We start from the raw sequence: 88,368 nt of genomic DNA, 5'->3' as shown, positions 1-88,368 counted from the left end.
ATTTACAAAATTACGGAACCCAATCTCCAATTGACTGCTTCAGAAATTGAGAGGATATCGACGAGATTTTGCAATGAGAAATGGGACTGGCTAAAGGATAAAGGAATTTCAGCGATAAATAGTTGGTTAGTTTGGATGTGCTGGCACGAGGGAATTCTAAAGAAAGATTAAAACAACTACTGGTAACACAGGCTCTTGCAAAAATGGCGGGCGACGTTGTTCTCGAAATTTTCTACATTTAACAAAGCTTTGTGCTGGGCGACAATGAAGTGCTTTCTATCCGCCATCTTCGCAAAGCCTAACCGTTACCTGCAATGCCATTACGACCGTGCAAACTAAAACGAAACTACTTTTACTTGGACTTTCATTGCTTGCATTTAGCTGTAATGAGACGACCAAATCAAATGAACAGACAATTAAAAACAACGACACGACCAAAATGTATCCTGAGAAATTTGATAGAACCAAACTAACTGCTGACGACAACAAAATATTAGCGGACTTTTCGACAAGACGAAATGCGTTTGACAATTTTATTAAAGACAACAACCTGAAACTTTTCACTTGTCCAGGTTGCGGTTTTCCGACACTTGTGGAGCGTGGTGTTCATGACATTTGTGATGTTTGTAATTGGCAGGACGACAACCAAGATGAAGAAAGTGCAGATGAGATTTGGGGCGGACCTAACTCTCGCCTTTCGTTGACAGACAATAGACTTAACATTGGTAAGATTCTCAACCAACTTGCAGATAGCTTGAATGGTGAAATTAACATTAGTCCAAATGAAGTAATTTCGATATTAGAAAATCACGACAAACGAATGAAAACAATGAACGATAAAATTTCACCGACAACGGATATTTCAGATCCACTTTGGACTGAATGGAGACATGAGACTAAGAAAGTGCTAATCGATTTAATTAAACAAAAATGACTTTCGACTTCGGACCATAGAGGTACATGCAGGTAACAGCACCTACCCAAAAGGCGGGGTTTCGTACTCCGCAGACAGTTTTGTGGTTAATCAAACATTAGTTTTTCAAATCATGTTTTGTGGTAATAGTCCCGCCCTTCGGGTAGCTGCAAAACGTTAGCGGTCAGCATACCAAATTAACGACACATTGCAAAACGCAAAGTTATTATTAGCGACTATAGTTTATTTTGCACTCATAAATACGACATATTTCTGGGAGGGAAAACTTGGCTTTTTTGCAATGCTAGCATACTTAATTTTAGTGATTGCGTTTATAGTTCTAGCTGTTGCACTTATAAAACAGATTTATAGAGCATTCAAAGAAAAGCTGAAAAATCGACAAAGATTATTTGTTATAACTCTGATGACTTTAGTACTGACTTCTTCTTTTTTAATGCCTTATGGAGTAATAGATTTTGACAAATTAACAGGAAAAAATGTCCTTGAAGCATACAGAGAAGGTTCTGCAAATTGTACAATCAACTATAAGCTTAAAGAAAATAAAAAGTTCAGAGCGACAAATGTTTGCTTCGGTGTATCTCAGGTAAGCGGCAATTACGAAATAAAAAACGACACAATCTATTTTACAGAGACCGACCTTTTTGGCAGAAATAATGGGACAAATAAAATCGGAATTATAAAGCCTTTAAATTCGAAAAAAGATAAAAAATTATCGGCTTTACTGCTTTATGACGACAAGAACGATAGGACAGCAATAGAGCTGGTTATTACTCGAAACGAACTGAACGAAATGCCGAACCGCTAACACCGGCTAAAAGTTATGCCGGTTGACGTGCGTACTCCAAATTTTCTGCTTTTTAATTACATTAGTGCTGACGCGGCGGAAGTGCTATTTAATCCGGCACAACTCTTAGCCTTAAGGTTACTGGTAAGCTTAAGAAAACCAGACAACCGAACAAAGACCTACAAGTATGAAAATACAAGAAGAGAAAGACAGACAGAAACAACTTCTCAAGGACTTCAAACTTAAAGAGAAGCAGAACTTTCTAAACAGTCTTCCTTTCCAAACAGGGAAGTTTCAGGACCTATTTGACTTTTTGAATGAGCGTTTGGAAGAGGACGAATGCGACGACACTTTGAGATTAACTACAGAATATTTGCGAGAGAATGGCTTGTACTCAGAAAAGGCGATAGACTTTTTGCAGCAGCACGGCGGTTATTGCGACTGTGAAGTACTCAATAATGTCGAAGAGAAATTTGAAGGACTATAAGAAAAGCCAACCAGTAACATCAGGTTTGAGTTATGCCCGGTTGACGTGGTTCTCGAAGTTTTCTGCTTTTTAACTACTTTAGTGCGGGGCGACAGTGAAGTGCTTTTAATCGGGCACAACTCAAACCCTTAACCGTTGGATGAAATTGCAGGAAAAGCCCGCCTCGGAATTTGTGCGTTGATTAGCAATGAAGCATCCCGCAGATGCTTTAGCAGGAAGACCAGGGCGAAATGCAGAAGCAGACTTCTAAGCGTGGAGCTATGGTCTTGCAGCCTGTTTGGGACAAACAGCATTGCTTAACAAAGCACAAATGAGGATTGTTTTGTTTTGGACGAGCTTTTCCTAAATATTTTTCTGCGGACAGTCACTTCGCTTATTACCTATAAACGAAATGCCTATCTTATCGCCAAAAATAAGCAACTTCATCCAACAATAGCTAAACGCAATACCGGGGACTGCCATTCGGCACGGAGCGGTACATGCGTTTAGCCGTAACATTACAAGCTATTTTAAAAAACCGGACATGCGCCACACGACAGCCTTACTAATTCTTGTGCTCGCGCTTGCTTCTTGTGACAATCAGATAAAATTCGACAAAAAAGCGTGGAGAACTAAAGACGACATTTTTCCTTGTAAATGTAGGGAGCGAATGATTGAGGATTTAACCAAAAATCACACGCTCCTCGGACTAAAGAACAGTGAGCTTACAGGACTTTTAGGGCCTCCGGACATCGAACAAGATTTGAACATTGGGTACTACCTGGAAGTCGACTACGGTTCAGATATTGACCCAGTTAGCACGAAGACTTTATCTTTCAGCTTAAACAGTGACTCGACAGTCAAGCACTATCGAATAGAGGAGTGGAATAAATAAAAACAGCTTGTAACATTAAGTTTAAATTATGCCCGGGCGACGTGGTTCTCGAAGTTTTCTGCTTTTTAATTACATTAGTGCAGCCCGACACGGAAGTGCTGTTAAGCGGGCACAATATAAACTATAACCGTTAACTGCAATTACAGATGAAACTCAAGCCAGCCTTACTCGTTATTTTCTTCTTTGGAGTTTGGGTCTTGCTTAAAAATTACAAATCCTTGTATAGCGACTTTCAGTATTCAACTAAGGCTCCGGAAGGAACGACAATTGACAATATGAAACAAGGTGAATGGAAGACTTACTATTTAAACGGCAATATAAAGTCTCTTGAGACTTTTAAAGACGACACGTTAAACGGTCCAAGCTTGTTTTACAATCCTAATGGAACAATACGAGCAAAATCAACATACCGTGACGGCATAAAGGTGGACTCGTTTGTAATGTATCACTCAAATGGAAAACCAAACAGTGAGGAGTGGCTTGATGAAAAGGGAAAAGCCCAAGGAGTTTTTAAGATATATTATAGCAACGGAAACTTGAGTCAGATTGGAAAGAATAAAGATGGCAATTTAGACGACACTAGCAGAACTTTTTACGAAAGTGGAGCTCTAAAAACAATTGAATTTTACAAGAATAAAATGAAAAATGGGACGTGGAAATACTATAATGAACGCGGTCGCTTGACCAAGACTGAAATATACGAAAACGACTCATTGCTTAAAAAGTAACTGCAGTTAACATCGGCTAAAAGTTATGCCGGTTGACCTACGAGCTCGAACTTTTCTGCTTTTTACTTACTTTAGTACAGGCAGCGGTGGAAGTGCTATTAATCCGGCACAACTCTTAGCCTAACCGTTGGCTGCAATGGTGACAAACCCTACAACATGAGACTACCTACAATACATGGTTATATTGACCGACGGATTTTAATCAATTTCACGGCTGATCCAGATGTTGTACGGAAAATTGTTCCTGAACCATTTAGGCCGAAAGTCTTTAAAGACAAAGCCATCGTCGGTATTTGCCTCATCCGACTAAAAAACATCAAACTCAAAGGACTTCCAGACTTCCTTGGAGTATCATCTGAAAACGGAGCACATCGCATTGCTGTAGAGTGGGACGAAGAAGGGGAAACCAAAGAAGGCGTTTACATCCCAAGGCGTGACACATCGCTGAAACTGAACACAATTTTAGGCGGACGATTATTTCCAGGTAAACACTATTTAGCCAAGTTCAATGTTAAAGAAGGTGACGGTAATTATCACGTTGACTTTACTAGTTCTGACAACACAAGCATTTCCATAGATGCTAAAGAGACAAATACTTTCCCGTTGAACTCCATATTCGACACATTAGAGAATGTATCCCAGTTTTTTGAGAAAGGCGCTGTTGGTTATTCGCCAAGCCGTGACAAATACGAAGGACTGAAATTACAGGCTTACTCTTGGCAAGTACGGCCGCTTGAAGTGCAGAATGTTAATTCCAGCTTTTATGCGAACGAAAAAGTATTCCCTAAAGGCTCTATTCAGTTTGACAATGCGCTTCTTATGACTAAAGTGGAACACGAGTGGAAAAGCATGGAAGACAAACCACATGCAGCCAACAGCGGTTTGGCAAAAGCAGGGCTGACGAACATAGGTTAAACTTTATATCTTTATTCAGCATTGGTGCAAGTGTAGGCAGACGTAATTCTATTTCCCTGCCTTCGCCAAGCCGTTTCACGTTAGCTGTCAGGCTAAAACGACACCCGTAAATGACACATTACCGACTTCAAATACCAAGTTTCAATCAATACAAATTCGCTTGGGCTGAATTGACACAAGAAGCAACTATTTCGAAGGAATTTCCTCAATGTCCAAAATGTAATCGTGCAATGGGACAACGTTACTGGCTGCCACCTCATGACATCATTTTAAAGCAACCAAAAAAGGTAGGAGACTTTGTTGGTGGTGTAATCGGAACGGACTTAATTGTTTCTCAACGTTTCAAGGACAAATATCAAGAAAGTGACATGTCTGGAATATCAAAGTTTATAGAGCTTAATGTGGTACAGATGGGAACTAGCAAAAATACGCCTTATCCCATTCCCAAACTATTTGGAGCAGCCGTTGAAACTGTAAATACAAAGGTGGACTACGACAAAATGGGCGTGTCTTGGTTTTCCAAACCAAAGAAAAATAATTGTGATTTATGTTGCCCGGGTGGAGGCGGAGATGGAGGAATTTATCAAACTTATGAAAAGGTAGTTTTAAAACAAGAAACTCTGACCCAGAATGACTTTTTTATCCCAATTAACTTCACCGGGAACATAATGGTTACAGAAAGAGCTAAAGAATTTATTGACCGAAACCAATTTACTAACGTTCAATTGACACCAGATTTTGACGCTAAACACGACATATTCAAAGTAGATTAACAAAGCCCGAACAGCTTACACAGCCTTTACAAAAATGGCGGGCGACGTTGATCTCGAACTTTTTCTACATTTAACTAAGTTTTGTACCGGGGCGACAGTGAAGTGCTTTCTATCCGCCATCTTTGCAAAGCCCTAACCGTTAACGGCAAGTGTAAAAGCCCCTGAAGCACCCTATGTACTCCGACATGTAGCGCACGAACTTCGAAGGAAGTTAACGTTTTTAAATCAGGACTAAAGTCTAATAATCGCAGAAATCATGAATGCAATTGAATTTACCTGTTGGGAGGAAGATAAACCCTTAGAGATACAACTAGAGCCGGAAGCTTTCTGTTATACAGTTAATCCCGGAAACACAATAAAGTTTATTCCAACGAACTCGACGGATAGGTTTAGTTGGACATTGAGAATAACCCATAACAACAAAGGAGTTCAATTAATTCCAGACCCGCCAGATGCATACAACGAAATTGAAATCTATATGAATGGAAAACAAATAGAGAATATAGCTTCCTCTTAAGCAGTTAAAAAACACCAGCCGCTAACACCACCTTGCCACAATGCGGGGTGAAGTGCGTGTATGATCTTCAGTGCTTTTCACTAACTTTATCCGTAGGCGAAACTTTGGTGCTTATAATCCCGCACTGCGGCAAGCCTAACCGTTGTGTGCAAGTGTAAAAATGACAACCATCGATGCTATATTACCAGACTGGATTAGACGTCAAGCTTCACTTGGCCCGAATGTAGAAATTGCAGGCGACCCGCAAGAAAACGATGCTTTTTGGTATCTTTTGACGATGTGCTGTCCTTTGATGTTCGAGAGCTATGCTATAATTCTTCACCCTTTTTGGATTGAATCAAATGAAAGTAGCGAGTTCAAACCTGTCTCTTGGCCTGATTTTTTTAACTTATATAACAAACAGTTCACATTAGGGACTGCTAACCAAGTTCAAGAAGAAATACGAAAGGAAATTTTGAAGGAAGGTTGGCCTTCGGATATTCGTTATCCTGCTGAAGGGGACTGCGAGAATAGTCAGTTAATTTTCGTAAGAGATACCATCATACAGAATTTAGGTGACCAAGTAGTTAACTACTATTATTGCGTTTTGAAAACTCAGACATGGGAGCACGAAGTGTTTTACAAAGGTCAATTATCTGAGTTAGAAAGGTTATGGGGTAAAAGTGAGGTGAGAGACAATCCTACTGCTATTTACCCCGACACCCAAGAATGGTGTTTAGTTACCGATTATGATTTATCTTTTACCTATGTAGGTGGCCCAAAGCATCTTATAGGCTCTTTAACAAATAATGTGGGTTTAGATATTTATGAGTTAATTCCGAGATTTATGGAGAGTGTATAAAAAACACCAGCACACAACAACGGCTTATTACAATTGCGGCTGACGTGGTATACTTATTTTACTGCTTTCTATTACATTAGTACTGGATTAAAAGTGACGTGCAATTAATACCGCAACTGCCTTTAGATTCAGCCAGGATAAGGAGCTATTTGTTGATTGAATCCTTTACCGCTTGTTTTAAACGGAGACATCAAATAGAAATTAGAGTTCTCAGGCTCATTAGTAAGGCTTTGATGGCGTTTAAAACGGTTAACTATTTAGTTATCTCTAAACAGGTTAGAGGTATGGAATTGGCTTTTTTTATCGGAATTGATGTTTCAAAAAATGAGTTAGATTTTGCTGTAATGCACGGAAAACAACAGCTTTTGCATAGGGAAACCGGAAATAATTCAAAGGCAATAAAGCTGTTTTTGAAAAACTCCTTCAGCTTCCGGGGTTCGATTTAGCAAAGGCTGTTTTCTGCATGGAGCATACCGGTATTTATAATAATCATTTGCTGGTTACTTTGCATAAGCACAAGGCCCTTATATGTCTGGAACCTGCTACTCAAATAAAAAATTCTTTAGGCAATATTCGGGGAAAGAGCGACAAGGTAGATGCCGTAAGAATAGCTCAGTACGCCTATAAAAATCGCGATGGTTTACGATTATGGACTCCTAAACGGGGAATAATTTATGCCTTGGCCCAACTTTCTTCAACGCGTTCCCGGTTGATTCAGGTAAAGAAGATGTCTATCAACAGCAATAGGTGAAAATAATGCATTTCTTAGTAAAGAAATAGCTAAGGAAAACAAAAAGCTTTGCAGTTCATCTTTAAAGGCAATCGATACAGATTTAGCAAAGGCAGAAAAGGCAATCGATCAACTGATTCAAAGTGATCCTCAGCTTAGGCGTCTATTTGACTTAGTTACTTCAGTACCCGGCGTTGGAAAGATCACTGCTACGCAGGTCATCATCTGTACAAATGAGTTTAAAAATATTGATACCGCTAAAAAGTTTGCTTGTTACTCAGGAGTAGCCCCATTTAAAAAAGAGTCGGGAATGTATAAGGGTAAAACAATGGTTTCTAACATGGCAAATAAAAAAGTTAAAATGCTGCTCCACTTATCAGCCTTGGTAGCAATCCGGTATAACCAAGAGATAAAAGACTATTACCGGCGAAAGGTAACCGAGGGAAAGAAAAATAAAATGAGTGTAATTAATGCGGATAGGAATAAGCTTATTCTCAGAATTTTTGCTGGTGTAAACCGAGACAGGGAATATGAAAAAAATTATGCGAAATTAGTTGCTTGAATCATAGAAATCAACAAGCCTTAACCGTTACGCGGCAGCTTAAAAGACCGACACAGCTCTAATGAAGATTTATCTCAATGACCAAGACAAGAACTTTGACCGTCACTTGATTGAGTTGAAGAACCGACGAGTAATGAGCTATGACAGAAATCGACTGACCAGGAAAATTACGACAATAAATATCAACTCAGTTCTATCGTTGGATCAATTAAACCTTGATTTTTTTTATTCCTACCGAATCTTTCCTTCAAACATAATGAGCTTTAAGACCGAATGGGGCTACTTTGGTCGAGAGATGAGAGTAGGTGATACAATTGTCCAGCAAGCTTATATTCCGCCATTTCGAACGTTTTCGCAAAAGATAATTTTTGGAGTACGAATAAAGCAGGTGATCAATGAAGTAGGAAAAAAGGGATTTAGCTATGAGACATTGGAAGGACATGTTGAAAAAGGGATTTCAATATTTACAATAGAAGAGATTGAAAAGCAATTGAGTTTTAAAATAGAGACCTTTTCAACTCCAGGAAACTTTTTAACGAAGCTACTTGGCCCTATTATTTCGGTTCCCTACCAGACGTTTTGCACTAGAGCAGCTTTAGAGAACGTGAAACGACAGATTGAATGCAAATAAAAATAAAAAAAGCCGTCCGCATAACATCAGCTTGCCACAATGCGGGTTGTAGTACGAATAGGAACTTCAGTACATTTTACTAATTTTATCCATAGGCGAACTTTTTGTGCTTTTAATCCCGCACAGCGGCAAGCCTAACCGTTAGCAGCAAGCTAAAAAACATGAAACGTCTCATACTGAGCCTTCTGACAGTCTTGCTTATCGAAGTCTCGAGTGCTCAAACTTTGACAAAAAATTATGTAGACGCTTGGATTTCAGCGACCTTTCCTGGAGCAGAGATCGACGACGAAGTTGTTTACGTTTTGAATGGTCATGTTATTCCAATAGACTCCTTGTCTTTTCTACTTTCAAAGTATCAAACTCAGGATTTAACTGGTATTAACTACATTGACAGAACCACAATCAGTAACGCGATTCTTTGTATACCACCGACAGGCGTTGTTATTCTTCAAACAAAAGGAACTCAATCAAAAAAGTTAATCAAAGAATATTTTGGAGAAGCGAAAAGGAAATATCAACAGCCACCTGTAATTGTAACGGCTGACATTGCGCCCAAAAGCGGCGAGCCCGTTTTAATTGTTAATGGAAAACAAATCTTTCGTAAAGAGGCATATAACATGATTCAAAACATCAAATTAAATAAAATTATAGGTATAAATATTATTAACCGACCTGTTGCCAAAAGTATATATGGTGAAAATGCGCCTAATGGACTTATAGTCATAACTACATACTAAAATAATTAGCTGCTAACATAGCCTCTGTTGCAATTGCGGAGTCCGTGGTTATGTCATTTCTCAGCTTTCTACTACATTAGTGCTGGCTTGAGAGCGAAGAATAAACAATTCCGCAACTGCGACAAGCCTTAACCGTTACTTGCAATTGAAATGACGCATCCTCTTAGACAGCATATCGAAGAAATAATCAGCCTTACTGATGAAGAATTTGATTTCATTTTGAGTCATTTTGAACTGGTAAGAAAACGGAAGCACCAGTATATAGTTCAGGAAGGAGAGATTGTTAATAAAGAATATTGGGTAATAAAAGGCTGTTTAAAAACCTTTTTTATTGATAATAATGGAAAAGAACATATTCTTCAATTTGGAATGGAGAATTGGTGGATTACTGATTATGAATCATACGTAAAACAAACCAAATCAAAAACTTTTATTGACTGTATCGAAGACAGTGAATTGTTATATATAACTTTTGAAAACAGAGAAAAATTAACTGCCGGAATGCATAAAATGGAGCGATTTTGGGCTAAAAAGAGTAAAATTGGTCGAATTGCCCTTCAAAATAGAATCATATCCTTATTACAGAATTCGGCTAAAGAACGGTATGAATTACTCCTTGAACAGTATCCAAAACTTTTTCAACGTGTTCCTAAAAAAATGATAGCAGCCTACCTGGGTGTTTCGAGAGAAACACTTAGTAGACTAAATTCCTAATTCATTTCCCCTATTGCTTCCTTCATGTGACATACCTCACATGAAGGAAGTGACATGCCTCCTTCTTAATTATTTTTCCTAACTGCAGCTTTGTATGGTAACTAATCTAGTAGAAAGACTATGCCATACATTAACATTAAAGTTACTGACGAACAAGTAACAAAAGATCAGAAACGTCTACTGATCGAAGGAGCCACACAGTTGGTTGTTGACATACTCAATAAGGACCCTAAAACAACCCATGTGGTTATTGAAGAAATACCATTGGGAAATTGGGGCGTCAACGGGAAGCAGTATTTAGGAATTAAAAAGTAAGAAAATGAAAAACAAAACAGTAATTATTACAGGAGCATCCACAGGAATTGGTAAAGGAATTTCTAAATACTTCATTGAGCGAGGAAGTAATGTAGTGATGAATTCTTCTAACAAAGAGAATTTGGAAAGGACTTTTAAAGAATTAGGCTCTCCTGAAAATGCTGTGTATTTAGTTGGAGATATCAGTAAACAAGAAACTGGTCAAAAACTGGTACATGTAGCATTAGATAAATTCAATACTATTGACGTCTTGGTCAATAATGCAGGAATATTTGCACCTAAACCCTTTTTAGATGTTGAAGAAAAAGATTTAGACTTTTATTGGAGTGTTAACTTAAAAGGAACGTATTTCACTTCGCAGGCAGTTATTCCTCAGATGGTAAAACAAGGAAATGGCTCTATAATAAATATCGGGACGGTCTTAGTAGAACACGCAATAGGCGGATTCCCGGCAACAGCCCCGATAACAACCAAAGGTGCAATCCACTCTTTGACAAGGCAATTGGCAGCAGAGTTCGGGAAAAACAACATCAAAGTGAACACTATTGCTCCTGGAATAATAAGAAGTCCGTTACAAGGGAAAATGGGTGTAGAAGATGCTGATAGTTTGGCAGGACTGCATTTATTAAACCGAATTGGAGAAGTTCATGAAATTGCAGAAGCAGCCTATTTCTTGGCTACTTCCGATTTTGTAACAGGAGAAACCATTAACGTAGCCGGAGGGCACACAGTTGGACATTCTATCTAAAGAAATAAATCATGTATAGCAAAAACATAGAAGAAATAGAAGGTTTAATAACTATTTACTTCGAAGGTATTTTTTATGGAGATATAGCTAAACTTACAACCTGTTTCCATGAAAATGTTTATATGTATGGAGATATCAAAGATGTTGACTATTTAAAAAGTGTAAAGGAATATCTCGAAGGAGTTGAAAATAGACAAAGCCCTAATGATTTGAACGAGACTTTCAAAATGAAAATTATTGGAATAGAAATTCTGGGGAAAATTGCCATAGCCAAATTACATGTTCCTATGCTTGGATATAATTATTATGACTATCTATCATTAGTTAAAATCAATAATGATTGGAAGATTGTAAACAAACTATTCTCTCATATCGAATAAATAAAGAAAAGTTGCTAACACTGTATAAAAGCAATAGCGGTTTGAAAGGATATTTCTTCCAAACTGCTACTGCTTTTATATTTGCCCATTATAACTAGGCCAATGTAACACCTAAATGATTAAGAGCGAAGAAATTTTAGACCAGTTAGACAAATGCAATTCTGAATTTACGTTTCCAATGTTGGATAATGGCTACGTATATCCAGCAGGTACGAAACTTACCGCTTATCGAGATGACAAACGCTGGGTAATTGTTATAGAAGCTATTGGTTTTAGTTATCGAGGTGGTGGACATAATGGAATTACAAATTGCTTGCATGTCTATGGAAATTGTTTGAGCTACGAACCAGGCACCCGAAATGAAAATTTCCTTTACCTGACAGACGATGCTGATGATTGTAGCACTTTTGACGACGAGGAAAGCTTTTACCTTAATCCAGACTGTGATAGTTTTAAGTTAAGAGGAAGCCTTATGCCTCTCATTCAAGATAGAAATCAATACAAATCTTCAGGAATTGACATTGAGGATGAAATAAGGATAAATGCGTTTGAGTTCCTTAGATTGCTTGACGCGTTACATCACGAGAAACTTGTTGCGACCGAAACTGAAATACGTGAAAGAGTTCCAAACGACCTTCCGAGAATAATAGAACTTCATGACTGGTTTCATCCAGACGTTGTTAATGGTGAGTTACCCAGCGAAAACGAGACTTTTAAGCAAATAGCTGAAGTTTTGAAAACTGGAAGCATTGCAGCTTATAGACCAACTCATACACCAAATACTCATTGGAAAAACTGGCCGGAAGGTGGAACTCTTTAGGAAAAATCAAAAGTGCCTACCTATACCATTGCTGCAAGCGTGGCAGGAATGGAACTATGTAGCTGACGAATAACAAGGCATCTGATTATCTTTACCGGTTTGCACTGCTGCCAATGCCACGCCTGACAGCAATGCTTTAATATTAGGTGTAATTTAAAGAAACCCAGTGGCTACATTCAATCTGATAATATTATTTCTGCTATTATCGACTTTTCAGCCGACAGATAATTCATTTGACTTCAAAGAAGATATTGAACGGGATAAGCGGATATTGAAGGTAGAGAATTATACTGGGAATGCACAGCTTCGACAATTTGAGAGGTTTAAGAGCATAGACTTATCGGAATTCAAATTTTCTTTTCAAAAAGAGCGAACGACATCATTGAAAAAATGGAAGAGAAACACTGGCAGTCTACGTGAGTTTTATCAAATAGATTGCAAAATATCCGTAGACACAGTTGTTAGTTTTACAGATGTTGACACAAAAGCAATCTTGAATAGAGTTTCAGTAAAGGCAACTTTCAGTTTTAGAACTTATATCTTTAAGTTAGTTAACAAGCCAAGAGACTGGTATTACATGACTAACTTACGAGACGGATTAGTTGAAACTAGTGTCGACGGCATTGAAAGCAATATTGCACCTGAAACTATTGCGGTTGGAAGCGACATTGCTTGCTGGAAAGCCAAGGCTGAAACAGATAAAATGTTAAAAAACAGATAAATTACATCTAATACCGATTCAAATCATGCCCAGTTGACGTGGTTCTCAAAGTTCTCTGCTTTTTAGTTACTTTAGTGGAGCTCGATACGGAAGTGCTACCAACCAGGCACCGTATCAACACTAACCGTTATAGCCAAGGCTTAAAGACGACAACGAATTTTGATACATTAAAGTAAGTGACAGCCAGAATTATTTATGGGCAGAACATTTGAAATACTTGGATCAGTAACACTAATTTCACTTGTTGCTTTTTCTGTTTCCACTAAAGGATTACTGGTTTTCTTTGATTGTTTTACTCAGACACCTGTTAGCGCGCTAACGTTTTCTAATTACATGTTTCCGGCTCTGGTGACACTGACTATTGCCACTACAACAATAATACAATTTTGCAGGCGATTATTTTTCCACAGACATCTACTTAAGATTCCAAAGTGGGTAGACAACAAAATACCTCGCGGAGTTTTGCTTTTATTAACTATTTACACCGTCATTTGGCAGACAAATTATTTTTTCTGGGTAGCAAAAAATCAAGAAGCTTTTGTAATCATGGCAGACATCATATGCATTTTATGTTCAATCTTTATAGCAATCATATTGTTAAAACCTAATAGAACAAAAACTGAATACGCATAACAAACTCGATAAAACGAATGGATACGTCCCGGAAAGCACCGTCCATAACAGCACATTTGCAATAGTCGGGGTTACGTTCCCTACAGACGGCTTCGCGTATGCGATAAGTTCAGTGCTTCGATAAACATTAATACTGAAGATCCCGCCCATCGCAAATCTCCAAAACGTTCATTTTGAAAGAAAAGCAGCTGGTAACATCACCTTTGCAAAAATGGCTGGGTATGTTCATCTCAATCTTCTACATTTAACTTAGTATTGTGGCAAGCGACAATGACGTGCTTTCTATCCGCCATCTTCGCAAAGCCTTAACATTAAGACAAGTTCAAGAAGACTAAATTCACCTTCAAGTAAGATGAAAAACTATCAGAGAATATTAATTGCAATTGCATCTTCATTCCTTTTAACAAACTGCGGAGATAGCAAATCAGCACCAGCAGAGGCAACAATCAGTACACAAACGACTCCACCCCCGACAGAGGAAAAAATCAGCGAAGAAAAGATAGCGGAAGAAAAACAGATTGGGGATGAGCCAAAGCCTTCTAGCTTTACGGCGGTTTGCGAAGAGAAAGAGGAAAAGAATCCTGAATCTGAAGACCCGATAATCATCAAAACCTGTTCATATAAGAATTACCGAACCATCTCGACTGGTACACCTGATTTCAAGGGCCGCTATAGCTATGAAAATGACCTCTATAAATTAGAGGCAGGTAGATATAAGAAGATCGCAAATTCAGCGCTCTTCAACCAAAAACAAAGCGACTTGCTCAAACAAATAAACCAAAAAATAAAGACTGAGTATCTGAAGCTCTTAGAAGACCCTGAAAATAAAGAATGCTTAGAGGGGGCAGAACCAATCCGTGATTATGAAATGGATGAATTAAGAATTGGCTTTGAAACGGACCAAATTTTTTTTAAGGTAGAGTTTGGGCTTCCAAGTGCTTGTCTTGCTGTTGGCGGGACTTCGGTTTCCTTCAAACTACAAGAGGTAGAACATTATCTAAATAAATAAAAAACAGCCCCTAAACATTGTAGAAACATTAAGCCTCGGCCGACGGCCTCGCTGGTTATATACTAACCGTCGACGGTAATTTCAACGGACGCAGACAAGGTAAATTGACAATGGACCTACTGAAGGACATAGTAATAGTTGCAGATGCGCGACAAACAGCGATCGATACACTTATAAGTTAACTTAATAAATGTCCCTACCTTATAAACCGTTAAATTAGACCTGGAAAATATGAAACCAAGAATTTCAGTACTCACATTAGGCGTGGCGGATCTGGAGAAGTCGGTTGAGTTTTATCAAAACGGACTAGGATTAACAACCGAAGGAATTATCGGGAAGGAATTTGAACACGGTGCGGTCGCATTTTTCGATTTACAAAGCGGCTTGAAGTTAGCGCTCTGGCCAAGAAAAAGTATAGCGAATGACACTGGTATTCCTCTACAAGCTCCTTCTTCGTTAGAGTTTACTATTGGCCACAATCTGACGAGCAAAGAAGAAGTAAATGCGGTAATGGATCTTGCCGAAAAGGCGGGAGCCAAAATCATTAAACCTGCTACGGATACTTTTTGGGGTGGTTATGCAGGTTATTTTCAAGATCCTGACGGTCATCTTTGGGAGATCGTTTACAATCCGGATCTCTTACCGGAAGAAGACTACTAAAAAACAGGCGTAGAGAACAACAGGGATCTGGTCTTAGCGGTGGAAGATCAGGGCTGACATCTCGTCCAGTGGTGATCTTGCCGCGAATCACCCGGTAAAACGTCGCGTTTACACTCTTTTTACCTGCACCTAAACAGGCAACTTTGAGACCTAAAGATTACGAAAAATGAGAAAAATAATCTCCTTCATGCACGTATCGCTGGACGGTTTTGTTGCCGGCCCAAATGGCGAAATGGACTGGATTAAAGTTGACGAAGAAATTTTTGATTTTGTTGGGAAGCGGATAAGTGAAGGCGACACCGCATTATACGGACGGGTAACCTATCAGATGATGGAAAGCTACTGGCCCACCGCAGCTGACCAGCCTACCGCAACGAAGCACGATATCGAACATTCGAAATGGTACAGCCAGGTTCATAAAATCGTCTTGTCGAAAACGATGAGCGAAGCTGGATTGACGAACATAGAAGTCATTAACGATAAGCTCTCCGACAGGATAAATGAGATAAAGCAGCGGCCAGGTCAGGACATCTTGCTTTTTGGCAGCCCGACAGCCACACATTCGCTGATGCAACAGAATTTAATTGACGGCTACTGGCTATTTATGAATCCAATTATTCTTGGGCGGGGAATTCCATTGTTTGCCGACATCAATGAGAAAGTGAATCTAAAACTTCTCAGTACCCGGCAGTTTACTTCCGGCGTAACGGAACTGAATTACATCGTAGACAGCCAATAAGAACCAAGGTTTGCAATTACATCAATTGAAACAGCAGAAAAAGCCTAAGCTTATGCTATAGAACCATTAAAACCTAATATATGAGAAAGCTAATTGCAGGAATCAACATGACGCTTGATGGGTTTAGCGATCATACAGCAGTAAGTCCGGATGACGAAATACATCAACATTATGCTGATCTCTTAGCTAATTCAGGCGTTGTCCTGTATGGGCGAATCACTTTCCAGCTCATGAAGTACTGGCAAACGGTGGTGGAGAATCCCACAGGAAACAAAGCAACAGACGAATTCGCAGTGAAAATGGACCAACTACCAAAAATTGTATTTTCCCGTACCTTAGCGGATGTAGAGTGGGAAACTGCGACGCTGGCCAGCCGATCGCTGGAACAGGAAGTTTCGGAACTCAAACAGCAAGCGGGTAAAGATATTCTAGTGGGTAGTCGGAGTTTAATCATTCAATTGATGAACCTTAATCTCATTGATGAATTTCAGCTCTGCATTCACCCGGTTATTGCCGGACGCGGATTGCCATTATTTGAGAACGTACATAACAGGACTAGTTTCAGCCTTATAAAGACGAAAACCTTTCGTAGTGGGGCAGTAACCCTATATTATGAGCCGACGACTAATCCTGCCTGACAGCAGAAGCCCTGCTTCCACTAAAAAGTGTAATCTATGGATTTAAAAAAATTAGTTATCCGTTTCATGAAGCTAGCTAAACAGCAATTCTACTTGCCTGTAGCGCTCAGCATGCTGCTGCTTCTGCTATCTGTCCAAACTCATGCGCAGGTACAGCTCCCGAAACTATTTGGGCAAGGAATGGTACTGCAAAGGGAAGCCGATATTCCGGTTTGGGGAAGCGCAGCGCCAGGGAGTCAGGTCGTGGTAGAGCTGGGAAAAAACCGGGTTAAGGCAGTGGCGGGACCAGACGGTAAATGGAAGCTTCAGCTGCCAGCAATGAAAGCCGGGGGGCCGTATGTGATGACCGTTTATGAAGGAAGCCAGCCCGTACCTGCTATCCGATTTGAAGAGGTATTAATTGGCGATGCGTGGCTCGCTTCTGGTCAGTCGAACATAGAATGGCAGGTGCAGCAATCAATGAATGCAGGCTCAGAAATTAAAGCCGCTAACTACCCGAACATACGTTTTTTCATCGTCCCGCACGACAAAAGCGTGCAAGTAAAGGAGGATGTGAAAGGAGGCTCCTGGAAGGCTATGGATTCTGTGCATGTAAAAACTGCCTCAGCCGTAGCGTACTATTTTGCCAAATCGATTCAGGCCGATTTGAAGATACCTATCGGGATTATTCAGTCGACCTGGGGTGGTACTCCCGTGGAGGCCTGGACGAGCAGAGAACAATTACTCAGATCAGAGTCAAGCAGAAAGATCGTCCTTCAAAACGACTCGGTGACGGAGAAGCATTTTATAAAAGACAGCCTGGATCTGATCCGCTTTTGGGACATTGTTTACCATCCTAAAAACCTCAGGGATAAAACGATCCCACAAGTAAGTTTTGACGATTCAGAATGGCCCGAACTCCCTATGCCCAATACGCTGAAAGACTGGCCTATCCCCTTCTACGAAGGCATGGTCTGGATGCGAAAAACGTTTGAACTGCCGGAAGGCATGGCCGGAAAAGAGCTGCATGTAGAACTGGGGCGTCCGGAAATGAATTATTCGCTCTACATAAACGGTCACGAGATCAGTAGAAACGTTTGGAACGCTAATCTTTCACACCGCTACAGGATTCCGCCGGGTCACCTGAAGCCTGGGAAAAATGTACTTGCTGTGCGTATGGCCTTTCTTTGGGGCGGCGGCGGCTTCCATCCGCCTGCCTCGCAGATGTATCTTACGGATGGCAAAACCAACATCAGCTTGGCAGGCAACTGGAAATACATGAAAGACCTGGAGCCCGCTATTCCTAAAATTAACAATTACCATCGTTATCCTAACTATCTCTACAACGCGATGATTCATCCCCTGATTCCCTACGGATTAAAGGGCTTTCTTTGGTATCAGGGCGAGGACAACGTTTCAGATCCCCTAGCCTATCGTAGTCTATTTCCGATGTTGATGGAAGACTGGAGAAACAGGTGGAAACAGGGTAATCTGGCCTTTCTGTATGTGCAACTCGCTAACTACCTGCCTAGCAAAGTTGAGCCTGCAGAAAGCAACTGGGCGGCACTTCGGGAAGCGCAAACGATGGCTCTATCCCAAGCGAATACGGGGATGGCTTGTATTATCGACATCGGAGAAGCCGGAGATATTCATCCCAAAAATAAACACGAAGTAGGCAGAAGGCTGGCTTTAGTGGCAAAGAACAAAGTCTACAAGCAGCCGGTGCAATCATCGGGGCCCCTCTTTCAACAACAAAAAATAGAGGGCGATAAGATAAGGCTGCGTTTTAGCGAAATCGGCTCCGGCCTTGCCCTTCGGGGAGCTGGTCCGTTAAAAGGTTTTGCCATTGCCGGCAGCGACCGGAAGTTCTACTGGGCGGAGGCAATGATCCTTGGAAATGAAGTGATCGTAAGTTCCGGGAAGGTCAGGACACCTGTTGCCGTTCGTTATGCCTGGGCCGATAATCCGGATGGCAACCTGATCAATAAGGAAGGCTTGCCAGCGGTTCCCTTCCGCACGGACGACTGGAGCCTTAGCCCGGAAAAGTAGAGGAATCTCCATAAAAAAAGCCGAAGGCATTGCTGCATTCGGCTTGTTGTGTTGATCCCGGAATAATTAATATTTCGGATGTTGCTGGTCCCGCAGGGCAGGATTTACATCGATCATGGTAGTGGCTAAAGGCAGTATTTCTACTTTTTCTTTTTCCAGACCACGATACAGGTTATTAATGAAAGCCGCATTCGGTGTCATAATTCCTACCGAGTTTAGCGGTGATGCTCCGTGCATTCTCAGCACCACAAAACCTTCTTTTACCTTTTGCGTGGAGTCGGCTTTCGACATTGTCTTATATCCGGTGTAAGGGATGGCGACAACCGGGTCTTCAAAGCTGGTGGCAATCTCTTTCTTGTACACCCGGTATCCGTCGATATCAGCATATTCACCTTCCCGTTTTGCCATCCTGATCAACTTCGCTTTGGTCTCCGTAAGGGTCTCATACAAAATACCCCAGCGTGCCAGATCGGTTCTTCTCCAGGACTCAAAGCCCAGCTCAAACTTCCGCTCGTCTACAATCGCCTGCCGAAATCCCCGATAGTCGGTTGGTGTAGTTCCAATTTTAGAAGCATCTCCTCCGAATCCTCTTGTCCGCACCTCCTCAAAAGCATCGATGGCTTCGGCCGTAGGACCATTATGGTATTCGTTTAAGGCTTCCGCGTACATCAACAGCACGTCAGCATACCGCAGCACAGGCCAGTTAATATCCCGGCGGTTGATAGCAGTGCCCAGGCTTTTGCCCCAATTAGCTCTGAACTTTCCAATGGTATTGCTCGAGTAGGAATTCATCAGGCGAGAGTTGTCGCTGTTGATGCCGTAGTTGGCAATGGTCACATCGCGGCGAAGGTCGTTTGCTGCAAAATCGTACCAATAGGTGGGCACCACCGCCATGGCAGGCTGACTCTTACCAAACATACTGCTGGTATGGATAAAAATTCCGTTGGTATATCCGGCCGCCGAGCCGTTATTATTATTGCCCCACTGTCCGTACTCCAGCATGGTTTCGTTATTGTATTTGCCAGTAATGAGATCCCGGAATACCGTTTCAAACTTGGGAAGCAAATTATTCTCTCCCCGATCGATCACTGCCTTGCAGGCATCAGCGGCGATCTTATACAACTCCTTAACGCGGGATGCGTCAGGTCTTTGGGCAATCTTCACCGAAGATTCGGAATAAGTGTTCAGGTCCCAACGCAGGGAATGACCGGCGGCGTACAGTGCTACCCTGGCGAGCATTCCGTAAGCCGCGTTTTTGGTAAACCGCTCAGGCGTGCTTACCATGCCAGCGCTTTTCCAGGGTAACAGCTCCACCGCTTTCTGCAAATCTTCGATACAGCCATCATAAATCACATCACGGCTTACCCGTGGAGAACTAAATATGCCAGACTCAGCAACCGGAGTGGTGGAATAAGGCACGTCACCAAAAAAACGAAGCACGTTCAGGTAATTCATGGCCCGGATCGCATAGGCTTCCCCGAGCAGCATGTCCACTTTTTTGCGATCCGCTTCCGCAACTACCTCCATGGTCTGGAGTCCTTTGATAGCCACATTCGCGTATTCAATTCCCGCGTACATGGCGGTATAGGTAGATGTAGGGATGTTCGAAGTAGTATAAACGTAGTTCGACATCTGGTTCTTACTATTGGTCTCCCCTTCGGTAGACATACATTCGTCGGTACCCATGCCCAGCTGGTAATAGAACTCGCGGTTAAATGTCTGAGGATAACAACCCACTACCGCCATTTCGGCCCTGTCGACTGTGGTAAAGAGGGTCTCGCTGTCAAACTTCGTTTGCGAGGGCATATCGAGAAACTTCTCGCAGGAGGTGGTGGTAGCGAGCAACGCTACTGCAACACATGATTGGATTAATGTCTTTTTCATTCTCACTAAGATTATAATGTTAGGTTGAGACCAAATACTACTGTTTTTGCCCTTGGATAGGCAGAGTTATCTACTCCCATAGTCAACAGGCTTGCATTGGCAGCCACTTCCGGATCGTAACCGCTGTAGGAAGTGAACGTGTGCAAGTTATTGAGCGTGAAATACACCCGGGCATTGTTGATTTTAGCCCGTTGCGACAAGGACTTAGGAAGCGTGTAACCTAGTGTTACCGTTCCAATGCGAAGGAAGGAACCATCCTCCACGTAGTAGTCCAGTGCATCCGTAATGGCGATCCGGTTATCGGCATGCAGGCTCCACATCGCTTTTTTGTCATACTGTTGCGGATTCAGTTCTGCTAGTCGCGCCAGACTGGTGGTTTCACGACCAGTAGCGGGATCTACCAGGATGAAGCGGTTGTTCATCACCTGAAGCGTATTCTGGTTGGGCAGGTAAGGACCAATAAAGCGCTGAGAACTCATATTGAAGATATCGTTGCCTACCGTGAAGTTCATGAATACGGACAGATCGAAGCCTTTGTAGCCGAACGTATTGGTAAAACCTCCCTGAAATTTAGGCTGTGCATTCCCGATAACCGTACGATCGTTAGTGGACCAAACCGGGTTGCCCTTGCTGTCTGTTTCGCCGGCAGTAGGAACGTATTTCACATCACCTGGTTTGACATTGGTTCCGTTGCTGTTGCTCTTCGCTCTGGGAACTCCGTCTTTCAGCTTATATGTCCCGTCGGTATTTTGAATGAAATCGTCTGTGGTATACACCCCATCGTACTTATACCCGTACATCTGGCCCAATGGCTTGCCTACCTGCACCAGGTAGTCTACCCGGCTCTCGTAATTCTGATAAAAGAAATCTTCATCGTCCTGGCCGTAAATAGATAGCACTTTCGATCTGTTGAAGCCAATGTTGAAACTGGTGTTCCACTTAACATCTTTCGAGCGGATATTATTGCTGTTCAGCACGAGTTCGACGCCACGGTTGCGGATCGCTCCGATGTTCTGGAACTGGTAATTGTAACCGGTAGAAGAGGCAATTCTGTTTCTAATCAGCAGGTCGTTAGACTCGTTGTTGTACAGATCGATTGCCATACTTAAACGACTGTTGAAGACATCCACATCCAACCCCAGGTTGCTGGAAATGATCTTTTCCCAGCTCACGCGGGGATTTCCGAGGATATCACTCGGAACAAGTGTCGGAAAATTAGCATCGCCGATGGCATAACTGTCGGCTCCGTAATCGGTAGCATACATATTATCCCCGATGTTGTTATTTCCGGAAGTTCCGTAGCCAAACCGTAGTTTCAGGTTGTTGATCACTTTTTGTCCGGACATGAACTTCTCGTCAGATATCCTCCAGGCCGCTGCTACAGAAGGGAAATATCCCCATCTATTGCCTTCCGAAAACTTGGAAGAACCGTCTGCCCGCAAAGTAAAGTTGGCGGTGTAACGCCCTTTATAGCTATAGGATCCGCGGCCAAAGAAGGAGACAATTCCACTCCTGCCTCTCCCCGACCCGTAGGTATTCTTATTGTTGGAAGCCATGCTCACATTGTCGAGCCCGAAATTGTTCCGTGGGAATTCGAAATAAGAATTGTTCAGATTAAGGTTCTCGCTGTAAACCGTCTCCTGCCCCAGAAGTGCATTCAACTGATGTCCTGAGAAATCCCGACCCCAGTCGAGCGTGTTGGTAATCTGCCAGTTAAATCCTTCGGAATTGTTGCGGGAGCCGTAGGGGCCCAGATTGTTCTGAGCAGTGCGGGTACGACCGTCATCCCAGTAATCCTCTCTTCTTTGGCGCCACTGGTAGCTTCCTGCACTGCGGAACTTTAGGTTTTTGGTAAAATCAAATTCAAGACCGGCATTCGCCACCAGCTGCCTCAACTTGTCGACGTCCGTTACCGCATCGTTGGTGATAATTGGATTATAAATATCATACTGAGAATCCACAGCCAGCATATCGTTGCTGACATCTGCTCCGGTGAGTTGTGCATCAGTATACCGTATACCTCCGGTTGCCGGTTGCAGGATCGTCATCTTCAAGGCTCCACCCAAAGAACCACCGCCTTCCAGCTTCGAATCTAAAAAATGCGTATTCACGTCTGCGCGGACACCTTTAAACAACTCGTGGTTCAGTTTCAGTCTTACACCGTTTTTGGCATAACCAAATTTGTCGATAATCCCGTTTTGCGAAGTATTGTTGTAACTCAGCATAAAGCGTGTCTTCTCGGTACCGCCGTTAATGTTGAGGTTATGGTTCTGGGTAGAAGCAGATCCGCCAAATACGGCGTCCTGCCAATCAATGGTTGAACGAGAGCCGTACTCGTTGTTGATTCGGTTATAAGCCTGGTTGTAAAAATCAGGAGCTGCTATGTCCCCTCCAAAATAAGATGCCCACCTGCCTTCATTTCCGCCCAGCACCTGGAACTCGTACTGATACTTTGCATAGTCTAGTGCATTCAGGGTGGGCAGCTTTTTACCCAGTCTTTCGACCCCCATGTAGGAGTTGAAAGAAACCTGTGTTTTCCCTGATTTTGCCGATTTCGTAGTGATGAGGATCACTCCATTAGAACCGCGGGCTCCATAGATTGCAGTTGCCGATGCATCCTTCATCACGTCGATGCTTTCGATATCGTTGATATCCACGTTACGCAGTGCATCAGGCATTTGAAAGCCATCCACAATGTAAAGCGGTTCAGAGCTTTGCGTGATGGAAGTCCCTCCACGGATGATAACATTTACTGGAGCCCCCGGAGCTCCGCTTTGTGTCACCACATTAACACCTGCAGCTCTTCCGGTAAGGGCCTGGGCAGCGGTAGTAACAGGTACTGTACTCAAATCCTTCCCGCTAACAGAAGCAGAGGCGCCGGTCAAATCCTTGCGTTTAATAGTTTGGTAACCAATAGCTACCACCTCATTCAACACTGATGCATCCGGCATCAATGTCACGTCGATTACGGCTCTGTCTGCACGGATCTCCTGGGTAGCAAAACCGAGATAGGTAAAAACAAGGGTTGAGTTTTGAGTCGGGACGTCGATAGTATAGCGGCCATCCATCCCGGTAACGGCACCAATGTTAGTACCTTTTACCCTCACCGTTACCCCGATGAGAGGTTCCTTTTTGTCGTCTACCACCAAGCCGCTTATTTTGACGCGCTGTTGGGACTGCTCAACTTTGTCCGCAAGCGGGGTAATGATGATGGTGTTCTGTTTAATGACAAAGTTCAAATTCTGTCCGGCAAGACATTTTTTCAATGCTTCCTCGAGCGGTACATTTTGAAGGTGTACACTCACGCGATGCGCGTCTTTTATCAAAGTTGCATCGTAAAAGATGTTATATCCACTTTGCACACGAATCTCGTCGAGCGTCTCTTTTAAAGTGGCTTTGTTTTTATACAAACTTATTTTCTGAGCCAGTGAAGATGCACTTACCTGCAAAAAGGCGAAAAGACACAGGAAGAAAGTTAGTTTCATAGCTAATTGGTAATTGGTTTTTACAGAACGGAGATGTCCTCTTCTGTAAGCATGTAAGTTTTCATTCATTTAACTAGGTTTCGATGATTAATTGGCGTTTGATGTTGAGAGAACTACCCGCTTGCCGAAGCGCGCACGAGTATTTCGTTACTAAGTAATAAATCAATCCATGATGACTACCCTCCTTCCTTCTATTTTGTAATGAATGCCCCCAGCCAGTTGCATCAGATCCAGAATTTCGGTGATGTCTTTAAACCGAGATACAGTTCCACCGAAGGCCTTGGTTTTCACATTTCCTTCAAATTCAACCTGCACATCATACCAGCGGGCTACTTTTTTCATTACTTCCACAATATTTTCGTCTCTAAAAATGAACAGTCCGTTTTTCCAGCCTACCGCCTCCTGAAGGTCCGCTTTTGCTACCCGCAGGGCAGGATTTCCTTCTGCCACCTCTCCCTTTTGCCCGGGCAGCAGCAATGCAGCCTGCGTTCCATGTTTGAGCTGTACCGAGCCTTCCAGCAGCGTTGTACGGGTAATGGGATCGTCCGCGTAAGCGGAAACATTGAAGTGAGTACCGAGTACCTTCACTTCCGTCCGCTTTGTTTTCACTGTAAATGGTTTATGCTTGTTCTCAACCACTTCGAAATAGGCTTCGCCGCTAAGTTCCACGTCGCGGGTATCACCAGAAAAAGTAACCGGAAAGGTGATGGAGGAGCTGGCATTCAGCCAAACCTTAGTTCCATCAGCCAAAATCAGCCTGTAGTGTGCTCCTTTGGGGGTAGTGAGCGTATTGTAAACCGGTTCGCTGTCGCGGATTTCCGGATTAGCGTGGCTCAGATCGTAGAGCAATAATCCGTCGGCTCCCTTCTTCAACTGAATGCCATGTTCTATCCCTAGCTTTGCTTCACCTTCACCTAAACTTACTTTAGAGCCATCGGACAAGGTTAGATAAGCCACGTTTCCTGCCGGTTTAATTTTCTCTCCTTTCGCAGGAGCTTTCGCTATTTCAGCAGATGCAGCTCCTTTCCTCATCCAAAAAACTATCCCCACAGCAAGAAATACCAGAAGAACAGCAGCTATCCGCCCGTAGCTCGTCCACAGCTTCCGTCTCTGCAAGCCTGCTTCAACGCCATCGAATACCGACTCTGTTAGTTGCTGGTAGATGAGCTCCTTCTCTCCCATCTCCGGTGTCCAGTCGTCTTCAGACAACTGAAAATTTTCATTGTGACGGCGCAACAACTCGTATTCTTCGGGACTTGCTTCTCCCGCCAGGTACTTTTTGGCTAGTTTGAGGTATTCTTGTTCGGTCATATTGGCTTCGTAATTATATAGTGTAAGATTTCGGGACCTACTCACACACTTTTTCAAAAAAAATTTGAACCCTCTTATTATTGCATTTCGGTCATAATTTTTGTTACTTGTGGGAACCAATTTATGACCTACTCTTCCTATAATGATAACGAGCTCTGGAATTTAGTGCAGGCGGACGATCCGAATGCGCTCCGTATGCTCTTTGACCGCTATTGGACAAAGCTGTATGCGACGGCTTTTAAGCTAAGCCGAGATCAGGAAGTCAGTCAGGAAATTGTGCACGACATCTTTCTAAATATCTGGCAACGGAGGCATCAGTTAGTGGTCGATTCCTTCCCCCATTTCTTGGTCACTGCGGTGCGATATCAGTATTTAAACCGCAGCCGGTCATCGAAAAAACCGCTGGTGCTGGTAGACGATTATGAGGTATTCGACACGCTGGCCACCCGCAATGAAGGAGAACTTCGGCACCTGGAGTTCGATTTTTTTAAAATATTGCGCGAGTACCTGACGCCACTCCCTAAAAGATGCAGGGAGATCTTTTTCTTGAGCCGGATGGATCATTTATCGAACGACGAGATTGCGAGCCGTCTGCAGATCTCTAAAAGAACGGTAGAAAACCAATTATCGACCGCATTGAGTCACCTCAAAACAGCACTCAGAAATCATCTCTCGATCTTCCTGAGCATTGTCTTGTCGCTTCTTTCCCGATGAAAAACTTTTTTATCAAAAACGTAAGCATTGCTCTTGTTCCTTATTTTTCAGAGGAAAAGAGGCCTAATCTTCTATATTTGCCATAGGCACACTAAAACCAAAACTTATACTATGTCAGAAAAAAATTTGAGATTCGAAACCCTGCAAGTGCACGCAGGACAAGAAGTTGATCCGACCACCGGTTCGCGGGCGGTTCCTATTTACCAAACCTCATCGTATGTGTTCAACAGTTCCGAACATGGCGCTAACTTATTCGCCTTGAAGGAGTTCGGAAACATTTATACCCGCATTATGAACCCTACTACCGATGTTTTCGAGAAACGGGTGGCGGCATTAGAAGGCGGAGTGGCAGCACTGGCGGTAGCATCTGGTCAGGCTGCGCAATTTATTGCCTTAAATAATATTATGCAGGCTGGTGATAACTTCGTTACCACCTCTTTCCTGTACGGCGGTACTTACAACCAATTCAAAGTGGCCTTTAAGCGCCTGGGAATTGACGCTCGTTTTGCCAAAGGCGATGATCCCCAAAGTTTCGAGGAATTGATTGACGAAAATACGAAAGCTTTATATCTGGAATCCATCGGAAATCCCGGCTTCAATATTCCCGACTTCGAGAAATTCGCCGAGCTTTCTAAAAAATACGATTTACCGCTGATTGTCGACAATACCTTTGCGGCGGCGGGATATCTGTTCCGCCCCTTGGAGCACGGCGCTCATGTGGTGGTTCAATCTGCAACGAAATGGATTGGCGGACATGGAACCAGCATTGGAGGGGTAATTGTGGATGGCGGAAACTATAACTGGGGCAACGGCAAATTCCCGCAGTTTACTGAGCCTTCAGAAGGTTATCACGGCTTAGTGTTTAACGATGTGTTTGGCATCGGCGGTCCTTTCGGAAATATTCAGTTTATCATCCGGGCACGGGTAGAAGGATTGCGCGACTTCGGACCAGCGGGCTCGCCATTCAATTCCTTCCTGTTCCTTCAGGGCTTGGAGACTTTGTCTTTACGCGTTCAAAGACACGTCGATAATGCGCTGGAGCTGGCAAAATGGTTAGAAAGCCATCCGCAGGTAGAGAAGGTAAACTACCCTGGATTGGAAAGCAATCCGTACTATGCCAACGCTAAAAAATATCTGAAAAACGGTTTTGGTGCCGTCTTATCGTTTGAGATAAAAGGAGGAAAAGATAAGGCGATTCAATTTGTAGACAGCCTGGAACTTGCGAGTCACCTGGCTAACCTGGGGGATGCAAAAACGCTGATCATCCAGCCTTCCGCTACTACGCACCAGCAATTATCAGATGCTGAACAACTAGCGGCGGGAGTTACTCCGGGACTGCTCCGGGTTTCTGTAGGTATCGAGCACATCGAGGATATCAAGTCCGATTTCGAACAGGCCTTTGCTAAAGTAGGTTGATCCCCTGCTAGCGAACGTATCAGAGCAGTATAGCACTGCTCTGATATCTTTTGCAGATACAAGACAAGCCGCCTACACTTTCCGCGATAAAACAAACCTGTTTATTCCGCCTCCAATACTTTTTACCAGATTTCTGTCGAAACTCCCCTCCCGGTGGATCCAGGAAGAGTCTTCATTATCAATTTCCAGTACAGCCAGTGTTTGTTGATTTTTAAGTATCCGATATTTGCCAGCGTTCGGTATCACTGCCAGGCGTTCCACTCTCTCATCGAAAGCGACATCAATTAGAAAAGGATGATCCATAAAATGTGTATTAAGTGTGTGTATCTAAAGTGTTATCCGGAGTCAAACAAAAAACATTCCAGCAGGGAGCATTAAGCCGCATTTATCGCCACACGGCAACCGTAAAAGACTGAGCTCCACCGGGCTGCAAACAGAATTCTAAGAAAACTGTTTCAACACCTACTATCCTTACAACTATGAAAAACATCCTATTTAACCCCCTCTGCTATGGTGCTATTGCCCTTTTTTTCGGATTTAGCTGTTCCTGCAGTACTAACAAAAATACCGCAGGGAGTCCAGGTACCAACGGGAATACGGGCGGTTCGGGCTCTGCTACTACTCAGGTAGAGAAACAAACGATAGCAAGTAATCTGGTCCATCCGTGGGGAATGGCATTTCTGCCGGATGGAAGACTATTAGTTACAGAACGTGAAGGACGTTTACGGATCCTTGATAAAAACAACAAGCTGTCGGAACCAGTGTCGGGAGTACCTGCAGTTTACGCACAGGGACAGGGAGGGCTCCAGGATGTAGCCGTAGATCCAGACTTTCAAAATAATAGCTATATCTATCTCAGCTATGCAGAGCCAGGTCCCAATAATACGGCCTCTACCGCTTTGGGCAGGGGAAAGCTGGTGAATAATCAATTGACCGAATTCCAGGTGATCTTTTCTATGAAGCCGAAAGTGGAAGGGCCGAATCACTTTGGATCCCGGGTGGTATTTGCGCAGGACGGAAAGCTATTTTTGGTTCTGGGGGAGCGCTTTAAGTTTGATCCGGCGCAGGATCTTGCCACCCATATGGGGAAGATAATCAGGATCAACAAGGATGGAAGTATCCCACAGGATAATCCATTTATGAATCAGGCGAATGCGCAAAAAGAGATCTACTCTTACGGACATCGGAATATTGAATCGGCTGCTATTGATCCTGCTACCGGACGCCTCTGGGTTGCAGAAATGGGCCCGAAAGGCGGAGATGAGCTGAACATGCCGGAGGCCGGCAAGAATTACGGCTGGCCCTTGGTGTCCTGGGGAACCCACTATGACGGAAAAGATATTCCTGATCCCACAACGCGTCCTGAATTTGCAGATGCGACAGTTAAATGGACACCTGTGATCTCCCCCTCCGGAATGACCTTTTACACTGGCAACATGTTCCCGGCTTTCAAAGGCAACATGCTGATTGGTGGATTAACGGCGCGAGGCGTGGTGCGAGTTCAGCTGAACGGAGATCAGGCAAAAGAAGTAGGCAGGATCGACCTGGGGACAAGGATCCGGGATGTAGAGCAAGCACCGGATGGTTCGATCTACGTATCAACGGATCAGCGGGATGGAGCTGTGTGGAGGTTGGTGCCGAAGCAGTAGGGGCATTCTGACTTTTAGCTAAACAAAAAGGCTGTCGGTAATCATCGGCAGCCTTTTTATTTAGCCCATTCCACCTGATCGTCCAGAACTAGCAGCGTAAAATTCCCGATAGAAAGTCAAATTGAGCCGACAAAAAGTAAATTTGCAGCAGCAAACCATTACTTCTCCAGACATCGGAGAAATGACTATGAAGCAAATGAATAAACAAGCATCGGCAATGACGTCGAAGAAGATACTCCTGGGCTTAGCCCTGGCAATAGCCCCATGGGCGCTCCATGCCCAGTCGAACACCTCAGGTTTAAAACTTCCCGAGGGATTTAACGCGATTGTGGCAGCAGACAATATCGGTAGGGCACGGCATATGGCGATCACTCCGGCTGGCGACCTTTACGTTAAACTTTCCCGCTTGAATGGAGGAAAAGGGATAGTAAAGCTTTCTGACAAAAATCGGGATGGCGTTTTTGAAGAAACGACTTCCTTTGGGAATTACGGTGGTACCGGAATTTATTACAAAAACAATTTCCTATATGCGTCCTCTGATGATGCTGTTTTCAGATATAAGTTAGATGCACAGGGAAATGTGCAAAATCCGGATCAACCTGAGAAAATAGTAACGGGCCTTATCAACCGGCGGCAGCACGAAACCAAATCCATCGTGCTTGACAATGAGGATAACATCTATGTAAATATTGGCGCCTACTCCAACTCCTGCCAGGAATCAGATCGCAGACAGAATTCTCCGGGAAGGGCCAACTGTCCAATTTTGGATTCCGCTGGGGGTATCTGGCAATTCAAGGCAAATAAGTTAAACCAAAGCTATGGAGAAGGGCTGCGATATGCGACTGGTTTAAGGAACGTAGTTGGATTGGATTGGAACAAGCAGGACAACTCGCTCTATGTGATGCAGCATGGCCGTGATCAGTTGGACATGTTCCCCCAGCACTTCAGCACAAAACAGGCGGTAGAACTACCGTCTGAATGTATGTATAAGATTGAAAAAGGGGATAATGCCGGCTGGCCATATATCTATTACGATCATATGCAGAAAAAGAAAATGCTCGCGCCTGAATACGGCGGCGACGGTAAAAAAGAGGGAAGCAATCAGTACATAGATCCCGTAGCTGCTTACCCGGCGCATTTGGCTCCAAACGGACTACTATTCTATACTGGCGATATGTTTCCAGAGAAGTATAAAAACGGCGCTTTCATTGCCTTTCACGGATCATGGAATCGTTCACCAGAACCACAAGCGGGATACTTTGTCGTGTTCCAACCATTCAAAAACGGAGTTCCTTCCGGTGATTGGGAAGTCTTCGCAGACAATTTTGCAGGCGTAGAAACCGTTACCTCTCCAAGACAAGCAGCGCATCGCCCCTGCGGGTTGGTACAAGGTCCTGACGGTTCCTTATACGTTTCGGATGATGTGAAGGGAAGAATTTATAAAATTAGTTACGAGAAGAAATAACAGATGAAAAGAAGTTTATTAACGCTTTTAATAGTTTCAGGGGTCCTTTTATCGGCTTCAGCACAGACTAAAAAGCCGCAAACGACACAAAAAGCAAGCACCACGTCTTCCTCAGCGGCTGTTAAGGCCTCGCTGAGCCGGGGCCAGGCTGTTTATACCACTTACTGCCTCCCCTGCCATCAGGCGGACGGCGGAGGTGTACCTGGGTTGAACGCTCCTTTAATTAAAACATCTCAGGTGTTGGGAAGCAAACCTGCGCTGATAAATATCATTTTGAAAGGCATGCAGGGTGTAGAAATTGATGGAGAAATGTATTCAAATGCGATGCCTCCCATGACACACCTGACCAACCAACAAATTGCGGACGTACTAACCTACGTGCGTAACAACTTTGGTAATAAGGCCAGTGCAGTCACAGTAGCCGAAGTGAACGCAGTAAGAAAGAAATAGAACTTCACAACTAACAAGAAAGCCTTCCTACCAAAAGTGAGAAGGCTTTTTCATTTATCTTTGTCAGGATAAAGCTTCCGGCGGCGGATTTCCCGCAGCTTTTAGTTTATCCTCGGGAAGGGGGATAAATTCCAGATTATCATTCGGGGGCAGTGCGATTCTGCCCTGCTGCCAGTCGGCTTTAGCCTGTTCAATACGCTCCTTTCGTGAAGACACGAAATTCCACCAGATAAAGCGTTCCCCCAAAGGTTCTCCTCCAAGGAGCATGAGGGTAGTGGGCTCTTTCGCGATAATCAACGGATCGACACCTTTTGTAAACACCAGCATCTGACCGGCAGGATAAGTAACACCCGAAATCTCCAGACTTCCCTTGGCAATATAAAAGCCACGTTCTGAATGCTCTTTCGGTAAACCGAAGTGTGCTCCCGGCTGTAAAACAACATGCAGGTAAAATAAGGGCGAGTGCGTTTTCACCTCATTCTTCAAGCCGAAAGCGTCTCCCGCAATCAGGCGCATCCATACGCCTTTTTCTTCATAAACAGGCAGTTGAGCGGGTTGATAATTTACAAAGCTCGGATCTGTCTCTTCGTCTTTCTCTGGCAGTGCCACCCAGGTTTGGATCAGCTCCAGCTCCCCTCCTGCCAATGCCGCCGGATCTTCAAACCGCTCTGAATGCGATATCCCTTTGCCCGCCGTCATCCAGTTTACTTCTCCCGGCCGGATAATCTGCTCCACTCCCAGGCTATCCCGATGGGTGACCTGTCCCCCAAAAAGATAACTGACCGTGGATAAACCGATATGTGGGTGAGGAAGTACGTCGATATTGGAAACGGCAGATGGTGCGGCCATCACAGGACCGGCATGATCCATGAAAATAAAGGGACCAATCATCCTTTTGAGGCGAAAGGGCAGAATTCGCTTCACATCCATCCCTGGAGCGAGAGCAGCTTTGCGGGCTTCGATTACGATATCTAACATAAAAACAAGATAGGTAAAAATAGCAGGAGCAATGCTGTTAAACCAGTTCCTGGTTAATTTTGTAAAGAAAGAATTACCATGCGCCTAAAGGATTTAAAAAAGGCCTACTTTCGTTCTTCACTCCTCTTATATGACCGATTTTGCTTTTAACCCGCGTACTTTGCTGGCTCTGCTTTTATCCTCATTTTGTCTTTATTCAAATGCTCAGCAGAAAAAAGCTGTTCCAAATAATGGACCAACTCCTACAGCAACTTTTTATCAGAACCTCATTTTAGGCGGCGACTATCCTGATCCTTCTTTGCTGAGGGAAAAAGACACCTATTACATGACCCATTCTTCCTTCGAGTACTATCCGGGACTCTTGATTTGGAAATCCAAAGACCTGGTAAACTGGGAGCGGGTGACCTACGCCCTCAAGCAAAATGTAGGTTCTGTATGGGCGCCGGATCTCATCAAACATAAAGACACTTATTACATTTACTTCCCTGCCAATAAAACCAACTGGGTAGTAACGGCAAAGTCGCCGGAAGGCCCCTGGTCGGCGCCGGTAGACCTGAAGCTTCCGGGCTTTATCGACCCGGGTCATGTGGTGGACAAAGATGGGAAGCGCTACCTGTACCTTTCAAAAGGCTATATCATCCAGCTTTCTGACGACGGATTATCTACCGTTGGCGAACCTTTGCCGGGATATCAGGGCTGGCAGTTCCCGAAAGAATGGAACACCGAGTGTTTCTGCCTGGAATCACCAAAATCAACGGTAAGAAATGGCTACTACTACCAAACGGTTGCTGAAGGAGGTACAGCCGGTCCGGCAACCTCGCACATGGTTGTTTCCGGCAGATCGAGATCACCGAAAGGCCCCTGGGAAAACTCACCCTACAACCCCATCGTGCATACAGAAAGCCGTGCAGAACGTTGGTGGAGCCAGGGCCATGGCACGTTGGTTGACGACGTAAGCGGCAAGTGGTGGATCATGTATCACGCTTATGAAAAGCATTTTCAAACGTTGGGACGCCAAACGCTGATGCTTCCGATCGAATGGACAAAAGATAACTGGTTCCGGGTACCGGAAGGTGTAAAAAGTACCGATTCCATTGTGAAGCCAGCGGGAACTCCCTCTGCAAAGAAGGATGATCTTTCTGACAGTTTCTCGGGCGACGAACTCGGCCTGCAGTGGCAGGGCTTTAAAAGCCATCCTTCCGAGCGGGCGAAGGTACGGAAGGGAAAGTTGGAACTGCAGGCGAAAGGAAGCTCTTTTGAGAACAGCTCTCCTTTGCTGGTGAATACAGCGGACAGGAAATACGAAATTCAGGTAGAATATACTATTGAAGCAGGAACTACTGCAGGCCTAACCCTGTTTTACAACGAGCAGGGAAATATGCGGATCAGCGTTGACACAGCGGGCTTTTCAGTTTATAATCAAAAAAATAAAAAGATCACTGATCGGAACAACCTGGGCACTCATGGTTATCTGCGGATTTTGAACGACGAAAACGAGATCAGCTTTTACTACAGCAGCGACGGCAAAAGCTGGAACCGTGTGGAAAGAAGTATTGATGCAACAGGCTTCAACCATAATATCTTCGGCGGCTTTATGAGTTTAAGGGCTGGTTTATTTGCGTTTGGAGAAGGAAAGGTCGTGTTTGACAACTTCATTTATCGCAAGCTTTAGCAAGGCCCTTAATCGCTATTACAGAAAATCCATGAATTTTAGATACCTCTTTAACGTGGCTGCCTTGTTGAGCAGCCAGCTCCTCCCCTTATACAGCTCGTCGCAGACAATTGCACCTGCGGCTATTGAAGTGAAACAGGATGGAAGCCTGCACTATCAGGCCGAAGCAAATGGCGACCGGATGCCCGACTTCTCCTACTGCGGATACATGCTATCAGAAAGCTCTATTCCGACGGTAGAAGTGAAAGTCGTGGTACCACTCCTTAAGGACGACGCCACTCACAGGATCCAGTCGGCAATCGACTACGTATCCTCCCTGGCACCAAATAAACAAGGGTTTCGTGGAGCGGTACTGCTTGAAAAGGGCACTTATACGATTGCCGGCTCTCTGACCATCCGCGGCTCCGGCGTTGTTTTACGAGGAAGCGGATCGGGTGAAGACGGAACTATTCTTTTAGGAACAGGCACTGACCGGTCAACCCTCATTCGGGTAGCAGGCAGTGACGATCGAAAAAACGGTAGCGCCATCCCTGTGGAAGAACGGTATTTTCCGGTAAACTCCAAGTCGCTCAGCTTCAAGACCAAGCACAGTTTTAAAGTCGGAGACAGGATAGTTGTGAACCGCCCCTCGACAAAAGAATGGATCGAGAAGATCGGTGCAGATAAGATTGGCGTTTACGTGGATTATCAACTGACGAAATGGGATCCGGGAGATTTTGATCAAAACTGGTACCGTACTGTAACTGCTGTAAGCCCTAACTCCATTGAGCTCGATGTACCGCTCACCGATGCGCTTGATCCTGCCTTCGGATCTGCATCTGTTTCTTCCTACCAGTGGCCCGGACAAATTAGTCAGGTGGGGATCGAAAACCTGCGCTGTATCTCCAGTTACGAAACGGGTAAAGAGAAAGACGAGAACCATCGCTGGATGGCGGTTACGCTTGAAAATGTGAGAGATTCCTGGGTACGGAGAGTGGAGGCTGCGCACTTTGTAAGTGCTGCAGTTGCTGTTTGGGAAACAGCGAGCCGAATTACGGTGGAGGATTGTAAATCGCTGGCACCAGTGGGCGAGATCGGAAATCACCGCCGCCTGGCATTCCATACCCTGGGTCAGCAAGTGCTTTTTCAGCGCTGTTACGCGGAATACGCCTATCATCCCTTTTCTGTTGGATTTACCGCACCTGGTCCTAATGCCTTTGTGCAATGCTACGCCTATATGCCTTATAATTTTTCGGGAACCCTGGGTGGATGGGCTACCGGAGTTTTGTTCGACCGGACAACTATTGATGGCGGTAATTTAAGTTTTGCTTTCCGCGATGTAGACGGACAGGGTGGCGGCTGGACGGCTGCAAACTCGCTCAGCTGGCTTACCCGGGCGGCGCAGGTACATGTTTCCTCCCCTCCTGGTTCGAGAAACTGGGCCTATGCAAGTGCTGCGCAAGGCTATGGAAACGGGCAACACGAGCAGCTCAAATCATCTCTTAGGCCAGAAAGTTTCTTCTATGCCCAACTTAAAGCAAGGACAGGAAAACCGTCGCCTGAAGAGAAAAAAATACTTACTTATTTTGGTACAGGTACTAATGCCCCATCGCCGGAGCTTGCTAAAGCGTACACGTTCCGGTCCAGGTTTGCCGAAACAACCATGAATGAGTGGATCGATTCAATGATTGCCGGATATCCGATTAACTTGAATGTTTCAGGCGCGAAAAGGTGGACGAAGACCGGAGCTGCTAAATCAGCCAGTACGCCAAACACATCAACTCCTATTTCCATTAAAAACGGTTGGTTGGTCAGGGAAAACGAGGTATTGACAGGCAAGAAGAGCCGCACCAGCATGTGGCGGGGATCAACACGCCCAAGCGAAGTTGCAAAGGCCTCTTCCAACCTTGTCCGTTTTGTTCCCGGCCGGATTGGCAGGGGACTTACTGACGACCTTGATACAGTGGTTGCAGATATGCTTCGCTCCAACACGGTATCGATGCAGCACTTCCCGGCCTTGTGGTACGAGCGACGACGGGACGACCACGCACGCAGCCGGCGAGCAGATGCCGACGTTTGGGCTCCCTTTTATGAACAACCTTTTAGTCGTAGCGGACAGGGTGAGGCTTTTGATCGCTTGAGCAAGTACGACCTCACAAAATGGAATCCCTGGTATTGGTCGCGATTGAAAGCGTTTGCAGATCGTGCCGACGCTAAGGGCCTGCTATTCATCCAGGAACACTATCTCCAACACAACATCATTGAGGAAGGCGCTCACTGGGCGGATTATCCTTGGAGGTCTGCCAACAATATCAACAACACAGGCTTTGCCGAAAACACTGCCTATGCCGGCGATAAGCGGGTGTACATGGCCGAGGAGTTTTATGACACCACGCATGCGGTGAGAAAGGTATTGCATCGAAACTACATACGGAAAAGCCTGGATAACTTCAGGGGAAATCAGAACGTGGTGCATCACCTCGGACTCGAATATACTGGTCCCCTCCACTTTGTACAATTCTGGCTGGACGTGATCGCTGAATGGGAAAAGGAAAATAAACAGAACGTGCTGGTAATGCTACCCGCGACTAAAGACGTACAGGACGCCATCCTATCAGATCCGAAAAGATCGCTGATGGTTGATATTGTCGAGGTGCTGCAATGGCATTACCGGGAAGACGGCTCTGTATACGCTCCGCCCGGAGGCCAAAGCCTTGCCCCTCGCCAGTTTGCGCGGATATTAAACCCGGGAAACAGCTCCTTTGAACAGATCTTTCGGGCCGTATCTGAATTAAAAGCGAAATTCCCGGAAAAAGCGGTCGTGTACTCAACAGGCGGAGGCAGGTTTGCGGAATGGGCTGAATTTATAGCAGGCGGATCTCTGACTTCCATTCCTCGAGTACAGGACAGCCGCTTTTTTGCTGACATCGGAGGCATGAAAAGCCATTCTTACCACTCAGCGGGCTCGGATGATTTCGTGTTGGGAGAGCGAGGAGCGGGATATGTTGTGTTTTCCGAGGATGAAAAACTGGAGTTGAATCTTAAAGACGATGAAACGACCTACCTATTGAAGTGGATTAATCCGGGAACGGGTGCAGTGACGGACAGCAAACAGCTGGTAAAGGGCGGCACAAACGTTTCTCTCCAGGCTCCTTCCAAAGGAGCAAATGTGCTTTGGCTTAGTAGAAAGAACTAGAAAAACAAGAAGGAACAAGCCACTGCTGCTTGTTCCTTTCAAACCCTAGTCACGGGCCAATTCGTTGCTTTTACTAAGCAGCCTTACTGTCTCTGCTAACCGCACAAATTCAGCCCGGTATCCTTCCTCGTCGGCTCCCCTGGCTGCTTTTGCACGGGCAATCAACTTTTCAAAGTCCGCTTCCTGCTTAAACTCTGAATCCCGCAGCAGCATGCCCAGCTCAGCGACAGCACTCGCAAACCGGAAATCATTGCTGGTTTTCGATAAGCCAAGCGGCCGATCTTCTACCACCACTTGCTGCAACTTACTCTTGTTTGATTGCGGATGTTTATAGCGGAACTTCACTGTGGCTACTTCTGAAGAATTTGCTCGAACTGCCTGCGACTCCTGTTGATATTTCAGCGGATTAACATCCGTAAAACTGCTTTTCACCCCAGCAGGAATTAGTTCATACAGAGCCGTTACCGTATGGCCCACTCCCATATCTCCCCCTATTTTTTTATCGTTATTAAAATCTTCTTTCGCCAGCAGGCGATTTTCATATCCAATCAGGCGATAAGCCTGCACCTTTGCGGGATTAAACTCGACCTGCACCTTTACATCTTTGGCAATAGTGAAAAATGTGCCCCCGAACTCTGAAACGATGGCTTTTCTTGCCTCTGTCAGGTTATCGATATAAGCATAATTACCACGGCCTTTATTGGCAATAGTTTCCATCTTGCTGTCTTTGAGATTGCCCATTCCGTAGCCAAGGACAGAAATATTTATGCCGCTTTCGCGCTCTTTCACAATCAGCTGCTCCATATCCTGATCGCTCGATACACCTACGTTGAAATCACCGTCGGTTGCCAGCACAATTCTGTTATTCCCTCCGGGAATGAAGTTCTCCCGGGCAATTTGATAAGCTAACTTCAAGCCAGCCCCCCCTGCTGTAGAGCCCCCCGCACCCAGTCCGTCGATTGCTGTTTTTATCTTATCCTTCTGACTTCCGGGCGTTGCTTCCAACTGCAACCCGGCATTCCCTGCATAGGTCACGATCGCTACTTTATCTTTTTCCCTGAGTTGATCCACCAGCATCTTCAGGGATGTCTTTACAAGCGGCAAGCGGTTTTCGGGCGCCATTGAGCCAGAGACATCGATCAAAAATACCAGGTTAGACGCTGGCAGCCGTTCGGTTTCTATTTCTTTAGCCTTCAATCCCACCCTTGCTAATTGATGTTTGGGATTCCAGGGTGCCGAAGCGAGCTCTGTGTGAATCGCTACTGGGTCATCTCCCTGTGGACCGGGCAAATCGTATTTGAAATAGTTGATCATCTCCTCAATCCGCACCGCATCTTTCGGCGGCAACTGCCCTGCATTGATAAAACGGCGAACATTGCTGTACGAGGCGTTATCAACATCAATAGCAAAGGTGGACAAGGGAGAAGCGGATGGTTTCAGAAAACGATTTTCTGTTATTTCTTTGTAGGACTCATTATGCCGGTATACCGGCTCCGGCATTCGTACCCGTTTACTGGAATGTCCTCGTATCTGTACCCCTGCCACTTTCCCCTGTAAAACTTCGTTAGCAGCGACAGTGCTCACAGCGCCACTCAGCTCCTTTCGCTCCTGGGTTCCGTATCCGATAACTACTACTTCTGATAAAACATTGTTGGAAGGAACGAGCTGCACATCCAACTTATCCAACTTAGCGATTTTCACCTTCTTCGTTTCATAACCTACCATTGCGAAGGAAAGCACTTTACCTCCCTCCTGAACTTTTATCGAATAGTAACCATTCGCATCGGTACTTACTCCTGCCTTCTCTCCTTCCACGGTTACTGAAACTCCAATTATCGGGTTCTTATCGTTTGCGTCATAAACATGACCTGTAATGGTACGGGTAGCGGTGTTTCTAAAGCTCACCAGAGCCAGAAACAGCATGACTAGTAAAATTTTTCCTTTCATGTTATTGAATTTTCGCCGAGGATGCATCCCCTGGAAAATTTCCATAAGCGATAAATAAAAATTATTTTGAGCTACTCAATGAATTGGTTCGGCAAGTCGAAAAGATCTGATCAGGCAGCGGATGAAGAACTTCTGCAGCGTTACCGTGAAGGCGGTGACCTGGAAGTGCTTGGCGAACTGTTCAGAAGGCACTCCTCCATGGTATACTACGTTTGCTTCCGCTACCTGCAAGATTCGGAGCAGAGCAAAGACGCAAGCATGCAGGTTTTCGAAGAGCTGGTAAAAAAGGTGAACAAACAAGAGATCCGACAATTTGCTACCTGGCTTTACGTGTTGACGAAAAATTATTGTTTGATGCAGCTACGCTCGGCGAAGAAAATGCAGCATGTTTCGTTTGACGAAGTTGTGGAATTTCCAATGACCTTGCATCCCTCGGATCATGAAAGCAAAGAAAAGGATTTAAGCACGCTGGAGAAGTGCATCGACAAACTGCCTGAAAAGCAAAAACAAAGTATCGACTTGTTTTTCCTCAATGAAAAGTGCTATAAGGAGATTGTGGAGCTGACAGGTTTCAGCCTTAACGAGGTAAAAAGCTATATCCAAAACGGGAAAAGGAATCTTAAAATTTGCATGGAGAAGAATCGTGAAGCGTAAAAGATATGACATATCCTTCATCCGGAAGTACCTCAACGGGGAGCTTGACAGCCGTGCTATGCACCAACTGGAGCGGCAGGCGCAGGATGATCCGCTATTGATGGATCTAATCCAGGGGATGGAAAGCGGGGAGGAAAGGGAACACGAGAAGGCGCTGCAGGAACTTGACCAGCTGCTGAGCGAGCGACTTAGCAAAAAGAACCGGAAGATTATTGCGTTACCACTCACCTGGGGAATCGCCGCTTCAATTTTACTTGCTGCAGGTATTCTTACTTTCCTGTTGATCAGCAAGGACCCTGCTCCTCCCATTGCACGTAATGATCAACAGCCGGAACAACAAATGCCGCCGAATCCTAGGGTTGAGGTACCACAGGTGGCAGAAAAAGCAGCCGATAGTCCGCAAAGGAGGTCAGCTCCTGTAGTTAATGATCGCCCGAAGGTAAAAACACGACCGCCGGAAAGTCCTGTTCAAATTGCTGCTCTCGAAAAGTCGGCACCTGAAATTTCTCCCTCTTCGCTGGATGAGGTTGTAGTTGTAGGATACGGAACCGTGAAAAAAAAGGAGTTTACCGGAGCGGTAAGTACTGTGACAGATACTCCTCAGCTACAATCTAAACTCGAAGGGAAATTGGCAGGAGTGCAAACCAGAGGGATGAGCAGTCGCCAAATGACGAAGTCCGGTGTCCGTGTTTCAGGTACTGTCATTGATAAAGAGGATGGTACACCTATTCCAGGAGTAGCTGTAAAAGTAAAGGGGTACCCTATCGGGACGAGCACAGATACAGAGGGCCGATTTGTAATCACAGTGCCGGAAAAAGGAGATGCAATCGAAGTAATTTCGCTTGGATATGAGAAGGAGCAGATAAAAATTTCAAAGGCAGACAGTCTTACGATTGCCCTCAAGCCAAACTTGGCCGCACTAAGTGAAGTGGTTGTCTCTTCTCCTCAAGAGGCAGTCGAGACAAGACCTGCTGAGCCAGTAATGGGCTGGAATGCTTATCGGAAGTACCTGAAATCAAAAGCGACGAGTCCCGACGGTAAGAAGGGAAGCGTTACGCTATCCTTCACGGTATCTCCGGCAGGCGAAGTGGGCAACGCGAAGGTCATTAAAGGCCTGAGTGAAGAAGTAAATAAAAAAGCCCTTCAGTTGATTCTCGAGGGTCCGGCATGGAAGGGACCAAGCGATGGACTAACAAAAGAAATCAGGTTGCGTGTTAAGTTTAGGTAGGGTAGCTGAGTATTTTCGATTGCGGACCCATTTCTTCTTCAATTTTATCGTTACCTCCGATATAAATTTTCCAAATATTTTTATTTTTGAGATTCCTTATCACAAAAATGGAATACAATCCCGGCTTACATATCATTGCTGAATTTTTCTCAGAGAAGAACGAGCTACTTTACTCTTCCGAGCATTGCAGGCAGTTGTTTGACTCCTTGATTCAAAACTTCAACCTGGCAAAGGTGGGCGAGGTTTACCACAACTTTGATGGCGGAGGGTTCACAGGCGTTGTTTGCTTAACTGAGTCTCACCTATCCATTCACACCTGGCCAGAATTCAAGCTAGCCACCTTTGATGTGTTTCTCTCGAACTATCAGAAAGACAATTCGGAGAAGGTACGGCAAATTTATGCTGAAGTACTTTCATTTTTTGCGGGCCGTGAAAAGCAGAAAACAGAATTAGTGCGGTAAGATGGCAACAGTAAACCTGCTTTCGTTTCCAACACCGGAGTTTGCCGATTGCCCGAAATGTGCAACTAGTATCAAATTGCACGATCCGGAGGGCAGCGAATACTGTGCTTGCCCCAATTGTAAATCGTTCCTTCGTTTCAACCGGAATACGGCCACGGTTCAGAAACAGCTTCAGCCGATTGCAGAAAAACCGATATTACCCCTGGGAGCCGAAGGCGTGTTAATGGGATTTCCCTTTAAAGTGATTGCTTACCTGGAGAAGAAGGAAAAAAACACCGTTTATCGCTGGAAAGAGTACCTGCTGTACAACTATGATAAGGGTCACGCCAGCCTTGCAGAGTTTAACGGACACTGGAACTTTATCGTGGGCAAGAATTGGGAGCCGGATCTGGAAAACGTGTCAAGCACGACTACGGAAGCGACCTTTCGTGGCACCGACTATAGAATCTTCAACAAATATACACCCACTACACTCGCTCTCATCGGCGAGCTAGATTGGGATGTACTGGCTGATCAACCGAAAACATACGAGTACATTGCCCCACCGCATATCATCAGCAAAGCAAACGGGGCATCGGGAAAAAGTAAGGCCGAATATTTTTTGGGGGAGTATATTAAACCTGAGGTGATAGCAGATGCTTTCAAAATCGATCCGGTATTTTTCCCGGAAAAGGACGGTGTCGGCGCGACGCAGCCTTCTCCTCATTATATCAAATTCGACACGTTAGCAAGACTGACTATGCTCGGAATTGTGCTGATGCTGATCATTCATTGGATTATTACCATCTTCAAACCGGAGAGAGAGCTGGTTAACTCTGATTATAACATTGTCTTCGACAAAGGGCCTGCCACTACAGATTCCTCCGGTTCCATAACCTGGAACATGGGAACCTACGAATTTAAGCCTTTCGTTACTTCCAGCTTTGAACAGCCGGACCATAGCTCCGCACTTGAAATTGAAGTGGGATCGAACGTGGATAATAATTGGCTGGAAACAACGGTAGTACTGGTAAACGAAACCACCAATGAGACCTGGGAAGTCACCAAGGGCGTAGAATACTATCATGGGTATGAAGGAGGTGAATCATGGAGCGAGGGGTCAAGACAGGAGTCGATCATCCTTTCAGAAATCCCCAGAGGAAAATACCACCTCAATGTATATTCTGCTTCAGGCGATCCATTTCAGACAAGTTTGCATATTACTGTAAGATCAAACATTACCCTGTGGCGCAATATCTTGCTAACCATTTTTGTCCTGGTACTTTATCCAATTTATAACTACTACCGGATGAATAGCTACGAAAAGAAAAGATGGATGAACAGCGACTATTCACCTTTTGACAACGATTAGTAATGCAAATAAGACCTTTAAGAATATATATTGCCTTCGCGATCCTGGTTATCGGGTATTTTTTCTATGCCACCCTCAACGGGGTCACTTACTGGGAAGACAAAGCGGAAAGAAACACAGAATATAATGGCAACCGCAGTCATTCTGGCTCGGGAGCGCGCTTTTATCATAAATAACATAAGCATGAGCCTTCAAGAATTAATTAATTACAAGTACATCGTTGCATCGATTGTTTACTCCGGACTAGGAATCCTGATCTTACTGATCGCTTTTTGGATAATAGAAAAAATTACTCCGGAGAATCTTTGGAAAGAGATCATTGACAAGCATAACATAGCGCTTGCCATTGTTTGTGCGGCTTTCATGATTGCTGTCGCGATCATCATCAGCTCAGCGATCCACGGATAGAAAACATGGATAAACGACTCCCTGCGCTGCTCCTGATTTCGGTTTTTGTGGTGGCTACCTGCGGTTTGATTTACGAACTCATTGCAGGTACCTTAGCGAGCTATCTGCTGGGCGATTCCGTCACCCAATTTTCCACGATTATCGGGGTTTACTTGTTCTCCATGGGGATAGGTTCCTGGCTGTCAAAATACTTCGATAAAAATATCCTCTCCTGGTTCATTCAGATTGAGATACTGGTCGGAATTATCGGAGGAACGAGTTCCACCCTGCTGTTTCTGCTATTTGAACACATTGCATCGTTTCGGATACTGCTTTATGGTTTAGTGTCCCTGACGGGGATTCTGGTAGGACTGGAAATTCCCCTGCTGATGCGAATCCTGCAAGACAGGTTTGAATTCAAAGACCTGGTTTCGAAGGTATTTACATTCGATTACATCGGAGCGCTTTTAGCTTCACTTATCTTTCCCCTGGTGCTGATTCCCTACCTGGGCCTCGTCAAGACATCTTACTTGTTCGGCATTTTGAATGTCGCGGTTGCACTATTCGTATGCGTCAACTTCAAAAGGGAGATTCCAGCCGCTGGGTATCTCCGCTCGGCTTCTATAATCAGCATATTCGGTTTATTGGTCGGCTTTGTCTACTCCGAAACAATCACGAGCTTCTCGGAGAGCATGAGCTACAACGATACCATCATCTATTCTAAAAGCACTTCCTATCAGCGGATCATCCTGACAAAAAGAGGTAAGGTGTTGCGGCTTTTCCTAAACGGCAATCTGCAATTCAGCTCTGACGATGAGTACCGCTACCACGAGGCTCTCGTCCATCCGGGATTAACGGCTTTACCAGAGGCAAAGAATGTGCTGGTAATGGGAGGAGGCGATGGTTTGGCGGTCAGAGAGATCCTAAAATATCCGCAGATTCAATCCATTACCCTGGTGGACCTGGATGCAGGCATGACCTCGCTCTTCCAAAAAAACAACATGCTGGTGGAGCTGAACAAAGGGTCGCTGCTATCTCCAAAAGTGAAAGTTGTAAATGCCGATGCTTTCACCTGGGTCCGGAATCAACAGAAAAAATTTGACTTCATCGTCATCGACTTCCCGGATCCATCGAACTACTCGGTTGGTAAACTGTATACCAATTCCTTCTATTCAGAGATTAAAGGACTGTTGGCTGAAAACGGCATCATGGTGGTGCAGTCTACTTCCCCCTATGTGGCGCCGCGCTCCTTCTGGACTGTGAACAAAACTCTGGAGTCTGTAGGCTTCCATACGGTTCCCTACCATAACTACGTGCCTTCCTTCGGCGAATGGGGGTATATTATGGCCATGCAAAGGCAACACTACAAAAAGCCGGTTCAGTTTCCGGCAGGCTTGAAGTTTGTAAGCAAAGAGAGCTTAGATCAGATGTTTTACTTTCCCGGCGATATGACCAAAGTGGAAACCGAAGTAAACAAGCTGAACAACCAAGTGCTAGTAAAGTATTTTGAAGATGAGTGGGGCGCAGTACTCTAAGAAACAAGACCTTTTAAAAAATATAAACCGCCGGGGCTTTTTGCTTCGGGCGTCGTTGCTTAGCAGTGGCATTTTTCTGCAGGGATGTCTGCGCAAACTCCATCCGAAAAGTGCTTATAAAGATATAAAAGGGGAAATCAAAGGCCCCAATGCTAAAGCGGGCCATCTTCTTCGCGATAAAAGTCCTATTGCCCCTCCTTCTCATTCCCATAGCGTTGAGACCTTGATTATAGGCGGGGGAATTGCCGGCCTGTCTGCCGCCAGATGGCTCAAGAAGAACGGATATAAGCAATTCGAGTTGCTTGAAGTTGAACAGGAAGTGGGTGGCAACTCGAGATCTGGCAAAAATGCGACAAGCAGTTTTCCTCTTGGCGCTCACTACATTACTACTGCTAACTTGCACGACAAGGAGCTGATCGAGTTCCTTCATGAGCATAAGGTCATCAGTCATTTCGAAAACAACTTACCCTTCTACAACCCCTACTTTCTAGTCTTCGATCCTGAAGAGCGCTTGCTGATCAACGGACAGTGGCAGGAAGGATTAGTACCCGATTTTGGGGTGCCGGAAAACGACAAAAAACAGATACGGTCTTTCCTGGCTCTGGTGGAAGAATTGAAAAAGGCCAAAGGGACAGACGGGAAGTATGCTTTCGACGTCCCTCTTGATAATAGCTCAGCTGATTCGGAATTCCGGCAGTTGGACAAAATCAGCTTCCAATCCTACCTAAAGGACAAAGGCTACACTTCTCCTTATCTGCTTTGGTACCTCGAATACTGTTGCAAAGACGACTTTGGACAGAAGCTGCAGGCCGTGTCGGCCTGGGCTGGCCTTCACTACTTTGCGGGGCGGAAAGGCATAGCCGCAAATGCGGAAGAAAACAGCGTGCTTACCTGGCCGGAAGGAAATGGCTGGCTGGTGGAACGCCTCGCTTCTTCTGTGAAAGAACACATTCGCGGCTCCTCTCTTGCCTATGAAATAAGCGAGACAGCAAACGGAAAGATGCAGGTTCTGGTACTTGATCCGGAAACGGATAAAGTAAGTGCAGTTATTGCCGACAAAGTAATCCTTACCACTCCGCAGTATGTAACGAAGCGACTTCTAAGGCAATTTGAGCGACCCAACTTCCATTACGACTCCCTCAGCTATGCCCCTTGGGTGACGGCTACTATTACTGTAAATGGGATGGGAAGCACCAAAGGAGCCGGGCTTTCCTGGGATAATGTAGCCTATAACACGCCTTCTGTCGGATACGTGAACGCCAATCAGCAGCACCTGCAGACGAATGAAAACAAGAAGGTTCTTACCTATTATCTGCCCCTTTGCGATTATCAACCGCAAGTATCCCGGCTAGCAGCCTACTCGCGGTCTTACGAGCAATGGCTGGACATGATCATCCCCGAACTGGAGTACATGCATCCGAACATTACGGAGATGATCGAGCAAATGGAGGTCTGGTTGTGGGGGCACGGGATGATCAGCCCCACCGTCGATTATATCTGGGGAGGAAACAGAGAAGCTGGAAGTGCGCCGATCGGTAACAAGATTTTCTTCGCCCACTCAGATCTGAGCGGCATTTCCATTTTTGAGGAAGCTTTCCACCAGGGGATCAAAGCGGCAAAACAACTATTGGAAAGCTAAATTTATGACCATGGAAGTGATAGATCAAAAAGTTCCTAGCCGGGAAATCGAAAAACCGGTTGAGATTAACGGAACAAAAGTGAGAAGTCCCTGGATCCAGTCTCCCCTTTTCGATTCCGCCTTTATCCTCTTACCGCCCTTCTTAGCGCTCATCCTGGTAGCCTTCTTTCCGCAGCAATTCAAAACATCGGATGAAATGCCTTTTATCTACTGGTTGCTGCTGATTGTGTTTGTGGATGTCGCCCATGTTTACAGCACCCTTTATCGCACCTATTTTAATCCTTCAGCATTCAATGAAAGACGATCGCTACTGGTCTCCGTCCCCGTTTTTTGCTATATCATTGGCGTTATCTTATACAGCATCAGCCCCTTGCTCTTCTGGAGATCACTTGCGTACCTGGCTGTTTTTCATTTTATCCGACAACAATATGGCATTATGCGCCTGTACGCGAGATTTGAAAAAAAGTCAAAGCTGAGTGCGACTATCGATACCATATCCATCTACACCTGCACCCTCTATCCTATCCTCTTCTGGCATCTAAATCCCGACAGAAACTTCAACTGGTTTGTGGAAGGAGACTTTTTATTCTTTGAATCCCGGATGTTAAGGGAGGTAGCGGCCGCACTGTATCTGGTTATTCTTGCGCTTTATGCGATCAAAGAGCTAGCAGGCAGAGGGAGTGAGAAGCCTTTCAATCTCCCAAAAAATCTTGTTATTGCCGGCACAACCCTCTCCTGGTACTTTGGCATCGTTCATTTCAACGGAGATATGGCCTTCACAACACTGAATGTCCTATCTCATGGTATTCCCTACATGGCCCTCATTTGGACTTTCGAAAAGGACAAATTTCGCAGGTCGGAGCATAAGAAAGGGAAGATCCAGGAACTAACATTTGGAAAATTTGGGCTGCCTGCTTTTGTTTCCATCCTATTTTTGCTTGCCTATCTGGAGGAGGCTTTATGGGACGGACTAGTGTGGAGAGAACATGCTGCCCTGTTCGGGCTATTCAATCGCCTGCCACAGGTGGCCAACCTGGAACTACTTTCCCTGCTGGTTCCACTGTTAGCCCTGCCTCAATTTACGCATTACGTTCTGGATGGGTTTATTTGGAGAATGAAGGAGAAGGTGAGTTAAAGGAGGCTTCTGCTGCAGAAAAACAAGGCTACTCTCGTACTAAACGACAATAGTCATATTACAGAAGGTTCAGATGCATCAGAGTGGGTAGCCGGAACCTGGTTTCCGATGATGGAAGCCGCAGGACTGCAATACTTCGCCTGGATCTTTTCATCCGTAATGTTTAACTATATTTCAGCACAAAAAGCATTGAATATGATGCAGGGAAATGTTGTAACTCAATTTTTCACGTCCGCCGAGGACGCCCAGTGGCTGCTTGCGGGGGTTGTTCAAGAAGTTACGCGTTCTGGTCGTCGTACAGCTGCTGGCACTGCTCGCAGAAATAGCAGGATCTTTTGGATCTACCTAACTTTTCAACTACAAGCAGAACTCCGTCGCGTGGACAGGTCGTCTTTTTATAAACTAGCCATTTTTCTTCGTCGAGCGCGTCTCTTTTCCACTGGAAGTACTGCTTGCTAACCGTCACACACTCCTTTACCAGTTCCCTTAGTTTAGCCTCCGGAACGTCTTTCACCTTACTTAAAGGGTGCACTTGCCTTCTGAATAAAACTTCGTTTTTGATCTTATTTCCGACTCCTGCAAGGATATTCTGATCGAGAAGGGCATCACAAATAAATTGCTGTGGTTTCCCTTGTAGCTTTATCACGGCTCTTCGCTCGTCGAAAGAGGCACTCATTACGTCCACACTCCAGTCATAAATCGTTTCCACCGGTGCCTCTATCAAACGGCAGCTGCTTGCATAAAAGTTGATACGACCATTTTCAAACTCAAGTTCCAAAGTGAGCTTCCGATTCATTTCTCCATCAATGGCATACCGGCCAAATAGCATTAAGTGAACCCGTATTGTTACCCTTGTAAAACAGAACAGAATTTCCTTCCCAAACGTCTTAATATCGATCAGGCTCTGGCCGGCTAAGTTCTTTTCATTACTAGCAATGACACTTCCCTCAATGGATATCAGTTCCTGACCGATGAACTGGTTGGTCTGCTCTTTTAAATAAACGATTTGTGGTCCTTCAGGCATTCCAAAGAAACCAAGGTTTTGAGAGGTGTGTTTTCACAAGCAGCTATGAAAATTTGTAATCAGCGAGAGACGACTACCCAAACGAGATGCCGTAATCGGTCCCTTCCCCGTACATGAGGGGAACAAAATTCTCATCCAGGCACTCACATTTTACCGAAACACTTTTCCAATTTACATCACCGAAAAGTGTAGCCACAGAAGCATCTGCAGCGTCTTTGCTGGTCGCAATCTTGACCAAACCGTTCAATGGTGCCAAGCCCGTCGGATCGAATACAATCCATTCGCCACCCAGGTAAGCCTCGAAGCAGGCATGAAAATCAGCCGGTTTCAGCTGATACGCATAGCCAGTAAAATACCTGGCCGGGATGGTAGATGCTCTGCACAAGGCGATGCCCAGGTGTGCAAAATCGCGGCAAACGCCGGCCTGCTCAGTAATGGTATCATATGCGGAAGTCTGAGCATTTGTAGACCCGCTGATATAATTGATATTATTGTTAATCCATTTACAAATGGCCAGCACTTTTTCAAATCCATGATTGATCATCCCGAAGTTATTCTGAGCAAAGCGCAATAGGCGATCTGACTGGCAATACCTGCTTGGGTTGATGTACATGAGAACGGAAGCCGGGAACTGCGACAAGGGAGTATCATCCAGGAGATGAGCCGGAATTTTTCTATAGGAAGTGTCGACCAGAGCGTTGTAAGAAACTTGTAACTCCGTCTTTCGGTGTACATCCAACCGCATAAAGCGATTCTCTCCTCCCGGTGACACTAATTCCTGTTTCGACACATCAGGTTCCACCCTGAAGCTCTCTTCGATAACCCGTTGCGATCCGGTTTTGAGTGCATGAATGTTTAATAGAAAGCACCCTTCAGTGTTGACGGTATATTCAAGGGTAGATGAGACGTTAAATAACATATTAAGAATTATTTCTCGGGCAATTTTTTAAAGACAGTTTCCATCCAGTCTTCAGGAATGCGTTGCAGGGCCGCTTTAAGTTCCTTTGCCCAGAGGCAGGAAACGTTTTCCAAATCATTCTTCTCGTACCTGTGTTCCACCATTGCAAAAGAATTCTTACGATAGAGCACCACATCAATCGGAAAGTCCACGTCATTAGCGCTTGCCCTGGTGGAGTCAAAGGATAGGAAACCGGTTTTCAGTGCCAGTTCCATGCTTGAGTCACTATCGAGTGTGCGATTCAATATTGGCTTTCCATGGCCGGAGTTTCCAATGATGATAAAAGGGGCTCCTTCATCCAGCTCTACCCAGTTACCTTCGGGATACAGGAGGAACAACTTGTGCTCTTCATCGTCTTTCAGCTGCCCTCCAATGATAGACGTCAGGTTAAACTTCAAACCTGCCTTCTCCAGTGATTGCTTGTCCTCATCCGCTACACGGCGTATCTGCTGACCAAACGCGTTTACTGCCTTATAAAGCTTGTTAAATTCCAAACCGTCATCCAGCAACTCTTTGAAATATATGACGGCTTTATCTCTTACGGAGCGCAATCCGCTGGTCATTACAAAAAGAGAATGGTGGTCTCTCTGTTCCAGGTAGATTTTCTTCTTTGACGTGGTATCGGTACCCGAAGTAATTCTGGTATCCGCAATAGCAACCAGTCCCTCTTTCACTTTTATGGCTAAACAGTACGTCATCTCAAATATTGGCTAAGATACTTCTTTAAAGAGACTGTTACGTTGTTTAGCCACTATTGTTGCTGCTGTTGTTGTTGTTGCTGCTCCATAAGCTCCTGATGCAGAGCGAAGCTATTTTTAACAATAAGGTTGACGGGCTCGGGCTTGAGAACGACAAAGTACTCGTTAGCCTCAGGCTCATCGCCCTGGTAGGATACAGTGACATTCACCTTCAGCTGATGCTCCGGGTTACCCCGGTACACTCCTTTTACAGGCGAGCAGTCTGTAAAATTTCTGCCGACGGCAAGACGGACATGGGTGTCGTTCACAATGCAGTTGTTGGTAGGATCAAGCCCCATCCAGCCATAACCGGGTATGAAGCTTTCCACCCAGGCATGAGTAGCCCCTTCACCCCTCATCCCATTTTTATTGGGGCAGATATAACCGCTAACATATCGGGACGGAATACGGATGTGTCGAAGCATCACCAACAACATATGGGCAAAATCCTGACATACCCCTGCCTTCAGCTTCCAAATTTCGTCTGGTTGCGTTTCTACGTTGGTAATACCCGGGATATATTCAAAATTCTCATACACATACCTGCAAAAATGAAGCGCGGTTTTGAAAGGAGTTTGCACCCGTTCTGTCTTGATAATGGCAGCAATTTCATCAGAGAAACTGAAATGCTCAATATTCAGAAAGTCGACGTAGGGCATCCTCTTCTGGAGCTTTTCCAGTTCCGTCCACTGCTCTCCGGCAAATATTGTGTCTTCGGGAATGGGACGCGCTCTTGTAACTACCTTCAATCTTGAAAGAATCTCAAGATAGGTGTGCGGCTCTCGTACGGTGAAGGTGCCGATCTTATTTCCGTAATAATCTGTATGATGAGCAATTTGAGGGTTTCCGGTAATTAGCAGCTCCTGACTTTGGACTTCCTGGTACTCATCACTTATCGGATAAAGAATTATCTGGTTTGCGCTATCGTACACCTCTCCCCTATACAGATAACTGGTAATATGTTTGATTGTAAATTCAGGCATCGCAAAGGTGTATATTAGGCATGAGAGAAATAATTTTTATGAAAGGCATTGCCGATTTGATATAGCTCGTTCTTCACCGACGACAAAAATCCCAGGCCCTCGGCGCTGATTGAACTAACAGAACTGTATTTAATACGGCTTTGCAACCGACCGATCATGAACGAAAGCTCCCTGTTATCATTAATGTAATGATCGCTTTTCAGCTTCTCGAAGTGCTTGCTGATGTTGTTGATGGAATAGATTACTGACCTCGGGAAATCAACATTTAATACCACCTGATCCAGGATATTTTCCACCTCGAACCCCTGCCTGAACGTTTTCAGGTAAAGCTCATAGCCTCCCAATGATTGCAATAAATGTTTCCAATAACTGGCGTTTGTAAGCAAATCAGGGTTATGGTCCAACGAACCAAACTTTACATGAAGCAAATCGGCCGATTGAATACTCCTTTCCAAGTACTTCCCGATACTCATAAAGCTCCTGCTTTCGCCTCTTGCCATCGTCACCTCTGCCGTACCATAGTAGAGCATGATCTGTTTAATCAGCAGGTCGAGCACAGAAATGGGATCGTCTTTCTTCAAAGATCGAATTAATGCAGGATCCCGCATCAGCAAATAATATTCATTGAGGCATTGCCAAAGGTCGTTGGTAATATGATCCTGGACACTCCTTGCATTCTCCCTGGCCATTGAGATCAGGCTGAGTATTGAACAAGGGTTATCTTTTTGAAACAGCATGTAGTCAAGAACCTGACGTCCCTTGTATTCTATTTGCTTTAAGCGATCTTCGCTGATATTTGAATAAATATTTATCACAGATGCCCATGAAAATTCAGTTAAAGCATCCTGCGAAGATGCGTAGTTGATCTTCAACATACGCAGTACTCCGTCGCTGCGCTCCATGTACCTGCTCAGCCAGTATAAATTTGCTGCTACTCTGCTTAACATTCGCTTGTTTTAATTTTTATTCTGCCAAAACCCAGGTGTCTTTACTCCCACCTCCCTGAGAACTATTCACCACGAGTGATCCTTCCTTTAAGGCTACACGTGTTAATCCTCCCGGAACTATGGTAATACCGTCCGGCCCGCATAAAGCGAAGGGACGAAGGTCTATTCTTCGCGGGTTTAACTTACCATTGAAGTAACAGGGTGCAGCAGATAGATTGATGGTAGGCTGGGCAATAAACTGGCGTGGATCCTTCAAGATCTCAAGTTTGTATTCCTCTATTTCCTGCTGGGTGGCCGACTGCCCCATCAACATTCCGTAGCCTCCACTCCCATTGGTTTTCTTAACCACCATGGTATCGATATTTTTGAAAACGTACTCTCGCTCGTCCGCGTTTTCAAGCTTGTAAGTAGGTACATTTTTCAGCAAAGGTTCTTCATTCAGATAATACCGGATCATCTCCGGTACGTAGCTGTAGATTGCCTTGTCGTCAGCCACCCCATTACCCACAGCATTTACGATCGCTACATTTCCCTGACGATAGGCGCTCATGATGCCCGCTACTCCCAGTACACTTCCTGGATTAAACACCAGAGGGTCCAGATATTCATCATCCACGCGCCGATAAATAACATCCACCTGCTGCAAGCCCTTGGTTGTTTTCATGTACACTTTATGATTATCCATCACGAGATCCCTGCCTTCTACCAACTCGACACCCATCAAACGAGCGAGGGTGGTATGTTCGAAATAAGCCGAATTATAAATACCCGGACTTAAAAGGATAACGGTGGGATTACTGATCTGCCGGGGAGAGAGAGCCACCAAATTTTTATATAAGATTTCCGGATATTCCGTAACACTTCTCACCCTACATTGAGGAAGCAAGTCTGGAAAAAGACGTTTAGTAATTTCCCTGTTCTCCAGCATGTAGCTCACCCCGGAAGGAGTACGAAGATTGTCCTCAAGCACGTAAAAAGTGCCATCATGGTCTCTAATGAGATCAATTCCTGCTATATGTACATAAATATCCTTCGGGACTGGCAGCTGGTACATTTCGCGGATGTAGTGGGGACAGGAATAGATCATTTCCCTCGGAATAACTCCATCATCCAATATAAACCGGTTATGATAAACATCCTTCAGAAACAGATTCAGCGCCTTCAAGCGCTGCTTGATTCCCCTTTCGATAAAGTCCCACTCGGTAGCTGTAATAATCCGGGGGATCATATCAAAAGGAAATATTTTTTCAATTCCTTCTCCGCTGTCGTATACCGTGAAGGTAATCCCCTGACTCATGAATAATCTTTTAGCCAGCTCTTCCTTTTTGTTTAGGTCTTCCGCTTCCTTCACCAGGTAATTTATCACGTTGGCATAAGAAGAGCGAATTTGTTTCTTCTCGCACAACATCTCGTCCCAAACCCCGAGATCAGGCACATACTTTTCTAAAAAATCGGAAACTTCAGCCATACCCATATTATATATACCGCAAACGCATTGAACTCAACAACAAATACAGTCGTAAATTACCAATTTTATTGCTGAATAAGCAGATTAATTGTAAATAATTAAGAAAATACCGGAAAAAAGGATCACTTTGAGAATAACACAAAAAAAAGACAAGAAACAACTAATAAAAAGGTCAAAAAAATATCAAACTAACACAAACTCCACTCACCCTCCAGAAATATCAAATAAGCAATTATTAAAAAAGACGGGCACATCCTAAACAACTTTCCATCTTTAATGTTTAAGAGAATGTGTGAGAATAGATCTGTCCCGACGAAATATTGGGGCTAGATCTGGTTCCCCTGCATCTAAACAACTCTCTCATGTTAACCTACCTATATCCGGAGCCTCAACCAGCTCTTACCGCCTTGCCACCTAGAAGGCAAAGCATCGCAACGTTAAAACCATTGATTATTTTGATCATCAGCCTGGGTATCCTGCTGCGACTTATTCACTACTTTTACAACCGTTCCCTTTGGATTGATGAGGTGTATTTGTCAACAAGCTTCCTTCACCTCGACTTCCTGGAGTTAGCCTCGGGTCCCTTGGATAGCGAACAAAAAGCGCCCCTGGGATTTCTTTGGGCCACCAAACTCTTTGTAGTACTTTTTGGTCCAGGAGAGATGGCCTTGCGTGCCTTTCCTCTATTATGCGGACTTATCAGCCTTGTAGCAGCCTTGCCCACCTTAAGACATTTCATCCCCTCTCCGGCAGGAGTCGCATTAGCTCTTGCGGCGATCTGTTTCTCTCCCGTACTGGTCTATCACACGGTAGAAGCCAAACAATACAGTACAGAGCTACTGGCTTCCCTACTTGCAGTAAACGGCTATATCTTTTTCCAGGCCAGGCTTGAAATCAAATGGTTAGTGCTTTGGGGAATTTTTGGAGCGCTGCTACTCTGGTTCTCCTTCTCCTCTATCTTTGTATTAGGGGGAATAGCGGCGACCGTAGTATTTATTCATCTGAAAAACAGGTCCTGGAAAACCTTTTCGCTTTTGCTAATTCCTTTCGGGATCTGGCTAGTTTCTCTGATTGTAAACTACGTCTTCTTTCTAAAAGACTATGATGACTCTGCATGGCTGGTGGAATGGTTTAGAGAACGTAATAGCTTTATGCCCTTTCCGCCACTTTCTCTTACAGACCTGATGTGGTATGTGAAAAGGCCTTTCACTTTAATGGACTATCCATTGGGCTTAAGCTGGTTCCCCGGCCAAGCACGTTCCACGGCAGGGCAGGTCATCCTTCGCATGGCGCTCATTCCGGTGGCCTTGATGTTTTACGGAGCGTATAAATTATACAAGAAGAACGCGACACAATTCTTCATTGTTGTGCTTCCCATCACCCTTCACTTACTAGCTTCTGCACTAGAGGTTTACCCATTCTTTGAACGGCTTACGGTCTACCTTTCCCCTCTGTTAATTATTCTGATTGTGACTGGCTGTCTTGCTGCTTCTCAAAAACTACTACAGGCAACGCAGCGACCCCTACTCTTTTACATCTTGCCGGCACTTGTTATTTCGGGCGCGATAGGCAATAGCGTTGTTCAAACAATCAGGAAGGACTTGCTGGGTGGCTACAAAAACTGGGAACAGCGGGAGATGTATACCTATATCCAAAAGCATGTCCGCAACGGCGATCTGGTTTACATTTACTGGAACAGCAAATGGCCTTACTATTACTACCGGCAAGCATATCATCTCGATTTTAAAGCTATGGTGGGAGGCGATTTCCGGCGCTCGTCAAAGTCGCTGAATGAATATCATGCAAAGCTAAAACAGGAGCTCAACAGCTTGAAGCAGTATAAGCGGATTTGGTTTGTGTATATGAACTACCCCAGCTTTAACTTGGGTGATGATATCCGGCAATTCAACTGGTATTACCAGCATCCCGAACACCTCGAGAGCCTTCCCTCAAAGCTTAGTTTTTTAGGAAAAAGAATTGACACCTTCCAGACTCGTGAAAATATAAATGCTTATTTGTATGAGACAAGGTAATCCCAATACTGATTTACTTATCCCGCACGCATCTAAAGCCCACATGTTCCATGCTACTGTCTTCAGTGCTTTTCATTCTTCTGGCAACCCGATAGCCGGAACAGTATGAATCATTGCATAAGAAAGAACCTCCCCGCATAACCCGCTTCAAAGCATCGGGTTCATCAGGGTCAAAACTCGTAGCGGGGCCGCTTGGGTTGTCAGCACCGCTTTTTACCTGCTCGTAATAGGCATTATGATAGAGGTCCGCACACCATTCCCATACGTTTCCGCCCATATCATACAGTCCGTATCTGTTAGCAGGAAAAGATTTTACAGGAGCCGAAGTATAAAACTTATCGAGAAGGGTGTTCTTATGGGGAAAGTCTCCTTGCCAGAAGTTTGCTTTGGGAGTTCCCGAACTTGCAGGTTCATTTCCCCAGGGATAAACATTGTTTTTTAGCCCGCCCCTGGCTGCGTATTCCCATTCGGCTTCAGTTGGTAAACGCTTGCCCGCCCATTTTGCATAGGCTTGGGCATCCAGCCAGGAAACATGCACTACCGGAAAATCCTCCTTCCCCACGATATCTGTCCCCGGCCCTCCCGGATGTCTCCAGTTTGCGCCCTCCTTCCACTCCCACCACTGCGAATAGTCGCTCAATCCCACCGCTCCATCCGGCGCTTCAAATACCAGAGAAGAAGGCACTAAGACGCTTTCATCCGGCTTTGGTGTCCCTGCAGGCAGCTGCTTCTTGAGCTCCTCCCAGTCGGGCTTCCGTTCGGCTGTGGTGACGTAGCCAGTAGCCCTAACAAAGGCTGCGAATTGAGCGTTAGTGACCTCCGTCGCATCCATCCAAAAACCTCGCACTTTTACCTTATGTTTTGGAAACTCATCTGCTGCAGCCTGCTCATTATCGCCCCCCTGCTCAAACTCTCCCCCGGCAATCCACACCATTCCCGGGTTCTCAGTAGAGCCTGATTGTTTTTCCTGTCCGTTTGTCACTGATGATCCAAAAGACAACATCAGTGATGCCGAAAAAAATACTAAAAGCCTGAGTAAACTGTTTTTTGTCCTCATGATACTATAAATTCCAGTCCTTCTCAGTTTCCCTAAATCCTTGTTTTTTTATACTTCGTTCAGCGAACTGAAGACTGGGTATGACATTCAGAAGGTTAAATTAGGGAATTGGAAGCTTAGCTCAACAAACTATCCGTTTTACAGCACTTTGTAAAGATGCGACTGAAGCGCTGCTCCCCTGTGAGGCGTTAAATTTTCCTTAAAAATTCCCTTACTCATTGGCGGCTTATTAGCGTATTAATAAAAATTCAGAGACTCAGTGCAAATAAGATAAAAAGCTGTGTTCTATCGCTTTTCAGGCATTATTTCTCAAATTCCAGTGGCACACTTTTGGCCGAGCACGTATAAATACTTAAGCACGTATAAAATACTAATACCTTCGCCATGAAAACATTAAAATCTACAGTTGTCGATTTGCTAAGAGAGGAAGAGTGCATTGATGTTGAATTTTCTTCGTTTATGAATCACATTGTTGTGAAGTTGAACGATGATGACTTTGAAAGGGGCTCGTTGGAGATTGAGCGCAAGATAAAGCAATGCATCAACAGGCGCCTTCCACACAGGACCGAGGATATCCTTTTTGACATCTTGTCGGAGGATAAGGAAACTACCTTTCTGTTACCTAAACAGCTGCCTTAGATAAAGACAGCAAATTCCGTAGGGTTAATGCTCTACGGAATCCCTAAAATCCCAGCAAGTCATTGGACACAATCCATGTTATCTAGCCACTTCCAGATCCTTCAACACTTTATAGCGAATCCACAAAAAGTCGTCATATATCCTATCGGCCGATTTAATTTTGAACTGTGTCGCCTTACGGTTTTCATATCCCTCTACTGCTTCAAAAACAGTAGGCGACCCAATTGTTCCATCAGCCACTGGTGCTAAAACAAGGCTAAACTCGTCAATCAAACCAGCATTTAAAAACGACCCGTTTACATGACCTCCTCCATCAATCCGAACTACTTTAATCCCAAACAGCTGATACAATTTCTGCAGAACCAGATCTAAATCGAGTTCCTTCTCGCCTCCGAAAATATAAGAAACGTTCTTACTGTGCAGATGCTCCAGGTAAGCTGAAGACACCTGCTCCGTAAGCACCTCAATTACATGCTCGGTAGACACCATATTGGTATCCCAAAAGCATTTGCCAGACGGATCTATGACTACTGCATAAACTTTTGCAGGCTGGTCTGCTACAAAATCCTCCTTCGCAATAACATTCGGAAAAAGGCTTAGATCGTGCTCCTCTTTGCTCGAAAATTCCTGCATTGTTACCCGGCCCACCAACCAGGCGTCCGCCTCTATTTTTGCGGCAGTTTCTTCAAAGTATTTATGGTGGTCCTTAAATCCCCAGATATCCTGCTTGATACGACCGTCAACCGATCCAAGCATATGGCAAATAACGAATGGCTTCATAAGTTAAAAAAGTTAAACATTGGCAATGGGCCCATAATAAAAGTTTGAATAGAACCTCGTTTAAATGCACTCATCCAGCAAGTACATGATTGATTCATAATTTTTACCTACCGCTTCTGACATCGCGATCTCGCAAGTTTTGGAGCTGGAGTAGTAGCCGTCATAGCTTTCCTGCTTTACTTCCGTAGCTTCAGGCCTCGTTGCCGAATCTGTTAGCTCCGGAAATAAGAATCCCCGGTCGCCGGCCATTCCACAGCAGCCAGCATGAAGTGGAATCTTCACTTCCTTTGCCAGTTGCAATGCGATCTGCTGAAACTTGCTCTCCAGCCCCATCTTTGTTAATGAGCATACCGGATGCAACACCACTTTTTCCTTTTTAGTTTTTATCACAGCACGAGGTAGAAGAAAATCAAGAATGTATTCGACACTATCGATGATCTTTAAATTATCGTACTTTTCCTTATTCGCCTCCGAAAGAACATTACGACAGTTCTGCAAAGTTTGCGTACAGGAGGTGATATCCAACACTACGGGCAGGCTTCCCTCATCTGTCCACTTCCACAATTTTTCAATTGTAGCATTTGCAGTGTAGGCGTAAGCCTTACTAAAACCCTTCGAAGAAAAGATCTGCCCGCAGCAGGTACTATCAATGTCTGAAGGAATACGAAACTCGGTACCGGTTTTTTCTGAGATACTAATAAAGGTCTCTACAACACTCTTTTTCCTGTCAGCCGAACCTCCCATTACACGGGAAATACAGGTAGGAAAATAGACTACTCCTGCATCAGTTAAAGTACGGCGCTCAGCTACCGGCGGACTCACCTTAATTTGATCAGACCATAGGGGCGTTGCCGGTACCAGGCGTTTCATGCCGCGGGTTAACCGAAGCAGGGATTGATCGCCTAAAATATTATTCAAGCTTAAGCCTGCGCCAATACCTGCCTTTACTGTAGCCGCCACGGCCCCAAAGTTTTTAGCTACCAGCAGGGCTAAGGAATTGGCAAATTCACTATGATTCTCCTTTCGCAGGCGCTTCACGAGGTTGCCGGTGTTGATGTCTACCGGACAAGCTGTTGCACAAAGGCCGTCCACTGCACAAGTGTCCAGACCATCATATTGATATTGATGCAGGAGTTCCTTGTATTTCTTCCGGTCGCCCTGACGTTTTAATTTCAAAATTGCCCTGCGAACGACGATGCGGCGGCGGGGAGTAAGTGTAATATCTTTACTTGGACAACGGTGTTCGCAGAAGCCACACTCCATACATTTGTCGACTTCCTCTTCCACCAGAGGCAAGTCTTTTAAATTTTTGATGTGCGCTTGTTTATCTGCATTAATAATAACGCCGGGATTTAGCAAGTTTGCCGGATCCACTACCTCTTTCAACGCTTTCATAATCCCGTAGATTTCCGGTCCCCATTCTGTCTCTACAAAAGGGGCCATATTTCGGCCTGTTCCATGTTCGGCCTTTAGCGTTCCGCCATGCTTTTCTACTACCAGTGTCACCACCTCCCGTAAAAAGCGATCGTACCTTTCTACTTCCTCTTGTGTATCAAATGCTTGTGTAACTACGAAATGAATGTTTCCGTCCTTAGCATGACCAAAGATGATTGCATTTGAATACTCGAACTTCCTGAACAATACCTGCAGATCAAGAATAGCATCGCCAAGCTGAGCAACAGGGAACGCCACATCTTCCAGGATGACGGTAGTCCCGCTCTTTCTTACGGCGCCAACAGCCGGAAACATTCCTTTTCTTACTTTCCAGAGTAGGGCTTGCCGAGCAGGGTCGGTTGTAAATTCTGCCGGATAAAGTAACGATATCTGGGATTCGAGCGCTTTAAAAGCCGCTACTTTCAATTGAAGATCATCAGTAGATTCAGCCTGGTACTCGACAAGCAGGGCTGAGGCTGTCTCCGGCAGCGATTTTATTACCTCCGGCACACCAGCCATATGCTCAATTGATCTTAAAGAAGCCCGATCCATTAACTCCACCGCTTCCGCTCCTGAGGCTGTCAACGGCACTATCGCCTGGCAGGCGGCATAAATGTCTTTAAAAAACAGCAGCGAAGTAGATTTATTGGGATAGTCGGGAACAGTACTCAACACCGCCTCTGCTATAAAGCCCAGGGTTCCTTCTGCTCCAATCAGCAAATGGGCAAGGATATCAAGAGGATGTTCGAAATCAATAAAAGCATTAACCGAGTAACCAACTGTATTCTTGGTCTTATACTTTTTCCTGATTAATTCATGAAGCTTTTCGTTTGCGAGTATTTCAGTGCGTAAGGATAAGAGCCGGTTGGCTATTTCCGGCACTTCGTCGCTGAATCTTGCGTAATCTTCAGGGCGCTCGGTCGAATAGGATTGCCCATCAGGGAGGATGAATCGAATATATTTTGTAGTGTGATAAGAGTTCTTGCTCACGCCACAGCACATGCCGCTGGCATTGTTCGATAAAATACCGCCCATCATTGCAGAATTGATGCTTGCCGGATCAGGTCCGATTTTGCGCTGATACTTACGCAACTGCGCATTCACCATCGCGCCTGTCACACCCGGCTGGACCCGCACCTGCTGCCCCTGCTCTTCAATTTTTACCCGGTTCCAGTACTGACTGAGGTCGACCAAGATTCCATCTGTTACCGATTGACCGGAAAGGCTAGTCCCAGCCGTTCGGAAGGTAAGCGGCAACTTGTGTGCTCTCGAAAATTCGAAGAGAGCTACTATTTCTTCCTCACTGACCGGCTGCACCACTGCCTGAGGCTGCAAATGATAGAAACCTGCATCAGCAGCGTAGGCAATAAGATCTATTAAGCGGGCTTTAATTCTTTCTTCCGGAAGAATTGATGTTAAAAGTTTACCAATTAGCATGGGATAACATTTGGGAATTAAGAGCAGTCTACTGTTTGTTAACTAAACTTTCCCGGCTTTATTACAAAGTGGATCATAATCGCCGGATAGCTACCACAAAGATTCAAATATATGTAGGAGTATTGGAATTGACTGAAGAGATTTACAATCAAGCCAAGGTTTGTACGGTGTCCAGAACACTTGCTAAACCTTCTAGCGTGAATGGCTTTTGAAGATAGGCATCACCACCTAGTTCTGCTACCCTGCTGCTAGTAAGGAAAGCATTGGAAGTAATGACTATGGCAGCTTTGACCAGCTTTTCAGAGGGATTGGACGATTCAACGAACAGATGCCGATGTTTCAGGAGCAACGGACGATTAATAATCACTATCTCCGGTTCAATATCAACCAGCTGGATCGCAAGCACATCTGAGGAATGATGGATAGTTGGCCTGTAATGAAGAATTTGCAGCGCTTCTGCAATCATCTCAGCTGTAAAAACGTCTTTTTCTACAATTAAAACCCTTTTCATCAACTTCAATACCTCCCGCTAAAATACAGCTATTTTTTAAAAAACTGAGCTTTTGATTTCGAGATGAACTTCGAATTGAACTCCTACCTGCTGCTAGCGCCATATTTATTTAAGGATAACGATCGAGAATTCTTGAAGGTAGCAGATTCGAGGCTAAACACTTCTGCTGCCTTTTACGTTACCTTGCTATGCTTGAAGCGCCTTCCATTATCCTCCTTTGTCAACAGGCAAAACATTTTATCGGGCAAAAAGTAACAGCAATTGAGGGAGATGAAACAGACTTTGAGACGAGCAGACTTTGGAATTGCCCGCTTCTGGCCCTAAGGACTTTTGGAAAAGAACTGCTGCTCTGTTTTCCCAACTTTACGATCAGCCTTACTTTCCCACCTTCAGCCGCTTTCGCTATCAATGCCGTAGAAAACTTGCCATTGCATCTGGCAATTAGGTTTGAAAAAGGTTCCATATTCTTTTACAGGACACAAAGTACACTCATTGAACAGCCGATAGAAGAGGTTTACGATTTCCGTGCTGAGGTAATGAATGAATTATGGGACGGCGACCTCGCGTATGAAAAACTGCTGCAAATACCCCAGCATTCTATTGGTAAAGCGTTACGGTGTCAAAATATTTTTTCAGGTGTAGGCAATAAGATAAGTGACGAAGTACTTTACCGGTTGAAAATCCATCCACACAGCCTGGTCGGTTCTATCCCGAAAGCAAAACTAAAGGAGTTGATCGATGAAACGGTTAAAATAAGTTTTGAAATGCTGGATTGGTTGTTAGATGGCTCGGCTGAAAACCATCTTCTCGTCCATAACAAGCAGCTTTGCCCAGGCGATCTGAGACCATTAAAATATGAGGAAGATGACGAGTTGGAAAACAGCTATTACTGTGAGCAATGTCAGATTCTCTTTCGGTAAACCTAAAGCTACTGGTTCAGAGATACATACATCTCACACTGCGTCAGCCATTCCCCTTTTATTTTTCGCCACATCGCCGAATAGCGGCCGTGATACTTTTCATTCTTGTACCTCCAGACCCCCTTCTCCCAGGCCATCGTTCCCGACTCAGCAACCAGTACTTCGTCAGGCAGTCGCTCAAAGACCGGGGAGCCGTGCTTGAACATGCTTCTCCAGTCGCCCATAATTTTCATCTTACCCTTTGAATAGCTTCCGTCTCCGGCAATTTGTACGAAATCATTCATCCAAAACCTTGCTACCTGGTCCACGTCTTTTCTGGCAATAGCGGCATTCGATGCCATCCGAGCATAAGTGATCGCTTGAACGGCAACTTCTTTTTCTACTGAAGATAGGTCTGCATTCATCAATTAATCCGGATCTACCCGCCGAAGATACGCTGCTTCTAAGTTTTCAAAAAATCTTCTTCAATTGCGGCACCAAGATTCTGCAAGTCCTCCGGAGAAAGAGAAACCTTACTTTCACCGATAATTTCCCATCTTCCACCTTCAGTTTGCTGTATTACACCATCTCTATCCTCGTCTGCAGGTATCATTTCTCCTCCCTCGTAAGGATCTGACAGATGCAGTACAAAACCGAATTTTCCCTCATCAAGAACCTGAACAGTAGCAACTGTTTTTACACCTGCCATCAAAAATTGCGTCATAAAAGTTTCCATACTAGATAAATCAGTAATTGCGGATTTGGTTTGAAATATAAACCAGCTTAGCCTACTTAGCCGCTTTTTGAAGAACTTTGCCAATTCCGGTAATAGTTTTGCTTTCTTTGCTAAAGTTAAATTTACAGCAACGTGTGGTCAGAAAAATTAAAGCTGAGTAAGCAAATAACAAAATCAGTTATGGAAGCGGGCTTTCTTGCTCCTAAGGAAGTACAAGCGAGAACTTTGTCGCGAATTGGCGGAGGTCAGGATGTGATAGCGATCGGTCCGGAAGGTTCAGGAAAGACAACAACGTACGTACTAGGGGTATTGAGCCGATTAAAATACGGGGTTGAAGAAGCTCCGCGATCACTAATTCTGGTTCCGGACCGCGAAAAAGTGGAGCACGTTATAGCTCAGTTTGATCTTTTAAACAAAAATAAAACTATCCGTGTCCGTGGCGCATTCGCCGGTCCGAGTCTGGAAAGCCAGATGGACGACATTTTACAGGGTACTGATATAGTAGTGGCCACGCCGGACAGAGCGAGAGCCATCTATTTAAAATTAGGACTCAATCTGAACAAGATAGTGATGTTTGTAGTGGATGATGCGGACCAGATTGTGAAGCAAGGCCTGCAGCTTCCTGTGGTTGAACTGGCTAACAGTATCAAAAATTGCCAGCACTTAATATTTTCTGAAGTGCTTCACGAGCGCTTAGAGAAGATGATTAACCCCTTCATGAAAGATCCTGCGGTAATAGAAGTTGAAGATATGGAAGAGTCAGAAATTCAAACGCTGCCTCAGCTACTGTACCAGGTTCCCAATTTCAGAACGAAAATTAATCTGCTACAGTTACTTTTGGAAGATGATGAAATCTTTACGAAGGTACTGGTTTTTGTAAATACTCGTCTAACAGCCGAAAGGATCTACACCAGCTTGAAACCGAATTTAAAAAAGACAGCAGCGATACTAAAACCGATAAGTTTTGAGTCGCATGGGACGGAAACCGTAGAGGAGTTCCTCCAGCAGGACGATCGGATTCTGTTGATAGCTGATGAGTTACAGCTGGAAACGGAAGACTGGCCAGTACCCTTTATCATGCACGTTGAGCTTCCCAAGGAAAAAGAGATGTACATCTCCCGGATAGTAGGGAGTGAGGCAGATGCAGATATCGAAAAGCTCGCTATCACACTTTGTACAGATCTGGAGCTTGGAGATGTACGAAAGATAGAACAAGCAATTGGCAAAAAAATGGAGGTGGCCGAACTTCCAGAAGGGCTGCAAATTGCAAAAGAAACAGAGGTGCTTAAAGAAAAGCAACCCTCTATAGCAGATGAATCGCGGGGCGCCGCATTCCATCCCAAAAAGGCAGCGAATGCAAAAGATTATAACTTGAGCGCTAGTAAGAAGGCCAGAATGAACAAAAAGAAAAAGCACTAGTAGGATCGAGTAACCGGAACAACATCCGGTTACTCGCTTTAAAATGCTGGCAGGTTTAACTCAGAGCTGCAACGGGTACAAGTGTAAGACATAGCAAGAAATCCGTTACCTTTTTCCTTATCCCCCTGAATTTTCGTCCCTACATATTTATACCTGTGCTTGCACTCCCTTTTTCTTAGCAGGATGTTTGTAATGGAGGCGAGTAATTTAGTGTACATATTCCAAATACGATTTGGAATATACAAATGTGGCGAATGAAATAGGAAATTAAATCTTTAGTTAACAAAACGTCAATAAAGAGAAAACAAGAATAACCTCTCGCCTCTATTATTCGCCGGTCTGCTCAACTAAACGAATTTCAAAATCAGAAATCGTAATAAGTCGTTGTTTATACAGCCCTCCTATAACCTGCTTAAAAGCCTTTTTACTCATTTTCAATTGCTGCTTAATCTCCTCTGGATCACTTTTATCCCCCAATTTCAGTACCCCACCATTTTTTTTAATGATTTCAAGTAAGACATCCTTGGATTCGAGTATAAAATCAAAACCGATTGGACGAAGGCTCAGATCTATTTTCTTATTCTCTCTGATTTTTTTGATAAATCCCTGTTTCTCTTCGCCGATCTCCAGTTCTTCATAAACCTCATTATGATACAGCAACCCGATATACCGGTTGTTTATGATCGCAGAATACCCAAGTTCACTGCGTTCACAAATCAGCAGACTCACTTCATCTCCCTCTTCAAGATCTCCAACTTCCACATCTACATATTCATCCAGGTAGGAGGAAGCTGTAATCTTGCCACTGCGCTCATCCAGATAAACATAAACTACATGCTTGTCGCCTTTAAACATCGGTCGTTTCTGCTCCCTTGCTGGCACAAAAACGTCTTTATCAATTCCGATATCTACAAACACGCCCTTCTCATTCTCTCCCACCACTGTCAGGTAAGCAAAATCTCCTACACAAGCGAAAGGACGCTCCAGGGTAGCAACAAGATTCTCGTCTTTGTTGAGATATACAAATACGAAAAACTCTTCCTGGTCCTCCTCATATGAAATAAGTTCCTTTGCCGGCAGCAATACTTCTCTTTCGCCGTCGGTGAGAATCACCCCATCGTATGTTTTACGCTTAAAATTTAGATTATTATAACTTCCGATCTCAATCATTTCGCCAAAGGTAATTAATTGCAGCTTGAATAGAATCCGTTTTTACTATCCCTTCTGCACCTGGGCAAAGAGAATGCCATCAGGCCCGGAAATTTCAAGGCTTAGTTATCGAATGTGGATCTTTTCGCAGTAATCCAATACCCAAACTGATTACGCCAAAAACCAGACAAACTACTCCGAGATATAGGATAATAATAAATTGGTTCGGCTTCGTTAGCTGGGCACCTGAGGCTGAGGCAAAAAAACCGCCACTGATAAGAATTGCCGAAGCAGGGAAAGAAAAACCGGTTAATTTCCTGAGCGTACTATTCATAATCGCCTGTTCCAGATAAAGTACAGCTACCAGAGAAAAAATTACCAAAACACCTGCGTGGGCATGCCCTGCCCTAAACATGGCTTTCTGAAAATCGGTTAAAGCGAATTCATCATGGTTGCCCGATAACACCGAAAGTAAAAAGTATCCGCCATAGGCGATGGTAGGCACCGTCAATAATATTATACCGGCTAGTCTTTTAGAGTCTCTGTTCATATGTCCTATTTGATAAACAAAAATTGAAACTCTCCCGCAAATTGTAAATTGACCTATGTTACAATCGTTAACGCTTTGCAAGCTTTTTTCTTAACCTGCTCAACGACTCTCTTTCAAGGCCCAGATAGGATGCAATATGATAAAGTGGAATCTGTTCGAAAACAGATTTTCGTTGCTGCAACAGCTGCAAATACCTCTCCTCTGCATTCATAAAGAGGAACGATTCGATCCGTTGGGAAGAATGAACAAAAATTTTTTCTGCTATCACTCTGCCGAAGCGTTCCCAGTTTTTCGAAAAAGCATAAGCCCGCAGCAGAACAGAGCGGTGAAACACTATGAGCTCGGTATCCTCAAGTGCCTGGATAGAATAACTGGAGGGAGACTCGCTAAGAAAACTCTGATAGGATACCGCGAATTCATTAGCCAAAAAGAATCCCGTATTTATTTCCTTTTCCTCCTTTTGATAAAACATCCGCATACAGCCTGATTCAACAAATGCTATCTCCTCACAAATCTTCCCTGCCTTAAGAAAGAACTCGCTTTTCGCGATCGTTTTCTTTGTCAGAAACTCCTTAAAAAAGTCACAGTCTTCATCCGACAGAAATGAAATCTGCCTTATATACTGCTTGTAGTTTTCGAAGCTCTTAGGATCCAAGTAAAAGTTGAGTTTAGGTTAAAACCGTTGCCTATTTTAACCTGATTCTATTTCGGTAAAATTAAAAGTAAATATTTATTACAAAAACTAACATCTCTCTAAATATAAATACAACCTAAACAGGCCAATACACGTATCAATTCCTTATACTTCAAAGAGTTATACGAGTATCAAGGGAAGAACGATGAACGCCAAGAATGAACAAAACAAAGTAAAAATCTCACTGGAAATCATTTTTTCGCTACTGCTTCTACTATGTGCAATCGTTGCGTTTACAACACTGCTATAGTAAAAATAGCGCAAAAAAGACTCGGCATTAACAATTGTAGCTATAGGCCAAACCTATAGCTACAATTGTTTCCGTACCTTTGCATCTCTTGCGTTGAACTTCACTTCAATTTCAGAAATGTCTTGTCAAGTTACGGCTATTAGTTCCTATGTCCCTCACCGCATTATTACCAATGCCTATTTTGAAAAGCTTGTGGAGACAAGCGACGAGTGGATTCAAACCCGGACAGGAATCATAGAACGACGTTTTACGGCGGAAAACGAGTATACTACTCATCTTTGTTATCGTGCGGCTAGAAACCTGGTCGAAGAGCGTCCTGATATTCGTCTAGAGGACGTTGACTTCATTATGGTAGCCACCTCAACCCCAGACCACTCAGTCCCGAGTGTGGCCAGCCAGGTACAAAATGAACTAGGTATAAAGAATTGCGGCACTTTAGACATTGCATCTGCATGTGCAGGTTTTGTTTATGGCTTAACACTCGCAAAAGGACTAATTGCAGCTGGAACTCACCGAAAGATCCTCGTCTTTGGCGCTGAAAATCTCTCCAGATACCTCGATCTGAACAACCGTAACTTGTGTATCTTATTTGGAGACGCCGCAGGCGTCGCCTTAATCGAGGCATCTGAACTTAACAAACTCTTCGCCCCTATAAGTGGCACCGAGGGTAGTATGGGGAAAGATTTATACCGATCCTCCCTTTCCACCAAGATTAATAATGTGCCCGCTTTTGCGGATGGAAAAACACATCAGAACGGCAGAGTTGTGTTTAAGTGGGTTGTCCAGAATATCAGCGAAAACCTCCTCCGGCTGGCGGAAAAGAACCAGATTTCATTAAACCAAATAGACTGGATTATCCTGCACAGTGCCAATCTTCGGATAATTGAAGCCGTCTCCCGTCAAATTGACTTCCCAATGGAAAAGATGCTTCAAAGTATTCAATATTTTGGCAACACCTCTTCAGCTTCCATCCCCCTTGCTTGGCACCAGGGATTAAAAAACGGAAAATTGAAACCAGGCGACAAAATGCTTCTGATGGGCTTTGGCGGGGGAATGACCTACGCAGGGATTATGTTGGAGTGCTAGTAAAAATCTAATCATGCTGAACCCTGTAACTTAACGCTTTCTCCTCGTAATTACTTCGATAACCTTCCCTATTCTTATTATCCTTGTCGAGTTTCAGGAGAATTAGAACCAAGGCGATGTCAAATATGAAAAAGAGCACTATGAAAAATACGGAAAGAAACATAAAAACCTCCTTAAAAATAGTTAGCAGAAACTCCCGGACATAAGCTATAAGAACCTATTGAAGAGCTAATGATTTATACGGCAGCCAATTCTAAAAAGTTAGACATAGTAGATAGTTTCTATGTATAAAAAGACAACTTATTTGCTTTTTGTTTCAATTATCCCTTCAATATTTTTCCTTCAAGATAATAAAAGTAGTTCAAACAAAAAACCCCTCTTGATAGAGGGGTTTTACTGTACTTACTTTAATTAAATAAACCGGTTGATGACATTCTCAAGATACTCTTGTTTGCCACTTTTAACTTCAGGTTCGCCGTTCTCAATCGCGAAAGCGCGTAAATCTTCCAAAGATAATTTACCCTCTTCAAACTCCTTTCCTTTTCCACTATCAAACGATGCATAACGTTCCTGGCGGAATTTCTTGTAGTCTGATTTTTGAAGAATGTTATCCGCTGTAATCAAGGCACGAGCAAAGGAGTCCATGCCACCTACGTGAGCAATGAACAGGTCGTCCATGTCAGTAGAATTCCTTCTTATCTTAGCGTCAAAATTAACGCCCCCACCCTGCAAGCCGCCAGCTTCTAAAAAGATAAGCATTGCCTCGGTCAGCTCGTTCAGATTATTCGGAAACTGATCAGTATCCCATCCATTTTGATAATCACCGCGATTTGCATCCACAGAGCCTAATACACCCGCATCTGCCGCGACCTGCAGCTCGTGCTGGAAAGTATGACCAGCCAGGGTAGCGTGATTAACTTCAATGTTAATTTTGAAGTCGTTCAACAAATCATGCTCGCGTAAGAAACCAATAACCGTTTCGCAGTCAAAATCATACTGATGTTTTGATGGCTCTGCAGGTTTCGGTTCAATAAAGAAAGTACCTGTAAATCCGTTCTTTCTTGCATAATCCTTGGCCGTATGCAGGAAACGGGCAAAGTGTTCTTTCTCACGCTTCATATTTGTATTCAGAAGACTCATATAACCTTCGCGACCGCCCCAAAATACGTAGTTCTCCCCGCCCAATTCAATTGTAGCGTCTAGTGCTGCTTTAACCTGTGCCGCACCATGTGTTAACACATGAAAATCAGGATTTGTCGAGGCTCCATTCATATATCTTCTGTGGGAGAAAAGATTAGCTGTTCCCCAAAGAAGCTTCACCCCACTGGCAGCCTGCTTTTCTTTTGCATATTCCACCAATGTCTGTAGCCTTCTTTCGTTTTCAACGATGTCATTCCCATAGTCAACTACGTCCACGTCGTGGAAGCAGTAGTACGGAAGGTTCATTTTGGTGATAAACTCGAAAGCTGCATCCATTTTGTCTTTTGCGCGCTCAATTGGATCCGATTTTTTATCCCATGGAAAAATGTGAGTAGGTCCACCGAAAGGATCGCTTCCATTTCCGCAGAAAGAATGCCAGTAGGCGCAGGCAAACTTAAAATGATCTTTCAACGTTTTGCCAGCTACCACGCGGTTCTCATCGTACCAACGGAATGCTAAGGGGTTATCTGACTCCAGGCCTTCAAACTTGATCTGGCCAATGCCTTTAAAGAACTCTGTGTCACCAGAGACAATATTTGCCATATTTTACTTAATTATACTTTTATGAATTGATTAATTGTTTCTCTAATAATTTCTTCCAATCCTGATAAATTGGTTCGTACACGTCCGACGTTCCTGGCTCTACTAATAAAAGAGGCTTAATATTACTGAAAGCCTCTTGTTCTGAAGAGAATATCCCAGCTCCTATCCCCGATCCTAACGCAGCACCTGCGCTTCCGTCGTTTTCATAAAATTCCACAGGTACATTAGTAGCATTCACAAACGCTTCGGTGAAAAGTTGGCTTTGAAAAAGATTTGCTTTACCTACCCTGATTACGCTGGGGTTCATGCCGTTTTCTCTCATAATATCCAGCCCGTATCTGAACGCAAAAGCTATTCCTTCCTGCACTGCCCGAAAAATATGGGCCTGCGTATGAAGATTAAGGTCGATATTATGAAAATGAACTCCGACAATCTTGTTATTCAACATCCGCTCGGCGCCATTACCAAAAGGGAGAATCCGCAGACCTTCGCTGCCAATGGCCACCTGCTGGCCCATGCTGTTCATATCTGAATACGAAACACCCGAGCCGCACAGATTTTTCGTCCAGCGATTAAGGATTCCCGTACCATTGATGCATAATAACACTCCCATCCGTCTTGTCTCATCTCTGTAATTCACGTGAGCGAAGGTGTTAACACGAGACTGCTTATCATAAGTGAGTTGGTCACTCACGCCGTAAATAACACCCGACGTCCCAGCTGTTGCCGCAACTTCGCCCGGTTTCAGTACATTAAGAGAAAGCGCATTATTCGGTTGGTCGCCGGCTTTGTAGGTTACAGGAACTCCTGCCTTCAATCCCAATTTTGCAGCAATAGCTTGTGTTAATGCCCCATGCTCAGAGAACACTGGTTTAACCTGGGGGAATAAAGATTTATCAAAACCGAAATAGGAGGTAACGTCTTCTGACAGCGCACCGGCTTGAAAATCCCATAGTATTCCTTCCGATAAGGCAGATACGCTTGTCGTGATCTCCCCGGTAAGCTTCATAGAAACGAAATCGCCGGGAAGCATAACCTTATAGATTTTTGCGTAAAGTTCCGGTTCATTATTCTTTACCCACGCTAGCTTTGCAGCTGTAAAATTTCCAGGAGAGTTTAATAACCGCGATAAGCTCTTCTCCTCCCCTATGCTCTCGAAAGCTTTGTTACCAATTTCCACTGCGCGGCTATCGCACCAGATAATTGAGTCGCGAAGCACTTCCTGATTTTGATCAACTACTACCAAACCGTGCATCTGGTAGGCAATTCCAATTGCTGCTATCTCTAAAGGATTATAGAGCCCTGATGAGTTTGCTTTCAATACGGCTTGCTGCACATGCTCCCACCACATCTCTGGCGACTGCTCTGCCCACCCCGGTTGAATTGATTTAATTTCTGATTCTGTTTCAGGATACTGGGCCGAAACTACTGCCCGCTGAGTTTCTGAATCAACGATAGAAACTTTGATGGATGATGTACCTACATCAATTCCTAAAAGAAGCATTTATAATAGGTTTAATATTTACAACAACGCCAACGTTGGCATAAAGGTAGGTCGTTCTTCCGATATAGACAAAAAAAATTCTAACTTTAATGAATTATAATTGCAGCTTCAATAACAAGGGAGGGAGAAATTGAAAAGAGTTACCATTCTTGACATCGCCAACGAATTAAATATAACTTTTTCGACAGTAGCAAGGGCCTTAAATGACCATCCTGCTATAAGTGAAGCTACCAAAAAAGCTGTTAGGGAAACTGCGGAGCGCCTCAACTACAGGCAAAACAAGATTGCCTCGTCACTCCGTTCGGGCCGTACCAACATTATCGGTGTTATTGTACCAAGCTTACATGTAAGCTTCTTCAGTTCGGTGGTTCACGGAATTGAACGGGTGATGAACGAGAATGGCTACACCACACTGCTCTATCAATCCAACGAGTCAAAAAAGCACGAAGACAAAGGGATTGAAACATTCCTTCAATCCAGAGTTGACGGAATTATCGCCTCAATCACCACGGAGACAGATGATGTTACAGCTTACAAAGAGATAACCAAACGAAATGTTCCATTGATCTTCTTTGATAGGAAGCCCGAGGAGTTGAGTGTTTCTTCCGTAACCATTGACGATTATAAGGGAGGCTTTATTGCCACTCAGCACCTAATACAGCAGGGATACAAAAAGATACTTCACATCACTGCAGAGCAAAATATTTCCATTTTTAAAGAGCGCCTTCGCGGATATATAGATGCACTCAGACACTACAACATCCCTGTTGATGAAGATCTGATTATTAAAGGGAAATTTTCACTGGATTTTGGAAAAACGGTAGTAAAAGATTTCCGGGAGCGAGGCATCGGCTATGATGGAGTTTTTGCGCTTGAAGACTATACGGCTATGGGAGTGATGCAGCAACTAATGGAGTACAAAATACGAGTACCAGAAGAAGTGGGAGTAATTGGATTTGCGAACGAAGCGTTCGGCAGCCTGGTTACTCCACAGCTTTCTACCATCGATCAGCAAACTATAACGATGGGAGAAGAGGCTGCGAAACTGTTTTTAGAATTACAGAAACAAGGAAAAACTAATACAGAGACGGCAAAAAAAATCGTCCTGGAACCGATCCTTCAGATCAGAGCTTCTTCGCATAGAAGCTTGTTGAGATAACCCTCAGCCTACCGTAGTTTGTGTATTTTATACACTATTTTAATAAAAGCAAAAAAAAACGTCTCTAGGCCATCTAAAGGCCCTTTTTCAAAAAGAAAAGCTTTTAAAAAAAAGAGCAATATATTTATTGAGATTTGTACATTTGGACTCATTTCAAACAATCATGTTAGACAACCTAAAACAGCGATTCAAAGAATTGTTCGATAAGGAGAGCCAAAACTCTTTTTTTGCCCCGGGAAGGGTAAACCTCATCGGAGAGCACATCGACTACAATGGTGGCCTTGTTATGCCTTGCGCAGTTACGTTTGGCACCTATTTGCTAACCGCTCCAAACACAGACGGCCTTTTTCGGTTCAGAAGCACCAACTTTGAAGACCAGCTAGATATTCCTGTACAGGGACAATACGAAAAAACAGGGAAAGAATGGTTCAACTATCCGCTAGGCGTAATTCATAACCTTGCCATACAGGGACACAACCTCCAAGGTTTGGACATGCTTTTTTTCGGCAACTTACCAATTGGTGCTGGTCTTTCTTCTTCAGCCTCAATTGAAGTGGTTACAGCCTTTGCCTTTAACCAGCTGTTCAACGCAGGCTTGTCTAAGCTGGATATTGTTAAATTGACGAAAGTAGTTGAAAATGTTTTCATAGGGGTGAATTCAGGAATAATGGACCAGTTTGCGGTAACATTCGGAGAGGCCGGAAAAGCACTAAAATTAAACTGCGAGACACTGGACTATGAAGCGGTAGACTGCAATCTGGGCGACCACTACCTAGCCATTATCAATACAAATAAACCTCGCAAGCTAGCTGAATCTAAGTATAATGAACGCGTTAGCGAGTGTGCTCAAGCGTTAACTGCTCTGCAGAAAAAGCTACAAATAGATAATTTATGTGACGTGGATTCTGAAACTTTCAGTACCCACAAAAGCTTGATTTCAGATACTACGGTTCTTAACAGGGCACAGCACGTTGTAGAAGAAAACGAACGGGTTAAGCTTGCAGCAACAGCGCTGGCAGAAAACCGATTAGATGATTTCGGCCAGCTGATGTATGCCTCTCATGACTCGCTAAAAAATCTGTACGAGGTTTCAGGAATCGAACTGGACACGATTGTCGAGTTTTGTCTAAGATATCCCGAAGTTACAGGAGCCCGTATGACGGGTGCCGGATTTGGTGGCTGTGCCATCGCTTTGGTAAAGAAAAACGCTCTGGATGACTTTTCCGCAAAGATCTCCGAGTACTACACCGAAAAGATTGGTTACGCACCTTCTGTCTACAGTTCAGATATCGGTGCAGGTGTAAGAGAATTAAAATAAAAAAACAGGAGGTTAGAAAGGTCTCTAACCTCCTTGTTCCCGCTCCTGAAACCGCCCTCCTAGGGTCAGAAAAACAAAAGCTTCTCAATCATTTTTATGCGTAAACTAAAGCTGGATGAATTAAATCGCGTAAGCGTAGAAGACTACAAAAATCAGGAAAAACTACCCGTAACCGTGATTTTAGACAGTGTAAGGAGCATGCATAACGTGGGTTCCATCTTCAGAACTTCGGATGGTTTTGCTGTTGAACGAATTATCCTTTGTGGGATCACTGGTCAACCTCCACACCGCGAAATTGAAAAAACTGCATTGGGAGCAACTCAGTCTGTAGATTGGTTCTACTATGAGGATGTTCAAGAAGCAATTGCCGACCTCCGTACGCAGGCTTATACCATTGTTGCTATTGAGCAGGCAGAAAACAGCTTAAGCCTTGACACCTATCGGCCTTCTTCCCAGCAACGATATGCCCTGATCTTCGGAAATGAAGTAAACGGAGTTTCAGACCAGGCAATGAAACTCGTTGACGCGTGCATTGAAATCCCTCAGTTTGGAACAAAACACTCCTTCAATATTGTAGTCTCAGCCGGTATCGTCTTGTGGGATTTCTTTGCGAAATTGAGAAGGGATTATTAACTTGTTTTCACTCTCTAAACAGTGACAATGGAAAATGCACTTGTAAGGAAACTGCAGATAAAGCCAGGTTTTAGCGTACTGCTGCTTAATCCACCAGAAGGCTACATTGAAAAACTACAGCCGCTTCCGCGGGAGACTACCATTCATTCTAAACCTCAGCATTCCTGCAACGTAGTTCAGCTATTCGTCAAGAACAGCGAGGAGCTAAAGAATGAGCTAGTGGAACTAAAAGACATACTTACAGACGATACAATTTTTTGGATTATGTATCCCAAGAAGTCTTCCGGCATCGAGACAGACTTGGGGATGATGTTGAGTTGGGATGAAACATCAAAGTACGGACTTGAACCAGTTGCTTCTGCGGCTATTGATGAAACATGGACGGCCCTCAGATTTAAGCCCACTCATCTTATAAAAAGATCAGAAGTAAAAAATGCCTCGATAGGAGTAAATGAATACGGCGACTTTATCGATGTGGAAAGAAAACTGGTTCGCTTACCTGAAGACTTGAAGACCGCATTGGAGGAAGTAACCTCAGCTCTAGATTTTTTCAATTCTCTTGCCTACTCTCACAAGAAAGAATACGTTCTTTGGGTGCTTACTGCTAAGCAGGAGAAGACTCGGAAAGAGAGAATAGAAAAAACAGTGAATAAACTTTCTCAGGGAAAGAAGAACCCCACTGCGAAGTAACAATCGACGTTACCAACTTGCCCATTAAATAAAAAAACCTGCTCCTTTCGGGCAGGTTTTTTATTACCATTTATTCTTCTCTTTTCAATTAAAAAGCATACATGCTCTCTGCATCTTTGCTCTCTAGTGCAGTACGCCCGGTCAAGAATTGATCTACACGTCTTGCAGCTTCGCGACCTTCGGAGATTGCCCAAACTACAAGAGATTGACCTCTCCTCATATCGCCCGCAGCAAATACTTTGTTTACGTTAGTTTGGAAAGAGCCTTCTTTTGCCTTCACGTTTCCGCGTTCGTCAAACTCAACCCCCAACTGCTCTAATAATCCCTGTTTTTGAGGATGTAAGAATCCCATTGCCAGGAAGACATACTGAGCCGGCATTTCTCTTTCTGAACCTTCAACTTCCGTGAATTTAACGGGACGACCAAACACATCAGTTTCCCAATTAACATCCACTACCTTTAAAGCCCTCAAGTTACCATTCTCATCACCCAAAAACTCTTTGGTGTTGATACCCCAGTAGCGTTCACAACCTTCTTCATGAGAAGTACTGGTTTTAAGTACCATTGGGTAAGTAGGCCAAGGCATGCTTTCAGTCCGACCAGCAGGAGGTTTTGGCATCAATTCAAACTGAGTGATTGAATTAGCACGTTGACGGTTCGACGTTCCGACACAGTCAGACCCTGTATCTCCACCACCAATTACAACTACATCCTTGCCAGTTACCACGATATCCTCTTCCTGATAAGCGATATTGCTTACGCGCATGTTGGACTGCTTAAGGAACTCCATTGCGAAATAAACTCCTTTCAGCTCTCTTCCAGGGATGTTTAGGTTACGCGGTACGGTAGAACCGCCGGCTAATACAATTGCATCAAAATTGCGGTTCAGCTCTTCAGCTGTAATATCAACACCTACGTTAGTGTTACATTTAAAGACAATCCCGTCTTCCTGCATCAATTTGACACGACGTTCAACAACCCACTTCTCCAACTTGAAATCAGGAATACCAAAACGTAAAAGGCCTCCTGGTTCAGGATCGCGTTCGAAAACAGTCACCAGGTGTCCTGCTTTGTTCAGTTGTGCAGCAGCCGCCAGTCCAGCAGGACCAGAACCGATTACCGCTACCGTTTTTCCGGAACGAATTAATGGAGCTTTTGATTTTACTAGTCCTTTAGAGAAGGCAATCTCTATGATGTGCTTCTCAATCTCTTCAATAGCTACTGCAGGCTTGTTGATGCCCAGCACACATGCCGACTCGCAGGGTGCAGGACAAATCCTTCCTGTAAATTCAGGAAAGTTATTTGTAGAGGAAAGAATTCGGTAAGCTTCTTCCCAGTTTTCTTTATATACAGCATCATTGAATTCAGGGATGATATTACCAAGAGGACAACCATTATGGCAAAACGGAATACCGCAGTTCATGCAGCGTGCTGCCTGTTGATTCAATTTGTCCTCTGTATAACACCCTACGAATTCTTTATAATCATTAATACGCTCTTCCGGAGCTCTTTTTGAAGGAAGTTCTCTTGCGTATTCTTTAAATCCGGTCACTTTTCCCATAACTAATTGGCGGGTTGAAATTTAGCGTGTTGTAAAACTTTTTTATACTCTTTAGGGAATACCTTGATGAACCTGCGGCTTTCTTCAGCCCAGTTGCTTTGCAGGTATAATGCAAGCTGACTTTGAGTCAATTGCATATGCTTACGGAGCAACGTCAGGATTGCTTCCTCGTCTTCTGAAGTCAGAGGATCAAGGTCAACCATTTCAGGATTGCAGTTATCAGCAAATGTACCGTCTACGTCGTACACCCAAGCGATACCACCGCTCATACCCGCTGCAAAGTTCCTTCCGGTTTTTCCAAGGATAAGGGCTCTACCACCAGTCATGTACTCACAACCATGATCTCCTACACCTTCTACAACTGCTGTAGCACCAGAGTTACGAACCGCGAAGCGCTCGCCTGCCTGTCCTCTCACATAAAGCTCACCAGAAGTAGCACCATAAAGAGCTACGTTACCAATGATTATATTCTCTTCAGGAGTTAAATTACTTACAGAAGCTGGATACACTGCCAGCCTTGCGCCTGACAATCCTTTTCCTACGTAATCATTTGCTTCACCTTCTAATTCAAAAGATAAACCTTTTGCTGCAAAGGCACCGAAGCTTTGTCCGGCAGAGCCGATGAATTTGAAATTGATAGTATTATCCGGCAAACCGGCCGATTGATATCTCTTCGAAACTTCGTTTGAAAGAACTGTACCTATTGTACGGTCGGTATTCTTTACAGTGAAAGTACCAAAGACTGGCGTTTTGCTATCTAACGCTGGTTGAGCGTGTTCAAGAAGCTTCCAGTCCAGGATTAATTGCATCCCGTGATCCTGAGCTTCACTATTGTAAAGAGTTTGTTTTGAAGGATTCGTAACGGGGTATAGAACTGAAGATAAATCAAGCGTTCTTGCTTTCCAATGCTTGTTTCCTTCTTTTACTTTCAGGAACTGCGCACGGCCAACCATCTCGTTAATAGTTCTGAAACCAAGATCTGCCATGATTTCACGTAGCTCTTCAGCCAGGAACTGGAACAGGTTCACGATATGTTCAGGCTTTCCGGAGAATAGTTTTCGTAACTCAGGATCTTGAGTAGCAACACCAACAGGACAGGTATTCAAATGACACTTACGCATCATAATACAACCACCTGCAACAAGAGCTGCTGTAGCAACCCCCCACTCTTCAGCACCTAAAAGAGTAGCAATTGCGATGTCGCGACCTGTTTTCAATTGTCCATCTGTTTGAAGAACAACACGGCTTCTCAATTTATTACGTACAAGTGTTTGATGTGCCTCTGCAAGACCAAGCTCCCATGGTAAACCAGCGTGTTTAATAGAACTGATTGGAGATGCTCCGGTACCACCATCGTACCCGGCGATGAGGATTACGTCAGCGTGGGCTTTCGCCACACCGGCAGCAATAGTTCCAACACCAGCCTTAGAAACCAGCTTAACGTTAATACGGGCTTCACGGTTAGCATTCTTCAAGTCAAAGATCAGCTGTGCTAGATCCTCGATTGAATAAATATCGTGGTGTGGAGGAGGCGAAATCAAACCAACACCAGGAGTAGAGTGACGAACTTTTGCAATCCATGGATCGACTTTATCACCTGGTAGCTGACCTCCTTCACCTGGTTTAGCACCCTGAGCCATTTTGATTTGAAGCTCATCCGCATTAGTCAGGTAGTAAGAAGTTACCCCGAAACGTCCGGAAGCAACCTGCTTGATAGAAGAACGCATGGAATCTCCATTTGGAAGAGGTTGATAACGAATTTCGTCCTCTCCACCTTCTCCCGTGTTGCTTCTTCCGCCGATTCTGTTCATGGCGATAGCCAGGGTACTGTGAGCTTCGTGAGAAATTGAACCGAAAGACATCGCACCTGTTGCAAAGCGTTTCATGATCGATTCAATTGGCTCTACTTCAGAAAGTGGAACCGGCTCACGGTGATGAGCAAAGTCGAACAATCCACGAAGCGTATACATTTTCTCCGACTGGTCGTTTACAAGTTTAGCGTAGCTCTTATAAACGCTATAGTCACCAGTTCTGGTTGCTTGTTGCAGCAAGTGGACTGTTTGAGGATTGAACAAATGCGCCTCTCCCCTGCGTTTCCACTGATAGATACCTCCTTCAGGAAGCAACTGCTCTTCCGGTTTAGAGTGGATAAATCCGTTATTGTGTTTAAACAACGTTTCTTTGGCGATTTCATCCAATCCTAATCCGCCAATACGCGTTACCGCGCCACAGAAATATTTATCAACTACAGTCTTGTTAATTCCTAGGATCTCAAAAATCTGCGCTCCGTGATAAGACTGAAGCGTCGAGATTCCCATCTTAGAGAAAATCTTCAACAGACCATCACACACAGACTTGATATAGTTTTTAGAAAGATATTTGAACTCGAGTGATGTCTCTAGTTTTCCTTCTTCTTTCAACGCATGAATTGTTTCAAGCGCAAGGTATGGGTTGATAGCAGTAGCGCCAAAACCAAGAAGACAAGCGAAATGATGTACTTCCCAAACGTCTCCAGCCTCTACAACTAAGCCTACTTGTCCCCGGTAACCCTTTTTAATCAGGTGATGATGAACCGCAGATACAGCTAACAGCGAAGGAATCGGAGCATGCTGAGAATCTACCGCTCTATCGGATAAAATCAATACTTCAAAGCCATCATTTACCGCATCTTCAGCATAGCGACAAAGTCTTTCCAGCCCGTTTTGAAGAGAACCCGGCTGACCGTCTGCTTTAAAGTATGTTTGAATGGTTTTCGCATTGAACATGCCCGTATCAATACTTCTAAGCTTTTCCAGCTCCAGATTAGTAAGGATAGGTTGCTGCAAGGCCACACAATGGCAATGCATTTTATCCTCATCAAACAAGTTACCATTGCTACCGATAAAAGTAGCCAAACTCATTACCATCCGCTCACGAATAGGATCGATCGGCGGATTAGTTACCTGAGCAAAGAACTGCTTAAAATAGCTCGATAAGTGTTGAGGACGATCAGAAAGAACCGCCAATGGAACATCAGTACCCATTGAACCGATAGGCTCTTTACCATCAACAGCCATTGCCTTAATAATGGTCTCAATATCCTCTCTAGTATACCCGAATACCTGCTGATATTTCAATACCGCATCTTTGGAAAGATTAGTAAAAGCTACCCGAGGTTCAGGAAGTTCTTCTATTCTAATTTTATAGTTTTCCAACCACTCACCGTAAGGTTGAGACGATGCGATTTTTGTCTTAATTTCTTCGTCTGTAATTATCTTACCTTCAGCAATGTCAATCAATAACATTTTACCTGGCTGAAGACGACCTTTCTTCGTAATAATCGCTTCGTCTACAGGAAGAGCTCCGGCCTCTGAAGCTACAATAACGCGATTATCGCTGGTTGTAGCGTAACGCAAAGGACGCAGACCGTTTCTGTCAAGCAGTGCACCAATTTGTTTACCGTCGGTAAAGGTCAAAGCAGCCGGACCGTCCCATGGCTCCATCATAGTAGCATGAAACTCATAGAAGGCCTTCTTCAACGGATCCATGTGCTCATTTCCGTCCCATGCTTCAGGAACCAGCATCATCATCACATGGGGCAAAGAACGGCCAGTATGCACCAACACTTCTACTACGTTATCCAAACATGCAGAGTCCGACTGATTGCTGTCAATTACCGGAAGGATGATATCCATCTCTTCTGAACTGAAGAAAGACGATGCGTATGATCTGATACCAGAATAAAACCAGTTTAAATTACCAGTAAGCGTGTTGATCTCACCATTATGGGCCATGAACCGAAATGGTTGGGCCAGCTTCCAGGAAGGAAACGTATTGGTAGAAAAACGGCTGTGTACCATACCGAAAGCAGAGGTTAAACGCTCATCCTGCAAATCTGTATAATAGGTACGTAACTGATAGGTGGTCAACTGACCTTTATAAACAAGGATACGACTGGAAAGAGAGGCGATATAAAAATCACTTCCATTCGCAACCGATTCATTTACATTTTTCGTAATTAAACGACGTAGAACATAAAGCTTTCTTTCAAAATCTTCAACCGTTAGAATAGTTGAAGGACGGCCAATAAACAAATGCTCTGCATCCGGTTCAACCGCAAGTGAAGTTTCACCAACTACACTTGGATTAACAGGAAGCTTCCTGAAACCCAACAGAGGTAAACCCAGCTTTTCTGCAGCGCTAACAATCACAGCGCGACAAGCTTCCTTAATTGCAATTTCCTTCGGAAAGAAAATCAATCCTGTTCCATAATGACCCGGCTCCGAAAGATGTATATCTAAAGCGATACACTCTTCCATAAGGAATTCATGCGGCAATTGCATCAAAATTCCGGCACCATCACCTGTTTCAGGATCACAGCCGCAAGCACCGCGGTGTTCCATATTCTCTAGTATAGTTAGAGCGTCCGAAACGATCTGGTGCGATTTCTGGCCATTAATGTTCGTAATAAAACCTACTCCACAAGAGTCGTGTTCAAATTCAGGGCGATATAATCCCTGCTGGTCATTTCCGGTTTGCTTCATCAGAATTATAATGGTAATTCACGAAAGTACTCATTTTTAGGCAAAATCATGAAGCAACCAAGGATTTTTGCATTTTCTTTAAAACTTCCCTCCTATTGCTTTGATTACTTGAAGAATTCATAAATTTAATAGAGATTTATTAAATGATTAACAATCTCTTTTCACTCGGATGACACAGAGATAACATTTTTTTAACGCTACACTAAAACAATTTCCCCTTTTTTGCTCTTAATACCTGTTTTCTTATGATTTATCTCATACTTTTCCTAAGTACCTTCTATTCTTTTTTTCAGATTTTTCTAGGTTCATATGAAATAATTTCTACTTTTGTCGCGGGTTAGTCTTCTACGACCAGCTCCTCTTGAACTCCCCCAGGGTGGGAACGCAGCAAGGGTAGAGGGTTGTAGCGGTGCGATAGAAGGTGCTAGCCCATTTTTTATTTTTTCATCTGCTTTGTCCTCGATCTTATATTATTCATTCTCATTCTCCAGAAGCAGTTTAATCCTAATACAACATGAAGTTTTTTATTGATACCGCAAATCTTGCTCAGATTAAAGAAGCACATGAAATGGGCGTTTTAGATGGTGTAACTACCAATCCCAGCTTAATGGCTAAAGAAGGAATTACAGGCCAGGATAACATTATCAACCATTATAAAGCGATTTGCGAAATTACCGACGGAGACGTAAGTGCAGAAGTAATTGCTACTAGTTACAATGAGATCATTAAAGAAGGCGAAGAGCTTGCCAAATTACATGAGCGCATTGTGGTAAAAGTGCCTATGATTAAAGACGGCGTAAAAGCCATCAAATACTTCACCTCTAAAGGTATCAAAACTAATTGTACGCTCGTTTTTTCTGCTGGTCAGGCTCTACTGGCTGCCAAAGCAGGAGCGACCTATGTTTCTCCATTTATTGGAAGATTAGATGATGTTTCTACAGATGGCCTTGCTTTAATTGAAGACATCCGTACCATATTTGACAACTACGGTTACACTACACAAATTCTTGCAGCCTCGGTACGTCATCCAATGCATATTATTGAATGTGCTAAAATTGGTTCGGATGTAATTACTGCTCCTCTATCAGCTATTGCTGCCTTGTTGAAGCACCCCCTTACTGATAACGGTTTAGCTCAGTTCCTAGCTGATCATGCGAAAGCGGCTGGAAAGTAAAAACACAACATACTAGAAAAAGGCTGCTTCGTTACCCGAAGCGGCCTTTTTTGTTATCACGACTCGTGCTTTTCGCAAACAATATTGTTCTTGTCGAATTAACTTAAAAAATGGAGATTAAAGAAGATCATTCGGTAGACGTACTGATCATTGGTGCCGGACCTATTGGCCTTGCTTGTGGCATTGAAGCTTTAAAAGCAGGACTAAGCTATGTAATTATTGAAAAAGGATGTTTAGTGAATTCGCTATATCACTACCCTGTTAACATGACTTTTTTCTCTACTTCCGAGCGGCTGGAAATCGGCAATATTCCCTTTGTCTCTATTAATCCAAAACCTACCCGCGCAGAAGCGTTAGAATATTACCGGAGAGTTGCTGTTCATTATAATCTCAACATCCGGCTTTTCGAGTCAGTAACTACAGTTAAGGAAACAGGAGAAAACTTCGCTGTGGAAACAACAAAATCAAGTTATAAGGCCACTAATATCATTGTAGCTACCGGCTTCTACGACATCCCTGCAACCATGGATATACCAGGGGAGCACCTTTCAAAGGTACGCCACTATTACCAGGATCCCCACTTTTATGCCTTTCAGAAGGTAGCGGTAGTAGGTGCAAATAACTCTTCAGTAGATGTGGCATTGGAGACTTTCAGAAAAGGGGCTGAGGTGACGATGATTATCAGAGGAAACTCGATAGGAAACCGAGTTAAGTACTGGGTAAAACCAGACATAGAAAATCGTATTAAAGAAGGAAGCATTCAAGCGTTCTTTTGCTCTGAGTTGACAGAAGTCCGGGAAGACGAAATAGATATTCAAACACCCGAAGGCAAAGTCACTCTTAAAAACGACTTTGTATTAGCGATGACAGGCTATCAACCCAACTTCAACTTTCTTCGGACACTTGGCATTACCCTTTCTGAGGATGAAATCCTCAGTCCTACTTATAATCCTCAAACAATGGAAACTAATATTAAGGGATTATACTTGGCAGGGGTAGTTTGCGGAGGGATGAACACCCATTCTTTATTTATTGAGAATTCAAGGGAACACGCAGAAAAAATTATCTGGCACCTGACAGAAAAAAACAAAAGATCTTAAATTATTACCACCAACTGACGGCGGAAATTAGAATTACTTAGCTACCCTTCTGCCAACTAACTATCTTTGTGACGATGAACATTCAGGACTTATTGCAGAGGGCGCGGGCCTACGATTTCCTTTCCATAGAAGAGGGGGTATATCTGTTTAAAAATGCAGCAACAGCTGAGTTGATGCAGGTGGCCAACGAACTTAGAAAAGAACAAGTGCCACATGGGAAAGTAACCTGGCAGATAGACAGGAATGTAAATACAACAAATGTTTGCATTGCTAACTGCAAGTTCTGCAACTTCTTCCGTCGACCGGGGCATGAAGAAAGTTATATCACAGACATTGAAACCTACAAACAAAAAATAGAGGAGACTTTTAAATACGGAGGCGACCAGCTGTTACTTCAGGGCGGACATCACCCCGATCTCGGTCTTCAATTTTATGTTGACCTGTTTAAACAATTGAAAGAGCTCTATCCTACTCTTAAACTCCATTCACTCGGACCACCCGAAATTGCTCATATCTCTAAGCTGGAGGGACTCTCCCACTTGGAGGTTCTGAAAGCATTGATGGAAGCGGGTCTGGACTCTCTCCCTGGAGCTGGTGCAGAAATTCTAAATGACAGGGTGCGAAGACTCATATCAAAGGGTAAATGCGGTGGCCAGGAATGGCTTGATGTTATGCGGGCAGCACATCAGCTGGGCCTTAGCACATCAGCGACTATGATGTTTGGTCACGTGGAAACTTTGGAAGAGCGCTTCGAGCATTTGGTTTGGATCAGACAAGTACAATCTGAAAAACCTGCTGAGGCAAAAGGTTTTATTGCCTTTATCCCCTGGCCTTTTCAGGACGACGGCACCCTTCTGAAACGTGTGAGGGGGATCAGCAATCATGTGACGGCCGACGAATACATCCGAATGATTGCATTAAGCCGCATCATGCTTCCAAACATCAAAAACATTCAGGCGTCCTGGTTAACAGTAGGAAAGCCGGTAGCACAAATATGCCTCCATGCAGGTGCTAACGACTTTGGGTCGATCATGATTGAGGAGAATGTGGTTAGTGCAGCAGGTGCGCCCCATCGTTTTACTGCTAAAGGCATCCAGGAATCCATCCGAGAAGCAGGGTTTGAGCCGCAACTGAGAAACCAACAGTACGGATTCAGAGAAATGCCCGCTCAGATTGAGGAGCAACAGATTAACTACTAAAAATACTTTAACTGCCTTGGGCTGTTCGGCTGATTTTCGGTAATTTCAGCCGAAACTATGACAACTTTGAAGGCTCTTATAGTAGACGACGAAGAGTACAGCAGGAAATCTCTTTATTTTCTGATACAAGAGAACTGTCCTGAAGTGCAAGTAGCAGGCATTGTTAAATCTGTCTCAGAAGCACGACAGCTTATTAGTGCGCAGGTTTTTAACCTTGTTTTTCTGGACATCGCTATGCCTAAAGAGAACGGCTTCGAGCTATTACCTGCACTGCAAGAGAGAAACATCCGAGTCATTTTCACTACCGCTTATGATCAGTATGCGCTGAAAGCGTTGAAAGCAAATGCGATTGACTACCTGTTGAAGCCTATAGATATTGAAGAACTTAAAACAGCTGTATCCAAAGCAGAAGCATGGGCAAATTTGACATCGCCCCGAACGCCTGAATCACTTAGCAGTCGGGAAAGCGATGAAAGTAGCCAACCCACCTCTTCCGCCTCCCGAACTCAGAAAAAAATCACCCTTCCAAACACTTACGGCTTTAATGTGATTGATACAGCCGATATCATTTATGTAGAAGCAGATAGCAATTATTCAGAATTCCATCTTCAGGATGGCGAGAAATTGGTTATCTCTAAACCATTGAAGGAGATCGAAGACTCTTTGGACCCCCAAGAGTTCCTAAGGATCCACAAATCGGTGATCGTGAACTTTCGGTACATAAAAAGCTATGTAAACAAGAACGGCTGGCAAATTATTCTAAGCAACGGCGTAACATTGCCGGTTTCTAGAAGAAGAGCTACAGAATTTCAGGAAAAGGCAAAGAATTATTTCAATAAATAAAGAGATTTTGAAGAAGCCCGTGGCCAGAATACTATTCTTTCTCATTTTATATGCCTTTTTGTTTGCCACGAAGAGCAGGGCCCAGTCATATGTGTTCAGAAATTATAGCGTCGCGCAGGGACTTGCCAGTTCCACCGTCTACTCCGTCTTCCAGGACTCACGGGGCTTTATGTGGTTTGCAACTGAAAATGGCGTTAATAGATTCAACGGACGGTCCTTCGAGCTCTTTACCATAGACAACGGGCTATCCGACAACGAAGTACTTGGGATTCATGAAGACTCAAAAGGAAGGATCTGGTTTCTGACATTAAATGGCAAGCTAAGTTATTTCTACAACAACAAGTTCTACAATCCTGGTAACGAACCCCTATTGAAGAAAATTATCTCGCAGGGGAGCTTCGTCTCCTTCTTCGAGGATTCTAGAGGAAACCTCTGGTTTACAACCAATCGAAATTTGCTTATTCAAATAACTGCCTCCCATAACTACCGGCTCCACAAGTCAGCGAAGTACTCCCTTGCCAACTGCTTCATTTTCGAAAATGAGAAGAGGCAGTTGCTATTCCTCAACAGCAACTATTGCCTATTAAAAGTAGGACAAACTTTTGTGTCGGTTCCATTCGCTTTAAAACCATTCAATAACAAAACAATCACCCGAACCCCTAACGCCGGACCAGCTTTTATTGCTAACGGTTCCTTACTCAACTACAACAACGGCAGTTTTTTCCAAGTTAAAAGCCTGCCGGAAAAGATTGTGAACCGCTCCCTTGGCAGCTTTATTGTCGACAGTGGAAATGTTTGGCTAAGTACTATGGGAAGCGGAGTTTTTTTAATCTCCCGCGAAAGTAAAACAAAAAACTTCCTAAAGGGGAACATCATTACCGATCTTAAAAAAGATGCCGATAATAACATTTGGATAAGCACTATTGGCAATGGGGTTTTTATGCTCCCCTCTTTTGCTCAAAGTACCAAGTATTACAGTACAGCTGACGGCCTAACTACAAATGCCGTCCATAGCCTAATTAAAACAAATGACAAGCTGGTTCTGGGCCTTAGAAACGGATCTGTGAATATCATAAGTGGTACAGGAATAGCAAAAAAAACAATTGGGTCGGCGGAATACAACCCCATAAAAAAGCTGAGTGCAGACAGGAAAAGGAATGTTATTTGGTTTGCATCAGATAAACAATTTGGACAGTTAAATTTTAAAGGTGAGGTAGTCAGGCTATTAAAAGAAGAGAATAACAGTTCGTTTGCCGTAAAAGGATATACAATTAGTAAATCGGGAAAAATAGCACTTGCTTTGGCCTCTGGCGTATACATTATAAATAATGCCGATTTCAGTCTCAGCTTTAGTGCTAAAAGTAGATTGGGGGATAATAATCAGCACCTTCACTATCGAGCATTTGCGGTGTTCTATGACTCGAAGGAAAATTTATGGTTTTCCAATACCGAAGGTCTTCATTGCCTGCAAAAAAACGGGAAGGTACTCCACCTGTATGAGAAAGCTGACCGTTTGTCGAAAAGGATCACCGACATTGCCGAATTACCCGACGGCTCGATTATTTGTGCAACCCACGGGTTTGGCGTATATGTCCTCCAAAATAATTTGCTTAAAGAAGTAATAAATACGACGCATGGCCTGGTATCGAATATCTGCAAAAAGATCGTTTTGGACAAGAGTACTGCCTGGGTTGTTACTGGGAAAGGGATCAGCAAGATCGATTTTCAAAACGGCCGGACTGTTACCAGCTTTAGCACAGAACATGGATTAGTTTCATCTGAAGTAAACGACCTTTTCGTGAAAGATGATACTATCTACGCGGCGACAAACAACGGGCTGTCCGTTTTCAATTATAGAAATCAACTAGAGAAGCAAGCGCCACCAGAACTATATTTGAACTCACTAAAAGCTAATAACGAGATTGTTCAGCCTAGTTCTGAAGCAATCATTCCTCATTCAGCAAACAACATCACCCTTAATTATATTGGGTTGGATTACGCTCATCCGAACGCTGTTACCTACAGCTACCGGCTGAACCCGGATCTGGAGTGGAAGGAAACTGCTAACACTACACTTGAACTGGCCGCACTTGAACCGGGCGCATACAAGCTACAACTCCGCGCCAGAAGCATGAACAGCGATTGGAGCAATCCAATTACGGTGAAATTCGCAATAAACCCACCTTTTTGGAAGAAGTGGTGGTTTCGCACGCTGATCCTGTTTGCACTTGCTTACTGCCTGTTCTACCTTATCAGCAGACATTATCGAAACAAGCGATTGAAGGAAAGAGAAGAACTTCAGGCCAGAACCCGGATAGTATCACTCGAACAACAAGCATTGCAGGCGATGATGAACCCTCACTTTGTGTTCAACGTGATGAACTCTATTCAGTACTTCATCAATACTAAAGACAACGCCATGGCCAATCAGGTACTTACTGGATTCGCCCGGCTTATTCGTAAAAATCTGGAGAACTGCAACAAAAGCTATATCACTATTGAGGAAGAAGTAAGCTACCTAACTTTGTACCTCTCCCTTGAAAAACTTCGTTTTGGTGACAGGATGCAATATTCAATTGAAGTTGATACCGCTCTGGATAGAAACGAAGTTTATATCCCTTCCATGCTTCTTCAGCCCTTTGTAGAAAACGCAATCTGGCATGGCCTAATGCCTAA

General features: G+C 44.1%; 79 protein-coding genes and 1 other RNA gene (1 of these 80 only partly in view). 55 read left to right on the top strand and 25 right to left on the bottom strand.

The genetic code is table 11. The features are described 5' to 3' along the window. The first annotated feature begins 328 nt into the window (after window positions 1–328). From J4N23_RS12235 to J4N23_RS12115, 25 genes are all read left to right on the top strand, one after another. Entirely contained in the window at window positions 329–934 is a 606-nt protein-coding gene (locus J4N23_RS12235; protein WP_207427643.1) for a CPCC family cysteine-rich protein, read from the top strand. Window positions 935–1,121: 187 nt separating this feature from the next. Next, complete coding sequence (locus J4N23_RS12230; protein ID WP_207427642.1) at window positions 1,122–1,739, top strand: hypothetical protein; 618 nt, start codon at window positions 1,122–1,124, stop codon at window positions 1,737–1,739. A gap of 166 nt (window positions 1,740–1,905) precedes the next feature. Next, window positions 1,906–2,205, top strand: coding sequence for a DUF2695 domain-containing protein (locus tag J4N23_RS12225; RefSeq protein WP_207427641.1), 300 nt, complete (start codon window positions 1,906–1,908; stop codon window positions 2,203–2,205). 649 nt (window positions 2,206–2,854) lie between these two features. Beyond that, window positions 2,855–3,079 (top strand): hypothetical protein, encoded by a 225-nt coding sequence (locus J4N23_RS12220; RefSeq protein ID WP_207427639.1) that lies wholly within the window; start codon window positions 2,855–2,857, stop codon window positions 3,077–3,079. Window positions 3,080–3,225: 146 nt separating this feature from the next. Then, window positions 3,226–3,807 carry a toxin-antitoxin system YwqK family antitoxin gene (locus J4N23_RS12215; RefSeq protein ID WP_207427637.1) on the top strand — a complete coding sequence of 194 codons (582 nt, stop codon included), beginning with the start codon at window positions 3,226–3,228 and terminating at the stop codon, window positions 3,805–3,807. Between the two features lie 156 nt (window positions 3,808–3,963). Then, the gene (locus J4N23_RS12210) at window positions 3,964–4,722 is read left to right on the top strand and encodes a DUF2071 domain-containing protein (RefSeq protein ID WP_207427635.1); all 759 of its coding nucleotides are present in this window, start codon (window positions 3,964–3,966) and stop codon (window positions 4,720–4,722) included. A 110-nt stretch (window positions 4,723–4,832) separates the two neighbouring features. Beyond that, complete coding sequence (locus J4N23_RS12205) at window positions 4,833–5,495, top strand: hypothetical protein (RefSeq protein WP_207427628.1); 663 nt, start codon at window positions 4,833–4,835, stop codon at window positions 5,493–5,495. A 256-nt stretch (window positions 5,496–5,751) separates the two neighbouring features. Then, window positions 5,752–6,012 (top strand): hypothetical protein, encoded by a 261-nt coding sequence (locus tag J4N23_RS12200; RefSeq protein WP_207427627.1) that lies wholly within the window; start codon window positions 5,752–5,754, stop codon window positions 6,010–6,012. 160 nt (window positions 6,013–6,172) lie between these two features. Further along, a complete protein-coding gene (locus tag J4N23_RS12195) occupies window positions 6,173–6,853 on the top strand; it encodes a hypothetical protein (RefSeq protein WP_207427625.1) in 681 nt (226 codons plus the stop codon). A 98-nt stretch (window positions 6,854–6,951) separates the two neighbouring features. Then, a complete protein-coding gene (locus J4N23_RS12190; RefSeq protein WP_207427623.1) occupies window positions 6,952–7,299 on the top strand; it encodes a hypothetical protein in 348 nt (115 codons plus the stop codon). Window positions 7,300–7,316: 17 nt separating this feature from the next. Next, window positions 7,317–7,604 carry a transposase gene (locus J4N23_RS21255; RefSeq protein WP_370527267.1) on the top strand — a complete coding sequence of 96 codons (288 nt, stop codon included), beginning with the start codon at window positions 7,317–7,319 and terminating at the stop codon, window positions 7,602–7,604. After that, window positions 7,597–8,145 (top strand): transposase, encoded by a 549-nt coding sequence (locus J4N23_RS12180; protein WP_207427684.1) that lies wholly within the window; start codon window positions 7,597–7,599, stop codon window positions 8,143–8,145. Before J4N23_RS21255 ends, J4N23_RS12180 begins: the two co-directional genes overlap by 8 nt. 256 nt (window positions 8,146–8,401) lie before the next feature. Beyond that, complete coding sequence (locus J4N23_RS12175; protein ID WP_207427621.1) at window positions 8,402–8,776, top strand: DUF1990 family protein; 375 nt, start codon at window positions 8,402–8,404, stop codon at window positions 8,774–8,776. A 161-nt stretch (window positions 8,777–8,937) separates the two neighbouring features. Beyond that, the gene (locus J4N23_RS12170) at window positions 8,938–9,513 is read left to right on the top strand and encodes a hypothetical protein (RefSeq protein WP_207427619.1); all 576 of its coding nucleotides are present in this window, start codon (window positions 8,938–8,940) and stop codon (window positions 9,511–9,513) included. A gap of 150 nt (window positions 9,514–9,663) precedes the next feature. Further along, window positions 9,664–10,227, top strand: a complete 564-nt coding sequence (locus tag J4N23_RS12165; protein WP_207427617.1) for a Crp/Fnr family transcriptional regulator — start codon at window positions 9,664–9,666, stop codon at window positions 10,225–10,227. 120 nt (window positions 10,228–10,347) lie between these two features. Beyond that, a complete protein-coding gene (locus J4N23_RS12160) occupies window positions 10,348–10,542 on the top strand; it encodes a 4-oxalocrotonate tautomerase family protein (protein ID WP_207427615.1) in 195 nt (64 codons plus the stop codon). 4 nt (window positions 10,543–10,546) lie between these two features. Further along, window positions 10,547–11,290 carry an SDR family NAD(P)-dependent oxidoreductase gene (locus J4N23_RS12155; protein ID WP_207427614.1) on the top strand — a complete coding sequence of 248 codons (744 nt, stop codon included), beginning with the start codon at window positions 10,547–10,549 and terminating at the stop codon, window positions 11,288–11,290. Window positions 11,291–11,301: 11 nt separating this feature from the next. Then, the gene (locus tag J4N23_RS12150) at window positions 11,302–11,670 is read left to right on the top strand and encodes a nuclear transport factor 2 family protein (RefSeq protein ID WP_207427612.1); all 369 of its coding nucleotides are present in this window, start codon (window positions 11,302–11,304) and stop codon (window positions 11,668–11,670) included. A gap of 115 nt (window positions 11,671–11,785) precedes the next feature. Further along, window positions 11,786–12,490: a hypothetical protein gene (locus J4N23_RS12145; RefSeq protein WP_207427610.1), complete on the top strand. Its 705-nt coding sequence runs from the start codon at window positions 11,786–11,788 to the stop codon at window positions 12,488–12,490. 166 nt (window positions 12,491–12,656) lie between these two features. Further along, window positions 12,657–13,211, top strand: a complete 555-nt coding sequence (locus J4N23_RS12140) for a hypothetical protein (RefSeq protein ID WP_207427608.1) — start codon at window positions 12,657–12,659, stop codon at window positions 13,209–13,211. A 985-nt stretch (window positions 13,212–14,196) separates the two neighbouring features. After that, window positions 14,197–14,853: a hypothetical protein gene (locus J4N23_RS12135; protein WP_207427606.1), complete on the top strand. Its 657-nt coding sequence runs from the start codon at window positions 14,197–14,199 to the stop codon at window positions 14,851–14,853. Between the two features lie 231 nt (window positions 14,854–15,084). Continuing rightward, on the top strand, window positions 15,085–15,513 hold the full coding sequence (locus J4N23_RS12130; RefSeq protein ID WP_207427604.1) for a VOC family protein: 429 nt from the start codon (window positions 15,085–15,087) through the stop codon (window positions 15,511–15,513). A gap of 166 nt (window positions 15,514–15,679) precedes the next feature. Further along, window positions 15,680–16,252: a dihydrofolate reductase family protein gene (locus J4N23_RS12125; protein ID WP_207427603.1), complete on the top strand. Its 573-nt coding sequence runs from the start codon at window positions 15,680–15,682 to the stop codon at window positions 16,250–16,252. Window positions 16,253–16,332: 80 nt separating this feature from the next. Next, window positions 16,333–16,890 (top strand): dihydrofolate reductase family protein, encoded by a 558-nt coding sequence (locus J4N23_RS12120; protein ID WP_207427601.1) that lies wholly within the window; start codon window positions 16,333–16,335, stop codon window positions 16,888–16,890. Window positions 16,891–16,926: 36 nt separating this feature from the next. Beyond that, window positions 16,927–18,918: a sialate O-acetylesterase gene (locus tag J4N23_RS12115; RefSeq protein WP_207427599.1), complete on the top strand. Its 1,992-nt coding sequence runs from the start codon at window positions 16,927–16,929 to the stop codon at window positions 18,916–18,918. 66 nt (window positions 18,919–18,984) lie between these two features. Here J4N23_RS12115 and J4N23_RS12110 read toward each other — a convergent pair whose 3' ends face one another. From J4N23_RS12110 to J4N23_RS12100, 3 genes are all read right to left on the bottom strand, one after another. Then, window positions 18,985–20,802 carry a RagB/SusD family nutrient uptake outer membrane protein gene (locus tag J4N23_RS12110; protein ID WP_207427597.1) on the bottom strand — a complete coding sequence of 606 codons (1,818 nt, stop codon included), beginning with the start codon at window positions 20,800–20,802 and terminating at the stop codon, window positions 18,985–18,987. Window positions 20,803–20,813: 11 nt separating this feature from the next. Next, window positions 20,814–24,287 carry a TonB-dependent receptor gene (locus tag J4N23_RS12105; protein WP_207427595.1) on the bottom strand — a complete coding sequence of 1,158 codons (3,474 nt, stop codon included), beginning with the start codon at window positions 24,285–24,287 and terminating at the stop codon, window positions 20,814–20,816. A 162-nt stretch (window positions 24,288–24,449) separates the two neighbouring features. Next, entirely contained in the window at window positions 24,450–25,598 is a 1,149-nt protein-coding gene (locus J4N23_RS12100; RefSeq protein ID WP_207427590.1) for a FecR family protein, read from the bottom strand. 123 nt (window positions 25,599–25,721) lie between these two features. Here J4N23_RS12100 and J4N23_RS12095 point away from each other — a divergent pair, with 123 nt between their 5' ends. Then, window positions 25,722–26,312, top strand: a complete 591-nt coding sequence (locus J4N23_RS12095; protein ID WP_207427588.1) for an RNA polymerase sigma factor — start codon at window positions 25,722–25,724, stop codon at window positions 26,310–26,312. A gap of 111 nt (window positions 26,313–26,423) precedes the next feature. Continuing rightward, window positions 26,424–27,728: an O-acetylhomoserine aminocarboxypropyltransferase/cysteine synthase family protein gene (locus tag J4N23_RS12090; RefSeq protein ID WP_207427586.1), complete on the top strand. Its 1,305-nt coding sequence runs from the start codon at window positions 26,424–26,426 to the stop codon at window positions 27,726–27,728. Window positions 27,729–27,800: 72 nt separating this feature from the next. On the opposite strand, the gene J4N23_RS12085 is transcribed toward J4N23_RS12090, so the two are convergent. Further along, window positions 27,801–28,031, bottom strand: coding sequence for a hypothetical protein (locus J4N23_RS12085; protein ID WP_207427584.1), 231 nt, complete (start codon window positions 28,029–28,031; stop codon window positions 27,801–27,803). Window positions 28,032–28,207: 176 nt separating this feature from the next. On the opposite strand from J4N23_RS12085, the gene J4N23_RS12080 reads away from it, so the two are divergent. The 3 genes from J4N23_RS12080 to J4N23_RS12070 all read left to right on the top strand — a co-directional run bounded on the left by J4N23_RS12080 (window position 28,208) and on the right by J4N23_RS12070 (window position 31,292). Then, entirely contained in the window at window positions 28,208–29,377 is a 1,170-nt protein-coding gene (locus tag J4N23_RS12080; RefSeq protein WP_207427578.1) for a PQQ-dependent sugar dehydrogenase, read from the top strand. A gap of 196 nt (window positions 29,378–29,573) precedes the next feature. Beyond that, window positions 29,574–30,842, top strand: a complete 1,269-nt coding sequence (locus J4N23_RS12075) for a sorbosone dehydrogenase family protein (protein ID WP_242689203.1) — start codon at window positions 29,574–29,576, stop codon at window positions 30,840–30,842. 3 nt (window positions 30,843–30,845) lie between these two features. Beyond that, the gene (locus J4N23_RS12070) at window positions 30,846–31,292 is read left to right on the top strand and encodes a cytochrome c (protein ID WP_207427577.1); all 447 of its coding nucleotides are present in this window, start codon (window positions 30,846–30,848) and stop codon (window positions 31,290–31,292) included. A gap of 63 nt (window positions 31,293–31,355) precedes the next feature. Here the strand turns inward: J4N23_RS12070 and J4N23_RS12065 are convergent, their stop codons facing one another. Further along, window positions 31,356–32,270, bottom strand: a complete 915-nt coding sequence (locus tag J4N23_RS12065) for a pirin family protein (RefSeq protein WP_207427576.1) — start codon at window positions 32,268–32,270, stop codon at window positions 31,356–31,358. 130 nt (window positions 32,271–32,400) lie between these two features. On the opposite strand from J4N23_RS12065, the gene J4N23_RS12060 reads away from it, so the two are divergent. Both J4N23_RS12060 and J4N23_RS12055 read left to right on the top strand, forming a co-directional pair. Next, window positions 32,401–33,942, top strand: a complete 1,542-nt coding sequence (locus J4N23_RS12060; RefSeq protein ID WP_207427575.1) for a family 43 glycosylhydrolase — start codon at window positions 32,401–32,403, stop codon at window positions 33,940–33,942. Window positions 33,943–33,973: 31 nt separating this feature from the next. Next, window positions 33,974–37,117, top strand: a complete 3,144-nt coding sequence (locus tag J4N23_RS12055) for a DUF6298 domain-containing protein (protein WP_207427574.1) — start codon at window positions 33,974–33,976, stop codon at window positions 37,115–37,117. A 45-nt stretch (window positions 37,118–37,162) separates the two neighbouring features. Here J4N23_RS12055 and J4N23_RS12050 read toward each other — a convergent pair whose 3' ends face one another. Then, complete coding sequence (locus J4N23_RS12050; RefSeq protein WP_207427573.1) at window positions 37,163–39,064, bottom strand: VWA domain-containing protein; 1,902 nt, start codon at window positions 39,062–39,064, stop codon at window positions 37,163–37,165. 78 nt (window positions 39,065–39,142) lie between these two features. Here J4N23_RS12050 and J4N23_RS12045 point away from each other — a divergent pair, with 78 nt between their 5' ends. From J4N23_RS12045 to J4N23_RS12010, 8 genes are all read left to right on the top strand, one after another. Next, a complete protein-coding gene (locus J4N23_RS12045; RefSeq protein WP_207427572.1) occupies window positions 39,143–39,718 on the top strand; it encodes an RNA polymerase sigma factor in 576 nt (191 codons plus the stop codon). Further along, window positions 39,708–40,946 carry a carboxypeptidase-like regulatory domain-containing protein gene (locus J4N23_RS21250; RefSeq protein WP_207427571.1) on the top strand — a complete coding sequence of 413 codons (1,239 nt, stop codon included), beginning with the start codon at window positions 39,708–39,710 and terminating at the stop codon, window positions 40,944–40,946. Before J4N23_RS12045 ends, J4N23_RS21250 begins: the two co-directional genes overlap by 11 nt. A gap of 107 nt (window positions 40,947–41,053) precedes the next feature. Next, window positions 41,054–41,407 (top strand): S-adenosylmethionine decarboxylase family protein, encoded by a 354-nt coding sequence (locus tag J4N23_RS12035; protein WP_207427569.1) that lies wholly within the window; start codon window positions 41,054–41,056, stop codon window positions 41,405–41,407. Window position 41,408: 1 nt separating this feature from the next. Then, window positions 41,409–42,758, top strand: coding sequence for a DUF4178 domain-containing protein (locus J4N23_RS12030; protein WP_207427567.1), 1,350 nt, complete (start codon window positions 41,409–41,411; stop codon window positions 42,756–42,758). 126 nt (window positions 42,759–42,884) lie between these two features. Further along, window positions 42,885–43,166, top strand: a complete 282-nt coding sequence (locus J4N23_RS12025) for a DUF350 domain-containing protein (protein ID WP_242689202.1) — start codon at window positions 42,885–42,887, stop codon at window positions 43,164–43,166. Window positions 43,167–43,171: 5 nt separating this feature from the next. Next, window positions 43,172–44,680 (top strand): polyamine aminopropyltransferase, encoded by a 1,509-nt coding sequence (locus tag J4N23_RS12020; RefSeq protein WP_207427566.1) that lies wholly within the window; start codon window positions 43,172–43,174, stop codon window positions 44,678–44,680. Then, complete coding sequence (locus tag J4N23_RS12015) at window positions 44,658–46,319, top strand: FAD-dependent oxidoreductase (RefSeq protein ID WP_207427565.1); 1,662 nt, start codon at window positions 44,658–44,660, stop codon at window positions 46,317–46,319. Before J4N23_RS12020 ends, J4N23_RS12015 begins: the two co-directional genes overlap by 23 nt. Window positions 46,320–46,329: 10 nt before the next feature. Next, window positions 46,330–47,454, top strand: a complete 1,125-nt coding sequence (locus J4N23_RS12010) for a hypothetical protein (protein WP_242689201.1) — start codon at window positions 46,330–46,332, stop codon at window positions 47,452–47,454. Window positions 47,455–47,731: 277 nt separating this feature from the next. Here J4N23_RS12010 and J4N23_RS12005 read toward each other — a convergent pair whose 3' ends face one another. The 6 genes from J4N23_RS12005 to J4N23_RS11980 all read right to left on the bottom strand — a co-directional run bounded on the left by J4N23_RS12005 (window position 47,732) and on the right by J4N23_RS11980 (window position 53,571). Continuing rightward, complete coding sequence (locus J4N23_RS12005) at window positions 47,732–48,478, bottom strand: DNA-formamidopyrimidine glycosylase family protein (RefSeq protein ID WP_207427561.1); 747 nt, start codon at window positions 48,476–48,478, stop codon at window positions 47,732–47,734. A 73-nt stretch (window positions 48,479–48,551) separates the two neighbouring features. Further along, window positions 48,552–49,397: a transglutaminase family protein gene (locus J4N23_RS12000; RefSeq protein ID WP_207427560.1), complete on the bottom strand. Its 846-nt coding sequence runs from the start codon at window positions 49,395–49,397 to the stop codon at window positions 48,552–48,554. Between the two features lie 8 nt (window positions 49,398–49,405). Next, complete coding sequence (locus tag J4N23_RS11995; protein ID WP_207427559.1) at window positions 49,406–50,134, bottom strand: peptidase; 729 nt, start codon at window positions 50,132–50,134, stop codon at window positions 49,406–49,408. Window positions 50,135–50,187: 53 nt separating this feature from the next. Beyond that, window positions 50,188–51,156 (bottom strand): transglutaminase family protein, encoded by a 969-nt coding sequence (locus tag J4N23_RS11990; RefSeq protein WP_207427558.1) that lies wholly within the window; start codon window positions 51,154–51,156, stop codon window positions 50,188–50,190. A 14-nt stretch (window positions 51,157–51,170) separates the two neighbouring features. Beyond that, on the bottom strand, window positions 51,171–52,103 hold the full coding sequence (locus J4N23_RS11985; RefSeq protein ID WP_207427557.1) for an alpha-E domain-containing protein: 933 nt from the start codon (window positions 52,101–52,103) through the stop codon (window positions 51,171–51,173). 16 nt (window positions 52,104–52,119) lie between these two features. After that, complete coding sequence (locus tag J4N23_RS11980) at window positions 52,120–53,571, bottom strand: circularly permuted type 2 ATP-grasp protein (protein WP_207427556.1); 1,452 nt, start codon at window positions 53,569–53,571, stop codon at window positions 52,120–52,122. Window positions 53,572–53,933: 362 nt separating this feature from the next. Here J4N23_RS11980 and J4N23_RS11975 point away from each other — a divergent pair, with 362 nt between their 5' ends. Next, window positions 53,934–55,604 carry a glycosyltransferase family 39 protein gene (locus J4N23_RS11975; RefSeq protein ID WP_207427555.1) on the top strand — a complete coding sequence of 557 codons (1,671 nt, stop codon included), beginning with the start codon at window positions 53,934–53,936 and terminating at the stop codon, window positions 55,602–55,604. Window positions 55,605–55,617: 13 nt separating this feature from the next. On the opposite strand, the gene J4N23_RS11970 is transcribed toward J4N23_RS11975, so the two are convergent. Continuing rightward, window positions 55,618–56,607, bottom strand: coding sequence for a formylglycine-generating enzyme family protein (locus J4N23_RS11970; RefSeq protein WP_242689200.1), 990 nt, complete (start codon window positions 56,605–56,607; stop codon window positions 55,618–55,620). Window positions 56,608–57,045: 438 nt separating this feature from the next. On the opposite strand from J4N23_RS11970, the gene J4N23_RS11965 reads away from it, so the two are divergent. After that, a complete protein-coding gene (locus tag J4N23_RS11965) occupies window positions 57,046–57,300 on the top strand; it encodes a hypothetical protein (RefSeq protein WP_207427551.1) in 255 nt (84 codons plus the stop codon). Window positions 57,301–57,378: 78 nt separating this feature from the next. Here the strand turns inward: J4N23_RS11965 and J4N23_RS11960 are convergent, their stop codons facing one another. The 3 genes from J4N23_RS11960 to J4N23_RS11950 all read right to left on the bottom strand — a co-directional run bounded on the left by J4N23_RS11960 (window position 57,379) and on the right by J4N23_RS11950 (window position 61,462). After that, the gene (locus tag J4N23_RS11960) at window positions 57,379–58,080 is read right to left on the bottom strand and encodes a RibD family protein (protein WP_207427550.1); all 702 of its coding nucleotides are present in this window, start codon (window positions 58,078–58,080) and stop codon (window positions 57,379–57,381) included. 60 nt (window positions 58,081–58,140) lie between these two features. Beyond that, on the bottom strand, window positions 58,141–60,951 hold the full coding sequence (locus tag J4N23_RS11955; protein WP_207427549.1) for an FAD-binding and (Fe-S)-binding domain-containing protein: 2,811 nt from the start codon (window positions 60,949–60,951) through the stop codon (window positions 58,141–58,143). A 148-nt stretch (window positions 60,952–61,099) separates the two neighbouring features. Then, window positions 61,100–61,462: a response regulator transcription factor gene (locus tag J4N23_RS11950; protein WP_207427547.1), complete on the bottom strand. Its 363-nt coding sequence runs from the start codon at window positions 61,460–61,462 to the stop codon at window positions 61,100–61,102. Window positions 61,463–61,650: 188 nt separating this feature from the next. Here J4N23_RS11950 and J4N23_RS11945 point away from each other — a divergent pair, with 188 nt between their 5' ends. Beyond that, window positions 61,651–62,382, top strand: a complete 732-nt coding sequence (locus J4N23_RS11945; RefSeq protein ID WP_207427545.1) for a hypothetical protein — start codon at window positions 61,651–61,653, stop codon at window positions 62,380–62,382. An 8-nt stretch (window positions 62,383–62,390) separates the two neighbouring features. On the opposite strand, the gene J4N23_RS11940 is transcribed toward J4N23_RS11945, so the two are convergent. Continuing rightward, window positions 62,391–62,786, bottom strand: a complete 396-nt coding sequence (locus J4N23_RS11940; protein ID WP_207427543.1) for a DUF4440 domain-containing protein — start codon at window positions 62,784–62,786, stop codon at window positions 62,391–62,393. Window positions 62,787–62,824: 38 nt separating this feature from the next. Continuing rightward, window positions 62,825–63,097: a hypothetical protein gene (locus J4N23_RS11935; RefSeq protein ID WP_207427542.1), complete on the bottom strand. Its 273-nt coding sequence runs from the start codon at window positions 63,095–63,097 to the stop codon at window positions 62,825–62,827. Window positions 63,098–63,277: 180 nt separating this feature from the next. On the opposite strand from J4N23_RS11935, the gene J4N23_RS11930 reads away from it, so the two are divergent. Next, on the top strand, window positions 63,278–64,516 hold the full coding sequence (locus J4N23_RS11930) for a DEAD/DEAH box helicase (RefSeq protein WP_242689199.1): 1,239 nt from the start codon (window positions 63,278–63,280) through the stop codon (window positions 64,514–64,516). Window positions 64,517–64,843: 327 nt separating this feature from the next. On the opposite strand, the gene J4N23_RS11925 is transcribed toward J4N23_RS11930, so the two are convergent. The 3 genes from J4N23_RS11925 to J4N23_RS11915 form a co-directional block, all read right to left on the bottom strand. Next, window positions 64,844–65,686 (bottom strand): S1 RNA-binding domain-containing protein, encoded by an 843-nt coding sequence (locus J4N23_RS11925; RefSeq protein WP_207427540.1) that lies wholly within the window; start codon window positions 65,684–65,686, stop codon window positions 64,844–64,846. A 94-nt stretch (window positions 65,687–65,780) separates the two neighbouring features. Further along, window positions 65,781–66,215 carry a hypothetical protein gene (locus J4N23_RS11920; protein WP_207427539.1) on the bottom strand — a complete coding sequence of 145 codons (435 nt, stop codon included), beginning with the start codon at window positions 66,213–66,215 and terminating at the stop codon, window positions 65,781–65,783. Window positions 66,216–66,282: 67 nt separating this feature from the next. Continuing rightward, the gene (locus tag J4N23_RS11915; protein WP_207427538.1) at window positions 66,283–66,870 is read right to left on the bottom strand and encodes a Crp/Fnr family transcriptional regulator; all 588 of its coding nucleotides are present in this window, start codon (window positions 66,868–66,870) and stop codon (window positions 66,283–66,285) included. 406 nt (window positions 66,871–67,276) lie between these two features. Between J4N23_RS11915 and J4N23_RS11910 the strand changes: the two genes are divergently transcribed. Then, window positions 67,277–68,245, top strand: coding sequence for a ketoacyl-ACP synthase III (locus J4N23_RS11910; protein WP_207427537.1), 969 nt, complete (start codon window positions 67,277–67,279; stop codon window positions 68,243–68,245). Window positions 68,246–68,656: 411 nt separating this feature from the next. Here the strand turns inward: J4N23_RS11910 and xylA are convergent, their stop codons facing one another. Beyond that, window positions 68,657–69,988, bottom strand: a complete 1,332-nt coding sequence (gene xylA / locus J4N23_RS11905; RefSeq protein WP_207427535.1) for a xylose isomerase — start codon at window positions 69,986–69,988, stop codon at window positions 68,657–68,659. 19 nt (window positions 69,989–70,007) lie between these two features. After that, window positions 70,008–71,492, bottom strand: coding sequence for a xylulokinase (locus J4N23_RS11900; protein ID WP_207427533.1), 1,485 nt, complete (start codon window positions 71,490–71,492; stop codon window positions 70,008–70,010). Window positions 71,493–71,622: 130 nt separating this feature from the next. Between J4N23_RS11900 and J4N23_RS11895 the strand changes: the two genes are divergently transcribed. The 4 genes from J4N23_RS11895 to J4N23_RS11880 all read left to right on the top strand — a co-directional run bounded on the left by J4N23_RS11895 (window position 71,623) and on the right by J4N23_RS11880 (window position 75,292). After that, the gene (locus J4N23_RS11895) at window positions 71,623–72,651 is read left to right on the top strand and encodes a LacI family DNA-binding transcriptional regulator (RefSeq protein WP_207427531.1); all 1,029 of its coding nucleotides are present in this window, start codon (window positions 71,623–71,625) and stop codon (window positions 72,649–72,651) included. Window positions 72,652–72,814: 163 nt separating this feature from the next. Next, window positions 72,815–73,969, top strand: coding sequence for a galactokinase (locus tag J4N23_RS11890; protein WP_207427528.1), 1,155 nt, complete (start codon window positions 72,815–72,817; stop codon window positions 73,967–73,969). Window positions 73,970–74,065: 96 nt separating this feature from the next. Continuing rightward, window positions 74,066–74,602 carry an RNA methyltransferase gene (locus tag J4N23_RS11885; RefSeq protein WP_207427526.1) on the top strand — a complete coding sequence of 179 codons (537 nt, stop codon included), beginning with the start codon at window positions 74,066–74,068 and terminating at the stop codon, window positions 74,600–74,602. A gap of 27 nt (window positions 74,603–74,629) precedes the next feature. Further along, window positions 74,630–75,292, top strand: a complete 663-nt coding sequence (locus J4N23_RS11880; RefSeq protein WP_207427524.1) for a YdeI family protein — start codon at window positions 74,630–74,632, stop codon at window positions 75,290–75,292. An 88-nt stretch (window positions 75,293–75,380) separates the two neighbouring features. Here J4N23_RS11880 and J4N23_RS11875 read toward each other — a convergent pair whose 3' ends face one another. Then, a complete protein-coding gene (locus J4N23_RS11875; RefSeq protein ID WP_207427522.1) occupies window positions 75,381–76,853 on the bottom strand; it encodes a glutamate synthase subunit beta in 1,473 nt (490 codons plus the stop codon). A gap of 2 nt (window positions 76,854–76,855) precedes the next feature. Next, on the bottom strand, window positions 76,856–81,376 hold the full coding sequence (gene gltB, locus J4N23_RS11870) for a glutamate synthase large subunit (RefSeq protein WP_207427520.1): 4,521 nt from the start codon (window positions 81,374–81,376) through the stop codon (window positions 76,856–76,858). A gap of 334 nt (window positions 81,377–81,710) precedes the next feature. On the opposite strand from gltB, the gene ffs reads away from it, so the two are divergent. From ffs to J4N23_RS11840, 6 genes are all read left to right on the top strand, one after another. Further along, window positions 81,711–81,809: signal recognition particle sRNA small type (gene ffs / locus J4N23_RS11865), an RNA gene on the top strand. Window positions 81,810–81,890: 81 nt separating this feature from the next. Beyond that, window positions 81,891–82,550 (top strand): fructose-6-phosphate aldolase, encoded by a 660-nt coding sequence (gene fsa / locus J4N23_RS11860; protein WP_207427517.1) that lies wholly within the window; start codon window positions 81,891–81,893, stop codon window positions 82,548–82,550. A gap of 110 nt (window positions 82,551–82,660) precedes the next feature. Then, window positions 82,661–83,650, top strand: a complete 990-nt coding sequence (locus J4N23_RS11855) for a YpdA family putative bacillithiol disulfide reductase (RefSeq protein ID WP_207427514.1) — start codon at window positions 82,661–82,663, stop codon at window positions 83,648–83,650. A 74-nt stretch (window positions 83,651–83,724) separates the two neighbouring features. Continuing rightward, window positions 83,725–84,849, top strand: a complete 1,125-nt coding sequence (gene mqnC / locus J4N23_RS11850; protein ID WP_207427511.1) for a cyclic dehypoxanthinyl futalosine synthase — start codon at window positions 83,725–83,727, stop codon at window positions 84,847–84,849. Window positions 84,850–84,906: 57 nt separating this feature from the next. Next, window positions 84,907–85,692, top strand: a complete 786-nt coding sequence (locus J4N23_RS11845) for a LytTR family DNA-binding domain-containing protein (protein ID WP_207427504.1) — start codon at window positions 84,907–84,909, stop codon at window positions 85,690–85,692. Window positions 85,693–85,711: 19 nt separating this feature from the next. Then, window positions 85,712–88,368, top strand: the 5' portion of a protein-coding gene (locus J4N23_RS11840; RefSeq protein ID WP_207427502.1) for a sensor histidine kinase. It continues 271 nt past the right edge of the window; the window shows 2,657 of its 2,928 coding nt (coding positions 1–2,657); the start codon lies at window positions 85,712–85,714; the stop codon falls past the right edge of the window.

The sequence above is a fragment of the Pedobacter sp. SYSU D00535 genome, assembly GCF_017355855.1.
Taxonomy (GTDB): Bacteria; Bacteroidota; Bacteroidia; order Sphingobacteriales; family Sphingobacteriaceae; genus Desertivirga.
This window is presented reverse-complemented; position numbering and strand designations above follow the sequence as displayed.

What these genes read in the sequence shown, in the direction of transcription:
- J4N23_RS11900 (WP_207427533.1), bottom strand. Translation starts at nt 71,492, where the DNA reads ATGCTTCTTTTAGGAATTGATGTAGGTACATCATCCATCAAAGTTTCT.
- xylA (WP_207427535.1), bottom strand. Translation starts at nt 69,988, where the DNA reads ATGGCAAATATTGTCTCTGGTGACACAGAGTTCTTTAAAGGCATTGGC.
- J4N23_RS12150 (WP_207427612.1), top strand. Translation starts at nt 11,302, where the DNA reads ATGTATAGCAAAAACATAGAAGAAATAGAAGGTTTAATAACTATTTAC.
- J4N23_RS12165 (WP_207427617.1), top strand. Translation starts at nt 9,664, where the DNA reads ATGACGCATCCTCTTAGACAGCATATCGAAGAAATAATCAGCCTTACT.
- J4N23_RS12080 (WP_207427578.1), top strand. Translation starts at nt 28,208, where the DNA reads ATGAAAAACATCCTATTTAACCCCCTCTGCTATGGTGCTATTGCCCTT.
- J4N23_RS12205 (WP_207427628.1), top strand. Translation starts at nt 4,833, where the DNA reads ATGACACATTACCGACTTCAAATACCAAGTTTCAATCAATACAAATTC.
- fsa (WP_207427517.1), top strand. Translation starts at nt 81,891, where the DNA reads ATGAAGTTTTTTATTGATACCGCAAATCTTGCTCAGATTAAAGAAGCA.
- J4N23_RS12135 (WP_207427606.1), top strand. Translation starts at nt 14,197, where the DNA reads ATGAAAAACTATCAGAGAATATTAATTGCAATTGCATCTTCATTCCTT.
- J4N23_RS11970 (WP_242689200.1), bottom strand. Translation starts at nt 56,607, where the DNA reads ATGTTGTCTTTTGGATCATCAGTGACAAACGGACAGGAAAAACAATCA.
- J4N23_RS11940 (WP_207427543.1), bottom strand. Translation starts at nt 62,786, where the DNA reads ATGAATGCAGACCTATCTTCAGTAGAAAAAGAAGTTGCCGTTCAAGCG.
- J4N23_RS11965 (WP_207427551.1), top strand. Translation starts at nt 57,046, where the DNA reads ATGAAAACATTAAAATCTACAGTTGTCGATTTGCTAAGAGAGGAAGAG.
- J4N23_RS12125 (WP_207427603.1), top strand. Translation starts at nt 15,680, where the DNA reads ATGAGAAAAATAATCTCCTTCATGCACGTATCGCTGGACGGTTTTGTT.
- J4N23_RS12020 (WP_207427566.1), top strand. Translation starts at nt 43,172, where the DNA reads ATGGATAAACGACTCCCTGCGCTGCTCCTGATTTCGGTTTTTGTGGTG.
- J4N23_RS11980 (WP_207427556.1), bottom strand. Translation starts at nt 53,571, where the DNA reads ATGGCTGAAGTTTCCGATTTTTTAGAAAAGTATGTGCCTGATCTCGGG.
- J4N23_RS11990 (WP_207427558.1), bottom strand. Translation starts at nt 51,156, where the DNA reads ATGCCTGAATTTACAATCAAACATATTACCAGTTATCTGTATAGGGGA.
- J4N23_RS11950 (WP_207427547.1), bottom strand. Translation starts at nt 61,462, where the DNA reads ATGAAAAGGGTTTTAATTGTAGAAAAAGACGTTTTTACAGCTGAGATG.
- J4N23_RS12100 (WP_207427590.1), bottom strand. Translation starts at nt 25,598, where the DNA reads ATGACCGAACAAGAATACCTCAAACTAGCCAAAAAGTACCTGGCGGGA.
- J4N23_RS11910 (WP_207427537.1), top strand. Translation starts at nt 67,277, where the DNA reads ATGTCTTGTCAAGTTACGGCTATTAGTTCCTATGTCCCTCACCGCATT.
- J4N23_RS11995 (WP_207427559.1), bottom strand. Translation starts at nt 50,134, where the DNA reads ATGACGTACTGTTTAGCCATAAAAGTGAAAGAGGGACTGGTTGCTATT.
- J4N23_RS11925 (WP_207427540.1), bottom strand. Translation starts at nt 65,686, where the DNA reads ATGATTGAGATCGGAAGTTATAATAATCTAAATTTTAAGCGTAAAACA.
- J4N23_RS12050 (WP_207427573.1), bottom strand. Translation starts at nt 39,064, where the DNA reads ATGAAAGGAAAAATTTTACTAGTCATGCTGTTTCTGGCTCTGGTGAGC.
- J4N23_RS12115 (WP_207427599.1), top strand. Translation starts at nt 16,927, where the DNA reads ATGGATTTAAAAAAATTAGTTATCCGTTTCATGAAGCTAGCTAAACAG.
- J4N23_RS12170 (WP_207427619.1), top strand. Translation starts at nt 8,938, where the DNA reads ATGAAACGTCTCATACTGAGCCTTCTGACAGTCTTGCTTATCGAAGTC.
- J4N23_RS12195 (WP_207427625.1), top strand. Translation starts at nt 6,173, where the DNA reads ATGACAACCATCGATGCTATATTACCAGACTGGATTAGACGTCAAGCT.
- J4N23_RS11855 (WP_207427514.1), top strand. Translation starts at nt 82,661, where the DNA reads ATGGAGATTAAAGAAGATCATTCGGTAGACGTACTGATCATTGGTGCC.
- J4N23_RS12010 (WP_242689201.1), top strand. Translation starts at nt 46,330, where the DNA reads ATGGAAGTGATAGATCAAAAAGTTCCTAGCCGGGAAATCGAAAAACCG.
- J4N23_RS12045 (WP_207427572.1), top strand. Translation starts at nt 39,143, where the DNA reads ATGAATTGGTTCGGCAAGTCGAAAAGATCTGATCAGGCAGCGGATGAA.
- J4N23_RS12155 (WP_207427614.1), top strand. Translation starts at nt 10,547, where the DNA reads ATGAAAAACAAAACAGTAATTATTACAGGAGCATCCACAGGAATTGGT.
- J4N23_RS12065 (WP_207427576.1), bottom strand. Translation starts at nt 32,270, where the DNA reads ATGTTAGATATCGTAATCGAAGCCCGCAAAGCTGCTCTCGCTCCAGGG.
- J4N23_RS12075 (WP_242689203.1), top strand. Translation starts at nt 29,574, where the DNA reads ATGAATAAACAAGCATCGGCAATGACGTCGAAGAAGATACTCCTGGGC.
- J4N23_RS12220 (WP_207427639.1), top strand. Translation starts at nt 2,855, where the DNA reads ATGATTGAGGATTTAACCAAAAATCACACGCTCCTCGGACTAAAGAAC.
- J4N23_RS11935 (WP_207427542.1), bottom strand. Translation starts at nt 63,097, where the DNA reads ATGGAAACTTTTATGACGCAATTTTTGATGGCAGGTGTAAAAACAGTT.
- J4N23_RS12035 (WP_207427569.1), top strand. Translation starts at nt 41,054, where the DNA reads ATGGAATACAATCCCGGCTTACATATCATTGCTGAATTTTTCTCAGAG.
- J4N23_RS12130 (WP_207427604.1), top strand. Translation starts at nt 15,085, where the DNA reads ATGAAACCAAGAATTTCAGTACTCACATTAGGCGTGGCGGATCTGGAG.
- J4N23_RS12175 (WP_207427621.1), top strand. Translation starts at nt 8,402, where the DNA reads ATGAGCTTTAAGACCGAATGGGGCTACTTTGGTCGAGAGATGAGAGTA.
- J4N23_RS12225 (WP_207427641.1), top strand. Translation starts at nt 1,906, where the DNA reads ATGAAAATACAAGAAGAGAAAGACAGACAGAAACAACTTCTCAAGGAC.
- J4N23_RS21255 (WP_370527267.1), top strand. Translation starts at nt 7,317, where the DNA reads ATGGAGCATACCGGTATTTATAATAATCATTTGCTGGTTACTTTGCAT.
- J4N23_RS11975 (WP_207427555.1), top strand. Translation starts at nt 53,934, where the DNA reads ATGTTAACCTACCTATATCCGGAGCCTCAACCAGCTCTTACCGCCTTG.
- gltB (WP_207427520.1), bottom strand. Translation starts at nt 81,376, where the DNA reads ATGAAGCAAACCGGAAATGACCAGCAGGGATTATATCGCCCTGAATTT.
- J4N23_RS11920 (WP_207427539.1), bottom strand. Translation starts at nt 66,215, where the DNA reads ATGAACAGAGACTCTAAAAGACTAGCCGGTATAATATTATTGACGGTG.
- J4N23_RS12095 (WP_207427588.1), top strand. Translation starts at nt 25,722, where the DNA reads ATGACCTACTCTTCCTATAATGATAACGAGCTCTGGAATTTAGTGCAG.
- J4N23_RS11945 (WP_207427545.1), top strand. Translation starts at nt 61,651, where the DNA reads ATGCTTGAAGCGCCTTCCATTATCCTCCTTTGTCAACAGGCAAAACAT.
- J4N23_RS12110 (WP_207427597.1), bottom strand. Translation starts at nt 20,802, where the DNA reads ATGAAAAAGACATTAATCCAATCATGTGTTGCAGTAGCGTTGCTCGCT.
- J4N23_RS12085 (WP_207427584.1), bottom strand. Translation starts at nt 28,031, where the DNA reads ATGGATCATCCTTTTCTAATTGATGTCGCTTTCGATGAGAGAGTGGAA.
- J4N23_RS12160 (WP_207427615.1), top strand. Translation starts at nt 10,348, where the DNA reads ATGCCATACATTAACATTAAAGTTACTGACGAACAAGTAACAAAAGAT.
- J4N23_RS12015 (WP_207427565.1), top strand. Translation starts at nt 44,658, where the DNA reads ATGAGTGGGGCGCAGTACTCTAAGAAACAAGACCTTTTAAAAAATATA.
- J4N23_RS12005 (WP_207427561.1), bottom strand. Translation starts at nt 48,478, where the DNA reads ATGCCTGAAGGACCACAAATCGTTTATTTAAAAGAGCAGACCAACCAG.
- mqnC (WP_207427511.1), top strand. Translation starts at nt 83,725, where the DNA reads ATGAACATTCAGGACTTATTGCAGAGGGCGCGGGCCTACGATTTCCTT.
- J4N23_RS12070 (WP_207427577.1), top strand. Translation starts at nt 30,846, where the DNA reads ATGAAAAGAAGTTTATTAACGCTTTTAATAGTTTCAGGGGTCCTTTTA.
- J4N23_RS12145 (WP_207427610.1), top strand. Translation starts at nt 11,786, where the DNA reads ATGATTAAGAGCGAAGAAATTTTAGACCAGTTAGACAAATGCAATTCT.
- J4N23_RS11885 (WP_207427526.1), top strand. Translation starts at nt 74,066, where the DNA reads ATGCGTAAACTAAAGCTGGATGAATTAAATCGCGTAAGCGTAGAAGAC.
- J4N23_RS11875 (WP_207427522.1), bottom strand. Translation starts at nt 76,853, where the DNA reads ATGGGAAAAGTGACCGGATTTAAAGAATACGCAAGAGAACTTCCTTCA.
- J4N23_RS11890 (WP_207427528.1), top strand. Translation starts at nt 72,815, where the DNA reads ATGTTAGACAACCTAAAACAGCGATTCAAAGAATTGTTCGATAAGGAG.
- J4N23_RS12105 (WP_207427595.1), bottom strand. Translation starts at nt 24,287, where the DNA reads ATGAAACTAACTTTCTTCCTGTGTCTTTTCGCCTTTTTGCAGGTAAGT.
- J4N23_RS11930 (WP_242689199.1), top strand. Translation starts at nt 63,278, where the DNA reads ATGGAAGCGGGCTTTCTTGCTCCTAAGGAAGTACAAGCGAGAACTTTG.
- J4N23_RS11845 (WP_207427504.1), top strand. Translation starts at nt 84,907, where the DNA reads ATGACAACTTTGAAGGCTCTTATAGTAGACGACGAAGAGTACAGCAGG.
- J4N23_RS11985 (WP_207427557.1), bottom strand. Translation starts at nt 52,103, where the DNA reads ATGTTAAGCAGAGTAGCAGCAAATTTATACTGGCTGAGCAGGTACATG.
- J4N23_RS12210 (WP_207427635.1), top strand. Translation starts at nt 3,964, where the DNA reads ATGAGACTACCTACAATACATGGTTATATTGACCGACGGATTTTAATC.
- J4N23_RS12060 (WP_207427575.1), top strand. Translation starts at nt 32,401, where the DNA reads ATGACCGATTTTGCTTTTAACCCGCGTACTTTGCTGGCTCTGCTTTTA.
- J4N23_RS12025 (WP_242689202.1), top strand. Translation starts at nt 42,885, where the DNA reads ATGGCAACCGCAGTCATTCTGGCTCGGGAGCGCGCTTTTATCATAAAT.
- J4N23_RS11955 (WP_207427549.1), bottom strand. Translation starts at nt 60,951, where the DNA reads ATGCTAATTGGTAAACTTTTAACATCAATTCTTCCGGAAGAAAGAATT.
- J4N23_RS12215 (WP_207427637.1), top strand. Translation starts at nt 3,226, where the DNA reads ATGAAACTCAAGCCAGCCTTACTCGTTATTTTCTTCTTTGGAGTTTGG.
- J4N23_RS12055 (WP_207427574.1), top strand. Translation starts at nt 33,974, where the DNA reads ATGAATTTTAGATACCTCTTTAACGTGGCTGCCTTGTTGAGCAGCCAG.
- J4N23_RS11960 (WP_207427550.1), bottom strand. Translation starts at nt 58,080, where the DNA reads ATGAAGCCATTCGTTATTTGCCATATGCTTGGATCGGTTGACGGTCGT.
- J4N23_RS12000 (WP_207427560.1), bottom strand. Translation starts at nt 49,397, where the DNA reads ATGTTATTTAACGTCTCATCTACCCTTGAATATACCGTCAACACTGAA.
- J4N23_RS11880 (WP_207427524.1), top strand. Translation starts at nt 74,630, where the DNA reads ATGGAAAATGCACTTGTAAGGAAACTGCAGATAAAGCCAGGTTTTAGC.
- J4N23_RS12090 (WP_207427586.1), top strand. Translation starts at nt 26,424, where the DNA reads ATGTCAGAAAAAAATTTGAGATTCGAAACCCTGCAAGTGCACGCAGGA.
- J4N23_RS12030 (WP_207427567.1), top strand. Translation starts at nt 41,409, where the DNA reads ATGGCAACAGTAAACCTGCTTTCGTTTCCAACACCGGAGTTTGCCGAT.
- J4N23_RS12200 (WP_207427627.1), top strand. Translation starts at nt 5,752, where the DNA reads ATGAATGCAATTGAATTTACCTGTTGGGAGGAAGATAAACCCTTAGAG.
- J4N23_RS12120 (WP_207427601.1), top strand. Translation starts at nt 16,333, where the DNA reads ATGAGAAAGCTAATTGCAGGAATCAACATGACGCTTGATGGGTTTAGC.